At 60.6% G+C, this 113,190-nt stretch carries 105 protein-coding genes and 1 pseudogene (2 of these 106 only partly in view); 46 read left to right on the forward strand and 60 right to left on the reverse strand.

Annotated features, from left to right (window positions below; genetic code table 11):
- A protein-coding gene (locus HX793_RS06705) for a LysR family transcriptional regulator (RefSeq protein ID WP_177094516.1) crosses the window boundary here: on the reverse strand, window positions 1-505 show its 5' portion. Its footprint begins 440 nt before the window's first position; the window shows 505 of its 945 coding nt (coding positions 1-505); its start codon is at window positions 503-505; its stop codon lies beyond the left edge, outside the window.
- Window positions 506-660: 155 nt separating this feature from the next.
- Here HX793_RS06705 and HX793_RS06710 point away from each other — a divergent pair, with 155 nt between their 5' ends.
- Window positions 661-3,009, forward strand: a complete 2,349-nt coding sequence (locus HX793_RS06710; protein ID WP_177094517.1) for a TonB-dependent receptor — start codon at window positions 661-663, stop codon at window positions 3,007-3,009.
- Here the strand turns inward: HX793_RS06710 and HX793_RS06715 are convergent.
- Window positions 3,006-4,178: a CynX/NimT family MFS transporter gene (locus HX793_RS06715; RefSeq protein ID WP_177051837.1), complete on the reverse strand. Its 1,173-nt coding sequence runs from the start codon at window positions 4,176-4,178 to the stop codon at window positions 3,006-3,008. The genes HX793_RS06710 and HX793_RS06715 overlap by 4 nt on opposite strands.
- The gene (locus HX793_RS06720) at window positions 4,165-4,626 is read right to left on the reverse strand and encodes a nucleoside deaminase (protein ID WP_177094518.1); all 462 of its coding nucleotides are present in this window, start codon (window positions 4,624-4,626) and stop codon (window positions 4,165-4,167) included. Before HX793_RS06720 ends, HX793_RS06715 begins: the two co-directional genes overlap by 14 nt.
- Window positions 4,627-4,734: 108 nt before the next feature.
- On the opposite strand from HX793_RS06720, the gene HX793_RS06725 reads away from it, so the two are divergent.
- The 11 genes from HX793_RS06725 to HX793_RS06775 all read left to right on the forward strand — a co-directional run bounded on the left by HX793_RS06725 (window position 4,735) and on the right by HX793_RS06775 (window position 13,975).
- A complete protein-coding gene (locus HX793_RS06725) occupies window positions 4,735-5,586 on the forward strand; it encodes a LysR family transcriptional regulator (protein WP_177094520.1) in 852 nt (283 codons plus the stop codon).
- Window positions 5,587-5,826: 240 nt separating this feature from the next.
- Window positions 5,827-6,639: an energy transducer TonB gene (locus HX793_RS06730; RefSeq protein WP_177051833.1), complete on the forward strand. Its 813-nt coding sequence runs from the start codon at window positions 5,827-5,829 to the stop codon at window positions 6,637-6,639.
- Window positions 6,640-6,693: 54 nt separating this feature from the next.
- A complete protein-coding gene (locus HX793_RS06735) occupies window positions 6,694-7,413 on the forward strand; it encodes a MotA/TolQ/ExbB proton channel family protein (RefSeq protein ID WP_218178561.1) in 720 nt (239 codons plus the stop codon).
- A gap of 1 nt (window position 7,414) precedes the next feature.
- Window positions 7,415-7,816 (forward strand): ExbD/TolR family protein, encoded by a 402-nt coding sequence (locus HX793_RS06740; RefSeq protein ID WP_010565408.1) that lies wholly within the window; start codon window positions 7,415-7,417, stop codon window positions 7,814-7,816.
- A 173-nt stretch (window positions 7,817-7,989) separates the two neighbouring features.
- A complete protein-coding gene (locus tag HX793_RS06745; protein WP_016975008.1) occupies window positions 7,990-8,571 on the forward strand; it encodes an alpha/beta hydrolase in 582 nt (193 codons plus the stop codon).
- 158 nt (window positions 8,572-8,729) lie between these two features.
- Complete coding sequence (locus HX793_RS06750; protein ID WP_016975007.1) at window positions 8,730-9,656, forward strand: sigma 54-interacting transcriptional regulator; 927 nt, start codon at window positions 8,730-8,732, stop codon at window positions 9,654-9,656.
- A 127-nt stretch (window positions 9,657-9,783) separates the two neighbouring features.
- Entirely contained in the window at window positions 9,784-10,566 is a 783-nt protein-coding gene (locus tag HX793_RS06755; RefSeq protein WP_016975006.1) for a MetQ/NlpA family ABC transporter substrate-binding protein, read from the forward strand.
- 485 nt (window positions 10,567-11,051) lie between these two features.
- Window positions 11,052-11,717, forward strand: coding sequence for an amino acid ABC transporter permease (locus HX793_RS06760; protein WP_003187615.1), 666 nt, complete (start codon window positions 11,052-11,054; stop codon window positions 11,715-11,717).
- Window positions 11,698-12,357 carry an amino acid ABC transporter permease gene (locus HX793_RS06765; RefSeq protein ID WP_177094523.1) on the forward strand — a complete coding sequence of 220 codons (660 nt, stop codon included), beginning with the start codon at window positions 11,698-11,700 and terminating at the stop codon, window positions 12,355-12,357. The genes HX793_RS06760 and HX793_RS06765 overlap by 20 nt, the downstream gene beginning before the upstream one ends.
- Complete coding sequence (locus HX793_RS06770) at window positions 12,354-13,130, forward strand: amino acid ABC transporter ATP-binding protein (protein ID WP_016975003.1); 777 nt, start codon at window positions 12,354-12,356, stop codon at window positions 13,128-13,130. The genes HX793_RS06765 and HX793_RS06770 overlap by 4 nt, the downstream gene beginning before the upstream one ends.
- Window positions 13,127-13,975 carry a transporter substrate-binding domain-containing protein gene (locus tag HX793_RS06775; protein WP_033898850.1) on the forward strand — a complete coding sequence of 283 codons (849 nt, stop codon included), beginning with the start codon at window positions 13,127-13,129 and terminating at the stop codon, window positions 13,973-13,975. Before HX793_RS06770 ends, HX793_RS06775 begins: the two co-directional genes overlap by 4 nt.
- 126 nt (window positions 13,976-14,101) lie before the next feature.
- On the opposite strand, the gene HX793_RS06780 is transcribed toward HX793_RS06775, so the two are convergent.
- Entirely contained in the window at window positions 14,102-15,262 is a 1,161-nt protein-coding gene (locus HX793_RS06780) for an AAA family ATPase (RefSeq protein ID WP_177051829.1), read from the reverse strand.
- 121 nt (window positions 15,263-15,383) lie between these two features.
- Here HX793_RS06780 and HX793_RS06785 point away from each other — a divergent pair, with 121 nt between their 5' ends.
- The 3 genes from HX793_RS06785 to HX793_RS06795 are packed head-to-tail and all read left to right on the forward strand — an operon-like array spanning window position 15,384 to window position 20,583.
- Window positions 15,384-16,466 (forward strand): efflux RND transporter periplasmic adaptor subunit, encoded by a 1,083-nt coding sequence (locus HX793_RS06785; RefSeq protein ID WP_177058982.1) that lies wholly within the window; start codon window positions 15,384-15,386, stop codon window positions 16,464-16,466.
- A complete protein-coding gene (locus HX793_RS06790) occupies window positions 16,463-17,533 on the forward strand; it encodes an efflux RND transporter periplasmic adaptor subunit (protein WP_177094525.1) in 1,071 nt (356 codons plus the stop codon). The genes HX793_RS06785 and HX793_RS06790 overlap by 4 nt, the downstream gene beginning before the upstream one ends.
- Complete coding sequence (locus HX793_RS06795; protein WP_177058984.1) at window positions 17,530-20,583, forward strand: efflux RND transporter permease subunit; 3,054 nt, start codon at window positions 17,530-17,532, stop codon at window positions 20,581-20,583. The genes HX793_RS06790 and HX793_RS06795 overlap by 4 nt, the downstream gene beginning before the upstream one ends.
- A gap of 133 nt (window positions 20,584-20,716) precedes the next feature.
- On the opposite strand, the gene HX793_RS06800 is transcribed toward HX793_RS06795, so the two are convergent.
- Window positions 20,717-21,343, reverse strand: a complete 627-nt coding sequence (locus HX793_RS06800; protein ID WP_177058986.1) for a class I SAM-dependent methyltransferase — start codon at window positions 21,341-21,343, stop codon at window positions 20,717-20,719.
- Window positions 21,344-21,521: 178 nt separating this feature from the next.
- Between HX793_RS06800 and HX793_RS06805 the strand changes: the two genes are divergently transcribed.
- Window positions 21,522-22,625: a hypothetical protein gene (locus HX793_RS06805; protein WP_177094527.1), complete on the forward strand. Its 1,104-nt coding sequence runs from the start codon at window positions 21,522-21,524 to the stop codon at window positions 22,623-22,625.
- 2 nt (window positions 22,626-22,627) lie between these two features.
- Here HX793_RS06805 and HX793_RS06810 read toward each other — a convergent pair whose 3' ends face one another.
- The 12 genes and pseudogenes from HX793_RS06810 to HX793_RS06860 form a co-directional block, all read right to left on the reverse strand.
- A complete protein-coding gene (locus tag HX793_RS06810) occupies window positions 22,628-23,272 on the reverse strand; it encodes a methionine ABC transporter permease (RefSeq protein ID WP_016974994.1) in 645 nt (214 codons plus the stop codon).
- Window positions 23,262-24,377 carry a methionine ABC transporter ATP-binding protein gene (locus HX793_RS06815; protein ID WP_177051816.1) on the reverse strand — a complete coding sequence of 372 codons (1,116 nt, stop codon included), beginning with the start codon at window positions 24,375-24,377 and terminating at the stop codon, window positions 23,262-23,264. The genes HX793_RS06810 and HX793_RS06815 overlap by 11 nt, the downstream gene beginning before the upstream one ends.
- A complete protein-coding gene (locus HX793_RS06820; protein ID WP_016974992.1) occupies window positions 24,374-25,189 on the reverse strand; it encodes a MetQ/NlpA family ABC transporter substrate-binding protein in 816 nt (271 codons plus the stop codon). Before HX793_RS06820 ends, HX793_RS06815 begins: the two co-directional genes overlap by 4 nt.
- Window positions 25,189-25,326 (reverse strand): annotated as a pseudogene (locus HX793_RS31200) (outer membrane lipoprotein carrier protein LolA); the annotation flags it as partial. The pseudogene HX793_RS31200 and the gene HX793_RS06820, both read right to left, overlap by 1 nt.
- The gene (locus HX793_RS06825) at window positions 25,308-26,660 is read right to left on the reverse strand and encodes an LLM class flavin-dependent oxidoreductase (protein ID WP_177058990.1); all 1,353 of its coding nucleotides are present in this window, start codon (window positions 26,658-26,660) and stop codon (window positions 25,308-25,310) included. The pseudogene HX793_RS31200 and the gene HX793_RS06825, both read right to left, overlap by 19 nt.
- On the reverse strand, window positions 26,660-27,853 hold the full coding sequence (locus HX793_RS06830; RefSeq protein WP_177058992.1) for an SfnB family sulfur acquisition oxidoreductase: 1,194 nt from the start codon (window positions 27,851-27,853) through the stop codon (window positions 26,660-26,662). The genes HX793_RS06825 and HX793_RS06830 overlap by 1 nt, the downstream gene beginning before the upstream one ends.
- A gap of 24 nt (window positions 27,854-27,877) precedes the next feature.
- The gene (locus HX793_RS06835; protein WP_177058994.1) at window positions 27,878-29,119 is read right to left on the reverse strand and encodes an SfnB family sulfur acquisition oxidoreductase; all 1,242 of its coding nucleotides are present in this window, start codon (window positions 29,117-29,119) and stop codon (window positions 27,878-27,880) included.
- Window positions 29,120-29,306: 187 nt separating this feature from the next.
- Window positions 29,307-30,071: a hypothetical protein gene (locus HX793_RS06840; RefSeq protein ID WP_177051802.1), complete on the reverse strand. Its 765-nt coding sequence runs from the start codon at window positions 30,069-30,071 to the stop codon at window positions 29,307-29,309.
- A gap of 375 nt (window positions 30,072-30,446) precedes the next feature.
- Window positions 30,447-31,193, reverse strand: coding sequence for an L-cystine ABC transporter ATP-binding protein TcyN (gene tcyN, locus HX793_RS06845; protein WP_016974987.1), 747 nt, complete (start codon window positions 31,191-31,193; stop codon window positions 30,447-30,449).
- A 3-nt stretch (window positions 31,194-31,196) separates the two neighbouring features.
- Window positions 31,197-31,862 (reverse strand): cystine ABC transporter permease, encoded by a 666-nt coding sequence (tcyL, locus tag HX793_RS06850; protein ID WP_010214112.1) that lies wholly within the window; start codon window positions 31,860-31,862, stop codon window positions 31,197-31,199.
- Entirely contained in the window at window positions 31,862-32,656 is a 795-nt protein-coding gene (gene tcyJ, locus HX793_RS06855) for a cystine ABC transporter substrate-binding protein (RefSeq protein WP_177058996.1), read from the reverse strand. The genes tcyL and tcyJ overlap by 1 nt, the downstream gene beginning before the upstream one ends.
- A 279-nt stretch (window positions 32,657-32,935) precedes the next feature.
- Window positions 32,936-33,931, reverse strand: coding sequence for a D-cysteine desulfhydrase (locus HX793_RS06860; protein WP_016974985.1), 996 nt, complete (start codon window positions 33,929-33,931; stop codon window positions 32,936-32,938).
- 165 nt (window positions 33,932-34,096) lie between these two features.
- Between HX793_RS06860 and epsC the strand changes: the two genes are divergently transcribed.
- Both epsC and betT read left to right on the forward strand, forming a co-directional pair.
- Window positions 34,097-35,023, forward strand: a complete 927-nt coding sequence (gene epsC / locus HX793_RS06865) for a serine O-acetyltransferase EpsC (protein ID WP_016974984.1) — start codon at window positions 34,097-34,099, stop codon at window positions 35,021-35,023.
- Window positions 35,024-35,282: 259 nt separating this feature from the next.
- Complete coding sequence (gene betT, locus HX793_RS06870; protein WP_162834914.1) at window positions 35,283-37,244, forward strand: choline transporter BetT; 1,962 nt, start codon at window positions 35,283-35,285, stop codon at window positions 37,242-37,244.
- 3 nt (window positions 37,245-37,247) lie between these two features.
- Here the strand turns inward: betT and HX793_RS06875 are convergent, their stop codons facing one another.
- From HX793_RS06875 to HX793_RS06895, 5 genes are read right to left on the reverse strand one after another with little or no spacing between them, the layout of a single operon-like run.
- Complete coding sequence (locus HX793_RS06875) at window positions 37,248-37,496, reverse strand: hypothetical protein (RefSeq protein ID WP_177051800.1); 249 nt, start codon at window positions 37,494-37,496, stop codon at window positions 37,248-37,250.
- Window positions 37,497-37,498: 2 nt separating this feature from the next.
- A complete protein-coding gene (locus HX793_RS06880) occupies window positions 37,499-37,954 on the reverse strand; it encodes a DoxX family protein (RefSeq protein ID WP_177094529.1) in 456 nt (151 codons plus the stop codon).
- A gap of 17 nt (window positions 37,955-37,971) precedes the next feature.
- Entirely contained in the window at window positions 37,972-38,868 is an 897-nt protein-coding gene (locus tag HX793_RS06885) for an SDR family oxidoreductase (protein WP_177051796.1), read from the reverse strand.
- A 25-nt stretch (window positions 38,869-38,893) separates the two neighbouring features.
- The gene (locus HX793_RS06890; RefSeq protein ID WP_177051794.1) at window positions 38,894-39,403 is read right to left on the reverse strand and encodes a DUF1097 domain-containing protein; all 510 of its coding nucleotides are present in this window, start codon (window positions 39,401-39,403) and stop codon (window positions 38,894-38,896) included.
- A gap of 30 nt (window positions 39,404-39,433) precedes the next feature.
- Window positions 39,434-40,165, reverse strand: a complete 732-nt coding sequence (locus tag HX793_RS06895; RefSeq protein ID WP_177094531.1) for an SDR family oxidoreductase — start codon at window positions 40,163-40,165, stop codon at window positions 39,434-39,436.
- 120 nt (window positions 40,166-40,285) lie between these two features.
- On the opposite strand from HX793_RS06895, the gene HX793_RS06900 reads away from it, so the two are divergent.
- From HX793_RS06900 to mgrA, 3 genes are all read left to right on the forward strand, one after another.
- On the forward strand, window positions 40,286-41,176 hold the full coding sequence (locus tag HX793_RS06900; RefSeq protein ID WP_177094533.1) for a LysR family transcriptional regulator: 891 nt from the start codon (window positions 40,286-40,288) through the stop codon (window positions 41,174-41,176).
- Between the two features lie 161 nt (window positions 41,177-41,337).
- Window positions 41,338-42,666: an OprD family outer membrane porin gene (locus tag HX793_RS06905; protein WP_122730308.1), complete on the forward strand. Its 1,329-nt coding sequence runs from the start codon at window positions 41,338-41,340 to the stop codon at window positions 42,664-42,666.
- 108 nt (window positions 42,667-42,774) lie between these two features.
- Window positions 42,775-43,812, forward strand: a complete 1,038-nt coding sequence (gene mgrA / locus HX793_RS06910; RefSeq protein WP_123475334.1) for an L-glyceraldehyde 3-phosphate reductase — start codon at window positions 42,775-42,777, stop codon at window positions 43,810-43,812.
- 129 nt (window positions 43,813-43,941) lie between these two features.
- On the opposite strand, the gene tauD is transcribed toward mgrA, so the two are convergent.
- The 7 genes from tauD to HX793_RS06945 form a co-directional block, all read right to left on the reverse strand.
- On the reverse strand, window positions 43,942-44,778 hold the full coding sequence (gene tauD, locus HX793_RS06915) for a taurine dioxygenase (protein WP_177051788.1): 837 nt from the start codon (window positions 44,776-44,778) through the stop codon (window positions 43,942-43,944).
- An 11-nt stretch (window positions 44,779-44,789) separates the two neighbouring features.
- Window positions 44,790-45,617 carry a taurine ABC transporter permease TauC gene (tauC, locus tag HX793_RS06920; RefSeq protein WP_177051786.1) on the reverse strand — a complete coding sequence of 276 codons (828 nt, stop codon included), beginning with the start codon at window positions 45,615-45,617 and terminating at the stop codon, window positions 44,790-44,792.
- Window positions 45,614-46,393 (reverse strand): taurine ABC transporter ATP-binding subunit, encoded by a 780-nt coding sequence (gene tauB / locus HX793_RS06925; RefSeq protein ID WP_177051784.1) that lies wholly within the window; start codon window positions 46,391-46,393, stop codon window positions 45,614-45,616. Before tauB ends, tauC begins: the two co-directional genes overlap by 4 nt.
- Window positions 46,394-46,409: 16 nt before the next feature.
- A complete protein-coding gene (gene tauA, locus HX793_RS06930; protein WP_177051782.1) occupies window positions 46,410-47,387 on the reverse strand; it encodes a taurine ABC transporter substrate-binding protein in 978 nt (325 codons plus the stop codon).
- A gap of 243 nt (window positions 47,388-47,630) precedes the next feature.
- Window positions 47,631-49,214, reverse strand: a complete 1,584-nt coding sequence (gshA, locus tag HX793_RS06935; protein WP_177051780.1) for a glutamate--cysteine ligase — start codon at window positions 49,212-49,214, stop codon at window positions 47,631-47,633.
- 214 nt (window positions 49,215-49,428) lie between these two features.
- The gene (locus HX793_RS06940) at window positions 49,429-49,812 is read right to left on the reverse strand and encodes a PaaI family thioesterase (protein WP_016979039.1); all 384 of its coding nucleotides are present in this window, start codon (window positions 49,810-49,812) and stop codon (window positions 49,429-49,431) included.
- On the reverse strand, window positions 49,812-52,136 hold the full coding sequence (locus HX793_RS06945; protein WP_177094534.1) for a Tex family protein: 2,325 nt from the start codon (window positions 52,134-52,136) through the stop codon (window positions 49,812-49,814). The genes HX793_RS06940 and HX793_RS06945 overlap by 1 nt, the downstream gene beginning before the upstream one ends.
- Before the next feature lie 356 nt (window positions 52,137-52,492).
- Here HX793_RS06945 and ompR point away from each other — a divergent pair, with 356 nt between their 5' ends.
- Both ompR and HX793_RS06955 read left to right on the forward strand, forming a co-directional pair.
- Window positions 52,493-53,233 (forward strand): osmolarity response regulator transcription factor OmpR, encoded by a 741-nt coding sequence (gene ompR / locus HX793_RS06950; protein ID WP_016979041.1) that lies wholly within the window; start codon window positions 52,493-52,495, stop codon window positions 53,231-53,233.
- Window positions 53,234-53,350: 117 nt separating this feature from the next.
- Window positions 53,351-54,664 carry an ATP-binding protein gene (locus HX793_RS06955; protein ID WP_177094536.1) on the forward strand — a complete coding sequence of 438 codons (1,314 nt, stop codon included), beginning with the start codon at window positions 53,351-53,353 and terminating at the stop codon, window positions 54,662-54,664.
- Window positions 54,665-54,759: 95 nt separating this feature from the next.
- Here the strand turns inward: HX793_RS06955 and rimK are convergent, their stop codons facing one another.
- Together rimK and rimB are read right to left on the reverse strand one after the other, a co-directional pair.
- Window positions 54,760-55,665: a 30S ribosomal protein S6--L-glutamate ligase gene (gene rimK / locus HX793_RS06960; RefSeq protein WP_010214091.1), complete on the reverse strand. Its 906-nt coding sequence runs from the start codon at window positions 55,663-55,665 to the stop codon at window positions 54,760-54,762.
- The gene (rimB, locus tag HX793_RS06965; RefSeq protein WP_016979043.1) at window positions 55,662-56,144 is read right to left on the reverse strand and encodes a retropepsin-like aspartic endopeptidase RimB; all 483 of its coding nucleotides are present in this window, start codon (window positions 56,142-56,144) and stop codon (window positions 55,662-55,664) included. The genes rimK and rimB overlap by 4 nt, the downstream gene beginning before the upstream one ends.
- A 297-nt stretch (window positions 56,145-56,441) precedes the next feature.
- Between rimB and HX793_RS06970 the strand changes: the two genes are divergently transcribed.
- Entirely contained in the window at window positions 56,442-56,849 is a 408-nt protein-coding gene (locus HX793_RS06970; protein ID WP_016979044.1) for an RNA-binding S4 domain-containing protein, read from the forward strand.
- 134 nt (window positions 56,850-56,983) lie between these two features.
- Here the strand turns inward: HX793_RS06970 and HX793_RS06975 are convergent, their stop codons facing one another.
- A complete protein-coding gene (locus HX793_RS06975; RefSeq protein WP_016979045.1) occupies window positions 56,984-57,787 on the reverse strand; it encodes a phosphatase PAP2 family protein in 804 nt (267 codons plus the stop codon).
- Between the two features lie 104 nt (window positions 57,788-57,891).
- Here HX793_RS06975 and hslO point away from each other — a divergent pair, with 104 nt between their 5' ends.
- Window positions 57,892-58,794, forward strand: coding sequence for an Hsp33 family molecular chaperone HslO (gene hslO, locus HX793_RS06980; RefSeq protein ID WP_016979046.1), 903 nt, complete (start codon window positions 57,892-57,894; stop codon window positions 58,792-58,794).
- Window positions 58,795-58,973: 179 nt separating this feature from the next.
- Window positions 58,974-60,515: a phosphoenolpyruvate carboxykinase gene (locus HX793_RS06985; protein WP_016979047.1), complete on the forward strand. Its 1,542-nt coding sequence runs from the start codon at window positions 58,974-58,976 to the stop codon at window positions 60,513-60,515.
- Between the two features lie 43 nt (window positions 60,516-60,558).
- Here the strand turns inward: HX793_RS06985 and HX793_RS06990 are convergent, their stop codons facing one another.
- The 9 genes from HX793_RS06990 to HX793_RS07030 all read right to left on the reverse strand — a co-directional run bounded on the left by HX793_RS06990 (window position 60,559) and on the right by HX793_RS07030 (window position 67,130).
- Complete coding sequence (locus HX793_RS06990; RefSeq protein WP_177059973.1) at window positions 60,559-61,221, reverse strand: hypothetical protein; 663 nt, start codon at window positions 61,219-61,221, stop codon at window positions 60,559-60,561.
- Complete coding sequence (locus HX793_RS06995) at window positions 61,218-62,090, reverse strand: hypothetical protein (protein ID WP_177059975.1); 873 nt, start codon at window positions 62,088-62,090, stop codon at window positions 61,218-61,220. The genes HX793_RS06990 and HX793_RS06995 overlap by 4 nt, the downstream gene beginning before the upstream one ends.
- 337 nt (window positions 62,091-62,427) lie before the next feature.
- On the reverse strand, window positions 62,428-63,294 hold the full coding sequence (locus tag HX793_RS07000) for a DMT family transporter (protein WP_256349069.1): 867 nt from the start codon (window positions 63,292-63,294) through the stop codon (window positions 62,428-62,430).
- Window positions 63,295-63,311: 17 nt separating this feature from the next.
- The gene (locus HX793_RS07005) at window positions 63,312-63,668 is read right to left on the reverse strand and encodes a DUF1493 family protein (protein ID WP_177051777.1); all 357 of its coding nucleotides are present in this window, start codon (window positions 63,666-63,668) and stop codon (window positions 63,312-63,314) included.
- A gap of 191 nt (window positions 63,669-63,859) precedes the next feature.
- Entirely contained in the window at window positions 63,860-64,504 is a 645-nt protein-coding gene (locus tag HX793_RS07010; protein ID WP_177051775.1) for a DUF1493 family protein, read from the reverse strand.
- 4 nt (window positions 64,505-64,508) lie between these two features.
- A complete protein-coding gene (locus HX793_RS07015; protein ID WP_177051773.1) occupies window positions 64,509-64,991 on the reverse strand; it encodes a hypothetical protein in 483 nt (160 codons plus the stop codon).
- 204 nt (window positions 64,992-65,195) lie between these two features.
- Window positions 65,196-65,795, reverse strand: a complete 600-nt coding sequence (locus HX793_RS07020; RefSeq protein WP_177059977.1) for a putative adenosine monophosphate-protein transferase Fic — start codon at window positions 65,793-65,795, stop codon at window positions 65,196-65,198.
- A complete protein-coding gene (locus HX793_RS07025; RefSeq protein ID WP_016979054.1) occupies window positions 65,795-65,965 on the reverse strand; it encodes a YhfG family protein in 171 nt (56 codons plus the stop codon). Before HX793_RS07025 ends, HX793_RS07020 begins: the two co-directional genes overlap by 1 nt.
- 115 nt (window positions 65,966-66,080) lie before the next feature.
- Complete coding sequence (locus HX793_RS07030; protein WP_177051769.1) at window positions 66,081-67,130, reverse strand: S8 family peptidase; 1,050 nt, start codon at window positions 67,128-67,130, stop codon at window positions 66,081-66,083.
- A 164-nt stretch (window positions 67,131-67,294) separates the two neighbouring features.
- Between HX793_RS07030 and HX793_RS07035 the strand changes: the two genes are divergently transcribed.
- Window positions 67,295-69,232, forward strand: a complete 1,938-nt coding sequence (locus tag HX793_RS07035) for a RecQ family ATP-dependent DNA helicase (RefSeq protein ID WP_177059981.1) — start codon at window positions 67,295-67,297, stop codon at window positions 69,230-69,232.
- Window positions 69,233-69,254: 22 nt separating this feature from the next.
- On the forward strand, window positions 69,255-69,686 hold the full coding sequence (locus tag HX793_RS07040; RefSeq protein WP_177059983.1) for an acyl-CoA thioesterase: 432 nt from the start codon (window positions 69,255-69,257) through the stop codon (window positions 69,684-69,686).
- Between the two features lie 25 nt (window positions 69,687-69,711).
- On the opposite strand, the gene HX793_RS07045 is transcribed toward HX793_RS07040, so the two are convergent.
- The 4 genes from HX793_RS07045 to HX793_RS07060 all read right to left on the reverse strand — a co-directional run bounded on the left by HX793_RS07045 (window position 69,712) and on the right by HX793_RS07060 (window position 74,563).
- Window positions 69,712-70,191: a glycine zipper domain-containing protein gene (locus HX793_RS07045; protein WP_177094538.1), complete on the reverse strand. Its 480-nt coding sequence runs from the start codon at window positions 70,189-70,191 to the stop codon at window positions 69,712-69,714.
- 202 nt (window positions 70,192-70,393) lie between these two features.
- Entirely contained in the window at window positions 70,394-72,742 is a 2,349-nt protein-coding gene (locus tag HX793_RS07050; RefSeq protein WP_177059985.1) for an FdhF/YdeP family oxidoreductase, read from the reverse strand.
- Entirely contained in the window at window positions 72,739-73,578 is an 840-nt protein-coding gene (gene fdhD, locus HX793_RS07055) for a formate dehydrogenase accessory sulfurtransferase FdhD (protein ID WP_177051761.1), read from the reverse strand. The genes HX793_RS07050 and fdhD overlap by 4 nt, the downstream gene beginning before the upstream one ends.
- A 97-nt stretch (window positions 73,579-73,675) precedes the next feature.
- Window positions 73,676-74,563 carry a LysR family transcriptional regulator gene (locus HX793_RS07060; protein WP_028615317.1) on the reverse strand — a complete coding sequence of 296 codons (888 nt, stop codon included), beginning with the start codon at window positions 74,561-74,563 and terminating at the stop codon, window positions 73,676-73,678.
- 132 nt (window positions 74,564-74,695) lie between these two features.
- Between HX793_RS07060 and lysM the strand changes: the two genes are divergently transcribed.
- Window positions 74,696-75,136: a peptidoglycan-binding protein LysM gene (lysM, locus tag HX793_RS07065; protein ID WP_033898718.1), complete on the forward strand. Its 441-nt coding sequence runs from the start codon at window positions 74,696-74,698 to the stop codon at window positions 75,134-75,136.
- 116 nt (window positions 75,137-75,252) lie between these two features.
- Here lysM and yrfG read toward each other — a convergent pair whose 3' ends face one another.
- On the reverse strand, window positions 75,253-75,915 hold the full coding sequence (yrfG, locus tag HX793_RS07070; protein WP_016979063.1) for a GMP/IMP nucleotidase: 663 nt from the start codon (window positions 75,913-75,915) through the stop codon (window positions 75,253-75,255).
- Window positions 75,916-76,002: 87 nt separating this feature from the next.
- Between yrfG and nudE the strand changes: the two genes are divergently transcribed.
- Together nudE and cysQ are read left to right on the forward strand one after the other, a co-directional pair.
- Window positions 76,003-76,569, forward strand: coding sequence for an ADP compounds hydrolase NudE (gene nudE / locus HX793_RS07075; RefSeq protein ID WP_016979064.1), 567 nt, complete (start codon window positions 76,003-76,005; stop codon window positions 76,567-76,569).
- On the forward strand, window positions 76,566-77,402 hold the full coding sequence (cysQ, locus tag HX793_RS07080; protein ID WP_038845145.1) for a 3'(2'),5'-bisphosphate nucleotidase CysQ: 837 nt from the start codon (window positions 76,566-76,568) through the stop codon (window positions 77,400-77,402). Before nudE ends, cysQ begins: the two co-directional genes overlap by 4 nt.
- Before the next feature lie 126 nt (window positions 77,403-77,528).
- Here the strand turns inward: cysQ and HX793_RS07085 are convergent, their stop codons facing one another.
- The 7 genes from HX793_RS07085 to rfbB are packed head-to-tail and all read right to left on the reverse strand — an operon-like array spanning window position 77,529 to window position 84,591.
- Window positions 77,529-77,984: a YiiD C-terminal domain-containing protein gene (locus HX793_RS07085; protein WP_177094540.1), complete on the reverse strand. Its 456-nt coding sequence runs from the start codon at window positions 77,982-77,984 to the stop codon at window positions 77,529-77,531.
- A 26-nt stretch (window positions 77,985-78,010) separates the two neighbouring features.
- Window positions 78,011-79,387, reverse strand: coding sequence for a sigma-54-dependent transcriptional regulator (locus tag HX793_RS07090; protein WP_033898710.1), 1,377 nt, complete (start codon window positions 79,385-79,387; stop codon window positions 78,011-78,013).
- Entirely contained in the window at window positions 79,384-81,192 is a 1,809-nt protein-coding gene (locus HX793_RS07095) for a sensor histidine kinase (protein WP_016979068.1), read from the reverse strand. The genes HX793_RS07090 and HX793_RS07095 overlap by 4 nt, the downstream gene beginning before the upstream one ends.
- A gap of 36 nt (window positions 81,193-81,228) precedes the next feature.
- Window positions 81,229-82,098 (reverse strand): dTDP-4-dehydrorhamnose reductase, encoded by an 870-nt coding sequence (gene rfbD / locus HX793_RS07100; RefSeq protein WP_177094542.1) that lies wholly within the window; start codon window positions 82,096-82,098, stop codon window positions 81,229-81,231.
- Complete coding sequence (gene rfbC, locus HX793_RS07105) at window positions 82,095-82,640, reverse strand: dTDP-4-dehydrorhamnose 3,5-epimerase (protein WP_177051755.1); 546 nt, start codon at window positions 82,638-82,640, stop codon at window positions 82,095-82,097. Before rfbC ends, rfbD begins: the two co-directional genes overlap by 4 nt.
- Window positions 82,637-83,512, reverse strand: coding sequence for a glucose-1-phosphate thymidylyltransferase RfbA (rfbA, locus tag HX793_RS07110; RefSeq protein WP_016979071.1), 876 nt, complete (start codon window positions 83,510-83,512; stop codon window positions 82,637-82,639). Before rfbA ends, rfbC begins: the two co-directional genes overlap by 4 nt.
- Window positions 83,509-84,591 (reverse strand): dTDP-glucose 4,6-dehydratase, encoded by a 1,083-nt coding sequence (gene rfbB, locus HX793_RS07115; RefSeq protein WP_016979072.1) that lies wholly within the window; start codon window positions 84,589-84,591, stop codon window positions 83,509-83,511. Before rfbB ends, rfbA begins: the two co-directional genes overlap by 4 nt.
- A 151-nt stretch (window positions 84,592-84,742) precedes the next feature.
- Between rfbB and HX793_RS07120 the strand changes: the two genes are divergently transcribed.
- From HX793_RS07120 to HX793_RS07130, 3 genes are all read left to right on the forward strand, one after another.
- On the forward strand, window positions 84,743-87,643 hold the full coding sequence (locus tag HX793_RS07120; RefSeq protein WP_177059987.1) for an aminotransferase: 2,901 nt from the start codon (window positions 84,743-84,745) through the stop codon (window positions 87,641-87,643).
- A 121-nt stretch (window positions 87,644-87,764) separates the two neighbouring features.
- Window positions 87,765-88,871, forward strand: coding sequence for an agmatine deiminase (gene aguA / locus HX793_RS07125; RefSeq protein ID WP_016979074.1), 1,107 nt, complete (start codon window positions 87,765-87,767; stop codon window positions 88,869-88,871).
- Window positions 88,872-89,105: 234 nt separating this feature from the next.
- Window positions 89,106-89,318 carry a hypothetical protein gene (locus tag HX793_RS07130; RefSeq protein ID WP_016979075.1) on the forward strand — a complete coding sequence of 71 codons (213 nt, stop codon included), beginning with the start codon at window positions 89,106-89,108 and terminating at the stop codon, window positions 89,316-89,318.
- 115 nt (window positions 89,319-89,433) lie between these two features.
- Here HX793_RS07130 and HX793_RS07135 read toward each other — a convergent pair whose 3' ends face one another.
- Window positions 89,434-91,521: a TonB-dependent receptor gene (locus HX793_RS07135; protein WP_177059989.1), complete on the reverse strand. Its 2,088-nt coding sequence runs from the start codon at window positions 91,519-91,521 to the stop codon at window positions 89,434-89,436.
- A 411-nt stretch (window positions 91,522-91,932) separates the two neighbouring features.
- On the opposite strand from HX793_RS07135, the gene HX793_RS07140 reads away from it, so the two are divergent.
- From HX793_RS07140 to HX793_RS07150, 3 genes are all read left to right on the forward strand, one after another.
- Window positions 91,933-93,234: an OprD family porin gene (locus HX793_RS07140; RefSeq protein ID WP_016979077.1), complete on the forward strand. Its 1,302-nt coding sequence runs from the start codon at window positions 91,933-91,935 to the stop codon at window positions 93,232-93,234.
- Between the two features lie 204 nt (window positions 93,235-93,438).
- Window positions 93,439-93,642: a tautomerase family protein gene (locus HX793_RS07145; RefSeq protein ID WP_016979078.1), complete on the forward strand. Its 204-nt coding sequence runs from the start codon at window positions 93,439-93,441 to the stop codon at window positions 93,640-93,642.
- Between the two features lie 20 nt (window positions 93,643-93,662).
- Window positions 93,663-94,364: an SDR family NAD(P)-dependent oxidoreductase gene (locus HX793_RS07150; protein ID WP_177051749.1), complete on the forward strand. Its 702-nt coding sequence runs from the start codon at window positions 93,663-93,665 to the stop codon at window positions 94,362-94,364.
- A gap of 15 nt (window positions 94,365-94,379) precedes the next feature.
- On the opposite strand, the gene HX793_RS07155 is transcribed toward HX793_RS07150, so the two are convergent.
- The gene (locus HX793_RS07155; RefSeq protein ID WP_025999966.1) at window positions 94,380-95,267 is read right to left on the reverse strand and encodes an AraC family transcriptional regulator; all 888 of its coding nucleotides are present in this window, start codon (window positions 95,265-95,267) and stop codon (window positions 94,380-94,382) included.
- 122 nt (window positions 95,268-95,389) lie between these two features.
- On the opposite strand from HX793_RS07155, the gene HX793_RS07160 reads away from it, so the two are divergent.
- Window positions 95,390-95,881: a hypothetical protein gene (locus HX793_RS07160; protein WP_016979081.1), complete on the forward strand. Its 492-nt coding sequence runs from the start codon at window positions 95,390-95,392 to the stop codon at window positions 95,879-95,881.
- On the opposite strand, the gene HX793_RS07165 is transcribed toward HX793_RS07160, so the two are convergent.
- From HX793_RS07165 to HX793_RS07185, 5 genes are all read right to left on the reverse strand, one after another.
- The gene (locus tag HX793_RS07165) at window positions 95,865-96,614 is read right to left on the reverse strand and encodes a hypothetical protein (RefSeq protein WP_177051748.1); all 750 of its coding nucleotides are present in this window, start codon (window positions 96,612-96,614) and stop codon (window positions 95,865-95,867) included. The genes HX793_RS07160 and HX793_RS07165 overlap by 17 nt on opposite strands.
- 13 nt (window positions 96,615-96,627) lie before the next feature.
- The gene (locus HX793_RS07170; RefSeq protein WP_256354410.1) at window positions 96,628-97,443 is read right to left on the reverse strand and encodes an acid phosphatase; all 816 of its coding nucleotides are present in this window, start codon (window positions 97,441-97,443) and stop codon (window positions 96,628-96,630) included.
- 14 nt (window positions 97,444-97,457) lie between these two features.
- On the reverse strand, window positions 97,458-98,303 hold the full coding sequence (locus tag HX793_RS07175) for a MipA/OmpV family protein (RefSeq protein WP_177094544.1): 846 nt from the start codon (window positions 98,301-98,303) through the stop codon (window positions 97,458-97,460).
- Window positions 98,304-98,318: 15 nt separating this feature from the next.
- Entirely contained in the window at window positions 98,319-99,353 is a 1,035-nt protein-coding gene (locus HX793_RS07180; protein ID WP_177094546.1) for a DUF1254 domain-containing protein, read from the reverse strand.
- A gap of 147 nt (window positions 99,354-99,500) precedes the next feature.
- Window positions 99,501-100,484 (reverse strand): AraC family transcriptional regulator, encoded by a 984-nt coding sequence (locus HX793_RS07185; RefSeq protein ID WP_177001883.1) that lies wholly within the window; start codon window positions 100,482-100,484, stop codon window positions 99,501-99,503.
- Window positions 100,485-100,878: 394 nt separating this feature from the next.
- On the opposite strand from HX793_RS07185, the gene HX793_RS07190 reads away from it, so the two are divergent.
- The 8 genes from HX793_RS07190 to pelG form a co-directional block, all read left to right on the forward strand.
- Window positions 100,879-101,811, forward strand: coding sequence for an NAD-dependent epimerase/dehydratase family protein (locus HX793_RS07190; protein WP_177059995.1), 933 nt, complete (start codon window positions 100,879-100,881; stop codon window positions 101,809-101,811).
- A gap of 62 nt (window positions 101,812-101,873) precedes the next feature.
- The gene (locus tag HX793_RS07195) at window positions 101,874-104,687 is read left to right on the forward strand and encodes a bifunctional glycoside hydrolase/polysaccharide deacetylase family protein (RefSeq protein ID WP_177094547.1); all 2,814 of its coding nucleotides are present in this window, start codon (window positions 101,874-101,876) and stop codon (window positions 104,685-104,687) included.
- Window positions 104,665-108,264, forward strand: a complete 3,600-nt coding sequence (locus HX793_RS07200) for a tetratricopeptide repeat protein (RefSeq protein ID WP_177094549.1) — start codon at window positions 104,665-104,667, stop codon at window positions 108,262-108,264. The genes HX793_RS07195 and HX793_RS07200 overlap by 23 nt, the downstream gene beginning before the upstream one ends.
- 26 nt (window positions 108,265-108,290) lie before the next feature.
- Window positions 108,291-108,809 (forward strand): hypothetical protein, encoded by a 519-nt coding sequence (locus HX793_RS07205; protein WP_016979090.1) that lies wholly within the window; start codon window positions 108,291-108,293, stop codon window positions 108,807-108,809.
- Window positions 108,810-108,814: 5 nt separating this feature from the next.
- The gene (locus HX793_RS07210) at window positions 108,815-110,182 is read left to right on the forward strand and encodes a PelD GGDEF domain-containing protein (RefSeq protein WP_016979091.1); all 1,368 of its coding nucleotides are present in this window, start codon (window positions 108,815-108,817) and stop codon (window positions 110,180-110,182) included.
- Window positions 110,160-111,155 carry a HEAT repeat domain-containing protein gene (locus HX793_RS07215; RefSeq protein ID WP_177051736.1) on the forward strand — a complete coding sequence of 332 codons (996 nt, stop codon included), beginning with the start codon at window positions 110,160-110,162 and terminating at the stop codon, window positions 111,153-111,155. Before HX793_RS07210 ends, HX793_RS07215 begins: the two co-directional genes overlap by 23 nt.
- Window positions 111,145-112,659: a GT4 family glycosyltransferase PelF gene (gene pelF, locus HX793_RS07220; protein WP_016979093.1), complete on the forward strand. Its 1,515-nt coding sequence runs from the start codon at window positions 111,145-111,147 to the stop codon at window positions 112,657-112,659. The genes HX793_RS07215 and pelF overlap by 11 nt, the downstream gene beginning before the upstream one ends.
- Window positions 112,660-113,190 carry the 5' portion of an exopolysaccharide Pel transporter PelG gene (gene pelG, locus HX793_RS07225; RefSeq protein ID WP_016979094.1) on the forward strand. Its footprint extends 840 nt past the window's final position, so the window shows 531 of its 1,371 coding nt (coding positions 1-531); its start codon is at window positions 112,660-112,662; its stop codon lies off the right edge, out of view.

Here is a 113,190-nt window from a genome sequence, read left to right on the forward strand (position 1 = left end):
AGCGGCGTGGGCGCAGGCGATGGGTGTGATAGTCAGGGTTGGCTTCGAAGTGGCGGGTATCCGCGACAAAGAACTCAAACTCTTCGCTGAGCAAACGCTTGCCCAAACTTTGCCAGTCATCCACCTGGAACAACACGCGTGCCTTGGGGTAGCGCCCGATAAAACTGCCGATGGCGCGGGGAATCAACCCGGCCGCAGGTGCAGGGCCACAACCGAAGCGCAACTCACCGGCCTCCAACCCGTTGAACTGACTGATCTCGTTGGCCAGTTGTTGGGCACCGCTGACCAGGCGTCGAGCATGTTCCAGCAGCACCTGGCCTTGCTTGGTGGGCGCCAGATCCTTGCGGCCGCGGTCCACCAGTTGGCAACCGGCCGCATGTTCCAGGGCCTGGATGCTGCGACTGAACGCCGATTGCGACAGGTTCACGGTCAACGCCGCGGCGACAAAACTGCGTTGTTCGGCAAGGGCGATGAAGTGGCGGAGCTGGCGCAAATCGATATGCATTTTTCACATCAAAAATATCGGGGAAATGCATTGGCTATGCATTAGGTCGACTCCTTATAAAGGCTATCTCTTATGCAGTAAATGTTCGCAAAAACATAAATAAATAACCTAAGGGAATATGAGTTGTTGGGTATTTCCTGGTTCCGGAGCCGCTTATGAGTGTGTTGAAGCCTGCTGTACCTTGCTCTCCCTGGAGGCTCAAGCGCCTGCCCCTGGCCTTGTTGCTGGCCGGCAGCGCCAGTTGGTCATCCAGCCACGCGGCCGAGGTGAGACCTCCGGTACCTGAGGGTGAGAGCGCCAGCGGCCAACTGGAAACCGTCACGGTGACCGCCCGCCGTCGTACCGAAAGTGCGCAGGACGTGCCGACGCCCATGAGCGTGGTGGGCGGCCAGGCACTGGAGAGCCAGCGTGTCTACCGCATCCAGGATTTGCAACAACTGGTACCCAGCGTCAACGTTGCCTACATGCATGCGCGCCAGTCCAGCGTGTCGATCCGTGGTCTGGGCAACAATCCGGCCAGCGATGGCCTCGAAGGCAGCGTGGGGTTGTACATCGACAACGTGTATCTCGGCCGGCCAGGGATGGCCGTGTTCGACCTGATGGACATCGAACAACTCGAGGTGTTGCGCGGGCCCCAAGGTACGTTGTTCGGCAAGAACACCACTGCCGGGGTCATCAACATCAGTACCCGTGCGCCCAGTTTTACCCCTGAGCGCAGCATCGAGACGTCGTTGGGCGAAGACGGCTATTTCCAGACCAAGGGCACGATTTCCGGCCCGCTCACCGATGACCTGGCGGGACGTTTTTCGGCCTATCGCACGCGCAGCGATGGCGACATCAAGAACGAGCACGACGGCCATGATCTCAATGGCGGTTCACGTCAGGGCTTTCGCGGGCAACTGCTGTACAAACCGAGCGATACATTCAACCTGCGCTGGATCGGCGACTACAACGAAGAGGATTCCAGCGCTGGCACCCGCGTGCTTTACAGCACCGGACCGACGATCAATGGCACCAACCTCTACGAGTCCCGCGCTGCGGCGGCTGGCGCAACGCTGGTGGACGGCACCCACCGCAAGGTCAATCTGGACAACGACCAGCATGTCACGGTGTTTCAGGGCGGTACGTCCCTGGAAGCCAACTGGACGCTGCCGAGTGATTTCACCCTGACCTCGGTCAGCGCCTACCGCTGGTGGAATTTCACACCGCGCAATGATGACGGCCTCAACGTGCCGGCGTCCTATAACGCCGGGGTGTCGGTGGAAGATAAGCAGTGGTCCCAGGAGTTTCGCCTGGCTTCGCCAACCGGCGGGTTTTTCGACTACGTGCTGGGTGCCTATTACTTCGGTAACGCGCTGGACAACAAATCCTTTGCCTATTACGGGCCCCAGGCCGACATCTGGAACGGTACGGCGACGGGGGCTCTGGCCAACGTCAGCAGCGTGGGCAACGGGCACATCCGCACCGACAGCTTCGCACTGTTTGCCCAAGGGACCTGGCACCTCACCGAGCGCCTGGATTTCACCGCCGGCCTGCGTGGTACGTATGAAGAAAAGAGCGCCTGGGTGACTCGCAATGCGCCGGTAGGTGGCGCGGCTGTCACGGGCGCGGCCGCCACGGCCCGCCGTGGGCGTGCCGGGGCCTACGACTCCGGCGACCTCAACCAGTACAGCACCAGCCCTTCGGGCCTGCTGAACCTCAGCTATCGCTTCAATGAAAACCTGCTGGGCTATGCGACCCTGTCCCATGGCGAGAAATCCGGTGGGGTCAACCTGGCGGTGGGCTCGGCGCCAACGGCCGGCGCGGACTCGCTGCTGGTCGGTACCGAACGGGCCAACAACGCCGAACTGGGCTTTAAAAGCACGCTGTGGGACCGACGCCTGCAACTCAATGCGAACGTATTCTGGACCCAGGTCAATGGCTATCAGACCAACGCCTACGACCAGAACAACCGGGTGCAGTACCTGACCAACGCCGGTTCTGTGCGTTCGCGTGGGGTGGAAGTGGAAAGCACCCTGGTTCCCATCAAAGGGCTGACGCTGAACGTGAATGGCTCGTTCAACGATGTGAGCTACCTGTCCTACAAGGACGCCCCGTGCCCACCGGAAGTCAGCCTGCGCCCGGGTGCTCCGGCCTCCTGTGACCTGACAGGGCACCAAGTGGTGGGCGCGTCGAAATGGATCGCCAATGCCAATGGCGAGTACAAGTGGAACCTGGACAACGGTTTCGAACCCTACGTCACCGCCAGTTATGCATTCCGCTCCAAGGCCGTGGGGACGGTGGAGGACTCCGACTACGGGCAGATCCCGGCGTACGCGGTGGTCAACCTGTCTACCGGCGTGCGTGGCAACTATCAGCAGGGGCAGTGGGATGTGTCGCTATGGCTGAAAAACGCCTTCGACAAAACCTACTACACCACGCTGTGGACCGGCGGTAACGGCGGCTATGAAGGTCTGCTGGGCACGCCTCGCACCCTAGGTGTGACCGGGCGCTACGACTTCTAGGCCGGTACGCTGGCGGTGCGATAGGTGGCCGGGCTGAACACGCGGGTCACCACCAGCATCGCCACCGCTGTCACCGTCAGCACCACCCAGGCACTGACAAAGCTGCCGGTGAGTTCGCGCAGCCAGCCGGTCAGCCACGGCGAAATCGCGTTGATCAAAAAGCCCACGCCTTGCACGAACGCCGCCAGTTGCCCGGCCTGGCGCGGGTCGCGGTGGTGGTCGAGGGTCAGCAGCAGGCTCAGGGCAAAGCACGCACCCAGGCCGAAGCCGCACAGCGCCACCCACAGATGAGGAAACTGCAGCGGCGCCATCAACAGGCCGAGGTAACCGATGGTCTGGGCCAATAGGCTGACCCACAGCAGCGGCCGACGGTCGATCCCGCGTTGTGCCAATACTGGCATCACCAGCGCGGCGATCACCTGAAAGATCGTCATGAAGGCCAGCAACGAACCACTGGGCAGTACGCCCCAACCCAATTGCTGATAGTAGGCCGGCAGCCACGCCACCATGCTCATGTAGCCGCAATTCACCAAGCCAAAATACAGTGCCAGCAGCCACGCACGGCGATTACGCAGGCCTTTGAAGGCCGGGATGACTGTCGCGCTTTTTGCCGCGCCCAGGGGCAACCAGGCCCATAACAACAGTGCGGCCAACGCGGGCAGCAACCACACACCGAGCCCGGCTTCCCATTGCTGGAAATGCGTGGCCACCACTGGGCTGAGCAGCGCCGCCAGCCCGCCACCGGCCATCAGCGAGGCCGAATACACCCCCATCGCCACCGGTACGCGGTGATGAAACTCGCGCTTGATCATCGCCGGCACCAACGCCTGGATCAGTGCGACGCCAGCACCGCCGAGCAGCGCGGTCACCAGCAGCGTCGAGCCCTGGCCCATCAGCCAGCGGGCCAGGCACGCGAGCAGGATCATCATCAGGCCAAGGGCGATGCCACGGCGTTCACCAAGTTGCGCTTCAACCCGCACGCCCACCAGCGCCACCAGGCCCATGCACACCACGGGCAAGCTGGTGAGCAGGGCGCTGCTCTGGAAACTCAGGCCGGTGGCCAGGCGAATTTCGCCGAGCAACGGGCTGATGGAGCTGAGGATCGGCCGCAGGTTGAGGCCCAGGACGACCAGCAGGCCCCAGCCGGCGAGGGATTTATTCAGGGGCATGCAGGGTTTTCCATTGGTGGTACAGCGTGGTCATGGCCTCATCCGGCAGATGCTGGATCGGCAGGCGCTGCTCGCTCACTGGCAGGCCCACCTGCTGCCCGATCGCCGCTGTCGACAGGCCATAGGGCTCGGCCATTTCGTTGCTGGCGGCAAACACCACCCGTTCCACACCGCACAAATACATGGCGCTCAGGCACATCGGGCAGGGTTGGCCGCTGGCGTAGATCACGCAGCCATCCAAGCGTGTGCCGAGTTGCCGGCTGGCAGCGCGGATCGCTAACAATTCGGCGTGGGCGGTAGGGTCCTGGGTCAGGTGGATTTCATTCACGGCTTCAACCAGCACGTCGCCGTCGCGCGTCAACACCGCGCCAAACGGTCGGCCACCCTGGGCGACGTTGGTCTGGGCAAGTTGGATCGCACGTTGCAGGTGCTGGTGATCGTCGGTCATGGAAATCCCTCCGGGCATGATTGGAGGGTGAAGTATGGGCGGCGGTAGGGGTATTCTGAAATTAAATATAACCATGCCAACCAGTGGCAAATGGAATGGTAAACGCCCATGTTCGATCCCGTGTTGTTGCGCAGTTTTGTCGCCGTAGTGGATTGCGGCAATTTCACCCGCGCCGCCGAGCGCCTGCACTTGACTCAGTCCACGGTCAGCCAGCAGATCCGTCGCCTGGAAGAGGCGGTGGCGTGCCAACTGCTGGACCGCGATCAACGCCGTGTGGTGGCGACGGCGGAGGGCGAGCGGCTGCTGGCCTATGCACGACGCATCCTCGCGTTGCATGAAGAGGCGGCCGACGTATTGATCAGCCAACAAAGCGACGGGGTGCTACGCCTGGGTGTGCCGGAGGACTTTGCATCCGAACGGCTGATGCCGCTGCTGTCGGCGTTTGTGCAGGCTTTCCCAAGGGTGCGCCTGGAGGTCACCAGCGGCCTCGGTCCCGAGTTGCAGCGCCAGTACCGCAGCGGAGAGTTCGACGTCTTGCTGGTCAAGCAGATGGGCGACAGCGACGACTGCCTGGCCTCATGGCCGGAGCCCTTGTGCTGGGTGGATAGCCGCAGCACGCCGTCCCTGGGGCGCGACCCGTTGCCGTTGGTGGCGTTTCCGGTGGGCGGCCTGTACCGCAATGAAATGCTGCAACATCTGGAGGTGGGTGGCTGGCGCTGGCGCATCGGGTATTCCAGTGCGAGCCTGGCGAGCGTGTGTGCGGCGGTGGCGGCGGGATTGGGCATCAGTTTGTTGCCCCGTCGAGTCGTACAGCCAGGGCATAGCGTTTTGGGTCCGGACAGCGTCTTGCCCAGGGTGGAAGGTGTTCGGTTGGCGCTGTATGGCCGCAGTGGCTTGGGGGCGGCAGGACAGAGTCTGCAACGCCAATTGCTCGATTTGTGTGCAAACAGCCCTGTCTGACCGATGCCTTTACTGAATATTTTTCATGCCTTAAATGCATCGGGAAATTGCGCCCAAGCGCCAGCCCGCACGGGCCGTGGCTTTGCGGTATCTGGATGTTTCATTTATTCAATTTAGATCTATCTATAACTTTAAAGATTACTTTAAGAGATAAGCGTCTGGCCCCGATGATTCAGCCCTCGACGGCCTCCCATGCAGGCCTGTCGGTTTTTTGTGTCAAAAACCGTAGGGAGTGAATCAATGGGCAATGTCCAGACCGCCGCCAGTGCACACGAGGCGCAGTGGCGCCAGGCACCAGGTGGTGAGTTGGTCGACCTTGGCCGGCCGCACCGCGCGCCGTTGGGGCAGCTGCGCACGCAGAAAACGCCGAAGCGTTTCTCCAGCCGCCGTGAAGGGGTTCTGCTGGGTTTGCTGGTGCTGGCCCTGCACGGTGCGGTGATCTACTGGGTGAGCCAGAAGCCGACCCCGGTGCTGCCGATCGTACCGCCGGAAATTCCGCCGATGACCATCGAATTTTCCCAGCCGGCCCCCCCAGTGGTGGAGCCGCCACCGCCCGTGCCGCCGCCACCGCCGCCCCCCGTGGTCGAGCCACCGCCGCCGGTTGTGGATGAGCTGGCTGCCAAACCGGCACCGCCCAAACCGATTCCAAAACCCAAGCCCAAGCCGGTTCCAAAGCCTGAGCCCAAGCCCGCACCGAAGCCGGTCGAGCAGCCGCCCGCGCCACCGACACCTGCACCGCCTGCGCCTCCAGCACCACCGGCGCCGGCGCCTGTAACGCCCGCTTCGGCCAACGCCGCGTACCTGAAGAACCCGGCGCCGGAGTACCCGTCACTGGCCCAGCGTCGCGGCTGGGAAGGCACGGTGTTGCTCAGGGTGCATGTATTGGCCAGCGGCAAGCCGGGTGAGATCCAGATCCAGAAAAGCAGCGGTCGCCAGCAACTCGACGACGCTGCGCTGGCCGCGGTGAAACGCTGGAGTTTCGTGCCGGCCAAGCAGGGCGATGTGGCCCAGGACGGCTGGGTCAGCGTACCGATCGATTTCAAGATTCACTAACTATTCGGCTGCGGTGTGTTGCACACGCCGCGACCTGCACAGAGGGAACACATCATGGCATTAGCATCTCCACTTGAATCCATCGAAAGCGCGGTGATCTGGCTGCTGGTGGTCTTTTCGGTCGCCACCTGGGGCTTGGCCCTGCTCAAGGGCGTGCAGTTCGGCCGCCTCAAGGCGCAGGATCGCAAGTTCCACAAACAGTTCTGGGCGGCGTCGAGTCTCGACTCGGCTGCCGAGCTGGCCGAAACCCAGCCGGGCGCCGCTGCCCGCGTGGCCCAGGCCGGTTACGCGGCGATTCAGGTGGGCGAAACCCCGCACGCGGCGGACCTGAGCCAGGCGATTAACCACCAGGACCGCCTCGAACGGGCCCTGCGCCAGCAGATCGTGCGTGAACGCCGCTCCCTGGAAACCGGCTTGGCCGTGGTCGCCAGTATCGGCAGCACCTCGCCGTTCATCGGTCTGTTCGGTACTGTGTGGGGCATCATGGAAGCGCTCAAGGGCATCAGCGCTGCGGGCTCCGCCAGCCTCGAAACCGTGGCCGGCCCGATTGGTGCGGCGCTGGTCGCGACCGGTGTGGGTATCGCCGTCGCGGTGCCTGCGGTGCTGGTCTACAACTATTTCCTGCGTCGCCTGAAGCTGACGGCTGCGGACCTGGACGACTTTGCCCACGACTTCTATAGCCTGGCCCAGAAGAATTCCTTCCGTGTGTTGCTGCACCCGACCCTGAACAAAACCACTGCCGGCAACCCGCAGAAAGTGAAGGAGGCGTCCTGACATGGCCTTCTCCACGCAAGACAGCGATGAGGTGCTGAGCGAGATCAACGTCACGCCACTGGTGGACGTGATGCTGGTGCTGCTGGTGGTATTCATCGTCACCGCGCCGCTGCTGACCAACGCAATCCCGATCAACCTGCCCAAGACCGAGGCTGTGGCCCCGGTGGAGCAGAAAGACCCGCTGGTGGTGAGCATCGACGGCGCCGGCAAACTGTTTATCAACAAGGACGAAATCCAGCCGGACCTACTGGAATTCAATCTGCAGGCGGCCAAGGCCAAGGACCCCGATGTGCGGGTGCAACTGCAGGCTGATGATGGCGTGAACTACGGCGAAGTGGCGCGAGCCATGGCGTCTATCGAGCGCGCGGGGATTACCAAGTTGTCGGTGATTACCGCACGCTGATTGCAAAAGCCTCGACAATTTTTTGGCCGTCTCCTTGGCAGGGTGCGGCCTTTTTTTTGCGTAAAATTCGTCTGTGTTTTTGGTTATTAATAAATAGCTTCTTATTCCTTAACGAATATAACCCCCGTCCCTATACTGTTCAGCAACGTTAAACGCTGCAGGAGGGCACACCCATGCACAGCGAGTCGATTCGTTACCTGATCGTGCCGGGCTGGCAAGGATCGCCAGAAGATCATTGGCAAAGTCACTGGCAGAACAGCCTGCCCAACAGCGCCCGCGTGGAGCAGGCTGACTGGCTGACCCCACGCCGCGAAGACTGGGTCGCCGCGCTGGCCGAGGCCATTGCGGCCGACAGCACGCCAGTGATCCTGATCGCCCATAGCCTGGGCTGCATCACCGTGGCGCACTGGGCGGCGACTGCGCCGGTGCAGTTCCTGCGTCAGGTACGCGGGGCTTTGCTGGTGGCGCCGGCCGATGTCGAACGACCTGCTTGCTCGCCTGCCTTGCGTAATTTCGCGCCCATTCCAACCGACCTGCTGCCGTTCCCAAGCCAGGTGGTCAGTTCCGACAACGACAGTGCCGTCAGCGCGCCTCGGGCGTTGGAGCTGGCACGCAATTGGGGCGCCGAAGCCGGGATTCTGTCCGGTGCAGGGCATATCAATGTGAAGTCCGGCCACCAACGTTGGGAGCAGGGCTTCGCCTACCTCTATCGCCTGCAAAGCCGCCTTGAGCACCACGCCCGGCGCACTGCCTAAAGCCAATCATGTAGGAGCGAGCTTGCTCGCGAAGAATGCAAAGGCGACGTGGATTCACAGGTAGCGCTGCATCATCGTTGACGTTTTTCGCGAGCAAGCTCGCTCCTACACATTTTCAACGCCCCGTCCCTTAAGTGGATTGGGGGCGGGAGCCTGCCATGAGTCTGCATGAAACCTACGGTCAGCCGTTGCTGACCTTCCCCGACGCCGAAAAAAGCCCTCTGAGCATCCGCGCCAAGGCGCTGGTGTTTGTCGATCCCCGTTCGCGGCAACTGCGCGAAGACCTCGAAAGCCTCGCGCCGCGCGCCTTGCCCGTGTTGATTCGCGGCGAGACCGGCAGTGGTAAAGAGTTGCTGGCACGCCACATTCACCGTGGCAGCGACCGTACCGGTTTGTTTGTTTCGGTCAATTGCGGCGCGATCAGCCCGACCTACGCCGATGCCGAATTGTTCGGCTACGCCGCCGGCAGCCACAGTGGCGCCGCCAGCAGCCGGGCCGGTTGGTTCGGTTCGGCGAATGGCGGCACGTTGTACCTGGATGAGATCGGCGATTTGCCGTTGCCGATTCAGGTAAAACTGTTGGCCGCCCTGGAAAACCACGAAGTCACCCGTGTCGGTGCCCATCAGCCCAGCCCGGTGGATGTGCGTCTGGTCGCAGCCACCAGCATCGACCTGGCCCAGGCTGTGGCCGCCGGCAAGTTCCATGAGCGCTTGTTCCATTATTTGAGCGAAGGGCGATTGGACTTGCCCGCACTGCGCGAGCGCGTGGGTGACATCCTGTCCCTGGCCGAGTACTTCCTGGGCATCTACAGCCAGCGTCTGGACCTGCCAGTGCCGCTGATCAGCGATGCCGCCCAGCGCGTGCTGGAACTCCACAGCTGGCCGGGCAATACCCGTGAGCTGGAGAACGTCATTCACTTCGCGTTGTTGGTGAGCAGCGGCGACGAAATCCTGCCCGAGCATCTGAACCTGCCAGCGTCGGGCTCGCCCTTGGAACAGGTGCAGCGCATTTTCCAGAGTGCCAGCCCCGCCGAGCAGGAAACTCTGCGTAAATTCCTGTATGAACAAAATGGAATATCAACGTGAATAAAAGATATTGTTCGGGAATAAAAAATCTAGGTATTGTCCCTTCCACGCCGCGATAGCACTTCGCTGGCACACCACATAAAAATCGGTCGTCAGAGACGCCCCGCAATTCCGATAAGGACACTGCATGAAAAAGGTTCTGTTGTTTACCGCACTGGCGGCTGCCCTGACTGCCGGCCTGGCCCAGGCCAACGAGAAACTGGTCGTTGCCGCGACCCCGATCCCCCACGCCGAGATCCTTGAGCTGATCAAGCCGACCCTGGCCAAAGAAGGCGTGGACCTGCAGATCAAAGTCTTCACCGACTACGTGCAGCCCAACGTACAGGTTGCCGAGAAGCGCCTGGATGCCAACTACTTCCAGACCCTGCCGTACCTGGAAAACTTCAACAAGGGCAAGGGCACCAACCTGGTGACCGTGGTCGGCGTGCATGTTGAACCGTTCGGCGCCTACTCGAAAAAGATCAAGAACATCTCTGAGCTCAAAGATGGCGCCACCGTGGCCATCCCGAACGAAGGCTCCAACAGCGGCCGCGCCCTGTTGCTGCTGCAAAAAGCAGGCGTGATCACCCTGAAAGATCCAAAAAACGCCTTGGCTACGCCGAAAGATATCGCCAGCAACCCGAAAAACCTGAAATTCAAAGAGCTGGAATCGGCCCTGCTGCCACGCGTGCTGGACCAGGTTGACCTGGACCTGATCAACACCAACTACGCCCTGGAAGCTGGCCTCAACCCAGCCAAAGACGCGCTGATCATCGAAGACGCCAAGTCGCCGTACGTGAACTTCCTGGTGGCTCGCCCGGACAACAAGGACAGCGACGCTATCCAGAAACTGTCCAAGGCCCTGACCAGCCCGGAAGTCAAAGCGTTCATCGAGAAGAAGTACAACGGCGCGGTAGTGCCTGCGTTCTGATGTAACCCAAACCCCCTTCAAGGTTTGAACGCCGACGGCTTATTTAGCGTCGGCGTTTTTTATGACTGGAACACAATCAAAACTGTGGGAGCGGGCTTGCTCGCGAAAGCGGTCTGTCAGCAACAGATGTGTTGACTGATCCACCGTATTCGCGAGCAAGCCCGCTCCCACATTTTGGTCTTCATTGGATTAAAGAGCGCGGCTGTTGATCGCCCTGCGCAACGCCATCAACCATTTCACCAGCTCCTGCGGATCCATCGGTTTTACTTCCTGCATGGTTCAATCCCTCGAATCTCAGACCCCCCAACCATAGCTGCCACCCGCCAAACCCGCGAACCCGGGAGTTATCTTTTTGGGTGATATCAATATGCTATTTGGGTATTTAAATTTTCTTTTTTATACCATTAAAGTTCACGCTACCTGGCGTTACCCACACCGGATCGGATTGCGCTCGCTGCATTACCCTGCGGCGTCATGGACGGGAAATGACCTTCGATTTCGCTTTTATCCTCAGCACGCTGCCGGCTTTTCTTAAAGCCGTGGGCGTGACGCTGCAAGTCGGCCTGATCGCCATCGCCACCTCGTTGCTGGTGGCGCTGATCAACGCGGCGCTGCTGGTGTTTCGCACGCCGTACCTGTCGCGCCTGGTGGCGCTTTATGTGGAGCTGGCGCGTAATACGCCGCTGTTGATCCAGCTGTTCTTCGTGTACTTCGCGTTGCCGGCCCTGGGCTTCAATATTTCCGGGTTCTGGGCGGCGATCATCACCATGACTTTCCTCGGCGGCGCCTACCTCACCGAAGTGTTGCGTGCGGGCGTGGAGGCGGTGCCGCTGGCGCAGATCGAGTCGGGCAAGTCCATCGGCCTGTCCGACTGGCAACTGCTGCGCCATGTGATCCTGCCTCAGGCCGGCATCCTCAGCCTGCCGGCGTTGTTCGCCAATTTCATCTTCCTGCTCAAGGAGACCACCGTGGTTTCCGCCGTGGCGGTGCCGGAGATTCTCTACACCACCAAGAGCTACATCGCCCTCTACTACAAGACCTACGAAATGCTCGCCGTGCTGACGCTGATCTGCGTGTTGCTGTTCTTGCCGCTGTCGCTGTTGCTCAGCCGCCTGGAAAGGAGGCTCCAGCATGGCCAGTTCGGGTCTTGAGTTGCTGTGGGTGTCGTTGCCACAACTGGGCAAGGGCGCTACGCAAACCCTGTCGATCTCGTTCTTGAGCATCGCGTTCAGCACCATCGGCGGCGTGTTGTATGGCGTGCTGCGCACTTTGAACAACCGGTTGATCAACGCGGTGCTGCGGGTGTACCTGGAGCTGTTCCGCGCGATCCCGGTGCTGGTGTGGTTGTACCTGCTGTTTTTCGGGCTGCCGATTTTCTTCGGCCTGAGCATTCCGAGTTTCTGGTGCGCGGTGCTGGTGCTGTCACTGTGGGGCGCCAGCGAGGTGGGCGAAGTGGTGCGCGGTGCCTTGCATTCGCTGCCACGCGGGCAACGTGAAGCGGGGTTGTCGATTGGCCTCTCGGACCCGCAACTCTACGGCTATGTGTTGCTGCCCCAAGCCCTGAAACGCATGACGCCGCCGACCATCAACGTCTACACGCGCATCATCAAGACCAGCTCCCTGGCGGTGCTGATCGGCGTGGTGGACGTGATCAAGGTCGGCCAGCAAATCATCGAACGCACCTATGAGTCGGTATTGATCTACGGCGTGCTGTTCCTGTTTTTCTTCTTTATCTGCTACCCGTTGTCGGCCGCCTCCAAGGTGCTGGAACGGCGCTGGGCCCAAGCATGAGCGCATTGATCGAGTTCCAGGGTTTCAACAAATTTTTCGGCGAGGCGCAGGTGCTCAAAGGCATCGACCTGAGCGTGCAGAGCGGCGAAGTGGTGGTGATCCTCGGCCCCAGCGGTTGCGGCAAAAGCACCTTGCTGCGTTGCCTCAACGGCCTGGAAGTGGCCCACAGCGGCAGCCTGCGTTTTTCCGGCAACGAGCTGTTGGACAAGAAAACCGATTGGCGCCACGTGCGCCAGGACATCGGCATGGTGTTCCAGAGCTACCACCTGTTTCCGCACATGAGCGTGCTCGACAACCTCCTGCTCGGCCCGTTGAAAGTGCAAAAGCGCGACCCGCGCGAAGCCCGCGAACAGGCCGAGAAACTGTTGGAACGCGTGGGCTTGGCCGACAAGCGCGACGCCTTCCCGCGCCAGCTCTCCGGCGGCCAACAGCAACGCATCGCTATCGTCCGCTCGTTGTGCATGAACCCTCAGGTCATGCTGTTTGACGAAGTCACCGCAGCCCTCGACCCGGAAATGGTCAAGGAAGTGCTGGAAGTGATCCAGGGTCTGGCCCGCGATGGCATGACCTTGCTGATCGTTACCCACGAAATGGCCTTTGCCCGCGCCGTCGCTGACCGCGTGGTCTTCATGGAGGCCGGTCGCATCCTCGAACAGAACACCCCCGAGGCATTCTTTACGAACCCGCAAACCGCACGCGCGCAGCAGTTCCTGGAGAAGTTCTCCTTTGTTTCAACACTGCCCAAAAAACCTAAGGAACTTGCGCTGATATGAAAAAGTTACTGCTGCCACTGTTTGCCGTCGCTTTACTGGTCGGCTGCGATAAAAAGGCCGAAGAGCCTGTAAAACCTGCCGCTGTCAGTTACATCGACAAGATCAAGGCCCGCGACAAGCTGATCGTCGGCGTATTCACCGACAAACCGCCGTTTGGTTTTGTGAACGAAGCCGGCCGCTACGTTGGTTTCGATACCGACATCGGTCGCCAATTCGCCAAGGACCTGCTGGGCGATGAAAACAAAGTCGAGTTCGTTGCCGTCGAGCCCGCCAGCCGTATTCCGTTCCTGCAAAGCGACAAGGTCGACCTGATCCTCGCCAACATGACCGTGACCCCGGAGCGCAAGGAAGCGGTGGACTTCACCAACCCCAACCTGAAAGTCGCAGTACAGGCCCTGGTGCCGAACGACAGCGCCGTGAAAAGCCTGAATGACCTGGCCACCCGCACCACCATCGTCACCACCGGCACCACCGCCGATATCTGGCTGACCAAGAACCACCCGGACTGGAAACTGCTCAAGTTCGAGAAAAACTCCGAGTCGTTGCAGGCGTTGTCTGCCGGCCGTGGTGATGCCTATGCCCAGGACAACCTGGTGCTGTTCAGCTGGGCCAAGCAGAACCCGGGCTACCGTGTGCTGGAAGAAAAACTTGGCGATGAAGCGCCGATTGCACCGGCCGTGAAGAAGGGCAACATCGAACTGCGTGACTGGGTGAATGCCGAGTTGGCCAAGCTGGGTGAGGAGAAGTTTTTGCTCAAGCTGTACGACCAATATGTGCGTAAAGAGCTGAGCGATGACACCAAGCCTGAGAGCGTGATTGTTGAAGGCGGGAAGTGGCAGGGCTGATCAGCTAATAACTGAGTGACTGATCCACCGCTATCGCAGGCAAGCCAGCTCCCACAGTTGAAAGTATTCACACATCAAAACTGTGGGAGCCGGGCTTGCCCGCGATGAGGCCCTGAAGGACACCGCCTATTCTGGCCAATGCCACGCGGGCACATCCAAAATTCCCTGCCCGACGATCCGCGTCTCCCCCAACACCTTCTCCAACACAATCGAATTGCACCCCTCATCCTGCTGCAACGCCGCAATCAAGCGGCAGGCATGGGACACCACCCACACCTGGCACTGCTGGGACGCCTGGATAATCAAGCGTGCCAACGCCGGCAGCAGGTCCGGATGCAAACTGGTTTCCGGCTCGTTCAGCACCATCATGGTCGGTGGCCTCGGTGTCAGCAGCGCCGCGATCAGCAGTAAATAACGCAAAGTCCCGTCCGACAGCTCCGCCGCCGATAACGGTCGCAGCAACCCTTCCTGATAAAACTCAATCGCAAAGCGCCCGCCCTGCAATGGCTGGATATTCAGGCGCGCGCCGGGAAACGCATCGCTGACTGCGCGCTGCAATGCCTCGGGATCGCCAATTTCTCGAATCGTCTGCAATGCCGCTGCCAGATCGCGCCCGTCGTGATGGAGCACTGGCGTGCGTGTGCCTAGTTGTGGCTGACGCACTGGCGCGTCAACATCGCTGCGAAAGTGATCATAAAAGCGCCAGCCCCGGATGCTTTCGCGCAGCAGCAACACCTCCGGCGAACCGCGCAGGCTGCCAACCTGATCGAACAGGCTGTGGTAGTTCGGCGTGTGCTGGGCCAGCACATCCCAGGCGCGGCCCTCACGTGCCCGCACCATCGGCCCGGAACGCTGCACCAGCAGGCTGGCCGGGCGGTAGATGGGGCCGGCCCAGATGCATTCCTTCTTGACCTCGGGGTCGAGGGAGAAAAACGACTCGCTCGGTTCAGGCAGCCCCAAGGAAATGGCGTAGCTGAAATCCTCCCCGGCAAACCCCAGGCGCAGGCGTTTCACGCCTTGGCGCACGGTGGACTCAATCGGCACCTCGCCGTTGTGCATGCGTCGGCTGATAGTCTCGGGCCCGGCCCAGAAGGTCGAGTCCAGCCCACCCTCACGGGCCAGCGCATTGATCACCCCACCCTGGGCGGTTTCCGCCAGCAGGCGCAGGGCGCGGTACAAGTTGGATTTGCCGCTGCCATTGGGCCCTGTCACCAGGTTCAGCCGGTTCAGGGGCACTACCAATTTGTTGATCGAGCGGTAATTGGCTACCGCGAGGGTCTTGAGCATGGGCATTCAGTCGGCGTGGGAACCATTGGAGTATGGGAGCCTCCATGCAGATAAGGAACCCTGAACTAAGCTCACAGTCGCATACACACTGGCACGTCGGCATCACGCACAAGGAGCCTGCATGGGCGGTCGCATTTTCACCTGTATTTTCGGACTTGGCCTACTGGCGCTGCTGAGCGGCTGTGGCGAGGAAAAGGCTGAGCCCAAGCAGCATTCGCGGGTATTTGTGCAAACCGTGCAGCCAGCGGATTTTGCTGCTGCGGTCACGCTGACCGGCGATATCCAGGCCCGTGTGCAAACCGATCTGTCCTTTCGCGTGGGCGGCAAGATCATCCAGCGCATGGTGGACGTCGGTGACCGTGTGAGCGCCAAGCAGGTGCTGGCCAAGCTCGATCCCAAGGACTTGCAGACCAACGTCGATTCCGCCCAGGCCCAAGTCGTGGCCGAACAGGCGCGGGTCAAGCAGACCGCCGCTGCCTTCGTGCGCCAGGAAAAGCTCCTGCCCAAGGGCTACACCAGCCGCAGCGAATACGATTCAGCCCAGGCCGCGCTGCGCAGCAGCCAGAGTGCTCTCGCCGCCGCTCAGGCCCAACTGGCCAACGCCCGCGAACAGCTCGGCTATACCGCGCTGATCGCTGAAGCGCCGGGAGTGATTACCGCGCGCCAGGCAGAAGTCGGCCAGGTAGTGCAGGCCACCGTGCCGATCTTCAGCCTGGCGCGGGATGGCGAGCGCGATGCAGTGTTCAACGTTTATGAGTCCCTGCTGGTGGAGCCGCCGCCGGAAGCGCCGATTACCGTCAGCCTCTTGGACAACCCGAGCATCAAGGCCGTGGGCAAGGTGCGTGAAGTCACGCCCGCCGTGGCCGCCAATACCGGCACCGTGCAGGTGAAAATCGCTCTGCAAGCGTTGCCCAAAGGCATGGAACTCGGCTCGGTGGTCAGCGCCACCGCCAATGGCCCAGCCAAGGCCAGTATCGAATTGCCTTGGGCCGCGCTGACCAAGGACCTTAGCGAACCCGCCGTGTGGCTGATTGACGGCGACGGCAAGGCGCAACTGCACAAAGTCACTGTGGCACGTTACCTCACCGGCAAAGTCATCATTGGCGACGGCCTCAAGGGCGGCGAGAAAGTTGTGGTGGCCGGCGGGCAATTGCTGCACCCCGGCATGCTCGTCGAGATCGCCCAGCCAGGAGCCCAGCCATGAAGCGCCTGACGGTGTTGCTCGCCGCCAGCCTGTTGCTGGTGGCTTGTTCGAAGGAAGAGCCGCCACCCGAACCGGTGCGCCCCGTGCTGTCCATGGAAGTGAAAGCCGAGGACCAGGAAAACCTCGGCCGTTTCGCCGGCACCATCCAGGCTCGTTATGAAAGCAACCTGGGTTTCCGTGTGCCCGGCCGCATTGCCCGCCGCGCCGTGGACGTGGGCGCCGAGGTGGAGAAGGGCGCCTTGCTTGCCGTCCTCGACCCCACCGACCAACAGAACCAATTGCGCGCCGCCCAGGGCGATCTGGCTCGTGTGCAGGCGCAATTCATCAACGCCCAGGCCAATGCCCGCCGTCAGCAGGAATTGTTCAACCGTGGCGTTGGCGCCCAGGCCCAACTGGATATCGCCCAGACCGACCTGAAAACCACCCAGGCCTCCCTCGACCAGGCGCAAGCCTCAGTCAACCAAGCCAAGGACCAACTCAACTACGCCGAACTGCGCACCGACCACGCTGGCATTGTCACCGCGTGGAATGCCGAAGCCGGCCAGGTGGTCAGCGCCGGCCAGCAGGTGGTGACCCTGGCCCGCCCGGACATCAAGGAAGCGGTGATCGACCTGCCCGCCGGCCTGGCCGAGCGCCTGCCCCATGACGTGGTGTTCCGGGTCGCCGGGCAACTCGACCCCAGCGTCAACACCACCGCCATCGTGCGCGAGATCGAACCCCAGGCCCAGAGCGCCACGCGCACCCGTCGCGCGCGGCTGACCCTGGCGGAAACACCGCCTGCGTTCCGCCTCGGCACGGCGATCAGCGTGACCCTGAGCACCGCCATCGCGCCGCGCATCGAAGTGCCCCTGAGTGCCTTGCAGGAGGTCGACGGCAAGACCCGCATCTGGCTGCTCGACACCCAAAGCCAGACCGTGCAACCGCGCGACATCAGCCTGATCAGCCGTGACGCCAACAGCGCCTTGCTCAATGGCGGCGTCAAACCCGGCGAGCGTATCGTCACCGCTGGCGTGAACAGCCTGAAGCCCGGGCAAAAAGTCAAAATCGACGAGGACAGCCCGCGATGAAAGGGAGCTTCAACTTATCCGACTGGGCCCTCAAGCATCAGTCCTTCGTCTGGTACCTGATGTTCGTCGCGCTGCTGATGGGCGTGTTCTCGTACATGAACCTGGGCCGCGAGGAAGACCCTTCGTTCACCATCAAGACCATGGTGATCCAGACCCGCTGGCCAGGCGCGACCCAGGAAGAAACCCTCAAGCAGGTCACCGACCGCATCGAGAAAAAACTCGAAGAACTCGACTCCCTCGACTACGTGAAAAGCTACACGCGGCCGGGCGAGTCCACGGTGTTCGTGTTCCTCAAGGACACCACCAGCGCCAAGGCCATCCCGGAGATCTGGTACCAGGTCCGCAAGAAGATCGACGACATCCGCGGCACCTTCCCCCAGGGTTTGCAGGGGCCGTCGTTCAACGATGAGTTCGGTGACGTGTTCGGCTCGGTGTATGCCTTTACCGGCGACGGCCTGTCGATGCGCCAGCTGCGTGACTACGTGGAGCAGGTGCGCGCCGAGATCCGTTCGGTGCCGGGGCTGGGCAAGGTCGAGATGATCGGCCAGCAGGACGAAGTGATTTACCTGAATTTCTCCACGCGCAAACTGGCCGCCCTGGGGATTGACCAGCGCCAGGTGGTGCAGAGCCTGCAATCGCAGAATGCGGTGACGCCGGCCGGGGTGATCGAGGCCGGGCCGGAGCGGATTTCGGTGCGGACTTCTGGGCAGTTCGCTTCGGAGAAAGACCTGGCCAATGTGAATCTGCGGCTCAATGACCGCTTTTATCGCCTGGCGGACATTGCCGATATCAGTCGTGGCTATGTGGACCCGGCGCGACCGATGTTCCGCTTCAACGGCAAGCCGGCCATCGGCTTGGCGATTGCCATGCAGAAGGGCGGCAATATCCAGTCGTTCGGCAAGGCCCTGCACGGGCGCATGGACGAACTGACCGCCGACCTGCCGGTGGGCGTCGGCGTGCACAAGGTGTCCGACCAGGCGGAAGTGGTGGAAGAGGCTGTCGGCGGCTTTACCAGTGCGTTGTTCGAAGCGGTGATTATCGTGTTGGTGGTGAGCTTCATCAGCTTGGGCATGCGCGCCGGCTTGGTGGTGGCATGCTCGATTCCGTTGGTGCTGGCGTTGGTGTTCGTGTTCATGGAATACAGCGGCATCACCATGCAGCGGGTGTCCCTGGGCGCGCTGATTATCGCCCTTGGCCTGCTGGTGGACGACGCGATGATCACCGTTGAAATGATGATCACGCGCCTGGAAAAAGGCGAAACCAAGGAGCAGGCGGCGACCTACGCTTACACCTCCACGGCGTTCCCGATGCTGACCGGCACCCTGGTCACAGTCGCCGGGTTTGTCCCTATTGGCCTCAACGCCAGTTCGGCGGGCGAGTACACCTTCACCCTGTTCGCGGTGATTGCCGTGGCGATGCTGGTGTCGTGGGTGGTGGCGGTGCTGTTTGCGCCGGTAATCGGCGTGCATATCCTCAGTGCCAAGGTGAAACCTCACGATGCCGAGCCGGGACGAATTGGCCGGGCGTTCAATGGCGGCATGCTCTGGGCAATGCGTAACCGTTGGTGGGCGATTGGCATCACCGTGGCGCTGTTTGTGGCGTCGGTGTTTTCCATGCAGTTCGTGCAGAACCAGTTCTTTCCGTCATCGGACCGCCCGGAAATCCTGGTTGACCTGAACCTGCCGCAAAACGCCTCGATCAACGAGACCCGCAAGGCCGTCGACCGCCTGGAAGCGATCATCAAGGACGACCCGGACATTGCGCGCTGGAGCACCTACATTGGCCAGGGCGCGATCCGGTTCTACCTGCCCCTCGACCAGCAACTGGAAAATCCCTACTACGCGCAGTTGGTCATCGTGAGCAAAGGCCTGGAGGAGCGTGGCGAGCTGATCGCACGCCTGCAGAAGCGTCTACGCGATGACTTCGTCGGCATTGGCAGCTTTGTGCAGCCGCTGGAAATGGGCCCGCCGGTAGGTAGGCCGATTCAGTATCGCGTGTCGGGCAAAGACACTGATCAAGTGCGCAAACATGCCATCGAACTGGCGACCTTGCTCGACAAGAACACCCACCTGGGCGAGATCATCTACGACTGGAACGAGCCGGGCAAAGTGCTGCGTATCGACATCGCCCAGGACAAGGCGCGTCAACTGGGGCTGTCGTCGGAAGACGTGGCGCAGTTGATGAACAGCGTGGTCAGCGGCGCCTCGGTGACCCAGGTGCATGACGATATCTACCTGATCAACGTGGTCGGCCGCGCCGAAGATGCCGAGCGCGGCACACCGGAAACCTTGCAGAACCTGCAGATCGTCACGCCTAACGGCACTTCTATTCCGCTGCTGGCGTTCGCCACGGTGCGCTACGAGCTGGAGCAGCCGCTGGTGTGGCGCCGCGACCGTAAACCGACCATCACCATCAAGGCGTCGGTACGTGATGAGATGCAGCCGACGGACCTGGTGAAACAGCTCAAGCCCGAGATCGATAAGTTCAGCGCCGGCTTGCCGGTGGGCTACAAGGTTGCCACCGGCGGCACCGTGGAAGAAAGTGGCAAGGCCCAGGGCCCGATTGCGAGCGTAGTGCCGTTGATGCTGTTCCTCATGGCGACCTTCCTGATGATCCAGCTGCACAGCGTGCAGAAGATGTTCCTGGTGGCGAGTGTCGCGCCGCTGGGTTTGATTGGCGTGGTGCTGGCACTGATCCCCACCGGCACGCCAATGGGCTTTGTGGCGATCCTGGGGATCCTGGCACTGATCGGCATCATCATCCGTAACTCGGTGATCCTGGTGACGCAGATTCATGAATACGAGGTGGCAGGCTATACGCCGTGGGATGCGGTGGTAGAAGCCACCGAGCATCGACGCCGACCGATCCTGCTGACGGCTGCGGCGGCGAGCCTGGGCATGATCCCCATCGCCCGTGAGGTGTTCTGGGGGCCGATGGCCTACGCGATGATTGGTGGGATCATCATTGCGACGTTGCTGACGTTGTTGTTCCTGCCGGCGCTGTATGTGGCGTGGTACAAGATTCGCGAGCCGAAGCAAGCGTCGAGCTGATAGTTCAGCGGAGTTGGTGAGATTGCTATCGCAGGCAAGCCAGCTCCCACAGTTGACCGGGTTTCCACTTTGGAATGCGGTCAATTGTGGGAGCTGCCTTGCCTGCGATGAGGCCAGTTCAGTCAACCCACCTCTACACTTTGCGCCACACGCTGGCCAACCAAGGCTGTTGATCCCTCGGTAACCCTGCCGGCCGGTAGTAATGCTCCAACTCCACAAAACCCGCTTCGGCCAACAACGCCTGCCACGCCGCCAGGTCGTGATAAGACCCATACCGCGGCCCATTCCAGCCTTCCTGGTTCTCACCCCGAGGATTGGAGCTGAACAACACGCCCCCAGGCTTCAACGCTCCCTGCAATTGCTTCAGCACACGCGGTAATTCCTGCTTGGGAATATGAAACAGCACCGCATTGGCGAAGATCCCGTCGAAACGTTCGACAGGCAGGTCCAGCTTCAGGAAGTCCTGCTGCAACACCTCGCAACCACTGTCTTCCCGCGCCATTTGCGCAAACCGCTCCGAGCCGTCCAGCCCGACAGCGATATGCCCCATGCGCGTAAAGGTTTGCAGATCCCGCCCTGGGCCGCAGCCGAAATCCAGAACGGTAAAGGGCGCCGTGCCTTGGATGTGCCGCAACAGCGCGTCGATGTTCTGGCTCACATCGTGATCGCGGGTGCCCTCACGGAAGTCCTCGGCCACCTTGTTGTAGTGGCCAAGGGTGGTGGAGGTGATCTGGATGAGGTCGTCGGGAGCAAGTTTCATGGCAGGGCGCACTAAGGCTGAGATCGTTGGACTATACCTCAGGGCACCGTCTGATTCAGTTGAAAGACGCGTGCGCTGTGTAGGGCGATTCAGTGCGTATTCAGTGTAAGCCTCCGACATCCTGGCCGCAGGATTCTGGGTACCATTCGCTTCTCACTTAAAGAGGCGTCATATACCCATGGATCAGGCACCCCACTCCACTGCTGATGAAACCGCTCAGCCAAACAAAATGGACCGATACGCCAATGTCTTGAGTAACGGACTGTTATGGCTCAATGAACGCGCCTGGCCTTTGACCGTGGGCATTTTGTCTGTAGCTGGCCTGTACCTGTACCAATACATTCAAGTGGAAAAGGTGCCGCTGAGTATTTTGTCGGCCGCTGCGTTCACCGCATTGCCAGCGATGTTCGCCATGTTGGTATTTGTCATCGGCATGATGGGCGCGTCGATCCTGATGCCGACGTTCATCTTGTTCCTGCGCCTGAACGCTAAGGGCGTTCGGCTCAGCGATCAACTTAACCTTAGTCGGCAATCGCCCGAGATGACGGCTCAACATCGTCGATTATTGATGCATTGGGCTGCCAGTCTTGTGGTATTGGCGGTGTTCTGGTTGTCGGCGGTGTATCTGTCTGCGAACGCTGAAAGTGGGTCGTTTCAGACTGCTTGCTGGGCAATGGCGATCGCTGTGACGGTATTGGCCTACACCTGCATCATCATTCACGCCCGGCCGGCGAACATCACGCGGCGCGAGCTTTCCATCGAGTTCTGGATCGCAAGTGCCAGTGCCGGCGTCATCCAGATGCTGGTCGTTCTCATGGTCACTGTGCCTGTCTCGCGAGCGTTCGGTGAATACTCAGACAGCGTCGCGCTGTTTGCCCCAGTCATGTTTGTCGAAATAGTGGTGCTATTTCTGATTCAGGGGCTTGGGGCGTGTCTTGTGGCGTACATGAACGATCATAAGAATCCGGTCGCATTGGCGTCTTTGGCTGCCCTTGGACTTCTTATCGTACTGGGGCTTTTCCCGGTGACAGGCGCTAAATTGGGAGGCCTGCCGCTGCAAGCCTCCGCATCGGGAGGGCGGATGTGTACCGTCATGACCTGGTCAGAAGGCGCCAAGGTTCCCGGCACGCTGGTGGACACCAAGAAACCTGAGGGCAGCATCAAGCTGCGCGTCCTGGCGGATTCGGACGGCAGTTACATCGTGCGCCCTTGGCAGGCCAAGGAAAAAACCGTGAGTTTCGTCCCTCACTCCAGCGTCGCCCAACTGGATGAGTGCCCATAACCTCAACGCTTGTTCAGCACCCGAGCCAACCGATCACCGCCCAACTGAATCACCGCCACCAGAATCACCAGCAACACGATCACCGTGAGCATGATCTGCGTATCAAAGCGCTGATACCCATAGCGGTAGGCAATATCGCCCAACCCGCCCGCGCCAATCGCGCCGGCCATGGCCGAGGAGTTGATCATGGTGACGAGCGTGATGGTGAACCCGCCGACAATCCCCGGCAGCGCTTCCGGCAGCAGCACATGCCAGATGATGTGCCAGCGACGGCAGCCCATGGCCTGCGCGGCTTCGATCAGACCGTGATCGACCTCGCGCAGGCTCACCTCGGCAATCCGCGCAAAGAACGGCGTGGCGGCAATGGTCAGCGGCACGACGGCGGCCCATACGCCATAGGTGGTGCCGACGATCAGCCGGGTGAACGGGATCAGCGCCACCATCAGGATCAGGAATGGAATCGAGCGGAACAGATTGACGAATGCCCCCAGCACGCGGTTAAGCGCCGGGGCTTGGTAGATACCGCCTTTGTCGCTGGTCACCAGGAACACCGCGAGCGGAATCCCCACCAGCAGCGCGATCAGTGATGACACGCCGACCATCAACAAGGTGTCGATGGCGCCCTGCACTAAACGATCAAACCACATAGCCCAGCACCTCTGCCTGTTGTGCCCAATTGCCGGCGCGGTTGCGCAGCTCGCTAGCGTCGTGGGTCGAGCCACTCACTGCCAGCAGCAGTTGCCCCAGGGCATGCCCCTGGATGCGCTCCACGCCACCTTGCAGCAAACGCACGCGCCCACCGAGTGCGTTGAACAGCGCGGCCAGGTCCGGTTCGTCGGTGTCGCTGCCGGTGAACTGCAAGCGCAGCACCACGGCGGCGTCGGCGGATGCTGGTGTGGCCTGCAAACGGCTCTGTAACTCGTCCGGCAGCCCGTGTTGCAGCGGCGCTAGCAGGGTTTTGCTGACGTCATGCTGCGGGTTGCCGAACACTTGCCACACCGGGCCTTGTTCAACGATGCGCCCGTGTTCCAGCACCACCACGCGGTCGCAGATTTCGCGGATCACCGCCATCTCGTGGGTGATCAATACGATGGTCAAACCCAGGCGCTTGTTGATCTCGCGCAGCAGGCCGAGGATCGACTGGGTGGTTTCCGGATCCAGGGCCGACGTGGCCTCGTCGCACAGCAGGATCTGCGGGTCATGCACCAGCGAACGGGCGATGCCCACCCGCTGTTTTTGCCCGCCGGACAGCTGCGCCGGGTAAGACTTGTGCTTGTCCTGCAAACCTACCAGCTCCAGCAGCTCGCGCACCTTCTGCTCGCGTTGCAGCTTCGGCACGCCCGCCACTTTCAATGGCAACTCGACGTTCTGCCACACCGTCTTGGCCGACATCAGGTTGAAGTGCTGGAAGATCATGCCGATGCGCCGACGCAATTCCACCAGACGGTCTTCATCGAAGCCGCCGATGTCCACCTGATCGATCAGCACGCGCCCGCTGCTGGGTTGTTCCAAGCGGTTGATGGTACGGATCAGCGACGACTTGCCGGCACCGCTGCGGCCGATGATGCCGAACACTTCACCGCGCTGGATCGCCAGGTCGATGCCTTGCAAGGCATGCACAGTGCCGTCGTAGGTCTTGCCCAGGTTGATAAAACGCACATGGGCGCGGTTCAGGTCAGGGTGCAGCTCGGTCTGCTCGGCGTCCCTGGGCGGCAAGCCCAGGTCGCGCAGTTGGGCGTTGGCGGCGGTCATTTTTTATCTTCCCAGCCGACCTGGTAGAGCTTGCCCAGGGATTTATCCAGCGCAGCCCGCACGACCGGCGAATGTTGGTAGATGTCGACGAACTTGATCACCCGTGGGTCGGTTTTGCTTTTCGGCTGGATCACGAACTGAATCACGTATTCCGGGTGGTCGAGGCCATCGAACAGCAGTGCCGACTCGGCATCGAAGGTCTTGGACAGGCGGATATACGCGGGATAGCCCTGCACCAGATCGGCGTCGTCATAGGCGCGTACCAGCTGCACGGCCTCAACCTGCAGGATCTTGATCTTCTTCGGATTGGAAACGATGTCCTCTTCGGTGGCCTTGTAGCCCACGCCCGGCTTGAGGGTGATCAGCCCGGCCTTGGCCAGCAGTTGCAGGCCGCGACCGCTGTTGATCGGGTCGTTGGCAATCGCCACGCTGGCGCCTTGGGGCAGGTCGTTGATGCTCTTGTACTTCTTCGAATACAGGCCGACGTTGTTGATGATCCCCGGCGCGTACGGCACCAGGTCAAAACCGGCGGCGGCCTTGGCGTTTTCCAGGAACGGGATGTGCTGGAAGTAATTCACATCGATATCGCCCGCCGCGAGGCTGACGTTGGGCGCGATCCAGTCGGTGAATTCCACCAGTTCGACTTTCAGGCCTTGCTTGCCGGCTTCGGCGACGGCGGCTTCAAGGGGAATCGCAAAGGCCGCAGTGGTGCCGATTTTCAGCGGTGCGTCAGCGGCGAATACCGCCGAGCTGAACAGTCCGAAAGCCAGGGCCAGTGCTTTGACTGGGTGAGCGAGCAATGTCTTTTTCATAATAGGCTTCCAATTGTAGGAGCGAGCTTGCTCGCGAAAAACCTGAGGGCGCCTCGGGAAATCAGGCGCCCCGCGTTATCGTTAACGATCTTCGCGAGCAAGCTCGCTCCTACAGGGATTAGTGTCGGTAGGTGGATCCGGTGTGTTGTTCGGGAAGGCGGGCGTTGCCTTGAAAGACTTTTTCCCGCAGGGTTCCTTGTTCATAAGCAGTTTTGTAGGACCCGCGCCTTTGCAGCTCCGGCACCACCAGGTCGATGAAGTCCACGTAGCTTTCCGGGGTGACGATGCGCGTGAGGTTGAAGCCGTCCAGGCCGGTTTCGCTGATCCAGGATTCCAGCTCGTCGGCGACCTGCTCTGGTGAGCCGACCAAGGTGATGTAGCGGCCACCGAGGGCGTGCTGTTCCAGCAACTTGCGCCGGGTCCAGTCGTTGTTCTGCAGGTTTTTGGTGGCCGATTGGATCGCGTTGCTTTTCACGTACTGGATAGGTTCGTCCAATTCGTATTGCGCAAAATCGATGGCGGTGGACGCCGAAAAGTGCGCCACACCCGCTTCCGCGCTGGCATAGCTCAGGTACTCGGCGTGCTTCTCCCAGGCCAGCGCTTCGGTGGCGCCCACGATCACGTTGAGGCCCATGAACACCTTGATGTCATCCGGCTTGCGCCCAGCCTCCACTGCGCTGGCGCGCACCTTTTCCACCTGCACCTTGGTCGCTGCCTTGTTCTGGCCGCTGATGAATACGCATTCGGCATGGCGCCCGGCGAACAGCAAACCGCGATCCGAACTGCCGGCCTGGAACAGCACCGGCGTGCGTTGCGGCGAGGGTTCGCACAGGTGATAACCCTCCACCTGGTAGAACTCGCCGTGGTGCTCGACCTTGTGCACCTTGCCCGGCTGCGCATACACCCGCGCCTGCGGATCGTTGAGCACCGCGCCGTCTTCCCAGCTGCCCTCCCAGAGCTTGTACAGCACCTCCAGGTATTCATCGGCCTGGTCGTAGCGACGGTCATGCTCGACCTGCTCGGGCAGGCCCATGGCCTTGGCGGCGCTGTCGAGGTAGCCGGTGACGATGTTCCAGCCGACCCGGCCACGGCTCAGGTGGTCCAGCGTGGACATGCGTCGGGCGAACAGGTACGGCGGCTCGTAGGTGAGGTTGGCGGTGAGGCCAAAGCCGAGGTTTTTAGTGACGGCCGCCATGGCCGAGACCAGCAGCAACGGGTCATTCACCGGCAACTGGATCGACTCTTTGAGCGGTACGTCTATCGAATTCTGATAAACGTCATACACGCCGACGATATCGGCGATGAACAAACCATCGAACAACCCGCGTTCCAGCGTCTTGGCCAGCTCGGTCCAGTACTCGATGGTCTTGTATTGGGTGGACGTGTCCCGTGGATGGGTCCACAGGCCGTGGTTGATGTGCCCGATGCAGTTCATGTTGAAGGCATTGAGCAGGATTTTCTTCTTAGCCATCAGATGGTCCCCCGCAGCGGTGGGTTTTCATCGTTGAGGTAGTAATTGCCCACCGCGTGGTACTTCCAACGCACCGGGTCGTGCAGGGTGTGCACGCGGGCGTTGCGCCAGTGGCGATCCAGACCGTGCTCGGCCAGGGTCGCCTGGCTGCCGGCGAGTTCGAACAAGGTGCTGCCGGCGGCCAGGGAAATTTCGGTACTCAAGGTGCGTACTTCAGCGACGGCGATCGAGGCGGCCGCAACCGTCTCGGCATTGCTGTCGGCCTGGGCACGGTCGAGGAATTCACCCGAGCGTTCCAGCAGCGCCTCGGCGGCGTGCAGGCGGATGCTCAGGTGCCCGAAGCTTTTCAGGGTCAGTGGGTCTTCGGTGGCTTTGTCGTTGCCGGAGTCGATCCACGGGCGGGTCTTGGTGCGCACAAAGTGCAACGCATCTTCAAAGGCCGCGCGGGCGATACCCGTGTCGATGGCGGCGTGGAGGATCTGCGCCAGCGGACCGACGGTTGTGGGGCGTTCAAAGGCGCTCTGGAACGGGATCACGTCTTGCGCGGTGACCCACACGTTATCGAACACCACCGAACCGCTGCCCGTGGTGCGCTGGCCGAAGCCGCTCCAGTCGTCGATCACGCTCAGGCCTTCGCTGTCGCGCGGCACAAAGGCGAGTTGCTGCACGCCCTGATCATCCACCACCGACGTGGGGATGCGTTGGGCGTAGATCGCGCCGGTGGAGTAGAACTTGCGACCGCTGATACGGAAACCGTCACCGTCGCGGGTGATGGAGGTCACGCGGTCGTGGGCGGTCTTGGTGCCCAGTTCCGCCAGAGCGTTGCCGAAGCGTTGGCCGGCCAATACCTCGGCGTACAGGCGTTTTTGCTGCGCCGGGCTGCCGTTTACGCGCAGCACTTCCAGTGCGTAGAAATGGTTCTGCGGGATCTGGCCCAGGGAAGCATCGGCCTGGGCGATCAGCGCGATCACCTTGGCCAGGGTGACGTTGGACACGCCCGCGCCACCGTACTCCTTGGGCACGCTGATACCCCACAGTCCGGAGCGCGAGAATACATCCAGCTCAGGAAGCGGCAGGCGGCGCTCGCGGTCGCGCTGGGCGCTGTCGCGGCGGAAGTCTTCGGCCAGGTCGCTGGCGACAATAAGGGCTTGTTCGTCGCTGGTGATAACCGCGACGTGAGTAGAGACAGTCATTGTGTTCTCCAGAGGTCTGGTCGGTTAAATCCAGGAGTGACGAGCCGGCAACGTGCCGTTCAGTCGATAGGCGCCGATGGCGTGATATTTCCAGCGCACCGGGTCGTGCAGGGTGTGCACGCGGGCGTTGCGCCAGTGGCGGTCGAGGTTGAATTCGGCGAGGGTCGCGCGGCTACCGGCCAGCTCGAAGAGTTTTTCGCTGACCAGCAGCGATACCTCGGTGGTCAGCACCTTGGCCTCGGCCACGGCAATCGACGCACGGGCCGCAGACTGCGCGGTGATCGGCGCAGCGCTGACCTGGTCCAGCACCTGGCCGGCCTTGCGCAGCAGGGCTTCGGCGGCGTGCAGTTCGATTTTCAGCTTGCCGATATCGGCGATCACATACAGGTCATCGCTGGCGCGTTCGACCTTGGCATCGATCCATGGGCGTGAGCGTTCACGTACGAAGGCGATGGTGTCATCCAGCGCGCCACGTGCGATGCCGGCGTCGATGGCCGCCTGGATCAATTGGGATACGGCGCCCTGGATATTCGGGGTTTCGCCGATGCGCCAGTTTTCCACGACCAACTCGGCATCGACCGGCACCTGGTCCAGCAACACGGTGCCGCTGGCGGTGGTGCGTTGGCCAAAGCCGGACCAGTCATCGACGATGCGCAGGCCTTCAGTGCCACGGCGCACGAAGGCCATGACCTGCTTGCCGTCATCGTTGAGTGCCTTGACGGCAACCCAGTGGGCGAAGAGCGCGCCAGTGGAATAGAACTTCTGGCCGCTGATCACATAGCCGTCACCCTCAGCGCTGATGCGCGCCTTGAGTTCCAGAGTGTTTTTGGTGCCGCGCTCCGGGCCGCCATTGCCGATGCGCCAGCCGTCGAGGACGCTCTGGAACAGCTGTTTTTTCTGGCGCTCGGTGGCGGCGCCCTGCAACAGGTGCAGGATACCGAAATGGTTCTGCGGGATCTGCCCGAGGGCTGGGTCTGCCGCACTGATGATCGCGAACACATCGGCCAGGGTCACGAAAGACACCTGTGGGCCGCCGTATTCACGGGGAATGGAAATACTGCCCAACCCACTGCGGGTGAACTGTTCGATCTGTGCCCATGGCAGCTTGCGTTGCTGGTCGCGCTTGGCGGCTTGCAGGCGCGCAGCCTGGGCGAGTTCATGGGCAGCCTTCAGCGCCTCTGCGTCGTTGCGCAGCACGGCGGCCGGCAAGAGCAGGGGGGCAACGTCCAGATCACTCTGGGGGGGTGTTTGAGCCAAGTTAGACATCAGCGCCGCTCCTTGGCTGCACGTAATGCCCTGGCGTTGTGCACCGGGGTAATCCTGACCATACCGACCTCGCATTCAATGAAATAAAAACAGAAAAATCAGCGATGTCCGGTGGTCCGGTGCATATACCCTAAGCGTGTTAAATATTTAAATAAACTAACTTTTGGGAATATGCATAGAAGGTCTGTTACCCAGGCTCGCAGGGCGATCCCAGTGGGCGCGGTTGATAAATCAGCGCCAACCCGGCCTGGCGGGGCGGCGCCTCGGCGGCAATGCGTAATGTACGGGCGGGCGCCCAGCGTGAGTTGTTGCCGACGCGATCCAGAATGCAGTACGTCACCTCCAGCCGACAGTCGTCACCGGCTTCGATAATCACCGCTGAGGGCACCCACACGTGTACGGCCAGGCCGACCTCCGTGGCCTGGATCTTGGGCAGATCCAGGCGTACATCACCCCAGCGCAGGGTGATGGCATCGTCGGTGGTCATGTTGAGGTACGGCTCGATCACCAAGGGAATGCCGCGTCGTACCTGGCTGGCGTTGACGCCGTAGCGCCGGATGGTTTCGGGCAGGCCCACAGGGGTAAGGTTCTGGTTTTCGTCGCGGTACAGCGGCGAGGGCTGACCACCCGGCAAGAGGGTCTTCACCTGTACTTGCGTTACGGCTGAACGTGCAGGGGCGTGGCCGACCTGCATGACTTGGTAATGCACTTGGGTCGGGCCATCCAGCACAAAACTTTCCGGCACCCGCAGGTGGGTGAATGTGCCGATCTTGCAGGCGGTTACCCGACGCGAAGCGGCAAAGCAATTGTTCCAGAACAGCTCGATCAGGTCGCCCTCGTCCATGCCGGGATACGGCGCGATATCGACCTGCAGGTGTGCGGCGGCCAAGGCATTGATGCCATTGCCTATGGCCTGGGGCAGTGTCGGGGCGGTGAGTGGGGGACGCGTCATAAAATAATCTCCTTGATGCAGCCAGCAGCAATCGTTCCGGGCCTTTGGCGCAGGTGCGCGCGGGGGGGGGCCGAAAAGAACGATTCAGTGAATAGCCGGGATAGGATCCAATCCTCTGGGCGCTAGATAAGAGGGTTGGCCAAGGAGCGTCAATGGCGGCAAAGGGCTAAACGACGGGTTTGGAGATATTCAGAAGGGTCTGACTGGCGCGGGGATATTCGGGCGGATGTGGTGGGGTGTTTTGCAGGTTGGAACGAGGACTTCGTGTAGGAACAGGCTTGTGTGGGAGCTGGCTTGCCTGCGAAGGCATCGCCACGGGAAGACAGGTTCACCGAGGTGGCTGCATCGCAGGCAAGCCAGCTCCCACACAAAGCCTCAGTGGGCGAGAAACTTGCTCAGGAACTGTTTGGTACGCTCTTCCTTGGGGTTGGCAAACAACGCCTTGGCTTCGCCTTGTTCCACGATCACGCCCTTGTCGAAGAAGATCACCCGGTTGGCTACGTCGCGGGCAAAGCTCATCTCGTGGGTGACGATCACCATGGTGCGGTTTTCTTCGGCGAGGCTGCGGATGGTTGCCAGCACTTCACCCACCAGTTCCGGGTCGAGGGCCGAGGTGGGTTCGTCGAACAGAATCACCTCCGGCTCCATGGCCAACGCACGGGCAATCGCCACGCGCTGTTGCTGGCCGCCCGACAGACGCCGTGGGTACGCGTCTTCCTTGCCCGCCAGGCCGACTCTGGCCAGCAGCTTGCGACCCAGGGCGTCAGCCGCTTCCCGTGGCATCTTCTTGACCACGGTGGGCCCTTCGATCACATTTTCCAGCGCAGTGCGGTGGGGGAACAGGTTGAAGCTCTGGAACACAAAGCCCACGTGCTGGCGCAGGCGCCGCACCAGGCTTGCCTGCTGGTTGATCGGCTTGCTGCTGTCGATCTCGATATCACCCACCTTGATACGACCGCTGGTGGGTTGTTCGAGGAAATTCAGGCAGCGCAGGAAGGTGGTCTTGCCGGAACCGCTGGGGCCGATGATGGCGATGACTTCGCCTTCCTTGACCTCCAGGTCGATGCCGTTGAGCACCACCTGACCCTTGAATTGTTTGGTCAGTTTTTCAACCACGATCATGCTTCAGGACTCCAGGTCATGCCGGTTGACCCGGTCTTCCAGGCGATTCTGCAAATGCGCCAGGATGCTCGCCAAAATCCAGTAGATCAGGGCAGCGGAGAGATACATGGTGAAGATTTCAAAGGTCCGCGCCGACACCAATTGCGCCTGGCGAAACAGCTCCGGCACCTGAATAGTGGCGGCCAGCGCCGTGTCCTTGACCAGCGAAATAAAGCTGTTGCCCAGCGGCGGCAAGGCCGTGCGCATGGCCTGCGGCAGGATGGCCCGGCGCAGGGTCTGCGCACGGGTCATGCCGATACTGGCCGCAGCTTCCCATTGGCCGCGCTCAATGGAACCGATGGCGGCGCGCAGGATTTCACAGGCATAGGCGGCCATGTTCAGCGAAAAGCCGATCATGGCCGCCGGGATCGGATCCAGCTCGATGCCCACTTGCGGCAAGCCGTAGTAGATCAAGAACAGCTGTACCAGCAAGGGCGTGCCGCGAAAGAACGACACGTAGACTCGGGCAAGCCAGCTCACCAGCTTGAAGCGCGACAACCGCATCAAGGCCAGGCCGAAGCCCAGCAGCAAGCCGAAAAACATCCCGCCGAGGCTGAGGATCACCGTGTAATACGCGCCCTTGAGCAGAAAGGGCGCGGAGTCCAGCGCGAGTTGGAAACCTGCTTCCATTATTGAGTGACGTCAGCGTTGAAGTACTTCTCGGACAGCTTCTTCAAGGTGCCGTCGGCGCGCAGTTTGTCGAGGGCCTTGTTCACCGCGTCGAGCAGTTCTGGCTCGCCTTTGCGCAGGGCAATACCGGCTTCCTGACGGGAGAAGGCGTCGCCGGCTGCGGCGGTGTCAGGGGCTTTCTTGGCGTATTCCAGGGCGGCCAGGCGGTCGATCAGGATGGCGTCGATACGGCCGATGCGCAGGTCCTGGAACTTGGTCGGGTCGTCGTTGTAAGTCTTGATGAGGGCTTTAGGTTGGTTGTCCTTGAGCCATTGCTCGTAGTTGGTGCCCAGGCCTACACCGACTTTCTTGCCGGCCAGGTCGTCGGCGGTTTTGATCGCGTCAACGTTCTTCTTCAGCACCAGTGCCTGGATACCGGACACGGTGTAAGGCTTGGAGAAATCGTACTTTTTCTTGCGCTCTTCAGAGATGGTCACTTGGTTGACCACGGCGTCCAGACGCTTGGATTCCAGGGCGGCGAGGATGCCATCCCATGGAGTGGCCTGCAGCTTGACCTTCACGCCCAGCTCTTTGGCCAGGGCTTCGGACAGCTCCACTTCGAAACCGCTGAGCTTGCCGCTTTCATCGACGAAGCTGAACGGTGGGTAGGTGCCTTCCAGGCCGATCTTGATCTCGCCTGCTTTCTTGATGTTGTCCAACTGCTCGCCAGCCACTGCCTGGCCCAGCAGGCCAGCCCCGAGTGCCAGGCCCAAAGTGCCAACCAACAACGTGCGACGGAATACAGAAATAGTCATGAAGAGCCCCTGTGTTTTTTATGTTGAGCGAAGCAGGTGACGCAGTAGTCGTATCCTGCCTTAAAGCGCGTAGCGCGTCTTCGCCTACGGCGCGATGATAGATCGGGTTTTTAAGACTTGAAAATAATATAAATCTAATTTGATATTCTATTATTGAATATGGCGTGCATTAATGTGGGAGCTGGCTTGCCTGCGATAGCGGTGGATCAGTCAGCACATCATTCACTGACACACCGCTATCGCAGGCAAGCCAGCTCCCACATTTTAATCCGCGTTTATTCAGTTGAAGGCTGTGTTGTAAGCGAACAACGCTGGCGCGCCACCGGTATGCAGGAAAATGATCGGCCCGTCCTCAATCCGCTGACGCCCGATGCCATCCAGCAAACCGGCCATGGCCTTGCCAGTGTAGACCGGGTCCAGCAGCAGGCCTTCCTGGCTCGCCAACAGCTTGACCGCCGCCAGGGTGCCGGCGTTCGGTTCGCCATAGCGCGGGCCGAAGTATTCGTCCCACAGGATCACCTTGAAGGCTTCGGGAATATCCACACCCAGCAACTCGGCGGTGCGTTCGGCCAGGCCTTCTACTTTCGGGCGCTGGGTCTCTTCGGTGCGCGAGACAGTGACGCCAATCACGGGCAGGTTCGGCAATACTTCGCTCAGGGCCAAGGCCAAGCCACTGTGCGTTCCCGCACTGCCGGAGGCCAAGACCACGGCGGCGAACTCGATGCCACTGTCTTCGATCTGCCCGGCCAGCTCCAGCCCGGCGCGTACATAACCCAATGCACCGAGGGCATTGGAACCGCCAATAGGCACCAAATACGGTTTTTTGCCGTTGCTGCGCAGGCGGTCGGCGAGGGCGTTGAGTTGGTCGTCGACGTTGTCGAGGTTCTCCACCAACTCCACCTTGGCGTCGAACAACTCCAGCAGCAGGCGGTTGCCGTTGCCCAGGTAATTGGGGTCTTCGGTGCCGGTGGGGTTTTCCAGCAGGGCGACGCAGCCCAGGCCGAGCTTGGCGGCCAGCGCGGCGGTCTGGCGCACGTGGTTGGACTGGATCGCGCCGGCTGTCACCAGGGTGTCGGCGCCTTGGGCGATGGCGTCTGCGGCGAGGTATTCAAGTTTGCGCAGTTTGTTGCCGCCCATGGCCAGCGGCGTGGTGTCGTCGCGCTTGACGTAGATGTCCCTGCCCAACCAGGCCGACAGCCGCTCGAGTTTTTCCAGGGCAGTGGCGCCGCCCAGCAGTTCCAGGCGGTTAAAACGGTCGAGCTGTTGTTTGATCATGGCTACGCACGGTTGATGAGTATGGGGCGACTATAGGCAGGCACTTTTCATCGGGCAACCGTCAATCGCTTATTCCGGACGGTTCTTAGCATCACACCATTGGTTCTTAAGGGCGGCGAGTGTGCATACCGTAAAGTGATGGCCATTTCGTCAGGAGTGAATACCGTGAGTGAGCGTTCCAGTCATTGGCAATTACAGACCATCGTCAGCCAACTGCGCAGCGCCCGGGATCAGTGGCGGACGCGCAATGGGCGCTTGAGTGGCGAGCATGGCGGCCGCGAATTACCGTCCCGCGAGGCGGTGGCGCAGATTCTGGAGTCGTTGTGCGGTGCACTGTTTCCCATGCGCCTTGGGCCGGTGGACCTGCGTGAAGAGAGTGAAGATTTCTACGTCGGGCATACCCTCGACGTCGCCTTGAATGCCTTGCTCGGCCAGGCCCGTCTGGAGCTGCGCTACGCCGCACGACAAGGCGCCAAGGATGACAGTGAAGTCGATGCGCTCGCCATCCGCCTGATCCAGGATTTCGCCCTGGCCCTGCCGTCCCTGCGCAGTCTGTTGGACACTGACGTGCTGGCCGCCTACCACGGCGATCCGGCGGCGCGCAGCGTGGATGAAGTGCTGCTGTGCTATCCGGGCATCCTGGCGGTGATTCACCATCGCCTGGCCCACCACCTGTACCGTGCCGGTCTGCCGTTGTTGGCGCGGATCAGCGCGGAAATTGCCCACTCCGCCACCGGTATCGATATCCATCCCGGCGCGCAGATCGGACCGAGCTTTTTCATCGACCACGGGACCGGCGTAGTGATCGGTGAAACCGCGATTATCGGCGAGCGCGTGCGCATCTACCAGGCCGTGACCCTGGGCGCCAAGCGCTTCCCGGCAGACGAGGACGGGCAGTTGCAAAAAGGCCATCCACGCCACCCGATTGTCGAGGATGACGTGGTGATCTACGCCGGGGCGACGATCCTGGGGCGTATCACCATCGGCCAGGGCTCGACCATCGGCGGCAACGTGTGGCTGACGCGCAGCGTGCCGGCGGGGGCGAATATCACCCAGGCCAACCTGCAACATGATGACGGCACGCAAAAGTGATGGCACTTCCCGTGAGCGCTGAGGACTAAGCTTGCCTTGGCTGGCGTAGGAAATGTCTACCGCTCAGCCCTGCGATTAGTCCCAGACCGCCCATCCATGTTTAACTTGAATGCTCGTTCAAGTTAAACCCGGTGGTTCGCTGCCCGCTCACAACAGGAGGCTTACCTTTGCTGAGTCCGTTATTTACAGCCACATCTCACTCCCTCGGGGTGCATCGTTCATGAGTGCATCGTCCACCCCTACCAGCGGCCAGGTGCGCATGAATGCGCCGGTCTTCTACTTCGCCGCGACGTTTATCCTGCTGTTCGGCATCACTGTCATCGCTATCCCGCAACAGGCTGGTGCCTGGCTGCTGGCCGCGCAAAACTGGGCGGCCAATACGGTCGGCTGGTACTACATGCTGGCGATGACCCTGTATCTGGTCTTCGTGGTGGTCACCGCGCTATCGGGCTACGGCAAGATAAAACTCGGTGCCGACCACGACGAGCCCGAATTCAGTTACCTGTCCTGGGCCGGCATGCTGTTCGCCGCAGGGATCAGCATCACGCTATTTTTCTTCTGCGTCTCCGAACCGCTGACGCACCTGGTGCAACCGCCCCAGGGCGCGCCGATGAACGCCGATGCCGCACGCCAGGCCATGCAGATCCTGTTTCTGCACTGGGGCCTGCACGGTTGGGGCGTGTTCGCCTTTGTCGGCATGGCCCTGGCGTATTTCGCCTACCGGCATAACTTGCCGCTGGCGCTGCGTTCGGCGCTGTACCCGTTGATCGGCAAGCGCATCAACGGCCCCATCGGTTACGCGGTGGATGGCTTTGGCATCATTGCCACGGTGTTCGGCCTCGGTGCCGACATGGGCTTCGGCGTGTTGCACCTCAACTCCGGTCTCGACTACCTGTTCGGCATCGCCCATACCCAGTGGATCCAGGTGGGTCTGATCACGCTGATGATGGGCGCTGCGATCATCGTCGCCGTGGCCGGTGTCGATAAAGGCGTGCGCGTGATGTCCGACATCAACATGCTGCTGGCCTGTGCGCTGCTGCTGTTCGTGTTGTTCGCCGGGCCCACCCAGCACTTGCTCAACACACTGATCCAGAACATCGGCGACTACCTGGGCGCCTTGCCGACCAAGAGTTTCGACGTGTACGCCTACGACAAACCCAGCGACTGGCTGGGCGGTTGGACGGTGTTCTACTGGGCCTGGTGGATTGCATGGTCGCCGTTCGTGGGCCTGTTTATCGCACGCATTTCCCGTGGCCGTACCATCCGCGAATTCGTGTTTGGCGTGCTGCTGATCCCGCTGGGTTTCACCCTGGCGTGGATGTCGATCTTCGGCAACAGCGCCATCGACCAGGTGCTCAACCACGGTATGGCCGCGCTCGGTCAGTCGGCCATCGATAACCCGTCGATGAGCCTCTACCTGCTGCTGGAAACCTACCCGTGGAGCAAGACGGTTATCGCGGTCACGGTGTTTATCAGCTTCGTGTTCTTTGTAACCTCTGCTGACTCGGGCACCGTGGTGCTGTCCACCCTGTCGTCCAAAGGTGGCAACGCCGATGAAGACGGGCCGAAATGGCTGCGGGTGTTCTGGGGCGCGATGACGGCGCTGGTCACCAGTGCCTTGCTGTTTGCCGGCAGCATTGATTCGCTCAAGTCGGCGGTGGTGCTGACCTCGTTGCCGTTCTCCATGATCCTGCTGCTGATGATGTGGGGGTTGCACAAGGCGTTCTATCTGGAGTCGCAAAAGCAGATCGCCCAGCTGCATTCATTGGCACCGATTTCGACGGCTCGCAAAGGGCGCGGCGGCTGGCGCCAGCGTTTGAGCCAGGCCGTGCACTTCCCGTCGCGAGACGAGGTGTACCGTTTCCTTGACTCGACGGTGCGCCCGGCGATTGAAGAGGTGACGGCGGTGTTTGTCGAGAAGGGTTTGAACGTCGTGACGCAACCCGACCCCGCCAACGACAGCGTCAGCCTGGAAATCGGCCATGGCGAGGAGCGTCCCTTCATCTACCAGGTGCAAATGCGCGGCTACTTCACGCCGTCATTTGCCCGCGGCGGGATGGGCTCCAAGGAGCTTAACAACCGTCGTTACTACCGGGCGGAAGTGCACTTGGCCGAGGGCAGCCAGGACTACGACTTGGTGGGCTACACCAAGGAACAGATCATCAACGACATCCTCGACCAGTACGAGCGCCACCTGCAGTTCCTGCACCTGGTGCGCTGAGGCTCAGGCCCTGAGGTACAGGGCCAGTGCCACCAGGGGCGCGCCGAACACGCCACTGCCGATCACCAGCTCCGACACCAGGGGCTGGCCGGCAGTGACGACCCCTACAGCGCCATTGACCACCGCCACCCCCAACCAGATCGCCACAAAGCTGTAGGCCAGAATGTGCCGGCTCACGCCGAGCCTCTGCCCGATCAACAGCATCAGTACCAGCAGGATCAAGCCTGCGCTGATCACCAGGGTGGTGTGCATGTTCAGAGCTCCTTGCCCAGTGTGTTGTCCAGGGAATAGCGGCCGGCACCGCGAAATACCAGGTACAACGATAGCAGCGCCATCAGCACTGGATACTCGATGCCTCGGTCGATCCACGGCCACGTCGGCCCCAGCAAGTAAGCAATGGTCAGCATCTGCACGGTCATCATGGCCGCGACCAGCCGTGTGCCCAGGCCGAGCATCAACAGCAATCCACCGACTGCTTCCAGCAAGGCCACCAGCAGGCCGATCAGCTCCGCCTGCGGCAAGTGCAGGCGGTTCTGGATCAGATTGATGGAGGCCGCCATCGGGTCGGCCATCGAACCATGGGCATTGCCCAGCAATTTGGGCAGCCCGTGGGTGAGCATGATCACCCCAAAGCCTGCGCGCAGCAGCGCGTAGGCCAGGGGTTCGGCGCAGCGGTAAAGCGGGGCGAGTGCGGGGATCAACAAGGTCATGGCGAGCCTCCGCGTTTTCAGTGGCTGACCGGCTTGAGCAGGTCTTGCAGACCGACCTTCCAGAACAGCTCGGCACGCACCCGGTCGGCCACGCCGTTGACGATTTCGCAGCCGTCTTCGGAAGGGTCGATATGCCGACGCAAAGGGCGGGTGCCGAAGGGCATGTCGATGATCTCGACCATGGCCTTGGCTACCTCCGCCACATCTGCGTCGGCCGGTTCCAGTGCCGCCAGGCCGTGCAGGGCGGCTTGCGCCACACCGGCATAAGGGCCGTCTTCATACTCACTCATCCGCGCCTGGTCGGCAGGCTTGCCGGAGTGGGCGAAATGGTTGGTGCCCTTGGTGAATGCGCCGGGCACGATGATCGAGGTCTCGATGCCCCAGCGGGTCAGCTCGCTGGCGTAGGACACCGCCAGGGAGTCCATCGCCGCCTTGGCCGCGAAGTACGGCGCCAGGAACGGCGGTGTTCCACCGCGTGCGCTGCTGGACGACACCCACATCACCAGGCCTTTGCCCTGCTTGCGCAAGTACGGCAGTGCGGCGCGGTTGACCCGCTGGGTGCTCAATACGTTGATGTCATATAGCTGGGCGAACTGCTCCGGCGTGAAGGCTTCGGCCGGGCCGAACGACATGTGCCCGGCGTTGTGGATGATTACATCCAGGCGCCCGCAGTCCACGACAATCTTGGCAACGCCGGCCTCCACTGAATCGCTGGATGCCACATCCAACTCGATACTGCGCAAGTCCACCTGATGCGCGTGGGCATAGCGCTGCACTTGGGCCACCTGCGGCGCATTGCGCCCCAGGGTTTCGCGCATGCTGGCGTAGACCGTATGGCCGGCGTCGGCCAAGGCACGGGCGGTGAGTGCGCCAAAACCGCTGGAGGCGCCGGTAATCAGGATGATCGATTTCATGGTGGTGACCTCTTCGCAAGTGGGCTCAGGCGTGGTGGTGGAAACGCTGCTGCACGGCGTGGGAGAACCAGCCGGCAAAGGCCCCGAGGCTGCTGGCACCGCCCAGTTCGGCGAAGGTTTCCAGAGATGGCTCAAGGTGCGAGGCGAAGTAGGTGATCAGGCCGAGAAAGTAGCTGACGATGTTGTTCATCACCGGTACGGCCCTGAGTGAAACCACGACCATGGCCACGACAAAGACGACGGCAGGTAATGCCCATGTGCCGAAAATCGGAGCCAAGGCAGCGATGCTCTTGGCCGCCAACATGCCGAACACAAGCCCCAGCAATACACAGCCTAGGTTGGCCAGACCGTCGCGCAGGGTCAGGCCGCGACTGAAGAAGGCGACCCAGCCGACAAACATCGCCCAGACGGGCAAGGTCAGCATCCCGCTGGTGCCTGCCGCCACGGCGGCAGTGGTCGCCGCGATGGCTGTTATCAGGTTGAACATCCACTTGGATCGGTTGCGCGTGTGGTTAGTACGGTCGAGTGAGTTCATGTGCATGACTCCCTATTTTGGGTGGGTGGTTTAAACGAGCCCGCCATTGGCGCGCAGGATTTGCCCATTGATCCAAGCACCGGCCGGGCTCACCAGAAACGCCACCACGCGGGCGATATCTTCCGGTTGGCCAAGGCGTTCCAGCGGCGGCATCTTGGCCATGCCCTGGATCTGCTCTTCGCTCTTGCCGTGCAGGAACAACTCGGTGGCGACCGGGCCTGGCGCCACGGCGTTGACGGTAATCCGGCGCCCGCGCATCTCTTTGGCGAACACTTGGGTCAGGGACTCCACCGCCGCCTTGCTGGCGATGTACACCGCATAGCCGGGGAAGTTGAGGCCGACGGTGCTGCTGGAGAAGTTGACGATGCGCCCGCCGTCGTTCATGCGGGTGGCGGCCTCACGCAGGGCGTTGAAGGTGCCACGGGTGTGGATATCGAAGTTCTGGTCGTAGAGTTCATCGCTGTGCTGGGCCAGGGGCAGCGTCTTGAGGATGCCGGCGTTGTTGATCAGCACATCCACCTTGCCCAATTGCGCCTCGGTTTCGTCGAAGAGGCGCTTGATGTCGGCGGGTTTGGCGACGTCGCCTTTGATCGCTATGGCTTGGTGGCCAGCCTGGCGTAGTTCCACCACCAGCTTCGACGCCTCGGTGGCGCTGCTGGCGTAGTTGATGGCCACGGCGTAACCGTCGGCTGCGAGTTGCTTGGCGATGACGGCGCCAATGCCACGGGAAGCGCCGGTGATGATTGCTACCTGAGTCGTCATGATCTGGGTTCCTTGAACGGGGTGTGGAAGCAGATTCACATGTTTACCCAGGCCGATAAATGCGCCAGAGTTGCCTTGACTGTTCAATAATCGCCAACAATCGGCGTGTAGGAGTGCAGCGTGGATCAAGTCAAAGCCATGAAGGTCTTCGTGCGGATTTACGAGCGTTCCAGCTTCACCCTGGCGGCCGATGACCTGAATCTGCCCCGTGCGACCCTGACTCACACCCTCAATCAATTCGAAGCTTGGCTCGGCACGCGCTTGTTGGAACGCAGTACCCGGCGTGTGCGCCCGACCCTCGATGGCGAGGCGTATTACCAGCGATGCGTGCAGCTACTCGCGGAGCTGGAAGAAGCCGAGTTGGCGTTCCGCAGCGTAGCGCCCAAGGGGCGTTTGCGCGTGGACCTGCACGGCACGCTGGCCAAGTATTTCGTGGTGCCGGCGCTGCCGCAATTCATGGCGCGATACCCGGATATCGAGCTGTCCATCAGTGAGGCGGATCGCTTTGTCGACCTGATCGCCGAGGGCGTCGATTGTGTGCTGCGTGCTGGCACCCTGGGGGATTCCGCGTTGATTGGTCGGCGCGTCGCCAACCTGCGCCAGGTGACGTGCGCGAGCCCTGCCTACCTGCGCAAATACGGCGAACCCAAAAGCCTCGCCGAGCTGAGTGAACACCGCGCGGTGAACTACGTTTCGCGCACCACGGCCAAGCTGTTTCCGTTCGAGTTTATGGTCGATGGCGAGTTGCAGGAAGTGAGTATCGAAGGTGCGCTATCGGTGTTTGGCGCGGAGATTTACTCCGCCAGTGCGGTGGCCGGATTGGGCATTATCCAGTGTCCGTATTACCGCATGGCGGAGCTGATCGGGCAGGGCGTGATGCGTGAAATTCTGCAGGAAACACCGCCACCCTTGATGCCGGTGTCAGTGCTTTATCCACAGAACCGACACATGTCGCCGAGGGTGCGCGTGTTCGTCGACTGGCTCGCGGAAATCTTCGAAAATGCTCGCTAACCCGCGTAGTTAAAGGGTTTCATGAATTTAATTTCATCCGTCTACATCGGGTTTTGACGCGGAACTGTCATCTGGCCACTGCGTAATTGTGTGAAGCGTTTGACGCTTTCATTTCAGAACAGTGACGGAGACCGGTAACAATGAAGACGTTGATAAGCCCTATGGTGGGTGCCGCCATGGCGAGCTTTATGCTGTCCGCCCACGCCGATTTTATCGATGACAGCCACGCCGATGTGACCCTGCTCAACCGCTACCTCAACCAGCAGGGGCGTGATGTGGTGAACAGCAATGCCAAGGCCCACAGCATTCGCGATTGGGGCCAGGGGTTCGAGTTCAACTTCAAGTCCGGCTACACCGAAGGTCCAGTGGGTTTTGGCCTGGACTTGCAGGCGTTCTACGGGTTGAAACTGGACTCCGGCGGCGACCTCAATGACAAGGATCACCAGGGCCGCTACCCCGGCAGCATGTTCCCACTGGATAACGGCAAATCCGCCGACCAGTTCGGTGTGTTGAGCCCGACGTTCAAGATGCGTTTCGCCAAGGATGAACTGCGTGTCGGCACGCTCTACGGCAACAACCCGATACTCGCCAACACCGACGGACGCCTGTACCAGCAGACCAATACCGGTGTGCAACTGGTGTCCAAGGACCTCAGCGACTTCACCTTCACCGGCGGCGATATCTTCAAGACCAAGATCCGCAATGAAACCGGCGATCAGGGCATGATCACCGCCGGCGGCACCAAAGAGAGCGATCGCTTCCTGTTTGGCGGTGCGGATTACACCGGTATCCAGAACACCACGGTCAGCCTGTGGTATTCCAACCTTGAGGATTACTACCAGCAGTTTTTCCTCGGTGCCAAGCGCCATGACGCATTGTCTGTGGGCGCCATCGACACCGACGTGCGGGTGTTCCGCAGCCTCGGTGTGGGCGGCAACGCCGACGGTGACAAAGATTTCGCAGCGGCTGGCCTCTACGGTGACGGCACGGGCAAGGGCCGCATCAACCAGACCACCGCCAGCTTGCTTGAAAGCTACAGCCTCGACGGCCACACCGTCGGCCTGGGTATCCAGAAAAACAGCGGCGACAGCGACTTCCCGTACCTGGATTCCGGCCTGAACAGCGGCGACAACCGCCAGGGCCCAGGCTCGGGCGCCGACACCCCGGCGCTGACCAACATGCAGTTGAATAAATTTCAACACGCCGGTGAGCGTACTTGGCTTGCGCAGTACAAGTATGACTTCGGTAAGCTTGGCCTCACGGGCCTGACGTTCTCCGCCGCCTATGCCCACGGCGATGACATCCGCACGGCGCAAGGCACTACCAGCGAATGGGAACGCAACGTCGCCGTGGCGTATCAAGTGCCCACTGGCACTCTCAAGGGCCTGGGTGTGACCTGGAAAAACGCCCACGCCAGCCCGGACATCAGCGGTGCCACCGTGCAGGATGAAAACCGCTTCTATGTGAGTTATGTCGTTCCACTCTGGTAGGCAATTGCTGTAGAACGGAACGGCAGACTTAAGCGATTCAGCTGGTTAAAAGGCCTGGGAATAACCTTATTCCCGGGCCTTATTTGCCGACGTCCAAGAGAGGATTCGATGACTTACATTGCTGCCGAAAACCGCTATGAATCTATTCCGTACCGCCGCGTAGGCCGCAGTGGATTGGTGCTGCCTGCACTGTCCCTGGGCCTATGGCACAACTTTGGCGACAGCACCCCGATCGACACCCAGCGCGCTCTGTTGCGCACCGCGTTCGATCTGGGTATCAACCACTTCGATCTGGCCAACAACTACGGCCCGCCCTACGGCAGCGCCGAGATCAACTTCGGCCGTTTACTGCGCGAAGACTTCAAGCACTACCGCGATGAACTGATCATCTCCAGCAAAGCCGGCTGGGACATGTGGCCTGGCCCTTACGGCCAGGGCGGCGGCTCACGCAAGTACGTGCTGGCCAGCCTCGACCAGAGCCTGCAACGCCTGGGCGTCGACTACGTGGACATCTTCTACTCCCACCGTTTTGACGCCGACACCCCCCTGGAAGAAACCGCCAGCGCCCTCGCCACTGCCGTGCAGCAAGGCAAGGCGTTATACATCGGGATCTCGTCCTACTCGGGCGTGAAAACCCGCGAAATCGCCGCGCTGCTCCAAGAGTGGAAAGTACCGCTGCTGATCCACCAGCCGGCCTACAACCTGCTCAACCGCTGGGTGGAAAAAGACCTGCTGGACACCACCGAAGAGCTCGGCGCCGGGGTGATTGCTTTCACGCCATTGGCCCAAGGTTTGTTGACCGACAAATACCTCAACGGCGTACCGGCGGATGCGCGAGTGAATCGTCCGGGCGGTGGTTCGTTGCAGGCCAAGCACCTGTCCGAAGCCAACATCGCCCACGTGCGTGCACTGAATGAAATCGCCCAGCGCCGTGGCCAGAGCCTGGCGCAACTGGCATTGGCCTGGACATTGCGAGATCCACGGGTGACCAGTGCGCTGATCGGTGCGAGCCGGCCGGAGCAGATTATCGAGAACGTTGGTGCGTTGAAGAACTTGAGCTTCAGTGCGGAAGAACTGGCGGAGATTGATCGATTTGCGCAGGAAGGTGGGATTAACCTGTGGGAAAAGCCATCCACCGCTGAATAACCTGACGCCACTCGATCAAATTGTGGGAGCGGGCTTGCTCGCGAATGCGGAGTGTCAGTCAACAGATGTACTGACTGATCCACCGCCTTCGCGAGCAAGCCCGCTCCCACATTTAATCCTCGGCGGGATTTAGAACGGCACATCCCCCAAAATCGTCGCCCGATGCATCACCCGCCGCTGCGGCCGGTAATCATCCACCGCGTAGTGCTGCGTCACGCGGTTATCCCAGAACGCCACGTCATTCTCTTGCCAGCGCCAGCGGATAGTGAACTCCGGGCGTGTCGCGTGGGCGAACAGCAACTTCAGAATCCCCTCGCTTTCCGCTGGCTCAAGTTCATTGATCTTGGTGGTGAACCCTTCGCTGACAAACAGCGATTTGCGCTCACTCACCGGGTGCGTGCGCACCACCGGATGCGACAACGGCGGGTTCTTCTTGCGGGTCTCTTCCCAACGCGCCAGGTCTTCAGCGGTGTTGCCAAAGCGCTCCAGTGGGAAGGATTTGGTGAAGTCGTGGGTCGCGGTCAGCCCGTCGAGCAAGCGCTTCAACGGCTCGGACAGCGCCTCATACGCCGCAATCCCGCTGGCCCACAGCGTATCGCCGCCAAACGCCGGCAGCAGCTTGGCGCTGAGTACGGCGCCTAACGCCGGAGTCGGCAGGAAGGTCACGTCGGTGTGCCACACGGCGTTGTCGCGCACGTCGGTGACGGCGGTGTCGAGGATCAGCACTTCGGGCTGTTCCGGTACGTTGGGGTAGATCGGGTGGATATGCAGGTCACCAAAATTCGCTGCGAATCGCGCTTGTTGTTGCGGGTTGATCGGTTGATCGCGGAAGAACAGCACCGAGTGCTTGAGCAACGCCTGTTCAATGGCGTCGCGCTCTTTAAGGTTCAACGGCTGGGTGATATCGACGCCACTGATCAGGGCACCCAATGCGGTGCTGATGGGGGTAACGGTCAGGCTGCTCATGCGGTTCTCACTCAATGTGCCTGGCCATGCCACGGCACTAATTTACGCTGCAGGGCGCGCAGGCCCATTTCCATGGCGAAGGCGATCAGGGCGATGACGAGGATGCCCAGCACCACCACGTCAGTGACCAGGAACTGCGCCGCCGACTGCACCATGAAACCCAGGCCGCTGGTGGCCGCGATCAGCTCGGCGGCGACCAATGTCGACCAGCCCACGCCCAGGCCGATGCGCACGCCGGTGAGGATGTCGGGCAGGGCGCTCGGCAGGATCACATGGCGAATCAGCTGGGCGCGGGTGGCGCCCAACGACTGCGCCGCGCGCAGCTTGGCCGGGTCGACCGTGCGCACACCGGTCGCGGTGGCGATGGCAATCGGCGCGAAGATCGCCAGGTAAATCAGCAGCACCTTGGACAACTCGCCAATGCCGCACCAGATCACGATCAGCGGCAAGTAAGCCAGCGGCGGGATCGGGCGGTAGAACTCGATCAACGGGTCGAGAATGCCACGGGCGATACGGTTGGAGCCGATGGCGATCCCCACCGGCACGGCGGTCAGCACGGCAAAACCCAGGCCCAGACCGATACGGCTGAGGCTCGCGGCCAGGTGTTGCCACAGGGTTGAGTCCATGTAGCCCGTGGTCGCCAGCAGCCAGCCTTTTTGCAACACGGCGGACGGTGGCGGCAGGAACAGTGGTTCGATCAAGCCGGTGGCGGTCACGGCCCACCAGAGTGCCAACAAGGCAAACAGGGTCAATACGCTGATCCAGCGGGTGCTCAAGCTACGGCGCACCGGGATAACCGTGTGCACCACCGGCTTGGCGGCGAGTTCGTAGCTGCTCATGCGGACACCTGCCGTTGGGAGAACACTTTGCCCAGCACGTGTTCGCGGGTTTCGATAAAGCGCGGGTCGGACTTGATCGCCCGCGCCGACTCACCGGCGGCGTAGCGTTGGCCGAAGTCCAGGCTCAGGCGTTCGACGATCTGGCCAGGGTTGGGCGCCAGCAGGATCAGGTCAGTGGCGAGGAAGACCGCTTCTTCGATGTCGTGGGTAATCAGGAACACCGGCTTGGCCGTGCGCCGCCAGACTTGCAGCAGCAGCTCCTGCATCTGCTCGCGGGTGAAGGCATCGAGGGCACCGAAGGGTTCGTCCATCAGCAACACGCGAGGGTCGGCCGCCAGCGCGCGGGCCAGGCCGACGCGTTGCTTCTGCCCACCGGAAAGTTGCCAGATACGGCGGTTGTCGAAACCGGCCAGGTCCACCAGTGCAAGCATTTCCCGAGCGCGCACTTCACGTTGCGCCTTGGGCACACCGGCCAGCTCCAGGCCGAAGCCCACGTTGGCCAGCACGTCCTGCCAGGGCAGCAGGGCGTCGTCCTGGAACACCACGCCGCGCTCGGCGCTCGGGCCTTTGACCGGCACGCCATCAAGCGTAATGCGCCCGGCGGACGGTTCGACAAAGCCGGCAATCAGGTTCAACAGCGAAGTCTTGCCACTGCCGGACGGGCCGAGGGCCACCAGCAATTGCTGGGGCCCCAGGTCGATTGAAATGTCTGACAGTACCGGTTCTGTGGCGCCTGGGTACTGTGCGCTGATGCGCTCCAGTTGTAGCAAGGCCATCGCGATGAACTCCTGATCAGTTAGTAATGAACTTGGCGCTGACGTAAGGGGCGTAGTCCGGCAGCACGGCGTCGACCTTGCCCTGCTCCTTGAGGAACGCGGCGGTATCGGTCACGGCCTTGGTGGTCTGTGCACCCAGCAGGGTCACCTGGTCGGCGGCCAGCGGGTAGACGTTGCCTTGCAGCAGCAGTGGGATGTCGCTGGCCTTGGCGCCGGAGAGTTTCACCAGTTTTTCGACGTTGCCTTTGTCGGCGAGCCAGGCTTGTGGGTCTTTGCGGTAGGCGGCGTAGGCATCCAGGGTGACTTTGGCGAACGCCGTGACGATTTCCGGGTGCTTCTCGGCAAAATCCTTACGCACGATCCAGGCATCGAAGGTTGGCGCGCCGAACTTGGCCAGTTCGCCGGAGGTGATCAGTACCTTGCCGTTTTCCTTGGCCACGCCCAGGGCGGGGTCCCATACGTAAGTGGCGTCGATATCACCGCGCTTCCAGGCGGCAATGATCGCCGGGGGGGCGAGGTTGAGGATGGTCACTTTGGACGGGTCGATGTTCCAGTGTTTCAACGCGGCCAACAGGCTGTAATGGCCGGTGGACACGAATGGCACGGCGATTTTTTTGCCGATCAGGTCCTGCGGGCCATTAATCCCCGAACCGTTACGCGCCACCAGCGCTTCGGCGCCGCCGATCTGGGTGGCGACGAGGAAGGTTTCTACCGGCACTTTGCGGGTGATCGCGGCGGTCAGCGGGCTGGAACCGAGGTAGCCGATCTGCACATCGCCGGACGCGATGGCGGCGATGATGTCGGCGCCATTGTCGAATTTGCGCCAGTTGATCTTGGCGTTGGTGGCTTTTTCGTAAGCGCCGTCGGCCTGGGCGACTTTGGCCGGGTCCACGGTGGTCTGGTAAGCGATGGTCACATCCGCCGCCTGGGCAAACAGGCTGGCACCGGCCAGGGACAATGCGGCCAGGAGGCGCAGAGGGGTAAGCAGTTTCAAGGGGAAGCTCCTCAATCAGGCGGCCGAGGGTCGGCGTGTGAGGAGACTAAATGATCTAAGAATCCGAAAATAAATAACATTTTCGAATTAGCTTATGAGGAGAAGTGAACGTGGATCCTGAGGCGCATAGGTCAAATGTGGGAGCGGGCTTGCTCGCGAATGCGGTGTATCAGTCAGCACATCAACCACTGACAGACCGCATTCGCGAGCAAGCCCGCTCCCACAGGGGTTTGTGTACGATCTTTAGTTACTGATCGCCAGAATGCTCGCCTGGTACGAGCCAACAAACACGTCAAAATCACCTACTTCGTTCTGCTCCAGCTCTGCCTGCTGTGCCAGCGACTTACGCGCCAGTTCTTCAAAGTGTGCCTGCTCTTGCGCCGGCAACGGCTCCTTACGGAAATGCTCGGCGTGCAACTGGCTCTGGTGCAGGGAGAACTGCGCAAAACTTTCCTTACGCTCGGCCATCGCCGCCAACACCTGGGCTGACGGGGTCAGGGACGAATCCTTGACCTTCGCCAACTGAGCATCCAGCGCCTGGCTATGCTCGGTGATGCCGTGGCTCTCATCCAGCAAGGCAGCCAGTGGCGCAATCTGCTCCAGCAGTTCGGCAGCCCATTCCTTCATGTCCACAGGCTGGCCCTGACGCTGCAATTGCAGGCCGGGCCGACGACCTTCCTTGACCACGCTGAGGAAGTTGGAGGTGGCGTTGCCGCACTCGTTGTCGGCGAACAGCGGGCTGTCGTTCAACGCGCAGTACAGCAGGAAGGCGTCGAGGAAACGCGACTCCGGCAGGTCGATACCCATCGGCAGGAACGGGTTGATGTCCAGGCAGCGCACTTCGATGTACTGGATGCCACGGGCCACCAGCGCCTGGATCGGCCGTTCGCCGGTGTAGGTCACACGCTTGGGGCGGATGTTGGAGTAGTACTCGTTTTCGATCTGCAGGATGTTGGTGTTGAGCTGTACCCACTCACCGTCCTGATGGGTTCCGATTTCGACGTACGGTGCGTAGGGCGTTGCCACCGCTTCACGCAGGCTGTCGGTGTAGCTGCTCAAATCGTTGTAGCAAGGCGTGAGGCCGGCCTGGGCGTTGCTCTGGTAACCCAGGTCGCTCATGCGCAGGCTGGTTGCGTAGGGCAAGTACAGCGTGTCGGCGTCGAGCACTTCCAGCTGGTGCGAGCGACCGCGCAGGAAACCGGCGTCCAGGGCAGGGGATGCACCGAACAAGTACATCAGCAGCCAGCTGTAGCGGCGGAAGTTACGGATCAGCGCGATATAGGCGGTGGACTGGTAATCGCGGTCGGTACCGACAAACCCTTCCGTCTCTTTGAGCAACGGCCACAGCGCTTCAGGCAGCGAGAAGTTGTAGTGGATGCCAGCGATGCACTGCATGGTCTTGCCGTAACGCAGGGCCAGACCCTTGCGATACACGTACTTGAGCTGTCCGATATTGGACGTGCCGTAGTAGGCAATCGGAATATCTTCCTCGGCCGGCAACGGGCACGGCATCGAGGGGCTCCACAGGTATTCGCTGCCCAGCTTGGTGTAGGCAAAGCGATGGATCTTGTCCAGGCTGCTCAGGGTATCGGCCGGGTTGGGCAGGGCGGGAGTGATGAACTCCAGCAGCGATTCCGAGTAGTCGGTGGTGATCTGTTCGTGGGTCAACGCGGCGCCCAGGGCTTCAGGGTGCGGCGTTTGTGCCAGTCGACCCTCACCGGTGACACGCAGGCATTCGCGCTCGATGCCGTGCAAGCACTGCTCTAGCAGGGAGAGGTGTTCGCGCTTGCCGAGCAGGGCCAGGCGGCGGTTGAGAAGTTCGCTCAAGTTGGATTCCTTCACGCGTCAGTCGCCCCAATATGGGGGTGGGCAGGACGGTCTACAAGGGTGAAGTTAAAACTGGCGTGATCGCCTGGTTTAGAGTCGATTTAACCCGCTCTGAATATGCCGACTTCACTCCATGAATTTGGCTACAGCGCAGCGAGAAAATTCCGACGCCGTGATTGCAGCGCCGAAATTAACTCAAATCGGGGGTGGGGAGCTATAGGACAGCGAAGGTGCCCTGCGCTTTTGCGACAAGTCTTTCGTCTTGATACACGTCCGCCTCGACCACCAACGTGCGGCGACCGGCATGAATCACCCGGCTGGTGCACAGCACGTCACCGTCGGACACGGCGCGAATGTAGTTGATCTTGCACTCGATGGTCGCGCTCTGCTGGTCGAAACCATGGGAGCTGGAACAGGCCAGCCCCATCGTAATGTCCACCAGGCTGAAAATCGCCCCGCCATGGAGCTTGCCCGCGCGGTTGCGCAGTTGCGGCTCCAGGGTCAGGGCCACCTCGGCAACGCCTTCCTCAAGGCGTTGCAGGCGGCAGCCGATCAGTTCGCTGAACGCGCTCTGGGTCAAACCGGCCGGGATTTCCATCAGCGTTTCTTCAACTGTTTGGCGTTGGCGAACAGCGAGGCCATGGCATTGTTGCTTGGCGCTGCGGTGGCGGTTTCCTTGCGCGGTGCATTGTTCTGCGACTGGCGTGGAGCGGAACCCGGGCGCGCGCCACGGGCACCGTCAATTTTCTCGCCGGGGGTGTCGCTCATGCGCATCGACAGGCCAACGCGTTTGCGCGGGATGTCGACTTCCATCACCTTGACCTTGACCACGTCACCGGCTTTCACCGCTTCACGCGGGTCCTTGATGAATTTCTCCGAAAGCGCGGAGATATGCACCAAACCGTCCTGATGCACGCCGATGTCCACAAAGGCGCCGAAGTTGGTCACGTTGGTGACCACGCCTTCGAGGATCATGCCCAGCTCCAGATCCTTGAGGTCTTCGACGCCGTCCTGGAACTCGGCGGTCTTGAACTCGGGACGTGGGTCACGGCCTGGTTTTTCCAGCTCTTGCAGGATGTCGGTGATGGTCGGCACACCGAAGGTTTCGTCGGTGTACTTCTTCGGATCCAGGCGTTTGAGGAACGCAGCATCGCCGATCAGCGAGCGGATATCGCGCTCGGTCTCGGCGGCGATGCGCTGCACCAGCGGGTAGGCTTCCGGGTGGACGGCGGAAGAATCCAGCGGGTTGTCGCCGTTCATTACGCGTAGGAAGCCGGCGGCTTGTTCGAAGGTTTTCTCGCCCAGGCGTGCGACCTTTTTCAGCGCTGCACGGGTTTTGAACGCGCCGTTTTCGTCACGGTGGGTCACGATGTTCTGTGCCAGTGTGGCGTTGAGGCCGGAAATACGTGCCAGCAATGCAACAGAGGCGGTATTCACGTCCACGCCCACGGCGTTTACGCAGTCTTCCACCACGGCGTCCAGGCCGCGTGCCAGTTTCAGCTGCGACACATCGTGCTGGTACTGGCCGACACCGATGGATTTAGGGTCGATCTTCACCAGTTCGGCCAATGGATCCTGCAGGCGACGGGCGATGGACACCGCGCCACGGATCGACACGTCGAGGTCCGGGAATTCCTTGGACGCCAGTTCCGACGCCGAGTACACCGAGGCGCCGGCTTCGGAAACCATGACCTTGGTCATCTTCATGGCTGGGTATTTTTTGATCAGTTCGGCGGCCAGCTTGTCGGTTTCACGGCTGGCGGTGCCGTTGCCGATGGCGATCAGGTCCACCGCGTGCTTGGCGCACAGGGCGGCCAGGATTGCGAGGGTCTGGTCCCACTTGTTGTGCGGCACGTGCGGGTACACCGTGGCGTGGTCCAACAGCTTGCCGGTGGAGTCGACCACCGCGACCTTGCAGCCGGTACGCAGGCCCGGGTCGAGGCCCAGGGTGGCGCGCGGGCCGGCCGGGGCGGCCAGCAGCAGGTCATGCAGGTTGTGGGCGAACACGTTGATCGCCTCGGTCTCGGCGCCGTCGCGCAGTTCGCCGAGCAGGTCGGTTTCCAGGTGGGTGTAGAGCTTGACCTTCCAGGTCCAGCGCACCACTTCACCGAGCCACTTGTCCGCAGGACGGTTCTGATTCTGGATGCCGAATTGTTGACCGATCATGCCTTCGCACGGGTGCATGGTGCCCGGCAATTCGTCGCCGACCTTCAGCGCAGAGCTGAGAATGCCTTCGTTACGGCCACGGAAAATGGCGAGCGCGCGGTGGGACGGCATGCTTTTCAGCGGCTCGTCGTGTTCGAAGTAATCGCGGAACTTGGCGCCTTCCTCCTCTTTGCCGGCGATGACGCGGGCACTGAGAATGGCTTCTTGCTTCAAGTAAGTGCGCAGTTTTTCCAGCAGGCTGGCGTCTTCGGCGAAGCGCTCCATGAGGATGTACTTGGCGCCTTCGAGGGCGGCCTTGACGTCGGCGACGCCTTTTTCGGTGTCGATGAAGCGGGCGGCTTCGGTGTCCGGGGTCAGCGATGGGTCGTTGAACAGACCGTCGGCCAGCTCGCCCAGGCCGGCTTCCAGGGCGATCTGGCCCTTGGTGCGGCGCTTCTGTTTGTACGGCAGGTAGAGGTCTTCGAGGCGGGTCTTGGTGTCGGCGAGCTTGATGTCACGCTCGAGTTGCGGGGTCAGCTTGCCCTGTTCCTCGATGCTGGCGAGGATACTGATGCGCCGTTCGTCGAGTTCTCGCAGGTAGCGAAGGCGCTCTTCCAGGTGACGCAGCTGGGTGTCGTCGAGGCTGCCGGTCACTTCTTTACGGTAACGGGCGATGAAGGGCACCGTGGAGCCCTCATCCAGTAGAGCGACGGCCGCTTCGACCTGTTGTGGGCGTACACCGAGTTCCTCGGCGATGCGGCTGTTGATGCTGTCCATAAAACCACCTGAAATTCTGAAAAGCAGCTCGCAGGCCCGGAAAACAAGGCCCTGGGAGGCTGGTTGAGCGGCCCGACTGGCGCCGCTGCCTGGGTCAAGAGGCAGCCTATTGACCCTCGAAATCGAAAAAATCACACAAGCGGGTAAAAAAAGCCTCGGCATCAAACGGTAACGATCGGACGTTGCCCTGCACGACGGCGCCGCATTATAACCAGCGTTCTGCCCTTGGGGGGGATTGCGCCAACGGTTGTAGGGCGTGGGTTCGCTGGCAGTTGAGGAAAAATCTGCTAACAATGCACACGGTGCGTATAACGGCAGCTAGGCCATAATGCGCGCCGAGATAAGAGGAGCATCCAATGAGCAGCACTGCACAAACTGCTGAAGGCGAAAAAATTCTCATCGTTGACGACGATCCAGGGCTGAGCAGCCTGCTGGAGCGTTTCTTCAACTCAAAGGGCTACCGTGCTCGCGCGGTGCCCAACACCGAGCAGATGGACCGCCTGCTTGGGCGTGAAGTCTTCAACCTGGTCGTACTCGACCTGATGCTGCCCGGCGAAGACGGCCTGACCGCCTGCAAACGTCTGCGCGGCGCAAACAACCAGATTCCCATCATCATGCTCACCGCCAAGGGTGATGAGCTGAGCCGCATCAAGGGCCTCGAACTGGGCGCTGATGACTACCTGGCCAAGCCGTTCAACCCTGACGAGCTGATGGCTCGGGTCAAAGCCGTACTGCGTCGCCAAGCGCCGCCGGTTCCAGGTGCCCCAGGCAGCGAAGACGAGAGTGTCACCTTTGGCGACTACGAACTGTCGCTGGCGACCCGTGAGCTCAAGCGTGGCGATGAAGTGCACATGCTCACCACGGGTGAATTTGCCGTTCTCAAGGCCCTGGTGATGAACGCTCGCCAGCCGCTGACCCGCGACAAGCTGATGAACCTGGCCCGTGGTCGGGAATGGGATGCACTGGAGCGCTCCATCGACGTGCAGATCTCCCGTCTGCGCCGGATGATCGAGCCGGACCCATCCAAGCCGCGGTACATCCAGACGGTATGGGGTGTGGGTTATGTGTTTGTGCCGGACGGCAATAAAACCAGTTGACCGGTGATTTGCAGGGGCGGGCATCCTGGCGTTTGACTCCATGAGAGTCGACGGGATGTCCGGCGTCTGCAATTCTGCGAGCGCCGCTCGTTTCTGCAAGGTATCTAGCAGTCTTCTATGAAAACCCCGCTGTGGTTCCCCCAAAGTTTCTTCTCCCGCACCCTTTGGCTGGTGCTGATCGTCGTTCTGTTCTCCAAGGCACTCACACTGGTTTATCTGTTGATGAACGAGGACGTGCTGGTGGACCGGCAATACAGCCACGGTGTCGCCCTGACGCTGCGCGCCTATTGGGCGGCAGACCCTGAGAACCGCGAGAAGATCGCCAAGGCCGCGACCTTGGTGCGTGTCGCTGGCGCGGGTGTGCCAGAAGGCGAGCAGCATTGGCCCTACAGTGAAATCTATCAACGCCAGATGCAGGCCGAACTGGGTGAAGACACCGAGGTGCGGCTGCGTATGCATGTGTCGCCAGCCTTGTGGGTGCGTGCGCCAAGCCTGGGCGAAGATTGGTTGAAAGTACCGCTGTACCCGCATCCGCTGCGGGGGCAGAAGATCTGGAACGTGTTGGGCTGGTTCCTGGCGATCGGTTTGCTTTCAACGGCCTCGGCGTGGATTTTCGTGCGACAGCTCAATCAGCCTCTAAAACGCCTGGTGTTTGCCGCCCGTCAATTGGGCCAAGGGCGTAGCGTGCGCCTGCCGGTCAGCGATACTCCCAGCGAGATGACCGAGGTGTACGGCGCGTTCAACCAGATGGCGGAAGACGTCGAACAGGCCGGGCGCGAGCGCGAGTTGATGCTGGCGGGGGTGTCCCATGACTTGCGCACGCCGTTGACGCGACTGCGCTTGTCTCTGGAGTTGATGGGCAACGACAGCGATCTTACCGACGACATGGTCCGCGACATCGAAGACATGGACGCGATCCTTGACCAGTTCCTGGCGTTTATTCGCGATGGCCGTGATGAGGTGGTGGAGGAAGTCGACCTGACGGACCTGGTGCGTGAGGTGGTTGCACCCTACAACCAGAATGGCGAGCAGGTGCGTATGCGCCTGGAGCCGATCCAGCCGTTTGCGTTACGTCGGGTATCGATGAAGCGCCTGTTGAACAACCTGATCGGCAACGCCTTGCATCACGCGGGTTCCGATGTGGAAGTGGCGGCGTATGTCTCCGGCGACAGTGCTGCGCCTTATGTGGTGCTGAGCGTGATGGACCGGGGCGCCGGCATCGACCCGGACGAGTTGGAAGGCATCTTCAACCCGTTCACCCGTGGCGACCGTGCCCGGGGTGGCAAGGGGACTGGCTTGGGGTTGGCGATTGTGCGACGGATTGCCTCGATGCATGGCGGCAATGTTGAGCTGCGCAATCGCGAAGAGGGTGGCCTGGAGGCGCGCGTGCGTTTGCCGCTTGGGCTGATGTTGCCTAGGGATGCGGTCTGACAAACACCAAGTCATCAAATGTGGGAGCTGGCTTGCCTGCGATAGCTATAGTGGATTCACCACCGCTATCGCAGGCAAGTCAGCTCCCACACTTTTTAGCCCTTACCTTTGGTCCTGGTCATATTCGGCCCACCATTCTTCTCCAGATGCTGAATGATGATCCCCGCCACGTCCTTGCCCGTGGTGGTTTCAATGCCTTCGAGGCCCGGTGACGAATTCACCTCCATTACCAGCGGCCCGTGATTGGAGCGCAGGATATCCACACCCGCCACACTCAACCCCATCACCTTGGCGGCCCGCAGTGCGGTCATGCGTTCTTCCGGAGTGATCTTGATCAGGCTGGCGCTGCCGCCACGGTGCAGGTTGGAGCGGAACTCCCCTGGCTTGGCCTGGCGCTTCATCGCTGCAATCACCTTGTCGCCCACCACGAAGCAGCGGATATCCGCACCGCCGGCTTCCTTGATGTATTCCTGCACCATGATGTTCTGCTTGAGGCCCATGAACGCCTCGATCACGGATTCGGCCGCTGTCGCGGTTTCACACAGCACCACCCCGATACCTTGGGTACCTTCCAGTACCTTGATCACCAGCGGCGCACCATTGACCATGTCGATCAGGTCGGGGATGTCGTCGGGGGAGTGGGCAAAGCCCGTCACCGGCAGGCCGATCCCCCGACGCGACAACAGTTGCAGCGAGCGCAGCTTGTCCCGTGAACGGGCAATGGCGACCGACTCATTGAGGGGAAACACCCCCATCATTTCGAACTGGCGCAACACCGCGCAGCCATAGAACGTCACCGAGGCTCCGATGCGTGGGATCACCGCATCAAACCCCTCCAGCGGTTTGCCCCGGTAGTGGATCTGCGGCTTGTGGCTGGCAATGTTCATATAGGCACGCAACGTGTCGATCACCACCATTTCGTGGCCACGTTCGGTGCCGGCCTCAACCAGGCGGCGGGTGGAATACAGACGCGGGTTTCGCGACAGCACAGCAATCTTCATGCAGCACCTGGGACAGAAAGAGTAGAGACCGGGAACACCGGCTTGTCTTGAACGTACTTGATGCCGGGATTGACCACCAGTTGGCCGTCAATCAAGGCTTTGGAACCCAGCAACAGCCGGTAACGCATGGCTTTGCGGCAGGCCAGGGTGAACTCCACCCGCCATACCCGATCACCCAGCGCCAGCGTGGTGCTGATGACATAGCGCACCTGCGCATGCCCGTTGGAGCTCTTGATGGTTTTCATCGTCACCAGGGGCGCTTCGCAGCGGCGGTGTCGCAGTTGCACAACACTGCCCAGGTGCGCGGTAAAGCGCACCCACTTCTCACCGTCGCGCTCAAACGGCTCGATATCGGTAGCGTGCAGGCTTGAGGTGCTGGCACCGGTGTCGATCTTCGCGCGCAGGCCTGCCACTCCCAAGTCGGGAAGTGCCACCCACTCACGCAGACCCACAACGGTCAAATGGTCAAATGTCTTCAATATGGATAACCGGCATTTCAGAAATGTTTCGTAGTTGTCGAGGACAGTAACGTCCAACTGCTCACGGATTGTGACAATCCCCTGCCATCACTGATGGCTAGGTGCCGAATTCGCGGTATTCACGCAGAATAATCGGCAAATGGCGACAGATATCTCTCAAGCTTCAATAATCACTGGAGGCTTGGGCAAGGCACGCAAAACTGGATGTTCCTGGCGTATCTTAGGTGAGCCTTGAGGTTTATGCGTTGAAGGGTTTCAAGAGTAAGGTTGCGACATTTTTCAGAATGAGGAATTCAAGTGGCTCAAAAGCAGGAAGAGGAAGAAAAGGTCCGATTGGACAAGTGGCTATGGGCCGCGCGTTTCTATAAAACCCGTGCACTGGCCAAGGCTGCCATCGAGAGCGGCAAGGTGCACCATCGTGGCGAGCGCTGCAAGCCGGGCAAAGAACCGCGTGTCGGGGACGAGTTCCAGATTCGTGTTGGGTTTGATGAAAAGACGGTCGTGGTTCAGGCGCTTTCCATCGTGCGCCGTGGTGCGCCTGAAGCACAGGCGTTGTACACCGAGACCGAAGCCAGCATCGCCAAGCGTGAAAATGCGGCGGCGATGCGCAAGGCCGGTGCCACAGGCATGACCACCGATGGTAAACCAAGCAAGAAGCAGCGCCGTGATCTGTTCAAGTTTCGCGGCAGTGGCAATGATGATTGATTGCGAAAATCTCCAGTACAAAGGAGATCAAGTGTGGGAGCCGGCTTGCCTGCGATGGCGTCAGGTCAGTCGGCATCTAGGTCATTGACCCACCGCTTTCGCAGGCAAGCCAGCTCCCACATGAGCCAGCGGTGTTATGCGGCTGTGCGCAAGACGCTCAATCGGCCAAGCAAGGGCAGCCGGCCCAGTAATTCAAACACCGGCGCCGTCACCCGCAACAACCCACTCGAAACCTTCGCCGCGAACGGCGTGTAATACCCCCACCCCAGCGCCAAAAGCGCCAGCAATACCCCGCCGATGTAATCGTCCTGGCCCCAATGTGCACCCGCCACCAGGCGCGGCATCATGAACAGCAGCGCCAGGCCCCAGATCAGCAGCACCTGGCCGCCGCGCTTGGCGAACACCGTCATGAACATCCCCCAGATCAACAGCACCGACGCGTGATCCCCTGGAAAACTCTGGCTCGAACGGTCCTTCAATTCCCAGGTCTTCTCCAGCCCCGGGAAGTAGTCGCTCATCTGGATCGCTCCGCTGATCACCATCGACGGGCTACTGTGCTGCCAGCCCATGTGCGCCGCGAATTTGGAAAACAGCATGCGGATAAACAGCAACAGCAGCAGAATGCCGATAAAACCGAACAGTGCCTGGCGCACCTGCACGGCCTTGAACACCCAGTCGCCGCGAATCAGCAGCGTCAGCAGAATCACGCCGACCACTGCATCGAATGGCCGCAAACTGGCTACCGCCCACACGTACAGCCAGGTCGAATTGCTGGCCAGCGGGTCATTAAGCAGATGAAACAGCCACTCGTCGAAAAGCACACACAGCATCTGGCCCGTGGGCCACAGCCAAAAACACAGCAGTGCGATAGCGAGTAGATTGCAAAAGGCCCATCGCCCGAGGTTCCACTTGGCTTGGAACAAACCCGGATTGTTCATAAACTGTCCCCCACGGCTCCAGAAAACCGCACCAAAACGGTGCTAAAGCGTTTAATTCTATAAACCTTGTAATCAATTTGTCATCAATTCAGATACCCAGACCTATGACTGATCTACCGGATACCGACTTCACCCAACGCTTCATCTTTGACGAGAGCGACGCCCGCGGCGAGCTGGTCTCGCTGGAGCGCAGCTATGCCGAAGTCCTCGCCAAGCACCCCTATCCGGAGCCGGTCGCGCAACTGCTCGGGGAGCTGATGGCAGCGGCGGCGCTCCTGGTGGGCACCATGAAATTCGACGGGTTGCTGATCCTGCAGGCGCGTTCCGAAGGGCCGGTGCCGATGCTGATGATCGAATGCTCCAGCGAACGTGAAATCCGTGGTTTGGCCCGTTACGAGGCTGACCAGATTGCCCCGGACGCCACCTTGTCCGACCTGATGGCCAACGGCGTGCTGGCGATCACCGTCGACCCCACCGAAGGCCAGCGCTACCAAGGTATCGTCGACCTGGACGGCGAAACCCTGTCGGACTGCTTCACCAACTACTTCGTGATGTCCCAGCAGGTCGGCACCAAGTTCTGGCTCAACGCCGACGGCAAACGCGCCCGCGGCATGCTGTTGCAGCAACTGCCGCCTGATCGCATCAAGGATGAAGACGAGCGCACCGACAGCTGGCGCAAGCTGACGGCCCTGGCCGGCACCCTCACCGCTGAAGAGCAACTGGGCCTGGACAACGAAACCATCCTGCATCGCCTGTACCACGAAGAAGCCGTGCGACTGTTTGACGCACAAGGCCTGCACTTCAATTGCAGCTGCTCGCGCGAGCGCTCGGCCAATGCCTTGGTCAGCCTCGGCCTGGAAGATGCGCAAAACCTGGTGGTAGAGCACGGCGGCCATATCGAGATCGACTGCCAGTTCTGCAACGAGCGCTACCTGTTCGATGCGGCCGATGTCGCCCAATTGTTCGCTGGCGCAGGCATCGACACCCCTTCCGACACCCGCCACTAAAACGTTTAAGCACAGGTAAATCACCTGACAAACGCCGGATTAGCGCAGTTCTGACGGGAGGGCCCTACTCTTTTTGGGCTTTTCTGGCATAATCCGGCCCACTTTTTTCGCGGTAGTAGTGCGCAACTTTCTACTACAAAACGTTTGGAGCACTCGGCCATAGGCCGACGGGGAACCTCATGACGCAAGCCAACAACGCCGTATACACCGATCTGAGTGTTGACGATCTGGTTAAAGAAGCCCTGCAGCGTGGTGAAGGCGTGCTCGCCGATACTGGCGCGCTGGTCGTCGAAACCGGTCACCGTACTGGCCGTTCGCCGGTCGACCGTTTCATCGTTGAAGAGCCTTCCACCCAGGCTTCCATCGCCTGGGGCCCGATCAACCGCAAGTTCCCGGCCGACAAGTTCGATGCCCTGTGGGCTCGCGTCGAGGCCTTCAACAACGCGCAAGAGCATTTCGTTTCCCATGTTCACGTAGGGGCTGCCGAAGACCACTACCTGGCCGTGAAAATGACCACCCAGACTGCCTGGCAGAACCTGTTCGGTCGCTGCCTGTTCATCAACCCGGCCCAGTACAACCCGGCCGGTCGTGAAGAGTGGCAAGTGCTCAACGTGGCCAACTTCGAATGCGTGCCAGAGCGTGACGGCACCAACTCCGACGGTTGCGTGATCCTCAACTTCGCCCAGAAGAAAGTGCTGATCGCCGGCATGCGTTACGCCGGTGAGATGAAGAAAGCCATGTTCTCGGTGCAGAACTTCCTGCTGCCGGCTTCCGACGTGCTGCCAATGCACTGCGCCGCCAACATCGGCGAAGCAGGCGACGTGACCCTGTTCTTCGGTCTGTCGGGCACCGGCAAAACCACCCTGTCCGCCGACGAAAGCCGTTACCTGATCGGTGACGACGAACACGGCTGGGGCGAAGGCGTGGTGTTCAACATCGAAGGCGGTTGCTATGCCAAGTGCATCGACCTGTCCGAGAAGAACGAGCCGGTCATCTGGAAAGCCATCAAGCACGGCGCCGTGCTGGAAAACGTGGTGATCGACGAGGCCAAGCACGCCGACTACACCAACGTCAGCCTGACCCAGAACAGCCGCGCCGCCTACCCGCTGGAGCACGTTGCCAAGCGTTCCGAGAAGAACCTGGGCGGCGAGCCAAACGCGGTAATCTTCCTGACCTGTGACCTGACCGGCGTACTGCCACCGGTGTCGATCCTCAGCGAAGAACAAGCGGCCTACCACTTCCTGTCCGGCTACACCGCACTGGTGGGCTCGACCGAAATGGGTTCCGGCGGCGGCATCAAGTCGACCTTCTCCACCTGCTTTGGCGCACCGTTCTTCCCGCGCCCGGCTGGCGAATACGCTGAGCTGCTGATCAAGCGCATCCGCGGCTTCGGCTCCAAGGTCTACCTGGTCAACACCGGCTGGACCGGCGGCGGCTACGGCGTCGGCAACCGCTTCAACATCCCGACCACTCGCGGCGTCATCGCAGCGATCCAGAGCGGCGCGTTGATCGGTGCAGAAACCGAACACCTCGACACCATCAACCTCGACGTGCCACTGGCCGTACCGGGCGTTGAAACCGGCCTGTTGAACCCACGTAACACCTGGGCCGACAAGGCTGCCTACGACGAAGCGGCGAAGGCGCTGGCGGGTCTGTTCATCGAGAACTTCAAGAAGTTTGAAGTGAGCGATGCGATCAAGGCTGCGGGTCCTAAGTTGTAAGATTCGAGCGTTGTGAAAAAGCCGCCTCTTGTGGGCGGCTTTTTTATTTTTCAGGAGTTTTGAGGGTATAATCTCCCGATATTTTGCTTAGCCTAGTTGAAGCAATTTTATAAGTGGCAATGTCTGTGAGATATATGATTAATATTTTTCTGCTTGATTCCATGCTGTAGAGGATTGCAACTATTCCTAGCAGGAATGCGGCAATTATTGAGCCGTCATGTTTGGCTGTTAAGTAAAAACATATTATGCTCAGGGATATAAATGTTTCGCTTAAAGTTGAAAGTCGTTTGACGTTCTTATCTGCATTATCTTTTTCTTGTTTCCAGTCGAAACTAATTTCCAATAAGCGATTCGTGAAAAAATCGTCTTCGCTTTTCTCAAGTTCTTGAAGTTTGGTGGTTATGGTTCCTAGTTTTTTCAGTGTGAGCTTGTTTGTGATTTTTGCTATTAATTGATGCATCTTGGCAGAAAGAAAAAATACTACGGTCATAAAAAAGGCGAAGGGGATAGCAGGAAGGTTTTTTAGTGAATTTCCGAATTTTTCAGTGAGTTCAGAAATGCTCGGCCCTTTCGCTAAAAGCTCAAGTATTTCAAAGCTGTCAGGTGTGCAGAGCATAAGTGACAGCGCAAAGATGGCTAGCCTTTCTTTAGTTATTAGGCCGTGGACAGGTTTTAAACTGTCCTCAATGAAACTCTCAAAAATCATTTGCGAAACGCGATAAAAACGATATCGCCAGAAAGTGGATCGAACGTGCCATAAACGGAAAGCGGGCATGCAATTATGTCAATTTCAGTATTGCCAATGTTGTATTTGTTGAGTTCTAAAGCATCTGATTCGCTGGCCACTAATAATTTCATTTCTTTGTCGGTCGAGGAGCATATAAACTTAACGACGTATGGAAAGCCAGTTCCTCCCCTATTCACCAAGCCTTCTAATTTTCCTGAGTAAGACACGGGGTGTGCTAGCCTCTGCGCTCTTACTACTTTTGCAAACGCCTTACTTTTGTTTTGGTTGAAAACAAAAGTCGCTGGATGCCTTGGGTCAGCATTATGTATAGTGATTTGATCCTCTGCGCAGCTTCTAGAACGCAGTGGCGCAAGCATATTGTTTATATCATTCAAAAAAGCTGCCTGTGCATAATCGGTTTGTGCAACTTTCTCTCTATCTATTAAAGATTGATGGCTTATTGGCTTCACAAGTCCCGATGCCAGCTGCGTTCTTACCGTTTCGACTCGTGTGTCAAATGTAGATATTTTACTGTCGATGGTGTTTTCGGCTTCTCGATATGGCTCTGATAGAAATGTGTTAAATCTAGCGGTCGCGCCCGTGAGTAGGTTTCCGATCAGAGGGAGGATTATAGAGCCTTCTACAATTTCCTCGAGGTATAGATCCGCGACAGGGTAATGAATTTGATGCAAGGTTGCACCTTTCCCAACACTATCCCTTGTTTCATACATTATTATTTTGTCTATGGCTCTCTGAAAGTGCGGTAACGTGTGCGAAAGCGTCCGTATAGAGATTTTGTTGCCTTTCGCCAGAGTGCCTTCAAACTTAATTATTAGTTGCTTTTCCATTTTGCTGCCCTGAATTCTGAAATTTCACGCGCTAGATTTTTAACGTGCAAAGATTTTTATCTCTTTACGTAATCGTTCCAAAGCTGTTGCTGTGAAATGGGCAAAAATTCTGCTCTTTGTGTTGCTTTTCCTTTCTGAAGTACATGTCAGAGTCCATTCTCAGTCGATACGGTTTATCATTCGTGCGCTGACATCCTCAGCAGTTTTAGAGATTAAACCGTAATGGAGGCATTTTGCTAGCCTTCAGGTCGCTGTTTAGCTTTAGTTCCTAAAAATCTTTAAGATCGCATCATTAAGCTTTTCAGGCATGCCATAGACGCTTCGATCTTGGTGAACCCTATGAGCCGATGCTATGCAGTGCCACTGAACCGAGCAGCACCAAAGCTACTCCTATTATCTGCACCGCCGACAACCGCTCCTTGAAAAACACAAACCCCAGAATCGCCGCAATCCCGCCCGACAACGTACTGATCACCGTCACCACTGACACTGAGCCCGCCATCGCCCCCCAGGAAAACGCCGAGAACCCACCCAGGTTCATCAAGCTTGCACCGGTCAGCGTTGCGCAGTTTTTCAGCGGTGGGATTTTCAGGCCGTCCTTGATTTTCAGCACCATCACCACCAATACGCAGAGCCCCACCAGGTAACCGAGCCAGAGCATGGTGATCGGTCCTAGCGCCGGCAGGGTGTAGCGGCCCTGCAGCCAGAAACTGGTGCCGTACAGCAAGGCGGCGAGCATGGCGTAGGCGATCGACTGGCGCGGGTTGTTGTGGGGGACGCCGTTGTCGTTGTGGATGCTGGAGAGGATCACGCCGATCACGCACACGGCGATGCAGCCCAGTTGTGTCAGGCTGATGTGCTCGCCGCTGGCCCAGGACAGCAGTGTGGTCACCACGCCGTAGGACGTCACCAGCGGCGCGACGATGGCGGCTTTGCCAAGGGCGAAGGCCTTGGACAGCGCAAGGGCGCCGGAGACGGTGAGCAGGGCGGCGGCGACGCCCAGGAGCCACACGCTCAGCGGGGCGTCGAGGGATTTGAACAGCAAGCTCGGGAGAATGACCAGCAGCACAGTCATGATCAGGAAGCCGAGCGCTTGGCCGAAATACACCGCGCGTTTAACGCCCACGGCTCGGGCGTTGAGGCCCACGAGAAAATCCGTACCACCCCAGAGCAGGGCGGCCAGCAGGCCCATTGTTACGTCCATGTAAGGTCCTTAGTGGTTCAGCTCAGGTTTTCCAGCGTCTGCGTGTCCCAGCTGTGGGTCTTGATGGCCAGGTAGAGCATGCCGAGGGTCAGCGGCACTTTTTCGCCGCGACCCTTGGCGCGGCGTTTGAGAAACACATCGAACACCGGCGGATTGAAGTAACGATAAGTGTCGAAGTCGCCCAGGTCGAGCGCAAATTCCTGCTCCAGTGCTTCCATCAGTTGCTTGGCCTCACTGCCGTCGCAGCCGAGGTCGAAGTTGATCGAGGTTTGCAAGCGGATCGTCTTGTGTTTGGGCAGGCCGATTTCTTCGTGCAGCAGTTGCAGGAGTCGCTGCATGACGGGGTCTTCGGGGAAGTTGGGGGCGAGGTTCATGGTGGGGGCACGCAGGAGTGGGTGAGGGGAACGGTTGCGGCGAAGCGGGTATTTGTTTCGAGTGATGAAGAGTGCCAAGCCTATCAAGAATATGAAGGCAGGGAGCAAGGGCATTGTGAGGGTGCAGTCGGTAATCTGATAATGAAGCAACAGGTAGAACCCGAGAAAACACACTAATTGCAGGCAGAAATTCATGGTTTTTGGTACGCCTTGGCTTCGAGTGTCCGGGTGTCCCAGTACTTGGCTTTGACGGCTTGGTAGAGCATGTCGATGGTTAGAGGGCGCTTTCCCGTGCTGCCTTTTTCCACATATCGCAAATAGGCATCAAAGCCGCGACGCTTGAAGTAGCGGTTGCTGTTGTAGTCACCTGGCCTCAAACCGAAATCCAGCTTCAGGAGGGCCATCAATTGCTTGGCTTCGGCACGATTACACCCGAGATCGTGGTTGACTGACGTCTCGAGGGAGATGGTTTTGTGTTTGGGCAGACCGATGCCCTCATGCAAAATTTGCAAGAGATGGAGCATGAGCGGGTCATCAGGAAAGTCTGGCGCAAGGTTCAAGGTCGGTGCGATGAATAAAGGGTGAGTGGTTTTAGCCCTGCGATAGATAGTTTGGGTGCTCAATAACCCGATGCCTGTCACGAAAGCGACTATCGGCAGGCTTTCAAGCCGTGCCTCTCTGATCCAAGAGGTGGCATATAACAGGAGTGTTGGGCCAGCTACCAATAGGCAGAGTCCAAGCCATCTTCTGAGTAAAGGCAGCTTTATTATTCTGTCGACGATGATGGCCAGTGCGAGAAGAGGCAGTAAGTTGATCCACTGAAGGTATTCATTCATTGCATTAGCCACCCTGGAACTGCCGGACCATGGCCGACAGTGATCGCTGGGGGCCAATTCCGCCGTTGACCTGGGCGTCGAGGCCAACTACCACATCACCGGCGTGATAGCTGCGAATGATCCCTTTAATAATGAGGCCAGCAGCTGCGCCAGCGGCGAACCCAACGGCAGGCGATGCCAGGCTCATGGGGGCTGACACGGCGCTGCTGATTAATCCTGCAACGATCTCCCCACGTGTGTTGAGTAAGTCAGCTTGTTGCCGGGTAAGCGGTTTGGAGATCGCAACCGTCATTTTGCAAGGCAGATCGCGAGCAAGCATTTTTCTGTAGATATCTAGGAGTCTTTGGCGCACTTCGTTTGCAGACGCACCTGCTTCCAGCAGGCAGAGGTTTACCAGTGCAGAGTAATTGGCAGGCAGGACGACAAAACGCAGCACCGTGAAGGTAACCCCGTAGTGGCCGATATGTTGAGTCCTTTCGATGTTCACGGGTATTTGCCGGGGGTTGCTGAAAGGGCGCTAGTTTCAGTCAGAGAAAGGTGAGTTTTGTAGAGGGGTGGGCAGGAGTTTCAAGTAGTTTCGGAAGGGGATGTCGAGGCGTATGGAGGTTTCTTACAGGGCTTTCCGGGATTTGCGGCTTGCAGTGACTTAACAGCAAAACAGGTGAGTGGTGTGGTTCTAGCTGGCGTGTGATCAATTGCCGACAGGCCGACTCACACACCGCTCAAAAATCGCCTCCAACCCCCGATAATCACACGCCACCGCATCAATATTCGCCGGTATCCACGCCGCGTGTTTCACCAGCCACCAGTTCACCGAAAACCCGGCGTTGACGATGATCTGCTCGAACAAGATCCGTTGCGCCCGGCCGTTGCCTTCGCGGAAGGGGTGGATGACGTTGAGGTCGCCGTAGGCCTCGGCAATTTGCGTAATCAGCTCAGCCTGACTCACACCGACATACCAGTTGGCCTCATGCATGCGCCGGATGATCTTCGCCGCTTCCGGCGGGATGCGTTCCGGGGTGCAGAACAGGGTGTCACCTTTCTGGATATTGACGCTGCGCAATTCGCCGGCCCAGTCGTAGAGGTCGCTGAACAGAGTGTGGTGGATGTGTTGCAAGCGGTCGAGGTCGTAGGGCGTCGGGAAGAGCGGGAGGTTGCCTACGGCGATTTCGGATAATTCCCGCTCGGCTTGGTGCAAGCGGGCCTCGTCGTGCAAATCGAGGCGGTTGCGCAGGACGCTGCTACCGGGATAGCAGTACGGATCCTGGCCCACCCCGTATTTGTCGAGCATCAGCGTGGGGTGTTGCGGTACTTGGCGAGGACGGCTTCGCGGGTCGGCAGAGGTTTGTCGACGTCGGCCGGTTGGGTATCGAACCCTTCCAGGCGCAGGCTGGCCAGGTAATTGGAACGGCGGATCTTGTGGTAGTGATCCTGTTTTTGCTCAAACGTCGGTTCGCTCATGGCAGCGTACTCCTGGGTAGCAAGGCTTTATTGTAGCGCAATGCTTCAGAGGGTAGGCCGGAGAAAAAATCACATCAACGCGCCCCGGTGGGGGCATTGTCTGTTTGGGCAATGGCTACGGGCGCGAGGCGGCGTCGAGGTCCATCAACCCTCGGCCATAGGCTTCGCTGTTGGCATAGATACCCGTTCGATTCGCCGTACTGAGCAGGCGCTCACGCACTTGTTGCGGTGTCATCTCGGGAAAGCGACTCTGCAATGCCGCCAAGGCACCACTGACCAACGCAGCGGCCGGCGAGGTGCCCGCGGTGGGGCCGTAGCTGCCATCCTTGTTGGTAGTCAACAACCCTGAGCCGCCGTCTCCCCCTGGCGCCGCGATGCACCAGCGTGCCGCGAGGCCGCAATAATTGGATTTGAGATTGATGGCCGTGCCGTCGTTCTTGAGGGCCATGACGGCTATCCAGCCTTTCTCCAGTTCCGGCACCAGCGCGGGCAGGCCGGGTTCTGCTAGCGGCTCACGCTTGACCTCGTTACCCGTTGAGAAAACGAATACTGCCCCTTCGGCCACCCGTTTTTTTGCCACGCCCAACGAGTCACCCATCAGGCGTTCGTAGATGGGAATCTCGTTGGTGTTGGCTTCAATGGGGTTCGCCCATGAGTTACTGAAAATGCGTGCCCCTTTGGTATAGGCGAGCTCCCAGGCCTGGGCGATTTCGCTGTCGAAGTAGAACGGCTCCTTGTCATCACCGAAGCGCATGGGGATCAACTGGGCGTTGAAGGCGATACCGTGGATGCCCTGGTCATTCTTGTTCGCGGCGAGAATACCGGCCATCTGGGTGCCGTGACCCTTGATGTCGAGGGTGCCGGGCTGCTGTGTCACAAAGTCATAGCCCGGATCGGCTACACGGCCGTAGAACTCGGGCAGTGCCTGGTTGAGCCCTGAGTCGATCAAAGCGACTTTAACGCCCTGGCCGGTGCCACCCCGCGCGTAGAGGGAGGAGGCTTTTATAATGAGCAGGGCTTTTTGCTCGAAGTATTCGGGCGTTTCAAAACGCTGTGTGTCCGGTTCGGCAGGTATTGGGGCGGGGGCGTTTACACAGCCCAGCAGCAATAATGACAGCGTGAACATGGCTAGATGTTGCAGTGAAAACAGTGAGCATCGAGACATCCGCGACTCCTTGTCGGGGGTAGGTGATCTGGCGTGCTACTGTCTGCGTTTTTGCGCGGGCTTGCTGGTTTTCTCTGTATCAGTTTGTAGCGTTTATCCCCGACCTTTTCTTGATCGCTGATCTATGTTTTTGATTCCTTCAGCGGTCAACGGAGTGACAGCCTATGCACGACACCCTCCAGCAGGTTTTTGGTTATCCACAGTTTCGTCTGGGCCAGGAAGAGACGGTCAGTGCCGTACTGGCCGGCCGTTCGGCAGCGGCTATTTTCCCAACGGGTTCGGGCAAGTCCCTGTGCTACCAATTGTCGGCGGTGTTGCTGCCGCACCTGACGCTGGTGGTGTCGCCGCTGTTGGCGCTGATGCAGGACCAGCTGGGTTTCTTGCAGCGTCATGGCATTTCGGCGGGCAGTATCGATTCGGCCCAGAGCCGCGAGGACGCCAATGACGTGATGGCCCGCGCGCGTTCGGGCGAGTTGAAGATCCTGATGATTTCCGTTGAGCGCCTGAAGAACGAGCGCTTTCGTAACTTCCTGCAAAGCGTGCAGATCTCGCTGTTGGTGGTGGACGAGGCGCACTGTATTTCCGAGTGGGGCCACAACTTCCGTCCGGACTATTTGAAGCTGCCGGACTACCAGCGTCAGTTCAATATCCCACAAGCGCTGCTGTTGACGGCTACAGCGACGCCCAAGGTGATTGCCGACATGCAGGCCAAGTTCGCCATTGCGCCGGACGATGTGGTCACCACGGGCTTCTACCGGCCCAATCTCAACCTGTTGGTGGAGCCGGTCAGCGGTGCGGACAAGCGTCGACGGCTGGTGCAGTGGATGAGCGAGCGTGCCGATCAGCCGAGTATCGTCTACGTCACCCTGCAGAAAACCGCCGAGCAGATTGCCGAGCATTTGAACCGTAACGGCATCCAGGCCGAGGCCTACCACGCCGGTTTGCCTCACGATAAGCGCGAGGGTATCCAGCAGCGTTTCATGGGTGGGCGCTCCAATTGCATCGTCGCCACTATCGCGTTTGGCATGGGCATCGACAAAAGTGATATCCGCAATGTGGTGCACTTCGACCTGCCCAAGTCCATCGAGAACTACAGCCAGGAAATCGGCCGCGCGGGGCGTGATGGGCAACCGTCCGATTGCCTGGTATTGGCCAACCGCGACAGCCTCAATGTGCTGGAAAACTTCGTGTACGGCGATACGCCGGAGCAGGAGGGCATTCGGCGGGTCCTTGACGAGTTGCAGGCCGCGCGAGGCGATGGGCAGTGGGAATTTTTGCTCAGGTCTTTGTCGGACCACAGCAACATCCGCGAGCTGCCGTTGAAGACCCTGCTGGTGCAGTTGGAGCTCAAGGGCGTGATTGCGCCGCGTTATGCGTTTTATGCCGAGTACCGTTTCAAGTACCTGATTGAACCTGAAGCTTTGCTCGCGCGCTTCTCCGGTGAGCGGCAGCAGTTTGTCGCGGCGATCATCCAGGTGTGCAAGCGGGCCAAGACCTGGGCGACGGTGGATTTTGACGCACTTTATCAACAGCACAATGCCGAACGCAGTCGGGTGGTGAAGGCGCTGGATTACTTCCAGGAGCAAGGCCTGATCGAGCTTGAGAGCAAGCAGATGACGGAGGTCTACAGCCTGCTGGACACCGATTTTGATCCACAGGTACTGAGCGCCGAGTTATACACAGGCTTCAAGCAGCATGAGGTGGGTGAGGTCGCACGGATTCACGCCATGCTCGATCTGTTCGCCACCGAACACTGCCTGGGTCAACGCCTGGCGCAGTATTTCGGCGATGAAAATGCGCCCCAGCGTTGTGGGCATTGCTCGGTGTGCCACGGCCGCGTTGCGCACCTTCCGCCACCGCCAGGTTTGCCGCCGCTTGTGGATAAAAACTTCATGGGGCTGTGCGGTGATTTTATCCACAGGCATCATGAACACACTGGCCACTTGCCTGGGGCGGAACGCCTGACGCGTTTCCTTGGCGGCATCAGTGTGCCGTTGTTTACCAAGTTGAAGGCGCGAGGCATTCCAGGCCTTGCTGCGCTGGAGGACTATCCGTACGCCGAGGTTCGCGAGTGGGCCCAGGCCCATTTGAATGACCTGTAAACCCATCTCACGAGACTTGCCCATGCCTGATTCAGTGCCGCAACGCGCCGATTACCCGCACTTCCAGCCGATCATTACGCGTTGGCACGACAACGATGTGTATGGTCATGTGAACAACGTGACTTACTACAGCTTTTTCGACACGGCGGTGAATACCTATCTGATCGAGCAGGGTGGCCTGGATATTCATGACGGTGAAGTGGTGGGGTTCGTGGTGAGTTCGGCGTGCGATTATTTTGCGTCGATCGCCTTTCCCGAGCGTATCGAAATCGGCCTGCGGGTTGGCAAGTTGGGCAACAGTTCAGTGCAGTACGAATTGGCGGTGTTCAAGGCAGGCGAAGAAGAGGCGTGTGCGGCGGGGCGCTTTGTGCATGTGTTTGTGGATCGGGGTTCGAACCAGCCGGTGACGATTCCGGGGATGTTGCGCGAGGCGTTGCAGCGGGTGGTGGTGTAGGCGCGAGCGCCTACACCCTCAGGCCTTAGCGGTGACGGTAGTGATGCTTGTTCTTGCGATGGCCATAGGCATGCCCGCGGCCACGGTGATCATCGCGGTCATAGCGACGGTTATCACGCCCGCGTGAACGACGATCATCGTCATCGCTCTTGTTGCCCATGTAGTTGCCCAGCGCACCACCTGCGCCGCCGCCGGCCGCTGAACCGATCAGTGCACCGGTGCTGCCGCCGACACTGCGGCCGACTAAGTTGCCGCCGGCCGCGCCCAAGGCGCCACCAATGGCTGCTTCGCCACGGCTGCGTTTGTCCGCACCCACCGCGCTCCCGCCTGCGCCGCCCAGGGCTGCGCCGATGGTCGAGCCGGTATTGCCGCCGATCGACTGGCCGACAACCGAACCTAGAACCCCGCCCAATGCGCCGCCCACACCGGCTTCGGTGGTGCCACCGGCCATGGCTGCGCCACTGACCAGGCCAAGGGACAACAAGAGAATCGAGGAGAACTTCATCAGGGGAAACCTCAAGGGGATGACGGCGCGATCCTGAGGCTGTATCGGGAGTGTGACAATCGAAATCCGACCGGTGGCAGTAGTTGTATACAATTTGCTAAGTTGCTGTTTTGTATGGGGAACTTAAGTCATTTTTGTGAGTCTTTAACTACTTCGGAACGGCCGCTTTTATGCAAAAGCGGCCTTTTTTGTGCCCGAAGATTTATGCAGAGCGTGCCATGATCAGGCCATTGTCACTCGCTGCTTCCAAACGAATCGCCACGAACTTCGACGTCGGCGTATGGCTGCCATCCCCTGTGCTTTCCAGCGGCACCAGTGGGTTCACCTCCGGGTAGTAGGCCGCAGCCTGCCCGGCCGGAATATCAAATGCCAGCAGGGTAAAGCCCTTCACCCGGCGCTCGCGGCCGTCTTCCCACAGCGACACGATGTCGGCCTTCTGCCCCGGCTTGAAGCCCAGGCGGATGATGTCGGCTTCGTTGACGAACAACACGTCGCGCTGGCCTTTGACCCCACGGTAGCGGTCGTCCAGGCCATAAATGGTGGTGTTGTACTGATCGTGGGAACGCATCGATTGCATGATCAGATCCGGCACCTTGCCCGTCGCGTGGGTGCGCTCGTGGATCAAATCTTTGGGCAAGATGTTCGGGCGGAAGTTGGCGCGCCCCGACGGGGTGTTCCAGCGGCGTGCGCCGGCGGAGTTGCCCAGGTAGAAACCACCCGGATTCTTGATCTTCTCATTGAAGTCCTTGAAACCCGGGATGGTATCGGCAATCAGGTCGCGGATGCGCCCGTAATCGGCCACCAGCCAGTTCCAATCCACCGGTTTGCTGCCCAGGGTGGCGGCAGCGATACCGGCGAGAATCGCAGGCTCTGACTTCATCAGCTTCGACAGCGGCTGCAACTGGCCGTTGGAGCCGTGGACCATGCTGAACGAGTCTTCCACCGTCACCGCTTGCGGGCCGTCGGCCTGGATGTCGATGTCGGTACGGCCCAGGCACGGCAGGATCAGCGCGTCTTTGCCGTGCATCAGGTGGCTGCGGTTGAGCTTGGTGCTGATCTGCACGGTCAGGTCGCAATTGCGCAGTGCTTCGAAGGTACGCGGGCTGTCTGGCGTGGCTTGAGCAAAGTTGCCGCCCAAGCCGATAAATACCTTGGAGCGGCCTTCGAGCATCGCGTGAATCGCTTCGACCACGTTGTGGCCATTGACGCGCGGCACCTGGAACTGGAAGCGACGTTCCAGGGAGTCGAGGAACGCCACGGGCGGACGTTCGTTGATGCCCATGGTGCGGTCGCCCTGCACGTTGCTATGGCCACGCACTGGGCACAAGCCGGCACCTGGGCGGCCGATGTTGCCGCGCAGCAGCATCAGGTTGGCGATTTCCTGGATGGTCGGCACCGAATGGCGGTGCTGGGTGATGCCCATCGCCCAGCACATGATCACGTTCTTGCCTTTGGCGTACATGCGCGCCGCTTGCTCGATCTCGACCAGGGTGAGGCCGGACTGCTCGACGATTTCATCCCAGGAGGTGTCGTCGATCTTGCCCAGGTACTCCAGCACGTTGGCCGTGTGTTCGTTGAGGAAGTCGTGGTCGAACACGGCTTCTTTGCCTTCGGCCTGCGCCTGGCGTTCCCACAGCAGCAGGAACTTGGCCATGCCGCGCAGGATAGCCATGTCGCCACCCAGTGCCGGGCGGAAGTAGGCGGTGTTGGTCGGCTTGTCACCGTTGGTGAGCATTTCCAGCGGGTGTTGCGGATGCTGGAAGCGCTCCAGGCCACGCTCTTTCAGTGGGTTGATGCACACCACCTGGGCGCCGCGCTTGACCGCTTCGCGTAGCGGTTCAAGCATGCGCGGGTGGTTGGTGCCGGGGTTCTGGCCCCAGACGAAGATCGCATCGGCATGCTCAAAGTCATCAAAGGTCACGGTGCCTTTGCCGACGCCCACGCTTTGCGCCAAGGCAACGCCGCTGGCTTCGTGGCACATGTTCGAACAGTCCGGGAAGTTGTTGGTGCCGTAGGCGCGCACGAACAGTTGATACAGGTACGCCGCTTCGTTGCTGGCGCGACCCGAGGTGTAGAACTCGGCCATGTCCGGGCTCGGCAAGGCGTTGAGGTGTTTGCCGACCAGGTCGAAGGCCGCTTCCCAGCTGATGGGCGTGTAGCGGTCGGTTTCGGCGTCATAGCGCATCGGATCGGTCAGACGGCCTTGGTATTCCAGCCAGTAGTCACTTTGCTCCAGCAAGGCCGTCACGCTGTGTTTGGCGAAGAATGCCGCGTCGACACGGCGCTTGGTGGCTTCCCAGTTCACCGCCTTGGCGCCGTTTTCGCAGAACTTGACCATGCCGCTTTCCGGCGAATCGCCCCAGGCGCAGCCGGGGCAGTCGAAGCCGCCGTTCTGGTTGGTCTTGAGCATCATGCGCAGGTTTTTTAGCGCGTTGTCGCTGGTCAGCCAGGCCTGCGCCACGCTGATCAGTGCGCCCCAGCCGCCGGCTGCGCCCTTGTAGGGCTTGTAGCGCGGGGTGGGGGTTTGGTCGGCTTGGTGGTGCTGGCTCATGGCTGGTTCTCCATCGCAGGGCTGTAGACCCGCGGCGCACTTTTCTGCGGCAGGTGGATGAGATTGAGGTTATGCCGGCGGGCCCATTGCAGGGCCAGGCCGGTGGGTGACGACAGGCTGACCAGGGTCTGGATGCCCGCGCGCAGGACTTTCTGGATCAGCTCCAGGCTGCAACGGCTGGTAACAATCGCCAGGCCGCCTTCGGTCGGAATCTTTTGGCGGATCAAGGCGCCGATCAATTTATCCAGGGCGTTGTGCCGGCCGATGTCTTCACGACCGAGCAACAACTCGCCCTGGCCGTTCATGAACACGGCCGCATGCACGGCGCCGCTGTATTGGCCCAAAGGCTGAAAGGCGCTGATGCGTTGGCGCAGGCCATCCAGCCATTCGGCGGGCGGCAAGGGCGCGCCAGGCAATACCTGGAGGTCTGGCAGGGCCTGTTCAACGGCTTCCACGCCACATAAGCCACAGCCGCTGGTGCCGGCCAACTGGCGGCGCTGCTGCTTGAGGTTCCAGAAGGCGCGGCTGGAGATCTGCACCTGAGCGTATTGGGCTGAGCCCGAACCGCTGAGTTTCAGATCATAAATATCGCTAACGTCGGCGATAATGCCGCTACCGATACTGAATCCGACAATAAAGTCTTCCAGATCCGTCGGCGTCACGAGCATCACCGCTTGGCTGATGTCGTTGTAGGCAATCGCCAACGCCACTTCTTCCGCCAAGGCTGTGCTGGCAGATTCCGTGTGTTCGAGATTGCAATACTGGTAGCTCTGGCTGGCGGCGGGCGCTGGCGTTTCGAGAGCGGGCGCCGCGCAGACTGGGCGCTTGGCGTTCATGGGGCAGTACCACCGGCGGATTGATCAGTGTTTAGACTAGGCGCGACAAAGCGTCGCGTCTAATTGCCAGTACTGATCTACCGATAGATGACGTCGATCAAGGTTCGTTTTGCGATTTCTGATATAGCGCGAAACACGCCTCCGCCAGCGCGGAGCGCGGGGCGCTGCGCCGCATGATCAGCCCCAGGCGCGCGAGGGTGTGGGCGTCTTCGATCGGCTGCAGCCGCAGGTGCTCGGTGAGTGCGTCCAGGCCGCCATCCAGCGGCATGACCGCGCAACACAATCCGCCGTGCACGGCTTGTAACAATTGATGGACGGCATCGGTCTGCAGCAGCGGTTGCGGGTTGAGCCCACGGCTGTGGAAGTTGTGGTCGATGGATTGGCGAAAGTGCATGCCGCTGGTGAGCATGCCCAGCGGCAGTTCGATCAGCGCCTCCCAGCTCAACGGCGTATCACCGAAACTGAAGAAGCGCTGGTCGTAGAGCAGGCCCATGCGGGTTTCGCCCAAGGCCAGCGAGTCGAAGCGCTCATTGTCCAGGCGTTCCAGGTAGGACACGCCCAGGTCCAGCCGGTTACTCGCCAGTTGTTCAAGAATCTGCTCCGAGCTGAGCGCGGAGAGCTCAAAGCGCAGGCTTGGGTGTTCCTTATGCAGTTGCTGCATCAAGGCCAAAGGATCAAAGCTCGACAGCGGCACCACGCCCAGGCGCAATGTACCCACCAGGTTGCCGCGACACGCTGCCGCCTCAGCCTGCAACCCGTCATAGGCGGCCAGCACCGTGCGTGCCCAGGCAAGCACGCGCTCGCCCGGTGCGGTAAAGCTTTCGAAGCGCTGGCCGCGATTGACCAACGGCAGGTCAAGCTCTTCCTCAAGGTTGCGCAAACGCATCGACAGGGTCGGTTGGGTGATGTGGCAACGCGCCGCCGCCTGGCCGAAGTGACGGGTTTCGTCGAGGGCGATGAGGAATTTCAGCTGTTTGATGTCCATCTTCGCTCCAGGGCTTATTCCAATGGCGGGGGGATTCTAGCGCGTTTGGGTCTTTGGTCGGGCTGGAACCCAAATCTGTAGGACTGGTCTAGTCTTGGGCATCTGGAAATCAAATCCCAAGGAGAGCGCACTATGAGCATTTTCAGCTTTATCAAGGAAGCCGGCGAAAAGATTGTCGACCTGTTGACGCCGGGTAATGCAAACGCCAGCGAGCAGTTGAAGGACCACGTGTCCAAAGTGGGTCTGGGTAATCCGAATGTGCAGACCACAGTGGATGGCGACAAGGTGACCGTGACCGGTGAAGTCGCCACCCAGGAAGAGAAAGAGAAGATCCTGTTGGCGCTGGGCAATATTGCCGGTGTGGCCAGTGTGGATGACCAGATCACCGTATCCGGCCCGGCCGTGGCTGCCGCCCGTTTCGTCGTGGTGAAAAAGGGCGACACCCTCAGCGCGATTTCCCTGGCGGTGTATGGCAACGCCAACCAGTACAACAAAATCTTCGAGGCCAACAAGCCGCTGTTGTCGCACCCGGACAAGATTTACCCAGGGCAGACTTTGCGCATTCCTGAGTAACCCTCAACCCCTGTAGGAGCGAGCTTGCTCGCGAAGAACCTGAGAACGCCGCAGTAAACCGCAGTAGCTGCGTTATCGTTAACGATCTTCGCGGGCAAGCCCGCTCCTACAGAGGGTCACAAGCCCACAATCAAGTCCCGGTAATCCTCTACCGCCGCGAACTCCCCCGTGTCTTTTGGCCCCTTCCGGCTGTCCGGTTCTTTCACCGCCAGCAAATGGCCGACGCCAAACGCCTGGGCGCTGCGCAGGATCGGCAAGGTATCGTCGATAAACAGGCTACGGGCCGGGTCGAAGTGGATGTCGGCTTGCAGGGCATCCCAGAACTGCGGGTTTTCCTTGGCGAAACCGTAATCATGGGAACTGATCAACCGTTCGAAATACGGCGCCAGTTCAATGCGTTCCAACTTCAATGACAGCGAATCGCGATGCGCGTTAGTGATCAGGATCACACGCTTGCCGGCCTGTTTGATTGCCGCCAGGAAGGTGTCCGCATCCGGGCGCAGGGCGATCAGGTGCGCGGTTTCGAGCTTGAGCTCGCGAACCGGGATCTTCAGTTCGGCACTCCAGAAATCCAGGCAATACCATTGCAACTGTCCGGCATTACGCTCGAACAGAGGCTGCAACTCCATCTCCGCCATGGCGCGGCTCACCCCGTGCAGTTCGGCGTAGCGTTGAGGCAGGTGTTCCATCCAGAAGTGGTTGTCGAAATGCAGGTCGAGCAAGGTGCCGTCCATGTCCAGCAGGACAGTGTCGATGGCGTGCCAGGGCAAAGAGGGCATGGGGCGTTCTCATGTAAGTAAAGATATCCGACACAGACAATCGGAAAAGCCACGGTATAGTAACCTGATCACGCCAAGGAGCCGCTCATGCGCCAGAAACCCACCGTCCTCGCCCGCGAAATAGTCGCCAGTAGCCGTTTGTTCCGCGTGGAGGAAGTGCAACTGCGCTTTTCCAATGGCGTTGAACGGACCTACGAGCGCCTGGTGGGCCGCGGTGCCGGTTACGGTGCGGTGATGATCGTGGCAATGATCGACGCGGACCATGCGTTGCTGGTGGAAGAATACTGCGGCGGCACCGACGAATATGAATTGTCCTTGCCCAAGGGCCTGATCGAACCCGGCGAAGACGTACTGGCCGCCGCCAACCGCGAGCTCAAGGAAGAGGCTGGCTATGGCGCGCGGCAGTTGGAACACCTCACCGAACTGTCGCTGTCGCCTGGCTACATGAGCCAGAAAATCCAGGTGGTACTGGCCACCGATCTGTATGAAGAGCGCCTGGAAGGCGATGAACCTGAGCCGATGCGTGTGGACCGGGTCAACCTGCGTGAGCTGTCGATGCTCGCGCAAAACGAGCAATTCAGCGAAGGCCGCGCCCTGGCCGCGCTGTACCTGGTACGAGACCTGTTGACCCAGCGTGGAGCGTTTACCGCATGAGCGAACTGTTTTTAGGCCACCCGTTTATTGCCCCTGTGATCGAACTGGCTCGCCAGGCCGGTGAAGTGATTTTGCCGTACTGGCGTGCCGACGTGGCCGTGACCTCCAAAGCCGACGATTCGCCCGTGACCGCAGCGGATCTGGCGGCTCACCATCTGATCCTGGCAGGCCTGACCGCGCTGGACCCGAGCATTCCGGTGCTGTCCGAGGAAGACGCCGACATCGACCAGAGCGTGCGCGCTGGCTGGCAGCGCTGGTGGCTGGTGGACCCATTGGACGGTACCAAGGAATTTATCGCCGGCAGCGAAGAGTTCACCGTGAACATCGCCCTGATCGAACAGGGCCGCGTGGTGTTCGGCGTAGTGTCGATGCCCACCAGCGGTCGTTGCTATTTCGGTGGCGCCGGCCTGGGCGCCTGGCGTTCGGATGTGAATGAGGCACCCAAGCAGATCCAAGTGCGCCAGGCACCGGCAGCGGGCGAGTCGTTTACCGTAGTGGCCAGTCGTCGGCATTCCAGCCCCGAGCAGGAGCGTCTGTTGGACGGTTTGAGCGAAGGCCTGGGCGCGTTGAAGCTGGCGAATATCGGCAGCTCGTTGAAGTTCTGCCTGCTGGCTGAAGGCAGTGCCGATTGCTACCCGCGTCTGGCGCCGACGTCGCAGTGGGACACCGCCGCCGCCCAGGGCGTGCTGGAAGGGGCGGGGGGCGAGGTGCTGGAGTTGAGCGGTGAACCGTTCAGCTATCCGGCGCGGGCATCGTTGTTGAACCCGTTCTTCCTGGCGTTGCCGGCCAAGGCTGCATGGCGTGAGCGGTTGCTGACCCTGGCCCGTTCCTGACTACTTCTGTAGGAGCGAGCTTGCTCGCGAAAAACCGGTGAGCGCCGCGATTAACCAGGATCGCTGCGTTATCGTTGACGATTTTCGCGAGCAAGCTCGCTCCTACAGTGGGCGGTGTCGCGGTTTCTAGCGGTGGAGGACGTACTGGCCGGTAAAGGCGACGGCTCGCTCTTCACTCCCCTCATTCACAATCCACGTCTCCAGCGTCAACCGCGCGCGGCCATAGCGCTTGTAGGTCGCCACAAACCGCTTCCACACCTTCTCCTCCGGCGGCGCGCAAATTGCCGTCGCATCCCGCGTGACAGGCAGCGGATAACTGATCTGTCCTTCCTGAATCACGATATGCCCGTCTTCAATCCCTTCTTCACGCAACTGCAAGTGCAGCCAGCCCCAGCCCGCCAGCACTGCGCCGCAGTACAGGCTGCCGCCGAACATGGTGCTCTTGTGGTTGATGTTGGCTTGCAAGGGCAAATGCAATTCCAACCGTCCTTGTTTCCAGTCGAGCACCTTGAGGCCCATTTCCCGGGTGAGGGGGATGTCGTGGTGCAGGATGGATTCCAGGTAACGGCTGTCGCGGCTCATGGGGGCCTCTTGGCGGGTGGGGGCTGTCATTCGTCGTCGCTGCTTTGGTTGGCGAAGTTCAGGCCATGCTTGCGCAGCTTGTCGTGCAGGGTCTTGCGCGGTACGCCCAGGGCTTCGGCGAGGCTGCGCATGGAGCTGTGGGGACGGGTCAGTTCGGCGGCGATCAGGCTTTTTTCGAACTGCTCGACCTGTTCGCTCAGACCGCCGGGCGTGGAGGTCAGGACACCGGCCGATGGATTGTCCGGCGTGTTATCCAGCGCCAGCTCCAGGCCCAGCGCGAAACGTTCCGCAGCGTTCTGTAGCTCACGCACATTGCCCGGCCAGCTATGGCGCAGCAGCAGCGCGCGCTGGCCCGGCTGCAGTTCGTGCAGCGGCAGGCCGTGGCGGCTGCTGGCTTCATCGGCGAAGTGCTGGAACAGCATCAACGCATCTTCACCGCGCTCACGCAGCGGCGGAATGCGCAACGGCGCGACATTGAGGCGGTAATACAAGTCGGCACGGAAGCGACCCTGGTCGGCGGATTGGCGCAGGTCTTCCTTGGTCGCGGCGATGATGCGGATATCCAGCGGGATCAACTGATTGCCGCCCAGGCGCTCGACTACCCGTTCCTGCAACAGGCGCAACAGCTTGACCTGCACATCCAGGCTCATGCTTTCGATTTCATCCAGGAACAAGGTGCCGCCGTTGGCGAATTCGAACTTACCGATACGGCGTTTCTGCGCGCCGGTAAAGGCGCCGGGCTCGTGGCCGAACAGTTCGCTTTCCACCACCGACTCGGCCAAGGCGCCTGCGTTGATCGCCACAAAAGGGCCGCTGCGGCGGCTGGACAGGTCGTGCAGTGCGCGGGCGACCACTTCTTTGCCGGCGCCGGTTTCGCCGAGGATCAGCACATCGGCCTTGGTCGCGGCCAGGGCGCCGATCTGCTCGCGCAGGCGCAGCATTTGCGGCGAGTGGCCGACCAGGCGTGTGCTCAGTTGCTGACGGTCGCTGAGGGCCAGGCGCAGGCTACGGTTGTCCAGTACCAGGCGGCGCAGGGCCAGGGCACGGCGTACGCTGTCGAGCAGGGCGTCGCTGGCGAACGGTTTTTCCAGGAAGTCATAGGCCCCGGCGCGCATGGCCTGCACCGCCAGTGGCACATCGCCGTGGCCGGTGATCAGCAGCACCGGCAAGTCCGGGTCCTGGCCGTGCAGTTCGGCGAGCAGTTCCAAGCCGTCCATGCCGGGCATGCGGATGTCGCTGACCACCACGCCCGGCCAGTCCCGCGACAGGCGCGCAGTGAGGCCAGTGGCTTCACCCAGGGTCAGGACTTTCAGCCCGGCCAGGTCCAGGGTCTGGCACAGGGCCTGACGCAAGTGTGGATCGTCGTCGATCAACACCACCTGAATCTGGTTATCGATACTCATACACTGCGGTCCTCGGACGGTTGCAGACTGACGCCCGGCGCACCGGCACGCAATTTCAAGGTTAACAGCGCGCCGCCTTCCTTGTGGTTGGCGAACAGCAGTTCGCCGCCAAAGGCACGCATCAGGGTGTCACAGATCGCCAGCCCCAACCCCAGGCCCTGAGTGCGGGTCTTGGTGGTGTAGAACGGCTCGCTGGCGCGGCCCAGGGCTTCCATGCAAAAGCCCGGGCCGTTGTCGCGAATGTACAGGTTGACGCCCTGTTCGGTGGTTTCGGCACTCAGCCACAGTTTGCGCGGCGGGCCTTTTTCGGTGAGCGCGTCGAGGGCGTTGGCGAGCAGATTGCCCAAAACCTGGCGCAGGCGGGTTTCACCGGCCTGTACCCACAGCGTCGCCTCGGGCAAGTCGCGAATCAGCTCCACCTCCATCGACCGCCGCCGCTTGGCCAGCAACGCCAGTGCATCGTCCAGCGCCGGTTGCAGGGCCACGCTCTCGGGCGCATGGCGGTCGCGGCGGGCAAAGGCACGCAGGTGGGCGATGATCGAGGCCATGCGCCCGGTCAGTTCGCTGATCAGTTTGAGATTGCCCCGTGCATCGGTGGTGCGCTCATGGTCGAGCAGGATTTCGGCGTTTTCCGCATAGCTGCGAATGGCTGCGAGGGGCTGATTGAGTTCGTGGCTGATGCTTGCGGACATGGTGCCCAGCGCCGACAGTTTGCCCGCCTGCACCAGGTCATCCTGGGCGCGCACCAGCTCCTGCTGGGCGTGTTCGCGCTCCAGCACTTCCTGCTTCAGGCGCCGGTTGAGGCCTTCGAGATCACTGGTCCGCTCCACCACCCGCGCTTCCAGCTCGCGACGGGCCTTGGCTTCGAACGCAATGCGTTCCAGGTAATGGCGGCGACGTTGCATCATCAAGCCCAGCAGCAACATCAATACCAACAGCGTGGCGCCGCCGACGGCAACCACCGTGCGCACGGGGCGGTTGATCAGCGAGCGCGGCGCGAGGATCTCCACGTTCCAGCCGGTCTCGGCGATGGCCGTGGATTGGCGCAGCCAGGCGGTGTTGCTCAGGCTCAGCGGCTGCGGGTCGCGGGTGGGGTAGGGCTGGATGGCGATGATGGCCTGGCGCTCTTCAGCGGTCAGTGGCCGGGTGGCGCGGAATCGCCATTGTGGGCGCGAGGTCAAGATCACCACGCCATTGTGGTCGGTGACCAGCAGTTGTTCCGGCGTGTTACCCCACAGGCTTTCGGTGTGGTCCAGGTCGACCTTTACCACCAGCACGCCGATGATCGTATCGCCATCGCGCACGGCGGCGGCAAAGAAGTAACCGCGCTTGGCCGAGGTGGTACCCAACCCGAAAAACCGCCCCAGGCGCCCGTCCATGGCTTCGCTGAAATAAGGCCGAAACGAGAAGTTGCGCCCGACGAAGCTGTCTTGCTTGTCCCAGTTGGACGCGGCCAGGGTCTTGCCGGTGGTGTCCATCAGGTACATCACCTCCACCCCGGCCTGGGCGGCGACGTCCTTGAGCAGCAGGTTGGCGTTGACCAGGTTGGTGCTGATTTGAGGCGCGTCCAGCGCGGTGCGCAAGGCGGGCAAGTCGCCGAGGATCTGCGGCAGCACTTCATAACGGTGCAGGGTCCCGAGCAGGTTGGCCACGTACAGGTCGAGGGTCTGGCGGTTCTGGCCGGCCAGTTCGCTGCGGTAATAACGCTCGGCCAGGTGCTCCAGCGGCCACAGCAGCGGTGCCAGGCACAACGCCAATAAGGCGAGGCTGCGCCAGCGGGGTCTACGCGGGAGAGGTGGAGTCATGGGAGTCGTGCGCCTGTGGGTACAGGCGCATTATGCCTAGTGCTGCTGTGCAAGACACTCGCGCAATGCGTCTTGCCAGTGTGGCTGGCTGACGTGCCATTGCTGCTGCAGGCGGCTGCAGTCCAGGCGCGAGTTCAGCGGACGCTGGGCGGGTGTCGGATAAGCGCTGGAAGGGATGGGCTCCAGTTCGGCGCAGGCCTTGCCCTGTTCACGCAGGTGCTCGCCAATGGCCTGGGCAAAACCAAACCATGAGGTTTCCCCTCCGGCGGTCAGGTGATAGATGCCCCATTCCCCCGGTTCACCTGCTAGCCAGCGTTCGATCAATGCGCGTGTACTGTTGGCAATGCTGCCGGCCCAGGTTGGCGCGCCGATCTGGTCGGCGACGATGCGCATCTGCGGTTTCTCTTGCAGCAGGCGCTGCATGGTCAGCAGGAAGTTCTTGCCGTGGTTGGAGTACACCCAACTGGTGCGCAGAATGAGATGTTCGCCACCGACGGCCGCAATCGCGTGCTCGCCCGCCAGTTTGCTTTGGCCGTAGACGCCCAGTGGGTTCGTCGTGTCGGTTTCGATGTAGGGCGCAGGTTTGCTGCCGTCGAACACGTAGTCGGTGGAATAGTGGATCAGCGGGATGCCCAGCGCCTTGGCTTCCTCAGCGAGAATGCCCGGGGCGATGGCGTTGATGGCAAACGCGGCGTCCGGTTCGCTCTCGGCCAGATCGACGGCAGTGTGGGCTGCTGCGTTGATGATCAAGCCTGGGCGATGGGCCCGCACTTGCTGGCGGATCTGGTCTGCGTTCGCCAGGTCAAGCTGGTCGCGGCCCAGGACGATAAGCTCGCCCAGGCCTTGGAGTCGCAGTTGCAGTTCGCGGGAGACTTGGCCATGTTGGCCGGTGATCAAGATCTTCATGGGAACACGTCAGCTTCCAGCAAGGGTTTACCCGCCTGGTCCTTGGCGGACAACTGTGGCGTCTCGCTCAGCTCCCAGTCGATGGCCAGTGTCGGGTCATTCCACAGGATGCAGCGTTCGGCACTGGGCTGGTAGTAGTCAGTGGTTTTGTACAGGAATTCGGCGTGCTCGCTCAGTACCACGAAGCCATGGGCGAAGCCTTCCGGCACCCAGAGTTGGCGGTGATTCTGGGCCGACAAGCGTACACCTACCCACTGGCCGAAATTCGGCGAGCTTCGGCGGATATCGACGGCTACGTCCAGCACTTCACCGGCGGTGACGCGCACCAATTTGCCCTGGGTGTGTTCGAGTTGGTAATGCAGGCCGCGCAGCACGCCTTTTTGCGAGCGCGAGTGGTTGTCCTGCACAAACTGGCGCTTGAGCCCGGTGGCCCCTTCAAAGGCGCGGGCGTTGAAGCTTTCGTAGAAAAAACCGCGCTCATCACCGAACACTTTGGGTTCGATGATCAGTACGCCGGGCAGTGAGGTTTCAATGACGTTCACTGGTTTTCTCCGGCCAGCGAGTACAGGTATTGACCATAACCGGTCTTGCCGAAGTACTTGGCACGTTCCAGCAGGTGGTCGCGGTCGATCCAGCCGTTCTCATAGGCGATTTCTTCGAGGCAGGCGACTTTCAGGCCTTGGCGGTGCTCGATGGTCTGCACGTACTGCGAGGCTTCCAGCAAGCTGTCATGGGTGCCTGTGTCCAGCCAGGCAAAGCCACGGCCAAAACGCTCTACATGCAGGTCACCGCGCTTGAGGTACGCGTTGTTGACGTCGGTAATCTCAAGTTCCCCACGCGGCGACGGCTTGACCGCCTTGGCGATCTTGATCACGTCGTTGTCGTAGAAATACAGGCCGGTCACCGCATAGCTGGATTTTGGCTTCGCCGGCTTTTCTTCGATGGAGAGGGCACGGCCCGCGCTGTCGAAATCGATCACGCCAAAGCGCTCGGGATCCTTGACCCAGTAGCCGAAAACGGTAGCGCCAGATGGACGTTTGGCCGCCCCAAGCAGTTGTTCACCGAAATGCTGACCATGGAAGATATTGTCGCCCAGGATCAGGCACACAGGGTCATTGCCAATGAATTCCTCGCCAATGATGAACGCCTGGGCCAGGCCATCCGGGGTGGGCTGCTCGGCGTAGCTGAAACGCACGCCAAACTGGCTGCCATCGCCCAACAGGTTGCGGTATTGCGGCAAGTCCACGGGTGTGGAAATCACCAGGATTTCCTTGATGCCCGCCAGCATCAACACCGAGATCGGGTAGTAGATCATCGGCTTGTCATACACCGGCAACAGTTGTTTGGACACACCCAGGGTAATGGGGTGCAAACGGGTGCCGGAACCGCCGGCCAATACGATTCCCTTCATCATGCGATCAAATCCTTAAAGTCGGTGTTGCCTAAACGTTCGCCCTGATAGCTGCCATCCTGGACCCTGCGGCACCATTCCAGGTTGTCGAGGTACCACTGCACGGTCTTGCGCAGCCCGGTTTCGAAGGTTTCTTCAGGCACCCAGCCTAGCTCACGTTCAATCTTGCTGGCGTCGATCGCATAACGCTGATCGTGGCCGGGTCGGTCTTTGACGAACGTGATCAGGTCGGCGAATTTTTCGACGCCGCTGGGGCGTTGGGGTGCCAACTCTTCCAGCAATTGGCAGATGCCACGCACGACATCGATGTTTTTTTGCTCATTGTGGCCGCCGATATTATAGGTTTCGCCGACGACACCCTCGGTTACCACTTTCAGCAGCGCGCGGGCATGGTCCTCGACGAACAGCCAGTCACGCACCTGCAAGCCATCACCATAGACCGGCAAGGGTTTGCCCGCGAGTGCGTTGAGGATCACCAGGGGGATCAGCTTCTCGGGGAAGTGGAACGGCCCATAGTTGTTCGAGCAGTTCGTGAGCAGCACCGGCAGGCCATAGGTGCGTTGCCATGCACGGACCAGGTGGTCGGAGGCAGCCTTGCTCGCAGAGTACGGCGAGCTGGGCGCATAGGGCGTGGTTTCAGTGAACAGGTCATCCACGCCGTGAAGGTCACCGTACACTTCGTCAGTGGAAATGTGATGAAAACGGAAGTTGCCTTTGGCGGGCTCGGCCAATTTCTGCCAATAGGCGCGAGCAGCTTCCAGCAGGCTGTAGGTGCCGACGATATTGGTTTGAATGAAAGCCGAGGGGCCATCAATCGAGCGGTCCACATGGGACTCGGCCGCCAGGTGCATGATCGCCTGGGGCTCGAAGCGCTCCAGTACAGCGCTGACAGTGGCCTGATCGATGATATCGGCCTGGACAAACTCATAACGGCTGTTGGACGCGATGCTGGTCAGCGACTCCAGGTTGCCCGCATAGGTGAGTTTGTCCAGGTTGAGGACTTCATGTTCGGTGTGTTGAATCAGGTGACGGATCAGGGCAGAGCCAATAAAGCCGGCACCACCGGTGATGAGAATGCGCATGTCGGAGGGCCTTTTCCTTAGACGGACATTAAGCGAATGGAGCATAGCTTGAGTTGTGTGGCGAGGTGGTGCAAGCGCGGTATGCGCAGGGGTTGCGTTATCCACCAGAACAATGGCGATATAGGCGCCTAAAAAAATCGAGGTCGTCTCAATGCCGCTCGCCACCCTGATCCATCGCGCCAGTCTACCTTGCCCGCAAGTGGGTCCCGATCAGGCGGCTCACCTGCTCGAGCAACATTACGGTCTTACTGGCACCTTGCAATCATTGGGCAGCCAGCAAGACCTCAACTACAAAGTCGACAGCCCCCGCGGCCGGTTTGTTATGAAAATCTGCCGGGGCGACTACGACGCTGTTGAGCTGCACGCCCAGCATGCGGCGCTTAACAGCCTGCAGGCTGTGCGCGTACCCAAGGTCATCAAGTCTTTGACGGGGGAGGAGTTGTTGACCCTGACCCACGACGGCCAAGCCCTGCACGTGCGGGTGCTGGATTACATCGATGGCCAGCCGTTGACCCATCAACCTCACTTGGGGCGTGTGGTGATCGCGGGGTTTGGTGACCTGTGTGGGCGCATGAGCCAGGCGCTGGCGCGGTTTGAGCATCCGGGCCTTGCGCGCACGCTGCAGTGGGACCCGCGCCATGCCCAGGCATTGATCAAGCATCTGCTGGCGACGCTGGAAAACCTTCCGCACCGCGCGGCACTGGAGCAAGTGGCTGAGCAGGTCGAGGAGCGTATCCGCCCCCTGGCCGATCACTTGCCGTGGCAGGCGGTGCATATGGACATCACCGACGACAACGTGGTGTGGCAGCGCGATGCACAACGGCACTGGCAGGTTCAGGGGGTGATCGACTTCGGCGACCTGGTGCATACCTGGCGCATTGCCGACCTGTCGGTGACCTGCGCCGCGCTGCTGCACCATGCCGAGGGCGATCCCTTTGCGATCTTGTCGGCGATCAAGGCCTGTCACGCGGTGACGCCGTTGCAGCACGAAGAATTGCGGGCTCTGTGGCCGTTGATCGTCGCCCGTGCGGCGGTGCTGGTATTGAGTAGCGAGCAGCAGCAACACCTGGATCCGGATAACAGTTACCTGCTGAAAAACGCTGAACATGAGTGGGAAATCTTCCATGTAGCGACGTCAGTGCCGTTTGAATTAATGGAGGCGGCCATTCTGGGGTGCGTCGGGCAGGCGCCCGCACCCATCGCCAGCCAGGGCTTTGCGCCGTTGCTGCCAGGGTTGGTTGGGCGTGAGTTTGCGTTGATCGACCTGGGCGTGCTCAGCCCGCATTTCGAGGCCGGTAACTGGGAGCAACCCGGCGTCGATCGACGCTTGTTGCAGGAGGCGGCGGCGGTGCATGGCCTGGCGGCGAGTCGTTATGGGCAATACCGTTTGTCGCGTACCCAGCCCGACAGCGCGAATGAGCCAGAGACGTTCCCGTTGCATGTCGAACTGCACGTGCCGTTGGGCACATCCGTTGAAGCGCCGTTTGCAGGCGTTGTGCGACGGGGTGTCAACGGTGAGCTGCAGGTGCACAGTAGCGAGGCAAGCGTGCGCCTATGGGGCGTTAAAGCACAGTTGCAACCGGGTGCTGTGGTGCTGAAGGGCCAGGTGATCGGTGAGGTCGAAGGCCCGCTCACCGTGCAACTGTGCCGTGCTGACGTACCCGCACCGTTGTTCTGCACGCCGTCACGGGCACAGGCATGGCAGTCGCTGTGTCCGTCGCCGGCCGCGCTGTTGGGCCTGGCCTGCGATGCCGAGCCCGAGTTGGACCCCGAGGCGCTGCTGGCCCGCCGCGATGCCAGTTTCGCCCGTTCGCAAAAGCACTATTACGCCGACCCGCCGCGTATCGAGCGTGGCTGGCGCAACCATCTGATCGACATGCAGGGCCGTTCCTACCTGGATATGCTCAATAACGTCGCTGTGCTGGGCCATGGCCATCCGCGCATGGCGACGGTGGCCGCGCGGCAGTGGTCGTTGCTCAATACCAACTCGCGCTTCCACTACGCGGCGATTGCCGAATTTTCCGAACGTTTGCTGTCGCTGGCGCCTGAAGGCATGGACCGGGTATTCCTGGTCAACAGCGGCACCGAGGCCAATGACTTGGCGATCCGCCTGGCCTGGGCCTTCAGCGGCGGGCGCGACATGCTCAGCGTGCTGGAGGCCTACCACGGCTGGTCGGTGGCGGCGGATGCAGTGTCCACGTCGATTGCCGATAACCCTCAGGCATTAAGCAGTCGCCCGGACTGGGTACACCCGGTGACCGCGCCCAATACCTATCGCGGCGAGTTCCGTGGGCAGGACAGTGCGCCGGACTACGTACGAAGCGTGGAACACAACTTGGCGAAAATCGCCGCGAGCCAACGCCAACTGGCGGGTTTCATCTGCGAGCCGGTGTATGGCAATGCCGGGGGTATCTCGTTGCCGCCGGGCTATTTGCAGCAGGTGTATGGACTCGTTCGTGCCCAGGGCGGCGTGTGCATCGCCGACGAAGTGCAGGTGGGTTACGGCCGCATGGGGCATTTCTTCTGGGGCTTTGAAGAGCAGGGCGTGGTACCCGACATCATCACCATGGCCAAGGGTATGGGCAATGGCCAGCCGCTGGGTGCGGTGATTACCCGGCGTGAAATCGCCGAGGCGCTGGAGGCTGAAGGGTATTTCTTCTCGTCCTCGGGAGGCAGCCCGGTGAGTTGCCGGATCGGCATGGCCGTGTTGGATGTGATGGAAGAGGAAAAGCTGTGGGAAAACGCGCAGGTGGTTGGCGGGCATTTCAAGGCAAGGTTGGAGGAGCTGATCGATCGTCACCCGTTGGTGGGAGCTGTCCACGGCTCCGGCTTTTATCTCGGGCTGGAGTTGGTGCGTGACCGACAGACCCTGGAACCGGCAACTGAAGAAACCACCTTGCTGTGTGATCGCCTGCGCGAGCTGGGGATTTTCATGCAGCCCACTGGTGATTATTTGAACATCCTCAAGATCAAGCCGCCGATGGTCACGTCCCGGCGTAGCGTGGATTTTTTCGTCGACATGCTGTCGAAGGTGCTCGATGAGCAGTTGTAGATAATCGATTGTTATCGGTTAATTATTGTAATATTCATCCGGTATCATCTCATGTTGCTTAAAAAGCCGATTTTTATCCGTTATAAAGTCGGCCACCCCCCCATTCGGAGTCCTGATCGCCATGACCACCCTGCACAGCACCCCCCGCGCCGATGGCTTCTACATGCCTGCCGAATGGGCGCCACAAACCCAAACCTGGATGATCTGGCCTGAGCGTCCAGACAACTGGCGCTTGGGCGGCAAGCCGGCGCAAGCCGCTCACGTAGCGGTGGCCAAGGCCATTGCGCGCTTTGAGCCGGTCACCGTGGCGGTTTCCGCTGGCCAGTACGAAAACGCTCGCGCGCGCCTGGATGTGCCGAATATCCGCGTGGTGGAGATGTCCAGCGATGACGCCTGGGTACGCGATACCGGCCCGACGTTCGTGATCAACAACAGCGGCGAAGTGCGTGGCGTGAACTGGGACTTCAACGCCTGGGGTGGTTTTGACGGCGGTCTGTATTCGCCATGGAATCGCGACTCCCAGGTCGGCGGCAAGATTCTCGAAATCGAACGCGCCTCGCGCTATCGCACCGAAGGTTTTGTGCTGGAAGGCGGCTCGATCCATGTCGACGGCGAAGGCACCCTGATCACCACCGAGGAATGCCTGCTCAACCGCAATCGCAACCCGCACCTCGACCGTGCCGAGATCGAAGCAGTGCTGAGCGCCAACCTGGCTGTGGATAAGATCATCTGGCTGCCGGACGGCCTGTTCAACGACGAAACCGACGGCCATGTGGATAACTTCTGCTGCTACGTGCGCCCTGGCGAAGTGCTGCTGGCCTGGACTGACGACCCGCAAGATCCGAACTACGCACGCTGCCACGCTGCCATGAACGTGCTGCAAAGCAGCACCGACGCCCAGGGCCGCTCGTTCACAGTGCATAAAATGCCGATCCCTGGCCCGCTGTATGCGACCGAAGAAGAATGCGCCGGCGTTGACCCGGTTGACGGTACCCAGGAACGTAATCCGACCGTGCGGTTGGCGGGTTCCTACGTCAACTTCCTGATCGTCAACGGTGGCATCATCGCGCCAAGCTTCGACGACCCGCTGGACAGCCAGGCCAAGGCCATCCTGCAGGACCTGTTCCCGCAGCATGAAGTGGTGATGGTGCCGGGCCGCGAACTGTTACTGGGTGGCGGTAATATCCATTGCCTGACCCAACAACAGCCGGCCCCGCACAAAAATTGAGTGCAGTTGTAACAGCGCTATGAGGATGAACTGGCGTTGATCGGTTCGGTCCTCCACAACAAGCCCGCGACCCAGACAGGTCGCGGGCTTTTTTGTGTCAAAACGCCTATGAGCACGAGACATTGGCATAGCTCTTGTATCGCCGTTGTGACAGTGGCCCAAGGCGATGACTGCACAGTTCTGTCATAAACCTTGAGTAAGTTAGCCGCTCACGCAGTAGGAGAGAGCGCTGAAATGAACGCCGATATCAACCTGATGTACACGCGCACGTTCCACCCCTTGCGGGTCAACGGCGACGCGATCCATGCGCTGGCACTCTGGTTGAAGGAAAACGGCTCGCGGCAGATCAGGCAACCGCCTGACTTGCGCAGCGTGATGAGTGAACGTTACCCGGCGGGGTTGTTCAGTGAGGATGAAGTGAAGCTGTTGTGCGAATTGATGAATTGATGCACTTGTAGGAGCGAGCTTGCTCGCGAAGGTCGCCAACGATAACGCCGCGATCCTGATTAATCGCGGCGCTCTCGGGTTTTTCGCGAGCAAGCTCGCTTCTACAGGAAGACTTTTAGAAGCTGTAGGTACCTGTCACCACCAGACTACGCGGTTCCCCTGGCTGAATCTGCGCCACACTGGTCGCCGAGGCGTAGTAGGTTTTATCTGCGATATTGTTCAGCGCCGCCCTCACGTCCCATTCCTTCTGACGGAACCCCGCCAGCGCATCCCAACGACCATAACCCGGCAACACCACGGTGTTGAGGCTGTCGGCATAACGGTCGCCCACCAGCGTCAGGCCGGTTTCTGCGTACCAGCCCATCTCCGGTTTCCAAGTGATGAACAGGCTGGCATTGCGCTTGGCCACATCGCTGACGCGTTTGCCTTCGAAGCCGTTGTTGTCCTTCTCGACCTTGGCATCCTGCAGGCCGACACCGCCGCGCACATACCAATTGCCGACGATCTTGCCGGTGGCGGTCAGCTCCACGCCACGTGAACGCTGCAAGCCGCTGAGCAGGGTGATGGTGCGGTCCAGCGGGTCGCTGGTGCGGCGGTTGTAGAGTTCCAGTTCGTACACGGCCAGGGTGGTGCTCAGGCGGTCGTCGAGCCAGTCGCTCTTGACCCCGATTTCTTTCTGTTTGGTCAGCTCCGGGCTCAGGTCGTTGACGCTGCCGGCGGCGTTCGGGGTGATACCGATCAAGCCGCCGCCCGCAGGCGAAAACGTCTTGCTCCACGACGCGTAGAACGAGTGGTGTTCCAGCGGCGTCCACACCAGGCCGAAGCGCGGGCTGGTGCTGTGGCTTTTGACATCCTGCTGGGTGTTGAGCAGTTTGTTTTTGGTGTCCACTTCAAAGCGGTCATAGCGCAGGCCGGCCAGGACTTGCCACTGATCGTTCAGGCGCAGTTGGTCCTGCACGTAAAGGGCACGGCTTTCGACTTCGGTGTGGTTGTTGCTCGACACGCTCATGCGCCCAGTGTGGCTGAGGTTGCGGTTGGGCTGGTTGAGGTCCAGGCTCGGCACGGCCTGGCCGCCTCGGTTGACGGCAGTGGCGGTGTACAGCTTTGGGTCGCGGCGCTGGCTGCCCAGTTCGAGGCCGGTCAGCAGGCGGTGTTCCAGGCCGTAGGTGCTGAAGCCGCCTTCCAGCTCGATGTTGTTGAAGATATTGAGGGTGTTGAGGTCTTGCTGCCAGCGTTGGCGTGTGACGCTGTGGGTCGCCGGCACGTAGGCGGTTTGGTAGGTATTGTCGAAATCACTGTCGAGCTTGAACACACCGAGTGTCTGGCGCAGTTGCCAGTTGTCGTTGAGTTCATAAGCCAACTTGGAGCGCAGCGACTGGGATTTGTCGTCGATGTAATCGCGGTTATCAAAGTAGGTGGTGCTGCGGCTCACATCCGCAGGCCGGCCGTTGACCCCTGGAATGCCACGGTCCGGCGTGCGGTTGTAGCGGCTGTATTCGTATTGCACCAGCCAGTTCAGGTCCGGCGTGAGCTGCCAGCTCATGGACGGTGCAAACAGCTGGCGATTGCCGCTGACGCCGTCGCGGAAGCTGTTGTTGTCCTGGTTGCCCATGTTCAGGCGCAGGCTGATGTTATCGGTGGGGTCGGTGCTGAGGTCGGCGTACAAGCTGCGCAAGTCGTTGCTGCCGCCCTGGGCTTCGATACTCGATTTATGCCCGGCCACAGGCAGTTTGCTAACACGGTTGACGATCCCTCCCTGACCGCCTCGCCCGTAGAGTACGGCTGCCGGCCCCTTGAGCACTTCGATGCGCTCGATGTTATGCAAGTCGCGCACGTATTGGCTGTCGTCGCGAATGCCATCCAGATAGAAGTCATTGCTCGCGTCGAAACCGCGGATGCGCAAGCTGTCGAAGCGCGTGTCGGCGCCGCTGCTGACGTTGGGGATGCCGCTCAACGCCTGGCCCAGGTCATTGGTGCCATAGGACCGCAGGCTTTCGGTCTTTACCGAGTCGATGGCCTGGGGCACATAGCGCACAGGTGTGGCGGTACGAGTGGCGGTGCTGGTTTCCTTGATGCGCGGGTCGTCTTCGTCAGCTTCGGCGCTGATCGACGTTTCGGGCAAGGTCGTGGCCGCACAGGCAAAACCGGCAGACAGCAGAACGGAAAGCCCAAGGGTGATGGGCGTCAGGCGAGGGGCAGGCATGGAGGAATGTATCCGAATTGTTTGGGAGGAAATTGCGCGTTAATGGTAATGCTTTGCATTTGCGCGCGTTATCTATTACCAAACGTATCGGCTTTGAAATATGTTACGAAATATGTTTCTTGCCGTTTTGAATGCGGTTTTTTGTCGCTAACAGAACCGCTGTAGGCGCTTCCTTAGAATTATTTCGCCTAAATACAGACGATTCGCGAAATTGACACATAGTTCCGGGCGCGACTAGGATTGCGCCCAACGCCTGTGGCTAACCGCCATGACTCATCCAATAAAAAAGGCCCGCGGCCTGTTAAGTCGTCCGCGGGCCTTCTTTTTTCCGGAATCAGTCGACACCAGAAAAAGCGACACGGAGCCTGGTGTCACAGCGCGTACTCAACCAGGAATAAGGAATACAAGAAAATGTTGAAGCAACGGATGAGTCTGATCGCTCTGGGGATTTTGAGCGCATCGACAGCAATGGCAAACGATCAGGACCAGTCCAAGGGTTTTATCGAAGACAGCCACCTGAACATCGCCGCACGTAATGCCTACATCAGCCGTGACTACAAGAACGGCAAGCAAGACAAAGCCGAGTGGGGCCAAGGCTTCATCGGCAAGCTCGAGTCCGGTTTCACCCAAGGCACCGTCGGTGTGGGTGTGGACGTGATCGGCCAATACGCTATTCGTCTGGACGGTGGTAAAGGCCGTGCTGGCGCCGGCGGTATCGACTTCTTCAAACCGGGTAACGGCACTGCCAACAACCCTGGCTCGGCACCACACGACCTGGCCAAGGGCGGCGCTGCCGTGAAGTTCCGCGTTTCCAACACCGTGCTCAAGTACGGTGATCAGTTCCCGGCCGTGCCTGTACTGCAGTACGACAACTCCCGTCTGTTGTCGGAAACCTACACCGGTACCTCGATCGTTTCCAAAGAGATCGCCGGTCTGCAACTGGACGCGGGTCACTTCACCAAAGAAGCCCGTAAGAGCATGGAAGGCACCGACAGCGGTCGCCTGAAAAGCATCGACTACATCGGCGGTAGCTACAAATTCACCGAAAGCCTGTCGGCCGCGCTGTATGCCTCCGACATGCAGGACGTGCTGAAGAAGCAATACGTCAACGTCAACTACGTGCTGGCCCTGCCAGAGAAGCAGTCGCTGACTTTTGACTTCAACGGCTACAAAACCAAGCTGGACAAGAGCTTCGCGCTGGAAAACCAAGGCAGCGAAGACGCTCGTGACAACAAGATCTGGAGCCTGGGCGCCACGTGGGCTGTTGGCCCGCACAGCTTCACCGTCGCTCACCAGCGCAGCACCGGCGACACCGGTTACCTCTACGGCGGCTACCGCAACGCTGGCGGCATCGGCGACGGCGGTAACACCATCCTGCTGGCCAACTCCTACTGGTCCGACTTCAACGGCAAGGACGAGCGTTCGTGGCAGGCCGGCTACGGCATCGACTTCGCCACCTTCGGCGTACCGGGCCTGACCTACAACATTGCCTACGTGCGCGGCACCAACATCGACGACGGCACCAACCGCGGCGATGGCACCGAGCGTGAAATCTGGAACCAGTTCAAGTACGTCGTCCAGAGCGGCCCAGCCAAAGACCTGAGCCTGCGTGCGCGTGCGTCGTGGTTGCGTGTGTCCAACAACGCCAGCAATTACAACGTAGGCGGTAACGAAATCCGTCTGTTCGCCGACTACCCGATCAACGTTTTCTAATTGATCCGGCGTCGCGCCTGATTCCAGGCGATAAAAAACCCCGACTGGTTCGGGGTTTTTTTATGCCTGGCATTCCAGCGCTGTCTTGTTACACCGCAGTACGAATGAAGTACCCGGCCCCGTCTTTATCCCCTCCCGACGCAAGCCTAAATTGGCCCCACTGCCCGCCCATCATCCCGATGGCCGGCCACTGGAGTCGTCGCCATGCCCTTTGTCAGCCTGCGCATCACCCGTGATGGCGTTACCCCTGAGCAAAAAGCCCAGGTCATCGCCGAGTTCACCGAAACCCTAGAACGCGTCCTGCACAAACGCCCGGACCTGACCCACATCGTCATCGAAGAAGTCGATACCGATAACTGGGGCTACGCCGGCATCACCACCACCGAATACCGCAAATCCCAAGCCTGAATCCCTACTGGAGAACCCTTATGAAAAAAGTCGTCATCATCACCGGCGCGTCCCAAGGTATCGGCGCCGCCGTGGTCCAGGCCTACCGCGCTTTGGATTACCGGGTCGTTGCCACTTCGCGCTCGATCCAGCCGTCCACCGACCCGGACATCCTTACCGTCGCCGGCGACATCGCCGACCCGGCCACCGCCCAGCGCGTCATTCGCGAAACCCTGGCCACCTTCGGGCGCATCGACAGTCTGATCAACAACGCCGGTATCTTCATCGCCAAGCCGTTCACGGCCTACACCCAGGAGGACTACGCCAATGTGCTCGCGGTGAACCTCAACGGCTTCTTCTACATCACCCAACTCGCCATTGCCGAGATGGAAAAGAACAACGCTGGCCATATCGTCAACGTCACCACCAGCCTGGCGGATCACGCGATTGACGGCGTGCCGTCGGTACTCGCCAACCTCACCAAAGGCGGGCTGAATTCAGCGACCAAGTCCCTGGCGATCGAGTACGCCAAGCGTGGCATCCGGGTGAACGCGGTGAGCCCCGGGATCATCAAGACGCCGATGCACGGCGCAGAAACCCACGCGGCGCTCGGACAATTGCACCCGGTCGGGCATATGGGGGAAGTGAGTGATATCGCCCAGGCGATCGTCTATCTGGAACGTGCTGGGTTTGTCACCGGCGAGATTCTGCATGTCGACGGTGGGCAAAGCGCGGGTCATTGATGAACACGTCCCGGCCTACCCCGGCCGGGCGTTGTCCTCCCGTGGCGAGCGACCAAAAAAAGCTTTGTAGGCGCGGCTGAACGCCGCCTCGGACTCATAGCCAATCGCAAAGCCAATTTCGCCGATACGAGCGTCTTGTCTGGACAGCATGGTTTTTGCCAAGGTCAGCCGCCATTCATTCTGATAACGCAACGGCGAACGCCCGACCAGCGTGCTGAAGCGTTCGCAGAAGTTCGAGCGTGACATCCCCGCAATTTCCGCCAGCGCGTCGATACGCCACTGCGTGCCCGGCGTTTCGTGAAGGGCCTTCAGCGCGCGGGCGATACGCGCGTCCGACAGCCCACCCAACCATCCGGAGGCCACACCCTGCTGCACCCAGGTGCGCAGAATGCGGATCACCACCAGATCGATAAGCCGCGAAATCATCAACGCACCGCCCGGTTGCGTGTCATGAGCTTCGAGCAACATGAAATGCAGGATGCCTTCCGACCAGGCGGCGGCTTCGGCGTGTTGGATATGAATCAGCCGCGGCAGGGCAAACAGCATGGCCTGGAAACTGCTCGCGTCGAACCAGAAGCGGCAGATGACCACACTGGCGGCCCCATCCACCGCCGTCATCACGAGGCCCGCAGGACCGTGGGGCAGGAGGATGACATCGCCTGAGTTCAAGGTCTGTGCCGGTTGATCGGTCGCTTCCAGATGCAGTTTGCCGTGTTGAAGCACGCAGATATGCGCGCTCTCTTCATCTAGATCGAGGCCCTGCGCGTCGGCAAGCGCGCAGGCATAAACGCGATCGCCCGTGAGACGAATCTGAGCCAGCACCTGGGACAGCAAATCGCCTTTGGCCAGCCCTTCCAGCTGCATTTCTGGATGAATGATCAAGTTTTCCAAGGGATTCATCATGTCGGTCCAATCCCGCCGTCATTAAGCTGATCCCCGAGATCATAGCGTGCCGGCGTCACTGAGATGAGCGTTTGCAGCGTTGGCCGTTTATGCACGTCATCCAACTACATGGGAACACTGAAATGTTCGGAATCTCCGCCCTTGGCTGGCTTCACACCCTTGGTAGCCTGCCGGCTATCCCACTGGCCGCCTACATGTTTATCAAGCACGGGCGCATCGTGCCTCGGTCAGTGCCGGGATCGTTCTATTTTGTGTCGATGTTGATCGGCGGCTTCACCGTGTTCCTGGTGGCGCATCAACCCGTCAGCAACATCATCGGCGTCATTACCCTTGCGCTGCTGTTGGCGGGTTATGGGGTAGGGCACCTGGCCTGGTTGGGACGGGCGCGTGTGTACCTGGAAACGATCTTTTTGAGCCTGACCGCGTTCTTTCTGATGGTGCCCACCGTTTCCGAGACGTTGCGCCGCGTTCCCGATGGCCACCCCTTCGTGACGGACCTGCAATCGCCCGTGTTGCTTGGTGCGCAGGCGAGTATTGCGGTGGCGCTGGTGATCGGCCTGACGGCACAAATGATTCATCTGCGCAGAAAAAACCGGCTCAGAACCGCCCAGTGATCCCCAGCAACGGCCCTTTCTGAACGATGTCGTAGACGAAACCATCGTGACGATAATTCACGCCCATCGCCCGGTAGCCGGCCACTGCCGAGAAACCGGGCCAGAACTCCCAGCCTGCCAGCGCCGCCAGGTCCCAGTCTTGCTTGGACTGCCCGGCGCCCGCCATGCCCCAGGATGACAACCAGAACCGGTCATTCAACGCGTAGTGCCCGCGCAGCCCGGCCATGGCGTCGGCCCAGGTTGCGCTGTCGGAGCCGGACCGCCCGCCAGCGGGCCCACCATGAAAGGTGAGGGTGGTGCTGCTGTACCAGACGCGCACCCCGCCGGCCACATCCAGCCGCCGGTCTGCATCACCCCACACGGTATAGCCGCCTCCCAGGAACCCGGAGGCGGTCTTGCTTTGCACCTCGAGCTTGTTGGCAAGGATGCCTCCAGGCAGGCGGTTGCGGGTGTCAGTGTCGATGTACATCAGGTCGGCGAGCACGCTGTAGGGACCACGACGCGCCTCGCCCATCAGCATCACCGACATATCCACCGTGCGTGCGATGTCGGAGAAGTCGGACTTGATAAATTGGGTGCCGGTGCTGCGATGGCCCACGTGCCCACGGATACCTGCGCCCCACAGGTAAGGTCCGCCGTTGAAGGTCCAGCCCTCGCCGTCGGCGGCCGTGGCCAAGGTTGGCATTGCCGCAAAGGCGCCCAACACCCATGTCAGGCGTCGTAAGTGCATCATGGCGTTTCTCCGATCAGTGCTGGGTCAGCGAGAGCGCCACGCCTTCGGCCCCACAGTCTTGCGTAGGTTTCAGGCCGGCTTTTTGAGCCGCCTTGACCTCCTCTTTCGCCGCCGCCAAATCCGCCAGGAATGCGGGATTGGCATGCAAGCTCGCGACCGTCGCAGCGCCCATGATGCGATCGGCATCCACGTCGCTTTGCCAATGTGCGTCGCAGATGACGCGGCTCTGGCCGAAGGACAATCCACGGGTCATCAACTCGGTGGCGCGCGTCGGCTGAATCTCGGCCAGCAGCAGTCCCCAGGCCCATCCAGCCGCAGAGTGGCCGGACGGCCAGGAGCCATCCGTGCGCAGCAGCGGCTCCATATCCTTGCGGCACGTGCCTTCGTTATGCGCCACGAAAGGTCGGGTGCGGTTGTAGGCGTTCTTCCCGGCGTAGGTGGAACCGCCGGCGTCCGTCAGGGTGCGCTGCATCAAGGTATAAAGATGTGGCGTGGTTTTCTCGGTGATCGGTGTGCCCATCGCGCAGGAGAAGGCTTGCGCCGGGCCTGGGAAGGCCAGCTCCGCGTCCGCCGCCGCGAGTTTTTCCCGGGCCGTGCCGCGTAGCGACAAGGCAGCACGCCGTGCTTCTTCATCCCGCGCAAGGGCTGCGGAGTCAGGTTTGGGTGGCGCGCCAAGCAAGGCCAGGCGCAATGGCAGATCCTTCGCGTCAAGATAGCCAGGGGCAAGCTTGAAATGCGGGTCTGTGATCTTGATGACGGGTTCGTCGGCAAACGCCAGCCCCGCGCCGATCAGGCCTGCCAGCCCCAGCAGCATGTGATGTGTATTCATCGATTGTTCCCTGATCAGAATCGGTACAAGGCATTCAGATAGGCGCCTGCGCCCACCTTTTCACCCGTCAACGGACTGTTGCGCGCGTCTGAGACCAGGGCGTAGGTCTTGATGCCGCCTTCCAGTGCCAACTGTGGCTGCCATTGCCAGGTGAGGCCGAGCTTCAAGGTCACGTCGCGCATGCCGCCGCCGGGGTGGTATTCATCGAACTTAGTGCGCGCGGCTTGCTGGGCTGTGACGCCATAGCGGGCCATCATGTCGTTCTCATTGCTCCAGGTGCCGTACAGCGTCGAGTCCAGGATTAACGTCGAAGACAGCGCGTAGGCGGTGGCGAAGCCGGCTTCCAGATACTTCGTACGGCCCAGGTTTTCGCCGCCGTAGTTGCGGCTTTCACTGGCTTGCAGGCCGCGAACGAACAGGCGTCCGGCGGGTAGGATCCAGTAGGCTTCTGCGCCGATCAGGGCCGTGCTGTCCAGGTTGCCCATGCCCTTGAGGTAGTCATCACGGCCACCCAGGGTGTGGATTCTTTCTTTGCGCCCCTGGTCATAGCCCAACAGCAGGGCCACGCCGAAGGGCGATAGCCCCGGCAAGTCCCAGCGAAGCCCGTCCGGGAAGGCTGCAGTGAACTTGCCCCAGTTTTCAGTCGGTAACACGGCCTTGAGTTTCAGTGACGGAAACGCCGCGTAGTGCGACGAACCTTCGTACAACGGGCCGACCGCGAGTCCGCCGCCAACCGTCACGGACGGCTCGCTGTTTGAGTCGTCTGCATACGCTGGTAACGCCATCGCCACGGCGAGGGTGATACCTGTAATGAGTGTCGTCGAATGCTTGAACACGTTTGAACCACCGAGCGTTGTCATCGATTTTTTCCTGAATTAGAGAGCGACAGGCTGCGGCTTCGGAAAACGCCATTGGCCACTCAAGATCTCGTCACTCGGCTGATACAGCCGAACCGTGTAGTTCCAACCGGGCGTAGTCGGCAGGCAGTTGGCGATCTTCCCGTCACAGCCGCCGAACTGGATGGCAATCGAGCCGTCAGCACTTTTCTGGGCGGTTAAATTGTTCAGCGAATAAGCGTCATATGGGTTTTGCTGGAAGTAGCCGTCTGCGTTGTAGACGCTGACAGACCAGAAGCTTTTGACCGGGACATCGCCGACCTTGAGCCGGTAAACGGTCTTGCCGTCGTTCGCAGGCATGACGCCGCCGAGGTAGATGGCGTCCTTGGCCGGGTTGCCGCCCCATCCTGTGGCCGTGCCGATCAGGTGGTGAATCGGATTGACCTTGCCCTTGGGACCAAACGACTGGTTGTAATCGGGAATCGTCGAGCCCAGTACCTCTAGGGCCTCACGTACTTTTGCCTGGCTGACTGGGTCCCACTTCGGTACCACGAACTCCCCGACCTTGGCCTGGTCGACGGTGATGGCGTCCTGCAACGCATGTACCTTTTCCAGGTCCTGGCGATCCGTGGGGTCAAAGAAGGTGCGCACAGCGACAAACACATAGCGTGTGCCGACTGCCTCCTTCGTCAGTGTCCGGCGGCCGGCGCCGTAGGTGACGATGGGCACGTAGTGATCCTCATTGATCACCGCCATCGACATGAACCGCCCCTCGGCCTCAGGCAAGGCGATCGTGACGGGGCCGGCATCGAGGTCGAATACCGCTGATGAATACAGCGTGTCCCGATTCATCCGCACCACATTCTGGGCGTTGATGGGCACGGCTTCACGGCTATGAACAAAGCGGCCCAAGCTGCCTGTAGCGACCATTTTGCCCAAGTAGAGATCGGACTCGGCACGCGCAAAGTTATCCACACCCACCGGTATCACAGCCTCCGGGGATGACTGAGCGTGCGCACTTCCATAAGCAGCCAGTGCCATGGCGAAGAGGCAGGCCGTGGATGATGGGGTCATTGAAACCTCTGGGTTTTATAAGTTGGCGTTGATTTTTTGACTGTATAAGAACGCCCTGGCGCGAACTTGCCATTTGGTGCCAAAAGCACAGCGAGCGGGCACGCCAAGGCCTCCGCTGAGCGTGGCCGGAGGGATTAAGCGAGGGGGTTAACGATCGTGTTTCAAGAGGGCGCGATAGCGCGACGGTGGGCTGCCGGTCCAGCGTTTGAAGGCACGGGTAAAATGCGCGGGATCGCTGTAGCCGACCATGTAGGCAATTTCAGTCGCGCTGTACCGACCGCTGGCAATCAACTGGAGGGCTTCACTGCGACGTGTCTCGTCACGCAGTGCATCGAAGTCGATGCCGCAATGTTCAAGGCGTCGCTGCAGCGTTCGCACAGACAGCCCGATCTTTCTGGAAATAGTGACCAGTTTGGAGAACTCCTGATCCGCGATCTGCTGGGCGAGCACGTCGGCGGCCGCAGCGGTCGAGTTCAAGGCTTGAGTGGTTTTCCAGGCGACATCCCGGACAGGCCGCAGGGGAATTTCGAGCAGCTCCCGATCAAACTCGATCATGTTGTAGTCGGCGTTCATGACCAGGTTCGGGCCCAGATACTCCTCAAGCGCCTCGTCACCTGGTTCTCTCGGGTTCTTCAGGTGCACGCGTATGGCACCCGGCGCGCCCGACATGAGCGGCACTTTTCTGAGCACCGCCAAGGTGCCGAAGATGACCTGCTTCGGATCCGCCCCGTGATGCCCGGTAAAATGCTGGATCAGTTTGGTCGTACGGCCTTCGGTGACAATCTTGACTTCGCTGCCCTGGTGCAGCAGGTCGGTATGAACGGCCGCCGCCGCGCACGCCTGGGCAAGGTTGGTCGAGCCCAGGATCAACTCGCCCCACATGCCGGTTGAGCGCACATCGGTCAAATGCCCGATCATCGCGCCACCGAAGGGATCCTGGGCGATGGCGGCCATTTCATTCGCGATATGAAAGCAGGCCGCCCGCGGCACCCAGGCTTCCGGGTTCTGGAAAACATGTGGGGATATGCCAAAACGCCGAAAGAACTCCAGCGGCGATACACCGCGCATGCTCAGGTAGGGAGCGATTTGGCGGAGCGTGCTGAGCTTGATGGCGGGCGGAGCATTCGTCATGGGGATCGTCTCGGCCATGATGCTTCGGAGACTACGATTGGCGCAGTAAACACGATGCCTGGAGGGGTGACAAGAACGCTGTGTTCTATTAATGCCGTCAAATTAATGACTGTTTTTTGACGTATGAGTGCCGTTTGGCGGCAAGTAAGACAATGCATTGACAGTCCCTTTAGGATCCAACATCATTCGCGACGATTTTGATGGCTCTAAGCCATTAAAATGACATTAGCGACGCGCATTCGTCCCATGCTGTGGTTCTTCAAGATTCAGGGATAAGGCGGCTTGGACTCGGATGGCCAGGCGACGTTGGTCAGGGTAGCCCTTAAACACTGTCACCTTTAATTAGCGGGTTCGCTGCTGCGTGCCTGCGCTCGAGTCTTAGGAAGTAAACTTCATGGCTGTAGGACGAATTCTGGTTACCGGTGGTGCAGGTTTTATTGGGTCACATCTGGTAGAGGCTTTGCTGGGTAAAGGCTACAAGATTCGCGTACTGGATAACTTGTCGACCGGTAAGGTGGCTAACCTGCCCGCCGGGAATCCTGATCTGGAGCTGATGATTGGCGATGTCGCCGACAGCGCCGTGGTCGAGCAGGCCATGGCTGATTGCAGCGCCGTCGTGCATCTAGCTGCGGTAGCGTCGGTACAGGCTTCGGTGGACGACCCTGTCGCCACCCACCAGGCCAATTTCGTTGGCACGCTCAATGTGTGCCAAAGCATGCTCAAGGCGGGCGTGAAGCGCGTGGTATTTGCATCCAGTGCAGCGACCTACGGCAACAACGGCGAAGGCACGGCCATCGCCGAAGACACCCCCAAGTCCCCACTGACGCCTTATGCCAGCGACAAGCTGGCCAGTGAGTACTACCTGGACTTCTACCGCCGCGAGCACGGCCTGGAGCCGGTGATATTCCGCTTCTTCAATATCTTTGGCCCACGCCAGGATCCGTCTTCGCCGTACTCCGGCGTGATCAGCATCTTCAGTGAGCGCGCGCTGGCGCGTAAGCCAATCACCGTATTTGGTGACGGAGAGCAAACCCGCGACTTCGTATACGTGCAAGATCTGGTGAGCATTCTGGTGCAGGCCGTTGAAACGCGTGAGCCTGTCAGCGACGCCGTCAACGTAGGACTCAGCCGTTCGACCAGCCTCAACGACCTGATCGCGGAGCTGGGCACTGCTACGGGTACTCCATTGGATGTGACGTACCAGGCACCACGCCAAGGTGATATCCGCCATTCGCGCGCCAATAATGTGCGGCTGCTGGAGCGTTTTTCACTGCCTGAACCGACGTCCATCGGCCAGGGTTTGGCGCTGCTTTTGCGCAGTTTGTAGTTCGCCGGTCACTTCGCCCGACGTTTACGCAGTATTGGCTCAGTCATCTTCAAGAGTGAATTATGGAAATCGTTTTCCGCAGGACGCGTGTCCGCGCGATCGCTGAGCGGCTGTTTGCTGCTCTTGCCTTATTCGTCGGTGGGCCGGCTGTGCACGCTGCTGCTGTCTCTCAACCGAGCAGCGTGGCTTTCTGGTACGCCGAGCAACCGCCGTTGCCGGAACTGTCGCAGTTCGACTGGGCTGTGGTCGAGCCGGGCCACATGACGCCCGGTGATGTGAAGACCTTGCGGGGGCTGGGCAGCCAGCCGTTTGCCTACCTGTCCATCGGCGAGTTCGATGGCAACAAGGCCGAGGTCGAGAAAGCCGGGTTGAGCAAAGCGGTGTCCCCGGTGCGTAACGATGCCTGGAACAGCCAGGTGATGGACCTCACCTCGACGGCCTGGCGTGAGCACCTGTTCGGGCGCGCCAAGGCGCTGGAAGCGCAAGGCTATGCCGGCCTGTTCCTCGATACCCTCGACAGCTTCCAACTGATGCCCCAGGCCTCGCGCGAAAGCCAACGCGTCGGCCTGGCCAGCTTGTTGCGCGAGCTGCACAAGCGTCAGCCAAACCTGAAGCTGTTCTTCAACCGCGGTTTCGAAGTGTTGCCTGAGTTGGACGGCGTTGCCGCCGCCGTGGCGGTCGAATCGATTCATGCCGGTTGGGATGCTTCCGCCAAACGCTATCGCCCGGTGTCCGAGTCCGATCGCCAGTGGCTCGAAACCCACCTGCAACCGCTGCGCGCCAAGGGCGTGCCGCTGGTGGCCATCGACTACCTGCCACCGGAGCGTCGTGAAGAAGCGCGCAAGCTCGCCAAGCGTCTGCGCGATGAAGGCTTCATCCCCTACATCAGCACCCCGGACCTCAACACCCTGGGTATCAGCAGCATCGAGGTCCAGCCGCGCCGTATCGCGATGATCTACGACCCGCGTGAAGGCGCGTTGGAAGATGCCGCCGGCCATAGCAACCTGGGTGGTTTGTTGGAGTACCTCGGTTACCGTGTCGATTATCTGCCCGCCAACAGTGACCTGCCGCTCTACGGTTTCAGTGGCTTGTACGCGGGCGTGGTGACCTGGATGACCAGCGGCCCGCCGCAGGATGCACCCGCGTTCAATCGCTTTCTCAATGCACGCCTGGACGAACAGGTCCCGGTGGTGTTTTTCAGTGGCTTGCCGGTTGAGGACAAGCTGCTGCTCAAGCGCCTGGGCCTCAAGCGGGATGCCCCACCCGCCACTCAAGTGTTGACCATCACCCATCAGGACAAGGCGTTGCTGGGCGCCTTCGAGGCACCGGTGGTGCCTCGCTCGCGTGACCTTGCAGCGGTCTCTGTATTGCCCAACGGCCCCACCCCGGCGTTGTCCTTGAGCGGTGCCAATGGCGCCGTTTTCAACCCGGTGGTGGTCGGCAAATGGGGCGGCCTTGCGCTCGCGCCTTACCTGCTTGAAATCAACAACGAGCGCAGCCGCTGGATTCTCGATCCGTTCGCGTTCCTGCAGGCCAGCCTGCATCTGCCGGCGCAACCGCGGCCGGACACCACCACCGAAAATGGCCGGCGCATTGCGACCGTGCACATCGATGGCGACGGTTTCCCCTCCCGTGCCGAAGTGCGGGGTACGCCCTACGCCGGTCGTCACACCTTGGACGATTACATCAAGCCCAATCCGTTCCTGACGTCGGTGTCGATCATCGAAGGCGAGATTTCGCCGCGCGGCGCCTTCCCGTTCCTGGCGCGTGAGCTTGAGCCGATTGCCCGTGAGATCTTCGCCAACCCTAAAGTCGAAGTGGCCACGCACACCTACAGCCACCCGTTTTTCATGCAGCCGGACAAAGCCAAGAAGCGCGAGAACTTCAACCCGGAATACGGCTTGAACATGAAAATCGCTGGCTACAACAAAATCGATTTTCGCCGCGAGATCTTTGGCTCGCGTGACTACATCAACCAGAACCTGACCACTCCGCAGAAGCCGGTGAAGATGGTCTTCTGGCCAGGCGATGCATTGCCGTCCTCGGACACCCTCAAGCTGGCGTATGACGCCGGTCTGAAGAACGTCAACGGCGCCGAAACCATCATGACCAAGGCCGACCCGTCGCTGACCGGCCTCAACCCCTTGCTGCGCCCAACGCCTGGCGGGTTGCAGTACTACGCGCCGATCATCAACGAGAACCTGTACACCAACCTGTGGAAAGGCCCGTACTACGGGTTCCGTGAGTTGATCGAGACCTTCGAGCTGACCGACAGCCCGCGCCGCTTGCGTGGCCTGCACCTTTACTACCACTTCTATTCCAGCACCAAGCAGGCCTCGATCAAGGCCATGCACGAGATCTACGGCTACATGCGTGAGCAGCAACCGATGTCGTTGTGGATGAGCGACTACGTCGACCGTCTGCATGGTCTGTACCAGTCGAGCCTGGCGCGTACGGCTGACGGCGCCTGGCAGATTCGCGGGATGGACGCACTGCGCACCGTGCGCCTCGACGCCAATATGGGCTGGCCGGATTTGCTCAAATCCCAAGGTATCGCTGGCGTTCGCGACTTGCCGCAAGGGCGCTACGTGGCCTTGAGCAGTGACCGGGCGTTGTTGGCATTGCGTGCCGACAGAGACCCTCGCCCTGCACTGGAGGAAGCCAACGTGCCGTTACTCGATTGGCGTTACCTGGACGATCGTCGCGTGAGCTTTTCCTTCGCCGGTCAGTTCGACCTGACCTTCTCCGTGCGCTCGGCAACCGCCTGCCGCGTGGAAGTCGATGGGCAGCGATTCGCGGGCAAGGCTTCGGCCGGTCTTTGGACTTTTCAACTTCCTATGAAGCAGGTGAGTAATGGTCAACTCCTCTGCAACTAAAAGCAGCCGCCTGCTCAATCCATGGGCATTGGCGGTGGTCGCGGTGGCCGTGGGCGGCTTGCTGTGGGCAACCTTCCAGCGTGAAGAAGTGTTCCAGCCCGACGGGCGTGAACCCGACGCCGTGTCGGCCAACTATGCCGAGCTGTTGCTGACGGCGCACCCGGACGACGACCGCTTGCGTTTGCAACTGGTCGATTTGCTGATTCGCCTCGGTGACTACACCAAAGCACGTCAACACGTGGATGCCTGGCCCAAGCCGCAGCCGGAAATCCAGGCCTACTATCGCCTGGAACTGGATGCGCTGATCGCGGCCAGTGGCAACGACCTGATCGCGCAACAGGCATTGGTCGAGCGTCTGCAAAGCTTCGACCATCGCAAGCTGCCGGTGGCCCAACTGCAAAACCTGGCGAAGCTGGCGCTGAACCTGCAGGCGCCGGCGTTTGCCGCCACGGTGTTCGAAGAGATCGCAGGGCGTGATCCGGTGCAACATACCGATGCGCTCAAGTCAGCCGCGCAGTGGTACCTGGCGGGTGAGCAACCTGCGCGCGCCGCAGACATCTATCTGCAACTCAAGCGCGACGCCCAACAGCCGAGTGAGCAACGTGAGTATGCGCAACTCGCGTTCAACAGCCTGCTCTCGGCCGGACGTGACGAGCAGGCCGCGCAAGTGCTGGCTGACGAGTTGCCCCAGCTAAAGAACCCGCAAACCGACGTAGCGTGGCTGGAGCAAGGCGTGGATATCGCCGTTGCAACCAAGCAGTTCGACTTGGCCCAGCGGGTGCTCCAGCAGTGGCATGACCTGGAGCCTGACAACCGCAAAATCCTGGTTAAGGAATTCCAGGTGCGCCTGTCTATCAATGACCTGGCGGGTGCGTGGGAAACCGGTCAAGAGCTGGTTATCGATTACCCGGATGACACCGCGTTGCTGGAGCAAATGGCCAAGCTCGGTGAATGGCGCGGCGACAACGAGGCCGCGCTGGACTACTGGATTCGCTTGCTCAAACTCAAGGAAGACCCGAAAGTCCGCGAGCACGCCTGGCGCCTCGCCAGCCTGCAATTCGACTTTGCCCGCTCGATTCCGCTGCTTGCTGAAATCATGCAGCAGCGCCCGCTCACGGATATCGAACTGGATGCGTTGATCTACGGTCATGAGTCACGCGGCACTCCCGCTGAAGCCGAATCCTGGTTGCGCGCTTACCTGCGCAAGTACCCGGCCCATCGCCTGGCCTGGACGCGCTTGTTGCAGAACCTGGAAAACACCGGGCAGTTCGCGGCCAAAGGCAAGCTCTACAAGGACTATGCCAAACGCTACAAGCTGACCACCGCCGAATTGGTCGATTGGGCCAGTACGGAAATGAAGCTGTTTGATGAGCAAGCGGCCTGGGAAGTGGTGAAGTCGGACGACGCCTCCATCGATGATCCTGAGTACTGGCGCACCCGTGCGGCGCTCGCTTGGGACCTGGAGCGCGACGAAGACTTGCGTGTCTCCCTGGAAAAGCTGTTGTCCCTCAATGGCAAGCTGACCAGTGGCGACGAGAGCCAATTGATCACCCTGTATCGCACCAGTGATCCACAGCGTGCCTTGAAGTTGATGGTCGACAGTTGGCACCGCGCCCAAGACCCGCAGCGGTTGGTCGAGGCGCTGCAACTGGCCCAGGAGCTACAGGAATGGGACCAGGTCATCGCGCTACTGGAAGACGCCAAGAAATACCCGGCGGCTTACGAGCAGGCCCAGGTCCTGGCGGTACGCGGTGCCTTGGCCGTGGAGCAGGGCGATACCACCGAGGCCGAGCGTCTCTATCTGCTGGGCTTGTCGCGCTACCCGGATGACAACCTGTTCCGCGAGCGCTTGACCTGGCTGTACGTCGACCAGGCCGACACGGCAAAGCTCAAGCCTCTGCTGACCAAATGGCGCGCTTATGCACGGGAAGACCGTCTGCTCTGGTTGCCATTCGCCAGTGCCAGCCAACTATTGGGGCGCGATGCCGAGGCCTTGGCCTGGTATCGCCTGTACCTCAAGCTCAGCCCGAACGACTGGCTGGTGCAGGCGGCGTATGCCGACGCACTGGAAACGTCCGGCTACCAGGACGCCGCCCAGCGCCTGCGCTTGAAGTTGCTGCGCAGCCCCGAAGCCGAGAACCTGCAACCCTCGTCCCAGCGCTACGCGATCTGGCTGCGCTTGATGTCGAGCAGCTACTCGCCGCAAAAGGCCCAGCAAGAATTGCTGAAGTGGAAAGACGGTTCGCCGTCAATGAAACAGCTGTGGTTCGAGCGCCTGCTGGCCCGCCTGGATGCGACCAACCAGCAAGCGCAGAAAGACGACTGGCTGGCCTGGGCGCGTACCCAAGGCCTCAAGGTCGACCGTTACGAGCAGATCCAGGAAGCCTTGCGCAGCCGTAATAAAGCCCAGGTTGAAACCCTGTTGGCCAGCAGCGACCTGAACCCGGCGCAGCGCGCACAGGCGCTCAGCCGTTTGGGCCGTACCAACGAGGCACTGGAAACCAGCCTGTCTGCACTGGGCGACGACCAGCCGGATTCGGTGAACGAGCAACTGCGTCGCCAGGCGGTGGAGATCCACGAAGCCACCCCGCAAGGCGCATTGCTGTCGTATCAGAAACAGGATTTCGGTGGCTTGTCGTTTGACTCGCCGCGCCTGGAAATCGCCCACAACCTGGGTGACAACTGGTACGCCGATGTCGAGATGGAACACGGCAATTACAAAGGCGACGACGTCATCTCTTCGCGCATCGGCGACGAGAGCAACGCGGCCCTGACCTTGGTGCGCTCGGTAGAAAACGGCAGCTGGAAGCTGTTCGCCGACACCAGCCAGCGCAAGGACGACGACCGCAACGGCCTGGGCCTGTCGCGCATGTGGCAGTTGGATTCCCGTCACCAGATCGAAACCGGCCTGGACTGGCATCGCAAGAGCGACGACAGCGGTCTGATGCGCGCTTTCGGCCAGCAGGACCGCGCCTGGGTCGGCGGGCGTCACGGCCTGACCGCGCGGGACCAGTTGAGCTGGGAAGTGGCACAGCGCTCGTTCTCGACCCGTGCCGGCGACTCGTTGGGCAATGGTCATGCGCTGAAGCTGGAACTCAACCACACGCTGGAATTCGCCGGGCCCAATTGGACGGTGCGCAGCGGTGTGGATTACCAGAAAAACAACGTCAAGGATCGCAACCTGGATTACCTCTCCAGCGATTATAAAGGGCCGATTCGAGTGCCTGATGTCGCGCCGCCTGAGCCGGGTGATCCGATCGAGTTGCAGACCATTCCGTCGGGCGACCTGCTGCAAAGCCGCTACGGCCAACTCTACGTCGGCACGTCCTGGCGTCGTGGCATCCCTGGCGCCCTGGTGCGCAGCAAGCCGCAATACACCTGGCTGGTGGACATGACGGCGGGCTGGCAGTGGACCGACCAAACCTTCAACTACGGCATCAACACCGGCGTCGGCTTCGAAGTCCTGGGTGACGACGAACTGGCCCTCACCTTCGGCTACCAATCTGCGCCACAGGGCGGGGATGGCAAGTCCGGCGGCACAGTGGGTATGAGCTACGGCGTGCGTTTCGGGCGCTGATTACAGAATCTACGGGAGAAAAACCTATGCAAGCAATTCGTAACCTGAGCCTGGCTCTGACAGTCCTGTTCGTCGCCGGCTGCTCCAGCTTCACCAGTGAAAACAGCCCGAACCTGCCGCGTAATGCGCAGTGGGGCATCGTGCCGATGATCAACTATTCGCAGACCCCGCAGGCGGGTGAGCGCAGCGAGCAGATCCTGCTCAGCGTACTCAGCAGCCACGGCCTGCAACCTCGCGTCTACCCAACCAGCACCCAGGGCGAACAGGCGCTGATGGACGACAATGAGCGCCTCACCGGTGCCCTGGAATGGGCCCGTGAGCAGAAGCTCGATTACGTCGTTGCCGGCAGCGTCGAAGAGTGGCAGTACAAGAACGGCCTGGACGGCGAGCCAGCGGTGGGCATCAGCCTGCGCGTGCTGGAAGCCAACAGCGGTCGTGTGCTCTGGAGCAAAAGCGGCGCGCGCGCCGGCTGGTCCCGTGAAAGCCTGGCGGGCAATGCTCAGACGGTAATCGACAAATTGGTTGGCGCCCTTCGATTCGAGTGAACGCAATGAATTCTCCACACATGGATTACAGCCTGGCGCCTCGCGCCAGCGGGCCGGTGTCTTGGCTGGAAACGCTATTGGTGACGGGCTTGGCCATTGGTCTTGGCTTCTGGCTGACTCCCGAAGACCCGTTGCAGATGCACGGTGGTTTCCCCTGGCCAATCCTGGCGCCGCTGCTGTTGGGTGTGCGTTATGGTTTTGTGCGCGGCCTGTTCAGCGCCGTGTTGCTGGTGGCGGCGCTGTTTGCCCTGCGCTACACCGGGCATGAAGGTTACACCCAGCTTGAACCGTCGTTCATCGTCGGTGTGCTGGTGTGCGGAATGCTGGTGGGCGAGGTGCGCGACCTGTGGGTGCGCCGCCTGGAGCGCCTGCAGATGGCTAACGAATACCGTCAGTACCGTCTCGATGAGTTCACCCGCGCCCACCAGATCCTGCGGGTGTCCCATGACCTGCTGGAGCAACGCGTGGCCGGCAGTGACCAGAGCCTGCGCAGCTCGTTGCTGGGCCTGCGTGAAAAACTGCGTGGCATGCCGGTCGAAGGCGACGCACTGAGCGAGTTGGCCGAGCCGATCGTGGCGATGCTCGGCCAATACGGTGCACTACGTGTGGCGGGCCTGTACCGCGTCGACGACAGCGAGAAAAACGTACTGCCCCAAGCCTTGGCGATGATCGGCGTGATGGGGCCGCTGGAAACCGATGACGGTTTGATCAAACTGTGCCTGGAGCGCGGCGAGCTGGTGAGCGTGCGTCAGGAACTGATCGACGCTGGCAACGCCGCGCAGTTTTCCTCGCTGCAGGCGTGCATCCCGTTGATCGATGCCGAAGGCCGTCTGCTGGCGGTCCTGGCGGTTCGGCACATGCCGTTCTTTGCGTTCCAGGATCGCACCCTGAGCCTCTTGTCACTGCTGGCTGGCCACATTGCCGACCTGTTGCGCCGCGATTCGCAAGTGCTGCGCCTGCCCGATGCGGACGCCCAGCAATTTTCGTTGCAACTCAAGCGGTCGCTGGTGGATGTGGAACAACACACGTTGCCTGCCGGGTTGTTCGCGTTCGAGATGACACGCGTCAACGACGAACTGACACGCTTGATGGCGCGCAGCCAACGTGGCCTGGACCTGCATCTGCCGGTGCGCAATAACCGCGATCACGCGTTGCTGCTGGTGCTGTTGCCGTTGACCAGCCCGGAAGGCACCCAAGGCTACCTCGCACGTATCGGCCTGTTGCTGCACGAACACTTTGGCATAGACACGGATCTGGACAGCCTGGGTGTGCGGGTGATGCCTTTCAATCTGGAGCCTGGCTGTGATCGCAACGGGCTGCGTAACTTCCTTTACAACGAGTGTGGCCTGAATGATCAGCAAGTGGCTGTTTAGCGGCGCCGTGTTGTTGGAGGCGGGCAGTTGGGCCAGTTTGTGGCTCGATGCACCGCAGGTCCACCAATTGCTGGTATTCACCTTCAGCCACGGGTTGGCCTGCCTGATGCTCTGCGGCGCCGTCTGGTTGCTGTTGCCCGCTCGCTATCGCGCGCCGTTGCCGTGGAGCCCGTTGTTCATTTTCAGCCTGGCGTTCTTTGTGCCGGTGATCGGCACCCTGGGTGTTGTGGCGTCGATTTTCCCGGCGCTGTACCTGCCGCGCAAACGCGACCAGCAGGCGTGGCAATCAGTGGGCATTCCGGGCCTGCCGTTCCGTGCGCAAGCTCAGACGCGCACGCCGATCTTCGCCGATGGGGGGTTGCAGGACGTATTGCGTCACGCGCCCAACCCCGATCAGCGACTGGCCGCCCTGTTGGCGACACGCCGCATGCCCGGCAAGGACGCAGTGCCCATCCTCAAGCTGGCCTTGGGTGACCCCAGTGATGACGTTCGTCTGCTGGCGTACTCGATGCTCGACAAGCAGGAAAGCGACATCAACCTGCACATCCAGATGGCGTTGGAACAGTTGGCTGGCGTCAGCTCCCGTACTGCCGGCCCGGTGCACAGCATGCTGGCGCGCTGGTATTGGGAGTTGGCCTACCTCGGCCTGGCCCAAGGCAGTGTGCTTGAGCACGTGCTGAGCCAAGCCAGTGAACATGCCGAGCAAGGTCTGGCGGCAGGCGAGGGTGGTGAGCTGTTGTTGCTGGCCGGCCGTATTGCTCTGGAACGCGGTGAAAATGAGCGCGCTGAAGCCCTTTTGCACGAGGCTGAGCGAAACGGCCTGGGTGCGGCTCAGTTACTGCCTTTTCATGCCGAACTGGCGTTCGAGGCGGGGCGCTATCACGAGATCCCCGGGCTGCTCGCCCGCCTGCCGGAAAAAACCCGTCAGCGGCCACCTTTTGCTGAGTTGGTGAGGAGCTGGAATGAATCATAAGGAAGCCACCCCGACGGCCGACATCTGCCTGCTGCTGGAAGGCACCTGGCCTTACGTGCGCGGCGGTGTATCGAGCTGGATTCACCAGATGATCCTCGGCCTGCCGGAACTGACGTTTTCGGTGATGTTCATCGGTGGTCAGCGTTCGGCGTATACCTCGCGGCGTTATGAAGTGCCGGCGAACGTGTTGCACATCGAAGAGATGTTCCTCGAAGACGCCACGCACCCCGCCGACACCCGTGGTACGCCACGCGATGCCGACCCGCAGCAGCTAGCCGACCTGTATCGCTTTTTGCATCACCCGGACCCGCCCGAGCGGGCGCTGGGGGAGCGCATGCTCAATTGCATCGCCGAGGGCCACATGACCCTGGATGATGTACTGCGCAGCCGTGCCAGTTGGGACACCCTCAGCGAGGGCTATCGCCAGCATTGCGCCGACCCTTCTTTCGTCAACTATTTCTGGACCCTGCGCTCGTTGCAGTCGCCCTTGCTGATGCTCGCCGAAGCCTCGCGCAAGATGCCGCCGGCGCGGGTGCTGCATTCGATCTCCACCGGTTACGCCGGGCTGCTGGGTTGCATCCTCAAGCATCGCTGGAACTGCACTTACCTGCTGAGCGAACACGGCATCTATACCAAGGAGCGCAAGATCGACCTGGCCCAGGCCACGTGGATTGCCGAAACCTCCGGGCAGGCGCTCAACCGCAGCCTCGACGGGGGCTCGGGGTACATCCGCACGCTGTGGGTGCGCTACTTCGAACGGATCGGCCAATTGGCGTACAACAGCGCCGACAAGATCATTGCCTTGTATGACGGCAACCGTCAGCGCCAAATCAAGGACGGTGCCGACCCGAGCCGTACGGAGTTGATCGCCAATGGCATTGACCTGTCGCAGTGGTCCCGCGCCATGGAAACCCGTGAGCCGGGCATCGCGCCTGTCGTGGGTTTGATCGGGCGCGTGGTGCCAATCAAGGATGTGAAAACCTTCCTGCGCGCCATGCGTGGTGTGATCAGCGCCATGCCGAACGCCGAAGGCTGGATTGTCGGCCCCGAAGAGGAAGACCCGGAATACGTCAGTGAGTGCCGCAGCTTGATGGCGAGCCTTGGGCTTGAAGGCAAAGTGCACTTCCTCGGCTTCCAGCGCATCCAGGACATCTTGCCCAAGTTGGGCCTGATGGTGCTGACCTCGATCAGCGAGGCGCAACCCTTGGTGATCCTCGAAGCCTGGGCTGCCGGTACGCCGGTGATCAGCAGCGACGTCGGCTCATGCCGCGAACTGATCGAAGGCGGCAGCGCCGAAGACCGCGACCTGGGCGTGGCGGGCAAGGTGGTGGCGATTGCCGACCCACAGGCCACGTCCGCCGCCATCCTCGAACTGCTGCGTAGCCCCGAGCGCTGGAAGGCTGCACAGGCCGCCGGCTTGCTGCGGGTCAACCGTTACTACACCGAAGCCTTGATGCTGCAGCGCTACCGCGACCTGTACCAGGCAGCCATGGAGAACAGTTAAATGGCCGGCATTGGCTTCGAACTGCGCAAGATCCTCTCGCGCGACTCATACACCGCCACCTTGCACGCTTATGTGTATGCGGGCCTGATCAGCTCCGGCCCGTGGGTGCTGTCGATCATCAGCGTGATGCTGGTGGGGATCATCAGCTTGGGGCTACTGTTGCCCAACGCGCTGGTGGGACAGTTCCTGGTCACGGTGACCTACCTGATGGCCAGCTCGTTGATCCTCACGGGTGGCCTGCAGTTGTTCTTCACCCGCTTCGTGTCCGACCAGTTGTTCGAGCACAACTACGAGCAGATCCTGCCCAACCTGCTGGGCATCCTGTTGATGGTCACGGTCGGCGCCGGGGTGCTGGGGATCATCGTGCTGGCGGTACTGTTCGATCAGCCGCTGATCTACCGCGTGCTGGTGCTGTCGAATTTCGTGGTGCTGTGCAACCTGTGGCTGGTGATCATCTTTCTCTCGGGGATGAAAAAGTACAACCGCATCCTGCTGGTGATGGTGGTGGGTTACTCGCTGATGGTGGCGAGC

It is taken from the genome of Pseudomonas reactans (genome assembly GCF_013387025.1).
Classification (GTDB): domain Bacteria; phylum Pseudomonadota; class Gammaproteobacteria; order Pseudomonadales; family Pseudomonadaceae; genus Aquipseudomonas; species Aquipseudomonas reactans.

Excerpts from the sequence above, each read along its gene's own strand:
- HX793_RS07010 (WP_177051775.1), bottom strand. The coding sequence starts at position 64,504 with ATGAATGAATACCTTCAGTGGATCAACTTACTGCCTCTTCTCGCACTG.
- HX793_RS07160 (WP_016979081.1), top strand. The coding sequence starts at position 95,390 with ATGTTCGGAATCTCCGCCCTTGGCTGGCTTCACACCCTTGGTAGCCTG.
- HX793_RS06720 (WP_177094518.1), bottom strand. The coding sequence starts at position 4,626 with ATGACCGACGATCACCAGCACCTGCAACGTGCGATCCAACTTGCCCAG.
- HX793_RS06975 (WP_016979045.1), bottom strand. The coding sequence starts at position 57,787 with ATGAACAATCCGGGTTTGTTCCAAGCCAAGTGGAACCTCGGGCGATGG.
- rfbA (WP_016979071.1), bottom strand. The coding sequence starts at position 83,512 with ATGATGAAGGGAATCGTATTGGCCGGCGGTTCCGGCACCCGTTTGCAC.
- HX793_RS06795 (WP_177058984.1), top strand. The coding sequence starts at position 17,530 with ATGAAAGGGAGCTTCAACTTATCCGACTGGGCCCTCAAGCATCAGTCC.
- HX793_RS06815 (WP_177051816.1), bottom strand. The coding sequence starts at position 24,377 with ATGACCGCCGCCAACGCCCAACTGCGCGACCTGGGCTTGCCGCCCAGG.
- HX793_RS07085 (WP_177094540.1), bottom strand. The coding sequence starts at position 77,984 with ATGAGCCGCGACAGCCGTTACCTGGAATCCATCCTGCACCACGACATC.
- HX793_RS07025 (WP_016979054.1), bottom strand. The coding sequence starts at position 65,965 with ATGAGCGAACCGACGTTTGAGCAAAAACAGGATCACTACCACAAGATC.
- HX793_RS06990 (WP_177059973.1), bottom strand. The coding sequence starts at position 61,221 with ATGATTTTTGAGAGTTTCATTGAGGACAGTTTAAAACCTGTCCACGGC.
- nudE (WP_016979064.1), top strand. The coding sequence starts at position 76,003 with ATGCGCCAGAAACCCACCGTCCTCGCCCGCGAAATAGTCGCCAGTAGC.
- HX793_RS06745 (WP_016975008.1), top strand. The coding sequence starts at position 7,990 with ATGCACAGCGAGTCGATTCGTTACCTGATCGTGCCGGGCTGGCAAGGA.
- HX793_RS07165 (WP_177051748.1), bottom strand. The coding sequence starts at position 96,614 with ATGATGCACTTACGACGCCTGACATGGGTGTTGGGCGCCTTTGCGGCA.
- HX793_RS06770 (WP_016975003.1), top strand. The coding sequence starts at position 12,354 with ATGAGCGCATTGATCGAGTTCCAGGGTTTCAACAAATTTTTCGGCGAG.
- rimK (WP_010214091.1), bottom strand. The coding sequence starts at position 55,665 with ATGAAGATTGCTGTGCTGTCGCGAAACCCGCGTCTGTATTCCACCCGC.
- HX793_RS06875 (WP_177051800.1), bottom strand. The coding sequence starts at position 37,496 with ATGCACACCACCCTGGTGATCAGCGCAGGCTTGATCCTGCTGGTACTG.
- HX793_RS07205 (WP_016979090.1), top strand. The coding sequence starts at position 108,291 with ATGCAAGCAATTCGTAACCTGAGCCTGGCTCTGACAGTCCTGTTCGTC.
- ompR (WP_016979041.1), top strand. The coding sequence starts at position 52,493 with ATGAGCAGCACTGCACAAACTGCTGAAGGCGAAAAAATTCTCATCGTT.
- HX793_RS07000 (WP_256349069.1), bottom strand. The coding sequence starts at position 63,294 with ATGGACGTAACAATGGGCCTGCTGGCCGCCCTGCTCTGGGGTGGTACG.
- HX793_RS06995 (WP_177059975.1), bottom strand. The coding sequence starts at position 62,090 with ATGGAAAAGCAACTAATAATTAAGTTTGAAGGCACTCTGGCGAAAGGC.
- HX793_RS07090 (WP_033898710.1), bottom strand. The coding sequence starts at position 79,387 with ATGAGTATCGATAACCAGATTCAGGTGGTGTTGATCGACGACGATCCA.
- HX793_RS06955 (WP_177094536.1), top strand. The coding sequence starts at position 53,351 with ATGAAAACCCCGCTGTGGTTCCCCCAAAGTTTCTTCTCCCGCACCCTT.
- HX793_RS06790 (WP_177094525.1), top strand. The coding sequence starts at position 16,463 with ATGAAGCGCCTGACGGTGTTGCTCGCCGCCAGCCTGTTGCTGGTGGCT.
- HX793_RS07050 (WP_177059985.1), bottom strand. The coding sequence starts at position 72,742 with ATGAGCCAGCACCACCAAGCCGACCAAACCCCCACCCCGCGCTACAAG.
- HX793_RS07215 (WP_177051736.1), top strand. The coding sequence starts at position 110,160 with ATGATCAGCAAGTGGCTGTTTAGCGGCGCCGTGTTGTTGGAGGCGGGC.
- tcyN (WP_016974987.1), bottom strand. The coding sequence starts at position 31,193 with ATGATCGTGGTTGAAAAACTGACCAAACAATTCAAGGGTCAGGTGGTG.
- HX793_RS06940 (WP_016979039.1), bottom strand. The coding sequence starts at position 49,812 with ATGGAAATCCCGGCCGGTTTGACCCAGAGCGCGTTCAGCGAACTGATC.
- HX793_RS07140 (WP_016979077.1), top strand. The coding sequence starts at position 91,933 with ATGTTGAAGCAACGGATGAGTCTGATCGCTCTGGGGATTTTGAGCGCA.
- HX793_RS06740 (WP_010565408.1), top strand. The coding sequence starts at position 7,415 with ATGGCCTTCTCCACGCAAGACAGCGATGAGGTGCTGAGCGAGATCAAC.
- HX793_RS07060 (WP_028615317.1), bottom strand. The coding sequence starts at position 74,563 with ATGGACATCAAACAGCTGAAATTCCTCATCGCCCTCGACGAAACCCGT.
- HX793_RS07145 (WP_016979078.1), top strand. The coding sequence starts at position 93,439 with ATGCCCTTTGTCAGCCTGCGCATCACCCGTGATGGCGTTACCCCTGAG.
- HX793_RS07185 (WP_177001883.1), bottom strand. The coding sequence starts at position 100,484 with ATGACGAATGCTCCGCCCGCCATCAAGCTCAGCACGCTCCGCCAAATC.
- HX793_RS07190 (WP_177059995.1), top strand. The coding sequence starts at position 100,879 with ATGGCTGTAGGACGAATTCTGGTTACCGGTGGTGCAGGTTTTATTGGG.
- HX793_RS07175 (WP_177094544.1), bottom strand. The coding sequence starts at position 98,303 with ATGACAACGCTCGGTGGTTCAAACGTGTTCAAGCATTCGACGACACTC.
- cysQ (WP_038845145.1), top strand. The coding sequence starts at position 76,566 with ATGAGCGAACTGTTTTTAGGCCACCCGTTTATTGCCCCTGTGATCGAA.
- HX793_RS06905 (WP_122730308.1), top strand. The coding sequence starts at position 41,338 with ATGGTGGGTGCCGCCATGGCGAGCTTTATGCTGTCCGCCCACGCCGAT.
- HX793_RS07195 (WP_177094547.1), top strand. The coding sequence starts at position 101,874 with ATGGAAATCGTTTTCCGCAGGACGCGTGTCCGCGCGATCGCTGAGCGG.
- hslO (WP_016979046.1), top strand. The coding sequence starts at position 57,892 with ATGACTGATCTACCGGATACCGACTTCACCCAACGCTTCATCTTTGAC.
- HX793_RS06730 (WP_177051833.1), top strand. The coding sequence starts at position 5,827 with ATGGGCAATGTCCAGACCGCCGCCAGTGCACACGAGGCGCAGTGGCGC.
- HX793_RS07200 (WP_177094549.1), top strand. The coding sequence starts at position 104,665 with ATGGTCAACTCCTCTGCAACTAAAAGCAGCCGCCTGCTCAATCCATGG.
- HX793_RS06715 (WP_177051837.1), bottom strand. The coding sequence starts at position 4,178 with ATGCCCCTGAATAAATCCCTCGCCGGCTGGGGCCTGCTGGTCGTCCTG.
- HX793_RS06775 (WP_033898850.1), top strand. The coding sequence starts at position 13,127 with ATGAAAAAGTTACTGCTGCCACTGTTTGCCGTCGCTTTACTGGTCGGC.
- HX793_RS06765 (WP_177094523.1), top strand. The coding sequence starts at position 11,698 with ATGGCCAGTTCGGGTCTTGAGTTGCTGTGGGTGTCGTTGCCACAACTG.
- HX793_RS06710 (WP_177094517.1), top strand. The coding sequence starts at position 661 with ATGAGTGTGTTGAAGCCTGCTGTACCTTGCTCTCCCTGGAGGCTCAAG.
- tcyJ (WP_177058996.1), bottom strand. The coding sequence starts at position 32,656 with ATGACTATTTCTGTATTCCGTCGCACGTTGTTGGTTGGCACTTTGGGC.
- tcyL (WP_010214112.1), bottom strand. The coding sequence starts at position 31,862 with ATGGAAGCAGGTTTCCAACTCGCGCTGGACTCCGCGCCCTTTCTGCTC.
- tauD (WP_177051788.1), bottom strand. The coding sequence starts at position 44,778 with ATGAGCAGCCTGACCGTTACCCCCATCAGCACCGCATTGGGTGCCCTG.
- HX793_RS07170 (WP_256354410.1), bottom strand. The coding sequence starts at position 97,443 with ATGAATACACATCACATGCTGCTGGGGCTGGCAGGCCTGATCGGCGCG.
- HX793_RS06725 (WP_177094520.1), top strand. The coding sequence starts at position 4,735 with ATGTTCGATCCCGTGTTGTTGCGCAGTTTTGTCGCCGTAGTGGATTGC.
- HX793_RS06880 (WP_177094529.1), bottom strand. The coding sequence starts at position 37,954 with ATGACCTTGTTGATCCCCGCACTCGCCCCGCTTTACCGCTGCGCCGAA.
- HX793_RS06805 (WP_177094527.1), top strand. The coding sequence starts at position 21,522 with ATGGATCAGGCACCCCACTCCACTGCTGATGAAACCGCTCAGCCAAAC.
- HX793_RS06835 (WP_177058994.1), bottom strand. The coding sequence starts at position 29,119 with ATGTCTAACTTGGCTCAAACACCCCCCCAGAGTGATCTGGACGTTGCC.
- HX793_RS06785 (WP_177058982.1), top strand. The coding sequence starts at position 15,384 with ATGGGCGGTCGCATTTTCACCTGTATTTTCGGACTTGGCCTACTGGCG.
- HX793_RS06800 (WP_177058986.1), bottom strand. The coding sequence starts at position 21,343 with ATGAAACTTGCTCCCGACGACCTCATCCAGATCACCTCCACCACCCTT.
- HX793_RS07035 (WP_177059981.1), top strand. The coding sequence starts at position 67,295 with ATGCACGACACCCTCCAGCAGGTTTTTGGTTATCCACAGTTTCGTCTG.
- HX793_RS06895 (WP_177094531.1), bottom strand. The coding sequence starts at position 40,165 with ATGACGACTCAGGTAGCAATCATCACCGGCGCTTCCCGTGGCATTGGC.
- lysM (WP_033898718.1), top strand. The coding sequence starts at position 74,696 with ATGAGCATTTTCAGCTTTATCAAGGAAGCCGGCGAAAAGATTGTCGAC.
- yrfG (WP_016979063.1), bottom strand. The coding sequence starts at position 75,915 with ATGCCCTCTTTGCCCTGGCACGCCATCGACACTGTCCTGCTGGACATG.
- pelF (WP_016979093.1), top strand. The coding sequence starts at position 111,145 with ATGAATCATAAGGAAGCCACCCCGACGGCCGACATCTGCCTGCTGCTG.
- HX793_RS07150 (WP_177051749.1), top strand. The coding sequence starts at position 93,663 with ATGAAAAAAGTCGTCATCATCACCGGCGCGTCCCAAGGTATCGGCGCC.
- HX793_RS07120 (WP_177059987.1), top strand. The coding sequence starts at position 84,743 with ATGCCGCTCGCCACCCTGATCCATCGCGCCAGTCTACCTTGCCCGCAA.
- HX793_RS06945 (WP_177094534.1), bottom strand. The coding sequence starts at position 52,136 with ATGGACAGCATCAACAGCCGCATCGCCGAGGAACTCGGTGTACGCCCA.
- HX793_RS06840 (WP_177051802.1), bottom strand. The coding sequence starts at position 30,071 with ATGACGCGTCCCCCACTCACCGCCCCGACACTGCCCCAGGCCATAGGC.
- tauC (WP_177051786.1), bottom strand. The coding sequence starts at position 45,617 with ATGAGCAGCTACGAACTCGCCGCCAAGCCGGTGGTGCACACGGTTATC.
- HX793_RS06885 (WP_177051796.1), bottom strand. The coding sequence starts at position 38,868 with ATGAAATCGATCATCCTGATTACCGGCGCCTCCAGCGGTTTTGGCGCA.
- HX793_RS06735 (WP_218178561.1), top strand. The coding sequence starts at position 6,694 with ATGGCATTAGCATCTCCACTTGAATCCATCGAAAGCGCGGTGATCTGG.
- HX793_RS07030 (WP_177051769.1), bottom strand. The coding sequence starts at position 67,130 with ATGTCTCGATGCTCACTGTTTTCACTGCAACATCTAGCCATGTTCACG.
- HX793_RS07040 (WP_177059983.1), top strand. The coding sequence starts at position 69,255 with ATGCCTGATTCAGTGCCGCAACGCGCCGATTACCCGCACTTCCAGCCG.
- HX793_RS07045 (WP_177094538.1), bottom strand. The coding sequence starts at position 70,191 with ATGAAGTTCTCCTCGATTCTCTTGTTGTCCCTTGGCCTGGTCAGTGGC.
- HX793_RS07135 (WP_177059989.1), bottom strand. The coding sequence starts at position 91,521 with ATGCCTGCCCCTCGCCTGACGCCCATCACCCTTGGGCTTTCCGTTCTG.
- aguA (WP_016979074.1), top strand. The coding sequence starts at position 87,765 with ATGACCACCCTGCACAGCACCCCCCGCGCCGATGGCTTCTACATGCCT.
- HX793_RS07210 (WP_016979091.1), top strand. The coding sequence starts at position 108,815 with ATGAATTCTCCACACATGGATTACAGCCTGGCGCCTCGCGCCAGCGGG.
- HX793_RS07155 (WP_025999966.1), bottom strand. The coding sequence starts at position 95,267 with ATGATGAATCCCTTGGAAAACTTGATCATTCATCCAGAAATGCAGCTG.
- HX793_RS06890 (WP_177051794.1), bottom strand. The coding sequence starts at position 39,403 with ATGAACTCACTCGACCGTACTAACCACACGCGCAACCGATCCAAGTGG.
- HX793_RS06830 (WP_177058992.1), bottom strand. The coding sequence starts at position 27,853 with ATGACTGTCTCTACTCACGTCGCGGTTATCACCAGCGACGAACAAGCC.
- HX793_RS06825 (WP_177058990.1), bottom strand. The coding sequence starts at position 26,660 with ATGGCTAAGAAGAAAATCCTGCTCAATGCCTTCAACATGAACTGCATC.
- betT (WP_162834914.1), top strand. The coding sequence starts at position 35,283 with ATGAATGCGCCGGTCTTCTACTTCGCCGCGACGTTTATCCTGCTGTTC.
- HX793_RS06780 (WP_177051829.1), bottom strand. The coding sequence starts at position 15,262 with ATGCTCAAGACCCTCGCGGTAGCCAATTACCGCTCGATCAACAAATTG.
- mgrA (WP_123475334.1), top strand. The coding sequence starts at position 42,775 with ATGACTTACATTGCTGCCGAAAACCGCTATGAATCTATTCCGTACCGC.
- HX793_RS07180 (WP_177094546.1), bottom strand. The coding sequence starts at position 99,353 with ATGACCCCATCATCCACGGCCTGCCTCTTCGCCATGGCACTGGCTGCT.
- HX793_RS06755 (WP_016975006.1), top strand. The coding sequence starts at position 9,784 with ATGAAAAAGGTTCTGTTGTTTACCGCACTGGCGGCTGCCCTGACTGCC.
- rfbD (WP_177094542.1), bottom strand. The coding sequence starts at position 82,098 with ATGAAGATCTTGATCACCGGCCAACATGGCCAAGTCTCCCGCGAACTG.
- HX793_RS06860 (WP_016974985.1), bottom strand. The coding sequence starts at position 33,931 with ATGATCAAACAACAGCTCGACCGTTTTAACCGCCTGGAACTGCTGGGC.
- HX793_RS07130 (WP_016979075.1), top strand. The coding sequence starts at position 89,106 with ATGAACGCCGATATCAACCTGATGTACACGCGCACGTTCCACCCCTTG.
- HX793_RS07095 (WP_016979068.1), bottom strand. The coding sequence starts at position 81,192 with ATGACTCCACCTCTCCCGCGTAGACCCCGCTGGCGCAGCCTCGCCTTA.
- HX793_RS06810 (WP_016974994.1), bottom strand. The coding sequence starts at position 23,272 with ATGTGGTTTGATCGTTTAGTGCAGGGCGCCATCGACACCTTGTTGATG.
- fdhD (WP_177051761.1), bottom strand. The coding sequence starts at position 73,578 with ATGAACGCCAAGCGCCCAGTCTGCGCGGCGCCCGCTCTCGAAACGCCA.
- tauB (WP_177051784.1), bottom strand. The coding sequence starts at position 46,393 with ATGGCCTTGCTACAACTGGAGCGCATCAGCGCACAGTACCCAGGCGCC.
- HX793_RS06750 (WP_016975007.1), top strand. The coding sequence starts at position 8,730 with ATGAGTCTGCATGAAACCTACGGTCAGCCGTTGCTGACCTTCCCCGAC.
- HX793_RS07005 (WP_177051777.1), bottom strand. The coding sequence starts at position 63,668 with ATGAACCTCGCCCCCAACTTCCCCGAAGACCCCGTCATGCAGCGACTC.
- HX793_RS06820 (WP_016974992.1), bottom strand. The coding sequence starts at position 25,189 with ATGAAAAAGACATTGCTCGCTCACCCAGTCAAAGCACTGGCCCTGGCT.
- HX793_RS06985 (WP_016979047.1), top strand. The coding sequence starts at position 58,974 with ATGACGCAAGCCAACAACGCCGTATACACCGATCTGAGTGTTGACGAT.
- rfbB (WP_016979072.1), bottom strand. The coding sequence starts at position 84,591 with ATGCGCATTCTCATCACCGGTGGTGCCGGCTTTATTGGCTCTGCCCTG.
- HX793_RS07020 (WP_177059977.1), bottom strand. The coding sequence starts at position 65,795 with ATGCTCGACAAATACGGGGTGGGCCAGGATCCGTACTGCTATCCCGGT.
- HX793_RS06760 (WP_003187615.1), top strand. The coding sequence starts at position 11,052 with ATGACCTTCGATTTCGCTTTTATCCTCAGCACGCTGCCGGCTTTTCTT.